The following is a 115,343-nucleotide window of genomic DNA, read 5'->3' as shown; positions in this document are numbered from 1 at the left end:
AGATATTGTCGTGTTAGATATGCAACAAAGCTTAATGGCCGATTATTTTGTCATTGTGGATGCTAATTCCAACAGACAAGTTAAAGCCATTGCGGAAGACATTATTGACCAAATGGAAGAAAACGACGTCAAAATTTATCAAGTTAGTGGTAAAACTAAAGCTGAATGGATTCTAGTGGATTTAGGTGACGTAATTGTCCATGTCTTCCAAAAAGAAACTCGTGAATTTTATAATTTAGAAAAACTTTGGTCTGATGCGCCAATGCTTAATGTAACGGACTGGATTACGGAATAATGATTTATCAAGAATTTGCTCAATTTTATGACGACCTGTTTGATCCGGAAATGTACGATAAGTGGGCAGCATATACTACTAAGCGAGTGAATACCGATGAATCTATTTTGGATTTAGCCTGCGGGACTGGTAGATTAGCAGTTATATTGCAATCTAATGGTTATCAAGTCACTGGTGGCGACTTATCTGATGATATGTTGGCATTGGCCAGTGAGCATTTAATTAATGCTGGTTTAACGCCTAACTTGGTGCAGGTGGATATGAGAGATCTGTCAGACCTGCCAGTTTTTGACGTAGTAACCTGTTTTGATGATTCACTGTGTTATTTGGTTGATCAAGCAGATTTACTTAAAGCATTTCAGCAAATCAATCAGCATATTAAACCTGGTGGTAAATTTTTGTTTGATGTGATCACTCCATATCAAACTGATGAGGTTTACCCAGGCTATATGTATAACTATCAAGATGATGATCGTGCATTCATGTGGACCAGCTATCAAGGAGAGTTTGCCCCGCATTCTGTTGAACATGAACTAAGCTTTTTTCAGTTTAATGAGCAACAAAATAACTATGAACGCTATGAAGAGCTTCATCAGGAAAGAACTTACGAAGTTAAGGATTATCAACAAATGTTGCAAGCTGCTGGTTTTGATACTGTTACTGTGACTACTGATTTTGGTAAGCATGGTTACAAGGCAAAAGTTAAGCGCTGGTTCTTTGAATGTATCAAGGAGGGGTAGCATGAAAGCGGTAGCGATTATCGCTGAATATAACCCATTTCATAATGGTCATCTGTATCAATTAAAGGCAGCCAAGGAGAAAACAGGAGCTGATGTAGTGATCGCTTTATTAAGTGGTAACTGGGTTCAACGAGGAGAGCCGGCTGCATTTGACAAGTGGCAAAGAACTCAACTGGCCTTAGCCGGTGGGGTTGACCTCGTAGTAGAATTACCATTTAATTATGCGGTTCAACCAGCTCATTTGTTTGCTGAAGGTGGCGTTAAATTAGCAGAGGCTCTCCATGCTACTTGGCTATCATTTGGGGCTGAGACTCCAGATTTAGACTATCAAAAGTTGATTGCTAATCAGCCTGATAAAAACCAATTTAAGCAATTTGATCAAACGTTTGCGACGCAGTATAGCGATTATTTAACCAAAACCACCGGAATTACAGTTAATCGATCTAATGATATTTTGTTTTTTAGTTACGCTAATGCTAAGGCACAGCAAGGAGCTAATATTGAACTAGTACCTATTCAGCGAGTGGGAAGTGACCACCAGGATACTAATTTAACTACGGGCGCTATTAGCAGTGCTTCAGCTATTAGAACAGCAATCCAGACTTTAAATAAGTCGGAATTAAAAAAGCAATTACCAATGGCTACTTATCAGTTAATTGATGATGTTCAGATGGTTACCTGGAAAGATTTCTGGCCGTTGTTACGATATGAACTAGTAGCTACTCCCATTGCGGAATTAAAGCGTATTTACCAAATGACTGAAGGAATTGAGTATCGATTAAAACAGGTAGCTAATCAGGCTACTAGTTTTGAAGAGTTTCTTCGAGGAGTGAAGACGAAGCGGTATACTTATACCCGGATCCAACGTTTATGCGTTTACGTACTAATGCATGTTTATGATTCAGAAATGAAGATTCCTAGCGATTACTTACGTATTTTGGGATTTAATGCTGTTGGTCAAGCATATTTAAATCAAGAAAAGAAGAAATTGGAGTTACCATTAATTACCAAAGTAACAGATGATTTGAGTAAGCAGGAACTAGCATTAGATTACCGGGCAGGGATGTTAAGGCAATTAGTAACTAATCAGCAACAGGATTTTTATCACCACCCGCTTATTAAATTAAGTTAGTTATGCTATCAAGGAATTCACCTTGACAAGCTTTTAAGTAGTCAGTATAATGAGACATGTTGCATTGGAGGACTAGAAGTGAAATTATATTTTAACGAACTTAAAGATTACTCTAGCAATCGGCCGCTTGAGATTAATGAAACTATTGATGTTAAGCAGCAGTTATTACAACGTTTCCCAGACCAAGTTTTGAATGCATCTGAGTTTAAAATTTCTGGAGTAGCGTTTACTGATAAAGGTGATGTAGTGACTTCACTACATGTAGAAGGTACTTTAACGGTTCCTTCCACTCGTTCTTTAAAGCCAGTAGACTTACCAGTTGATTTTCAGATGGATGAAATTTACGTCAACAGCAAGGCAGCGGAACAACGATACGATGATGAAGAAGCGGTATTCATGGTTAATGAAGATGGAAAAATCGACATTGATAACGCCGTGACCGAAAACATTGTGTTACAAATTCCAATGATCGTTTTATCTTCTGACGAAATTGCCGGCAATGAAGAAATGCCGAAGGGAAACGATTGGGAAGTTTTGAGTTCTGAGGAATTTCAAAAACGCCAAGAAGATACTAAAAAAGTTGATCCACGTCTAGCTAAATTATCTCAATTCTTTGATGATAGTGAAGATTAGACATAAAATTTCACTAGTGGATATTTTATTAAAAGGAGGGGTTTGAATTGGCTACACCAGCACGTCGAACTTCAAAGACTAAGAAGCGTTTACGTCGGACCCATATCAAGTTAGATACTCCTAACTTGAGCGCATGCCCAAACTGTGGCGAACTTCGTGCATCACACAAAGTTTGTCCTAGTTGTGGTTACTACGATGGCCGTCAGGTTATGAACGTTAAATAATAAACAACCCTTGCTTAGAACACCATGGATTCTAACGAGGGTTTTTATTTTGCCATTTAATAGTTTCAAATAAAAAGAGGTAAATAATGTCTTAAAGACATTATTTACCTCTTTTGTGTAAGAAAGATTTCAAATTAATTATTATTCTTGGGTAAAGTCAATAACCATTCGACCAACAATTTGGTTGTTCTTCATCTCATCAATGATATCATTGATTTCTTCTAACCGACGAGTTTGAACAATTGGTTTTACCTTACGTTCGGCACCGAATTGGAAAGTTTCTGCTAGGTCTTGGCGAGTTCCTACCAATGAACCAGCAACTTGAATGCCATCTAATACGGTTTTATCAATATTAAGGGCCATATCACCCTTAGGAAGGGCAACTGCGACTAATTTACCATCTGGACGTAAAGCGTTCACAGAGGTGGTAAAAGCGTCAGTATTAACTGCAGTAATTTGAGAGTTGTGGACACCGCCAACTTTAGCTTGGATTTGTTCAGCAACATCTGGATCATGACGGTTAATAGTAATATCAGCACCATTTTCTTTAGCAGCAGCTAATTTAGCATCGTTACCATCGACAGCAACTACGTGAGCACCAAAAACATTGTGAGCCAATTGAACTGCAAGGTTACCTAATCCACCAGCACCAACAACTTCAACCCATTGACCTGGACGAGTTTCACCAACTTTTAAGGCTTTGTACATAGTAACTCCGGCACAGGTAAGGGAAGTAGCTTCTACAGGATCTAATTCTTCTGGTACTTTAACAGCGTAGTTAGCATCAACAATGACTTCTTCGGCCATGGCACCATCAACGGTGAAACCAGCATTTTCTACGTTCCGGCAAAGAGTTTCACGACCGGTATTACAATATTCACAGTGGCCGCAACCTTTGAAGAACCAGGCGATAGAAACACGATCACCTAATTTTAAGTTAGTAACGTCATCGGCAACTTCAATTACCCGACCAACGCCTTCGTGACCAATAATTCTACCAGGAACTTTACCAAAATCACCGGCAGCAACGTGCAAATCAGTGTGACATAATCCACAATATTCAACTTTAACTAGTGCTTCACCAGCTTTGATGGGACGGAGTTCAACATCCTTAATATCAACGTAACCATCAACAGAATCTCTTACAACTGCAGCTTTCATATCCAAAAAACCTCTCTTTATCTCAACTTTGGAACGCTATTATTAAAACATAAATAAAATGGTGATTCAAGTGAAATTATGAACAATAATTTTTATTTAACTTCTTTTTATAGTTTAGTAAAGAATGATTTTCCTTTAGTTAAGCAAACATGAACGTCTGAAAACCTAAAAATAGTATGTTAAAATTATAGAGAACTTACATCCAACTAAATAAAGAGTTGAAATAGGGAGTAACACTACATGAGTCGAATTTTAATTATTGAAGATGAAAAAAACCTAGCCCGATTTGTGGAGCTAGAATTAAAACATGAAGGCTACGATATTCAAGTAGCATTGGATGGGAGATCTGGTCTTCAAACGGCACTAGATGAGACATTTGACGTCATTTTACTAGACTTAATGCTACCAGAGTTAAATGGTCTAGAAGTAGCTAGACGCCTGCGAGAAAAAAAGAATACCCCCATTATAATGATGACCGCCCGTGATTCAGTAATCGATCGCGTATCTGGATTTGATCATGGTGCCGATGATTATATCGTAAAGCCATTTGCAATTGAAGAACTACTTGCTAGAATTAGAGCTTTACTGCGCCGAATTGAGATTGAAAAGCAGCAACCGGTGGTTAACGAACAACAAGATAAAATACAATTTAAAGATCTAACCATCGAAAAGAACGGCCGAATTGTTAGAAGGGACAATGAGGTAATTAACCTGACTAAACGAGAATATGAATTACTCTTAATTTTGATGGAAAATATCGATACGGTATTATCTCGCGATTTACTATTAACTAAAGTGTGGGGGCATGATACAGATAGTGAAACTAACGTGGTTGACGTTTACATCCGGTACCTAAGAAATAAAATTGATAAGGCAGATCAGCCCAGTCATATTCAAACGGTACGGGGGACAGGATACGTGATGCGTTCATGAAATCATTTTGGAAACGAATTATTAATCATGAAGCCTCGTTAAAACAAAAGTGGGCTTTGGCTACTGGGATTGGGGTATTAGTAATTGTTTCATTATTTACGGTGTTACTATTTTACCGATTTTCGGGAGTCTTGCTACAGCAGGAACGTACCCAAGTGGCTAATACCTTAACGGCAGTAACCACTCGAATTAATACTAATAAGCAGTTGACCAGTGACTCCGTTGAGGGAGCCTTAGCATTTCAGGATCGCCAGCCTAAGCAACAAAGAAATTGGTATTCCGATTCATTAGCTACCAATTTGGTCAGACACGATGTTACCGTTGAGATTTACAATGTACATGCCAAACGCCTCTTTAGTTCTCGCCAAACTAAAACGGTAAAGTTTACTCCCGTAAAACAGCAAAAGGTAACCACCGTTAAAAGTGGTAATCAGTCAATTTTGGTGGGCCGCCAACCTTTAATTAACCAAACGGGGAAAATAGTTGGTTACGTTCAAGTCATTGATAGGTTGGACAGTTACCACAATACAGTTAGACAGGTAGCTTCCTTAACCGCTGTTTTGATTGTGTTAGCCGTTTTGATCGCAGCTTTATTTGGTTATATCCTAACTGCATGGTTATTAAGACCCATTAACGAAATCAGAAATACCATGAATGAAATCAAAAAGACTCCTGATGCAGATATCCGGGTACCTAGTATTCAATCTCATGATGAGTTGGCCGCCTTAGGAAATTTATTCAATGATATGTTGGATCAAATGCAGCGTTATATTGACCAGCAGCAACAATTTGTTGAAGATGTCTCACATGAACTGCGTACCCCAGTGGCAGTGATTCAAGGTCACATGGAAATGTTGCTACGGTGGGGAAAAGATGATCCAGAAATTTTAACGGAATCCCTAACAGCTTCGTTGCAAGAAACTAAACGTATGCAAAGCTTAGTGGCTGAAATGTTAGATCTATCTAGAGCTGAGCAAATAGAAGTCAATTACGGTGAAGAGGTAACTGATGTTTCTGAACTGGTCAACCAAGTTTATAATGATTTTAAAATGATTCATCCGGATTTTGTAATTACTTTAGATAATGATGTGAACAGGGATTTATTTGTTAAAATCTATCGTAATCATCTTGAGCAAGTCCTAATTATTCTGTTGGATAATGCGGTTAAATATTCTGAAACTAGAAAAGAAATTCATGTTTCGTTATCCAAGACACAAACAATGGTTAATATAGCTGTCCAAGATTTTGGTGAAGGAATTGCGGCTGATGACTTGCAGAAAGTGTTCGATCGTTTTTATCGGGTAGATAAGGCTCGTAGTCGTAATAAAGGTGGTAATGGTCTAGGGCTTTCTATTGCTGCTAGATTAATTGATGCTTACCACGGTAAAATTTCGATTGAAAGTTCACCTGGTTATGGTTCCATTTTCCAAATTGAGTTACCAATTGATCAGCAATCATAAAAAATAGCTTGAATCGTTAATTAACGATTCAAGCTATTTTTTATTTATTACGGTGCTGTTTACCGGCATTGCGATTACGATTATTTTTTTTAGGAGAAGTAGGAAGACTATGATCTTCTTGTTCTTCACTTACGGGAGTAGGAATGTCATCAACTACTACCTGCTTGATTTCTCCCATTTCCTTTTCAACATCGCGTCTAATTTTAGGACGATATAAATCAATAATTAGGGTTTGAACGCAGGCGAACAAACCACCAATGAAGAAGTAGAGGCCTAAACCAGCAGGTGCTGACAGGGTAAAGAATAAAATCATGATTGGTGACAATAGCATCATGGAAGCCATTTGCTTCTTTTGAGAGGCAGGAGTACCTAACATGGAAAGGTATCCTTGTAATAGGTAGGCCAAAAATGACAACACTGCTAGTACCCAGCTGGTCTCACCTAAGCGAATACCCATGAAAACCGTATGGGATAATTCTGGTGAGTAACGAATTGCGGCATATAAAGCAGCAAAGATTGGCATTTGAATTAATAATGGTAAACAACCAATTCCACCGGTCATGGAAATGCCGTTATCTCTGTAGAGTTTCATCATTTGTTGACTAGCAGCAGCTTGCTCTTCTTGGGTCTTAGCCTCCTTTTGTCGCTTAGTAATGATGTCCATTTGAGGTCTAACTAACTGCATTTTTTCTTGTTGAATGGTGGACTTTTTCATTTGACTAACCATCATGGGTAGTAAAACCATTCTGACAATCACCGTTAAAACGATAATTGCCCAACCATAACTACCGACGTATTGGGTTAGCCATTCCATTACGTGTTGAGCTGGTTTAGCTAAATAATCATATACAAAACCGTAAGGGTGGCCGTTTTTAGTCCGAACACAGCCACTTAGTACTAATGCGAGGCCCCCAAGTAACGATAAGGTTGCACCTCGTTTGAATTTTTTCATCTAATCTGCCTTTCTTTATCCGATATATAGTAAACAAAAATATCTTACTTTAAATTTAGCTTTATTTCAATTTAAACTAAGAACTTAGTTAATATTTAACGTTAAAATCGTCAAAAGTGTGGTAGGGTAAGTAATTGATAGTAAAATTAGTCACTTTACCGGCAGGAGCGGGGGATTTTTTAACAACTGCGCTAAATTGATCTAATTGTTCAGCTGGACCGGTGGCCATGATTTGTACCGAGCCATCTGGTAAATTTTTAACCCAACCGGTGAGATCTAATTTACGGGCTGCTTTGATGGTATAGTAGCGAAATCCCACGCCTTGAACAATTCCGGTAACGTTAATTGAAATGGTTTTTAAAGTCATTAATAACACCTCATTTTATATTTTTAGATATAGGAGCTTAATATGCAAAACGTTGAACGTATTACCTCAAACCAAAATTCCCATGTGAAACGGTGGAGTAAGTTACAAACAAAAAAGGGTCGAAAAGAAAGTGGTACCTATTTATTGGAAGGTTGGCACTTGGTTTCTGAAGCCCTAAAAGCGGGAATCGACCTTGTTGAAATTATGGTAGTGGATCCTAACGATTGGAATCAATTAAAAAGCCTGCCAACCACAACTATGCGGTATGAAATTACTGAAGAAGTAGCTAAGCATATTTCATCTACCAAAACTCCGCAAGGGGTATTTGCAACGGTGCTAGTAAATAACGAATCAAATAAAATTCCTAATAATTTACATGGTCAATGGTTATTACTAGATCAATTACAAGATCCCGGTAATGTTGGCACGATTGTTAGAACAGCAGACGCAGCTGGCTTAACTGGAGTGGTCTTGGGGGATGGTTCTGTAGATCTTTATAACCCTAAAGTGGTACGATCCATGCAAGGAAGCCAATTTCATATTAACCTTTTAAGCGGTAATTTGTTAGAATGGTTAACTGAATTTGAGTACCAAGACATTCCTACGTATGGCACTGAACTTAATCCTCAAGCGGTGGCTTATGATCAAGTACCTACTGGCGAATCATTTGGGTTAATTATGGGAAATGAAGGTAACGGCACTAGCTCGGAAATCTTAGCTGCCACTACTAAAAATCTTTATATTCCGATGAACGGGAAAGCGGAATCATTGAACGTAGCCGTGGCTGCTGGTATTTTAATGTTTCAACTAACAAAAAAATAGTCAAATATGTTGCTATTCGATGAGATTACTAGTATTATACTGGTAGAAAAAATGAGAAGGGGAATTGCATGTTAAATAATGAATGGAAGAACGATCCTGAATATGTTGCATTGGTTTCTGACTTATTAGCCGATCCTAGTGTTCAAAAACTAGGTGAGTACACTCAGCATCACAACTCTACTCGTTTAGAGCATTCAATCTCAGTATCATTTGACAGTTACAAAATTGCAAAAGCTCACCACCTAGATTATAAAGCTACAGCCAGAGCGGGATTGCTCCATGACATGTTCTACTATGACTGGAGAACCACTAAATTTGATTTAGGTTCTCATGCGTTTATTCATCCTAGAGTAGCGTTGAGAAATGCAGAAAAAGTAACTAGCTTGTCACCTAAAGAACGAGATATCATTTTGAAGCATATGTGGGGCTTAACTTCAGCCCGACCAAAATATCGAGAAAGTGTAATTGTTTCTTTAGTTGATGACTATGAAGCTATTCGCGAATTCTTTACTCCAATTAGAAACAAGGTATCTGCCTTGATTAAAAACGTTGGTTAATTTTTAGAAAGAAGGATTATAAAAATGAAAGCTGACCCAACAATGGAACAATTAAACAGTTATTACCTGTGTCCGAAGTTTGAAAAAACTTTTTCATTTTTAGGTAAAAAATGGAACGGACTAATTATTGATGTCCTTCTTCAAGAAGGGACTTTGCGTTTTAGAGAAATTTCTCGCCAAGTAGAAAAGTGTAGCGACCGTGTTTTGGTTGATCGCTTACGTGAATTAGAAGAAGATGGGGTTGTGGAACGGTATTCCGTACCAGAGTCATCCTTTGTAGAATATTCACTAACTGAACAAGGCAAAGAATTGGCACCTATTATGGCTGCTATTCATAGCTGGTCTGAAAAATGGTACCCAGCCGATTGTTAAATCGACTTGACCATTTTTTTATTATAGCTTATTATTTTGAGAGAAACTGCAATGATAACAAGTAGTAAACGAATGTCTGGATTAAGAGACCTTTTGGTTGGTGCGAAAAAGGCGAAGCATCGTTGAATTCACTGTTGGAGCAGCAAAATGGGAATTAATTGTTAACGAAAATTTTGCCGGTTGATCACCGTTACTGATTTTAAGTGTGCAGTTATTTAGGTAGCTGCAAATTAGGGTGGTACCGCGTGACTTCGTCCCTTTATGGGGACGGAGTTTTTTTGTGGGCTGCGTTGAAGAAAGGAAGAACAATATGTCATTAAAAGATGATTTAACTAAGATTAAGGATCAAGGGTTAACATCAATTGCCGATGCTGATGATCTTCAAACCTTAAATGATATTCGGGTTAAATTACTCGGAAAAAAAGGACCGATCACCTCAGCTTTGCGAGGAATTCGGGACTTAGCAGTTGAGGAACGACCAGTAGTTGGGGGCTATGCCAACGAAATTAGAGATGTGTTAACTGAAAAAATTGAGCAACAAAAGCAATATTTAGAAGATTTAGCGCTACAAGCTAAGTTAAATAGTGAAACTATCGACGTTACTCTACCAGGAACTCCGGTTCGTCAAGGTCAACCACATGTGATTCAACAAATTATTGATCAAGTAGTAGATTTGTTTATCGGAATGGGATACCAAGTTCTTACTGGTCCTGAAGTAGAAGAGGATAAGTATAATTTTGAAATGATGAACTTGCCAAAAGATCATCCAGCTAGAGATATGCAAGACACTTTCTACCTTTCAGATGATATTTTGATGCGAACTCAAACTTCACCAATGCAAGCACGGACTTTAGAAACTCATGATTTTGACGCTGGTCCGTTAAAAATGATTTCTCCCGGCATTGTTTACCGCCGGGATACTGATGATCCAACCCATTCTCATCAATTCCATCAAATTGAAGGTTTGGTCATTGATAAGCACATCACTATGGCTGATTTAAAGGGTACCTTGGCTACTATGATTGAACAAATTTTTGGTAGCAAATTTGATTTTAGATTACGGCCTAGTTACTTTCCATTTACGGAACCATCAGTTGAAGTAGATGTAACTTGTTTTAACTGTATGGGTAAGGGTTGTGATATTTGTAAGCATACTGGCTGGATTGAAGTTCTAGGTGCCGGTATGGTCCATCCAAATGTTTTAAGAATGGCTAATGTTGATCCAGACGTTTACGGTGGGTTTGCTTTTGGAATTGGCCCTGATCGGTTTGCAATGTTGAAATACGGTGTTGATGACATTCGAGACTTTTATTTAGACGATGTGCGGTTCTTATCACAATTTAATCGAAAGGGGTAAAAAGACAGATGAAAATTTCTTATAAATGGCTCCAAGAATATTTGGATCTTGATTTACCAGCTAAAGAAGTAGCTGAAAAAATTGAACGGTCTGCTGTCGAAGTAGATTCAGTTACCGTTCCTATGGATGGTTTAAAGAAAATTGTAGTGGGTGAAGTGGTTTCTTTAGAAGATCATCCAGATTCTGACCACTTGCATGTTTGTCAAGTTGATGTAGGTGAAGCTGAAAATCTCCAAATTGTTTGTGGAGCACCTAATGTGGCCGCAGGTAAAAAAGTTATCGTGGCATTACCTGGCTCTCGGATAGCTGGTAACGTCAAAATCAAAAAATCCAAGATGCGCGGTATTGAATCTAGTGGGATGCTGTGCTCATTAGAAGAATTAGGAATGGCTAAAGATGTTGTACCAAAGGAATGGGCTGATGGCATCTACTTCCTTCCTGATGATGCAGTATTAGGTGAACCAGTTTTTGCATATTTAGGCATGGATGACGCTTTAATTGATATTGATGTTACCCCTAATCGAGGTGACATGTTAAGTATTTTTGGGACTGTAAAAGACTTGGCCGCTATTTATGATCTTCAAGATCATTTTGAAGTTAAGGAACTTACTGAAGATGGTGATCAAGCTACTGACAAACAAATTACCGTTGTTGCTGACCCAGATTTAGCGCCTACTTATAAAGTTCGTGTGATTAATAACGTGAAAGTTAAACCTAGTCCTGTGTGGCTTCAAATTCGTTTATGGCAAGCTGGAATTCGCCCAATTAATAACGTGGTGGACGTAACTAATTATGTCCTTTGGAAGTATGGACAACCACTTCACGCCTATGACTTAGCTAAAATTGCTGGTGAACATTTAGAAGTTCGCAAGGCAAAAGAAAATGAAACCATTCAAACCTTAGATGAAAAAGAATATGAACTAACTAGTACCGATACCATCATTGCTGATCAAAATGGGGCAGTTGGAATTGCTGGAATTATGGGTGGCTTGAATAGTGAAGTTACTGATCAAACCACTGATATTGTTTTAGAAGCCGCTGTGTTTGATCCAATTAGTACCAGAAAAACTGCTCGGCACCACGTTATTCATACGGAAGCCGCTCAACGGTTTGAACGAGGAATTAATGTTGCCGGAGTTCAACGTGCATTAGATGAGGCCGCAGCTCGGATTCAAGACTTGGCAGCTGGTAATGTTGCTAAGGGGACTATCAACGCCACTGAACTTCAAACCACACCACCAACCATTTCTATCACCGTTAATCGGGTTAACCAGGTATTAGGAACCGATTTAACGGAAGCCGATATAATTGCTATTTTTGACCGCTTAGGATTTGAAACACAAGTTAATAATGAAGCTATTGCGGTTACAGTTCCTCTTCGACGTTGGGATATTTTTGAAGCTGCTGACTTATATGAAGAAATTGCCAGAATTTATGGTTACGATGAACTTCCTACTACCTTACCTGTTGCTCAAGAAACAGTTGGTAGTTTAACCGCCGCTCAAAAAATTACTCGAGCTAGCCGTCATGTATTAGAAGGATTAGGCTTGACTCAAGCTATTTCTTATTCCTTAACTACTGCTGATAAAGCTAAGATGTTCTTGATGCAGCCTAGTGAGTTAACTAAACTCAACTGGCCAATGACTCAAGATCACTCAGTCTTAAGAATGAGCTTGGTTAGTGGATTGCTAGATGATGTGGCTTATAATAACGCGCATCACGTCAAAAATGTGGCTTTATACGAACAAGGCCGGGTATTTTATAAGACTGATGTTGATCAAATTCGACCAGTAGAAGTAGAGCATTTGGCAGGGGTAATTTCTGGTGAATTTGGTTCAGCCAGTTGGAATCAAGCAGCTCAACCAGCTGATTTTTATCAACTAAAGGGAATTGTGAACCAATTATTAACTAATCTCAGTGTTGTTGGTCCGGTGGAATACGTTGCCACTGCTGAATTTCCTGAAATGCACCCTGGTAAAACCGCTAAAATTTTGGTTCATGAGCATGAAGTTGGCTTTATTGGTGAAATTCATCCTTCAGTAGCCAAACAATTTAAAATTGGAACTACCTATGCTTTTGAACTTAATTTACAAGAACTAATTGACATGCCTAAGCAAGATAGTAATTATGAACCGGTAGCTAAGTATCCAGCTATTAAGCGTGATATTGCGATTGAAGTAGCCAAAGACGTTACTAATAGTCAAGTGATGGCCATTATTAACAAACGTGGCGGTAAATATCTAAAGGAAGTTAACTTGTTTGACGTTTATGCCGGTTCTAAGGTGGCTGCTGGACGGAAATCATTGGCTTACTCATTGACCTACGTTAACCCTAAAGATACTTTAAAGGACGAAGAGGTCAATGCCGCTTTTGATAAAATTAAAAAACACTTAACTGAAGAATTAAACGCCTCGATTCGGTAGGCTCGCGTTGTATAATCAATCACAAGGAGGAACTACTGATGAGAAGTGAAAAAAAGCCCAGTATGGGCAAAAAAATAATTATTTGGGTGATTGGGATCTTAGTGGCGTTGGCATTAGTGGTCGGCTTTTTAGGATATCGGTACTTCCAAAAATCACTAAAGCCATTAAACCCTAAAGATGATACTGTGACTCAAATCCATATTCCCTTGGGGGCTTCTAATAAACAAATTGGTTCAATCCTACAAAATAAGGGAATTGTTCGTAGTGGCATGGTCTTTGACTACTATGTTAAATCCAGCAATATGAGTAATTTTCGGGCTGGTTATTATCAATTAAAGCCTTCGATGAGTTTAAAAACGATTGCTAAAGATTTGCAAAAAGGTGGCAGTGACGAACCTATTCAAAGTAGTACTGGTAAACTGTTGGTTCGTGAAGGGGCTAATGTAGATCAAATTGCTCAACAAATCGAAGATACAACTGATTTTTCTGCAAGTGATTTTAAGAAATTAGTTAATAACAGAGCTTTTGTTAAAAAATTAGCAACTAGATACCCACAATTATTAACTTCCGCTTTGAAAGCCAAAGATGTTCGTTACTTGTTGGAAGGATATCTATATCCTGCAACCTATGAAGTTAAGAAAAACACTTCTCTCCAGGAATTAGTTGATCAAATGGTTGCCCAAACTAATTTTGTTTTGAAACCTTACTACAGTAAGATTAAGAAGAGCAAAATGACCGTTCAAGAAGTTTTAACTTTAGCTTCTTTGATTGAGCGGGAAGGTGCTGATCAAACTGAACGACGGAGAATGGCAGGAGTTTTCTTGAACCGAATTGATATTTCAATGCCAATTCAATCAGATATCTCCGTTCTTTACGCAATTCATAAGAATAGCAAAACGTTGACAACCAAAGATTTGAAGGTTGATTCTCCTTATAATCTTTATGTCAATGCTGGTTATGGTCCAGGACCATTTGATAGTCCATCTATTAGTGCTATTAAGGCAGTTCTTAATCCTCTGGATCGAAAGAAGGATTACTTGTACTTCGTAGCTAATACTAAGACTCAAAAAATTTATTATGCGAAAACGTATGAACAACACCAAGCAAACGTTGCTAAATACATGGAATAAACTAAGAAGGGAAATATTAAATGACGGAAAAACGACGACCAGTAGTAATTGGGGTAACCGGTGGTTCTGGTAGTGGTAAAACCACTGTCAGCCGTACAATTTTTGATCAATTATCCAATTACTCCTTGACGATCTTACAACAAGACTCGTATTATAACGATCAAGCGGACATGACTATGGAACAACGGGCAGCCGTTAATTATGATCATCCGCTGGCGTTTGATACGGACTTATTAATTGAGCAATTGCAACAGTTGTTGAACTACCAAGCAATTGAAAAACCAGTTTACGATTATAATTTGCTTACTAGAAGTTCCGAGACTGTTAGACAGGAACCGCGAGAAGTAATTATCTTGGAAGGTATTTTAATTTTAGATGATCAACGATTACGTGATTTAATGGATATTAAAGTGTTTGTTGATACTGATGACGATATCCGTTTGATTCGTCGAATTCAACGAGACACTAAAGAGCGTGGGCGTTCATTAGATAGTGTCATCACCCAGTACTTGTCAACGGTTAAGCCGATGTACCATCAGTTTGTAGAGCCTTCTAAACGGTATGCTGATATTATCGTTCCAGAAGGTGGACAAAATCAGGTAGCGATTGATTTGTTGACTACTAAAATTCGTTCCATTTTAAGTAAACGAGGTAACACTCAGGTCGAAAATAACGTCGATTCTACCATTTAATAAAAAGAGGGAAAAAACATGGCTGAACAACAATCATATCCAATGACCGCTGAAGGGCGCGTCAAATTAGAAGAAGAATTAGAAGATTTAAAAATTAACCAACGACCTAAGGTAGTTGAAAGAATTAAAATCGCTCGTAGTTATGGTGATTTGTCTGAAAATTCCGAATATGAATCTGCTAAAGACGAACAAAGTATGTTAGAAAGTAGAATTCAAACAATTGAACACATGCTTCAATATGCTGAAATCATTGATTCTAATTCAAGTAATAAAGACGAAGTAACACTGGGCAAGATGGTTACTTTCCAAGAATTACCTGACGAAGAACCAGAAACTTACCAAATTGTAGGGGCTGCTGAAGCAGATCCGATGGCGGGCAAGATTTCTAATGAATCTCCAATTGCTAAGGCTTTAGTTGGCCATAAAGTAAATGAAGAAGTAGTTATTGAAACTCCTGCTGGACCAATGAACGTTAAGATTACAGAAGTTAAATAATATTAAATAAAAATAGCTTACGGTTTATTTTTGATAAACCAGTAAGCTATTTTTTTACAATTAAAACTTTGTGAAAAAAGATTATCAATGATATAATGTAACCGAATTCATAATGAATTAAGAGGTGTTCTAGATGAAGATTACGGTGTCCGATGCAGCTAGTCAGTGGTTTCAAGATGAAATGGGATTAACTAGTGGGAATGGAGTTCGATTTTACGGTAAAGTGTATGGTAAAACACCAGTCCATAATGGTTTTTCTTTAGCTATGGCTAGAGATGACGATCCAGGAGAAATGTATGCTAGCACTATTAAAGACGGCATTAATTATTTTGTTGCCATGCCGGATGAATGGTTCTTTAAAGGTTTAGATTTCGGTATTGATTTTGACCCTGATAAGGGCGAAAATCTAATTTATACCTACACAGAAAATGGGGAACTTTAAATAAAAAGAAGATTAATAAAAAAGCTCATTGCGATGAATAATTGCAATGAGCTTAGTTACTTTAAAATATAATTATTTACCAGCCTTCAGTTTCCGGGGGCTGGTTTTATTTACGTCGTTTCAGAATTAACAAACCACCTAGTAACAATAATGAAAAACTGGTTATAACAATTCCAGCAGTTAATCCTTGAGGCCAATAGGTAATTTGAATTTGATGCTGGCCCTTAGTCAGGGGAATCTTAAGAAACATTTGGCCCCAGGTTTGATTTTCGATAGGGTGATTGTCAACTTTAACATGCCAACCAGTGGAGGAAGGAATGGTAGTTAGTAAGTCTTGATGCTTTTGATGAACTGTAATCCTACCGGAAATATTGGTATTAGAAACGTGTGTTAACTTTAAAGACCGTGTTTGAACATCTTTTAACGCCGTTGTTAACCGTTGGTTATTTAATTGATAGAGGTTAACATTTTGTAGCCATGCATTATTTTTCTTAACCACAAATAATACTGCGATGTCTTTATCCTTATCCGTGCTGGCTAAGTTAGCAATTACGGTATGGCGGTAATTAGAATATTGTTTTAATTTTTTCCCGTTTACGTAAATAGCTACTTCCTTACTGGAAACATCTGGACCTAGGGTTAAGTAGTATGAATGACCTTTTTTAGCTTGGAGTGTAAAATTAAACGATGCTGGGTTCAATAGCTGACGTTTTCTTAGCACTGAGCCAGTTAGCTTCTTAATTGGATAAAGATTTTGATAGTTTAAAGTGGGCAATTTGGTGGGGACAATTAAGGATTGCCGCTGCCCGGTAATCTGAGTGAAGAGTTCATTTTGAAACGCAATGGGGGAGTTAGTAGCTTGATATTTAAAATCATTGGATCCCGCCAAGAACCCTATTGGTAAAGCATTATTATTTTTATGGGTAGAAACATATTTATCTTTATTAATAACGGGGTAGCTATTAAGATCAGGTCTAGTAGTTTGGGTTTCTAGTGGTGAGGTGACTGCTTTTTTGGTAATAGGATTTTTGACTGCATCAGCGCTCCAATAATACTTAACGCCCAATAAAGCATCGCTAAAGGTCGTTCCGTTAGTGTACGCAATAAAAGAGTCGCCATCGGGATCCCCAAGATGGCCATAAAATTTACTACTATTACTTTCTAACGTAGAACTAAAGACAGAAGTCCCATTATAGTTTCCAGTTAAAGCATCGTTTTTAGTTCTCATAAAAGTACTAGCAACCCTGTAAAAATCGTTACTTTTTTGCGGTAACCGGTTGGCTTGTTGTTGAATAATGGAAGCTGGTACATTGTATTCATCCTTTGAGAGGTAAGCCAAGTTATTTAATGAATTCACCAGGTTGAAAGTCATTTCGGCGCCTACTAAAAGTAAGAGGAGCCCAGGAAGATAGTCCACCTGCCAAAGTTGAAATTTTTGCACTAAGATTATTAAAGTTGCGGTAAGTGCAAAGTAAACAATGCCCCAAATATAATTAGTCAGAGTTAGATATTCTAGGTGAGGCAATAAGAAACCAACCATTACAATAATCAACGTACTAATCACCAAAGTTTTACGAAGGGCGCTAAGAGACAGACCTTCGACTAAGACTGTATTGAAAACTTTAGCAGCAGTTACGATGAGCCAAAATGAAAATAAAAAGGCAAATCGATAGGTGTACCATACAGGCATCTGCATAGCGTGCCAAAACAAGTCTAGTGGCTCAAACCACATTGAGATAAAGAGAATTAAGGTGATAACACCATGAGTGATTCTAAGTTTCCGACTAAACTGCTTAGAGAAGTAAAAATAACCAAATAAAATTAAGACTAAACTAGCAACAAATACATTCGGGGTCCCACTAGGTAATTGTTTGAAATCTAGTGAACCGGTAAAGAACTTACCAAAAAATTTTAATGGCAGGTATTCAATTTTCAAATTTAGTTTGTTTTCGGAGTAATTAATCTTACTTGTGAGTAGCGAATAAAAGGTGGGGATAGTGATAATTGCAGATATGCCGCCGGCAATTAGTGAGCTCCATAACCACCGCCATTGATTTTGCCAGAATTGACGGCGACTGGTGCTGAAATTAATATTTAAAAACCAGCTAGTTAAAACCATAAAAATGGCAATCATAAAAGCAAAATAGTAGTTGACGATTAACATAATAGCCAACCAAGTAATATAAGTACCTACTTTTCGCTGCAAAATTAACCGCTGTAAGCCTAAATAAATTATTGGTAAGATAATCACGGCATCTAACCAAATAATGTTTAATTGGTTGGCAATGACCCATCCCATTAGTGAATAAGAAATGGCAAAGATGGGAATAAAAGCCGAATTAAATTTGTTTGTTTTTAATAAATAAGCAAAGGTTAGACCAGATAGCCCGTATTTAAGTACGGTTAAAATTAATATGCCACTAGGTAATTGACTAGTGGAACAAAATAACAATATAAGATTCAATGGGCTCATTAAGTAATAAGCCCACGTTCCTAGCATGTCACCGCCAAGCCCTTTAGAAAATGAGTATAAAAAACCACTTGGATCAGTTAATAAGGTATGCTTAAAATAAGCAAAGAAGTCGATGTATTGTTGGCCGAGATCAACGGTTAAAATGGATGACTGACCAAACGGGGCCATCCCCCTAAATGCAAAGTAGACGGTGGTGATAATCACCGGGAGTAAAAAACTAATAATTAAGGGATGCTGTTTTAGTTTCATATTAACTTCCTTTCTGGTTTGGTTCATTATTTTAGGTTACCATAATATGTTTAAGATTAGTTATGGCAGGTAGTTTTTAACCCTTAAATTTGATAGAATATTTACCATGGTAAGGAGTAATGTAGACTTTGAAAATATTTAAAAAGAAAAACGACCGCAACAAGAATAAAAAAGGATCCACGTTACCTTTCCGACTAAACATCATCTTTGTAATTGTCGGAATTTTATTTGCCGCTTTACTGGCTCAATTAGCATATCTCCAGGTTATGTACGGAGCCCGATTCAAAGCAGAAGTTAACAAATCAGATACTTCTACGATGACTGGAAACGTTCAACGGGGAATGATTTATGATTCAACTGGTAAGGTATTAGTGGGAAATTCAGCTCACCAAGCCATTACCTATACCAAAGGGGTCAATGAACTATCTAGTGATATTTATAAGACGGCTAACACGCTATCTAAATACGTAAAGGTATCTCGTAGCTCTTTAACCTCTCGTCAGTTAGCAGATTACTACCTAGCTGATAATACTAACTTAAAAAACATTATGGCTAAGATTCCTAACATCAGTAAATATACGTCGACGGCCCAATATGATATGGCTTTAGACTATGTTCAAAAGAATCGTAAACAACTTCATTTTACTAAAGCAATGAAGAATGCAGCAGTTATCTTTGCCAAAATGAGTAGTTCTTATCAACTTTCTACTACCTACATTAAAGATTCTGGAGTATCACAACGAGAATTGGCTGAAGTTGGTGAACATTTAGCCGAAATGCCCGGGGTAAACGTAGGGACTAGTTGGACTAGAAGCTATCCAAATGGAAAGTCGATTCAAGATATTGCTGGGACCGTTTCTAACGAAAAAACTGGTTTACCTAGCGACCGAGTGAATGAATTATTGGCTGAAGGTTATTCTCGAAATGATAGTGTTGGTCAAAGCTATTTGGAAAAACAATATCAATCTGTTTTGAATGGAACTAAATCTCAAACTGAAGTGGTACTAAATAGTGATAATGAAATCACCAGGGAAATTAAAAAGTATGGTGGTCAAAAAGGTGATAATCTTCAGTTGACCATTAATGCTAAATTCCAAAAGGATCTCCAAGCAGCTGTTAAATCTGCTGAAGAAGGAGCTGGTGGCTACTCTACTGGTACTTATGCGGTAGTTATGAATCCGAAGAACGGAGCCATCATCGGAATGGCTGGTGTAGATAGAGATCCATCCACTTCTAAGATCACCAATAACGTTTTAGGAACTATTAACAATTCGATCGTTATGGGTTCCGTTGTTAAAGGGGCGATGGTCTCTGGTGCCTTGATGGATGGTGTTATTACTCCGACTAACAGTACTCTAACCGATATGCCAATTAACATTGGTGGGGTAAAGAAAACTTCTTGGTTTAACAAAAACGGGGGCCAAAATATTGCTGTTGATGCGGCTGGTGCCTTGGAAGTTTCTTCTAACTCGTATATGATGCAATTAGCAATGAAGGAAGCTAACTTTAATTACGTCTCTGGTGGAGCTCTTAATATGTCTACTAACATTTTTAGTAAACTGAGAGGCTACTTCGAACAATTTGGATTAGGGGTTAAAACTGGAATTGATATTCCTGGTGAAACTACAGGGATTGCTGGTCCAAGTACCAAGTCTCATATTGGTAATGCCTTAGACCTTTCCTTTGGTAACTATGACGCGTATACTATGATTCAAGTTGCTCAGTATATGTCCACGATGGCTAACGGAGGTTATCGAATTCAACCTCATGTAGTAAAATCCATTCGGGGAACCAACAGCGATGGTAAGTTAGGAGCAGTGAAGACGACTGTTATGCCTAAAGTGCTAAATACGATTCCGATGACAGAAGCTCAAAAAGCACTTGTTAAGCGTGGTTTCTATCAAGTGGTCCACGGAAATAATGCTTATAAGACCGGTGGGAAGCTTGCCTCAATCAAACCAGGGATTTCAGCAAAAACTGGTACCGCCCAAACTTTCTATAACGGAAACGAAACGGTTACTTTGAGTTTAGCTTCTTATGCTCCTTCTGATGATCCTCAAGTAGTAGTTGCTTTAGCAATGCCTAACTTAGGTACCGATGCAGAAAGCAATAACATGGAATTGGCTAAGAAAATTTACAGTGCCTATTGGAAGGATGTTCAGTCTTCATCTACTGTTAAGTAAAAATACTTAACATTTAATTGCTTTTTAACTAGTAATTTGAATTAATTAATGATAAACTATTTTAGGTTAGAGCTATCTAATTAGCTTCACTTTAATTAAAGGTTTGGAGGTATAACTCAATGCGAGTACACATTACTTTAGAATGTACTGAATGCCACGAACGTAATTATTTATCCAGCAAGAACCGTCGTAACAACCCTGATCGTTTGGAGCTTGATAAATATTGCCCACGTCAACGCAAAGTTACATTACATCGCGAAACAAAATAAGGCTTGGGTATTTTACCCAAACCTTTTTTTATTACAAAGGATGATGAATTGTGGTTAATAAAAAAGAATTAAGAAAAAACCAAGAGGATAAGTTAGCTAATTATTTCCAAACGGCCGACGCAATTCTTGATACCTTAAATTTATATCAACAGTTAAGATCTCTACCAGTTTTTCAGACCGCTAATGTTATTGCAACTACTATGAGTATGCCAGGTGAATTGGATACTTTACCCATTATTAATATGGCTCAACTTTTAGGAAAACAGGTAGTGATTCCCAAAACCTTACCTCAGTTACAAATGGAATTTTATCAAATTGATAATAAATTAACATTGGAAAAAACAGAATTTGGTGTGGTAGAACCTAAGACTGGTACGGTGGTAACTAAAGCTCAAATTGATTTAATGATAGTACCAGGACTTACCTTTACTCAAACTGGGGTTAGGGTTGGCTTTGGAGCTGGGTTTTATGATCGTTATTTATCAGATTATCAAGGCAATACCGTGTCATTGGCTGTCCCACCACAGTATTTTGATCAACCAATCTGGCCAGTTGAAGACTTTGATGTTAAGGTCGACCAGGTACTTACAACTTCGCCAGGAGGAGCAGTTATTGAAGACAATTAAAAATCAACCATTTGTTACGTACGGTCTGTTAGGAATAATGATTATAGTCTTTATCATTATGACTATTAATGGAGGGACAACAGATTCATATAATTTAGTTTTATTTGGGGCTAAGTATAATCCGTTGATAAGGGCAGGAGAGTACTGGCGGTTATTTACGCCAATGTTTATTCATATCGGCTTTACCCATATCTTAATGAACTCTATTACTCTTTATTTCATTGGTCCTTGGGTGGAGCGCTTTTTTGGACACTGGCGGTACCTACTATTGTTCTTACTGTCAGGAGTTATGGGAAATTTAGCCAGTTTTGCTTTTTCCCCAAACATTTCGGCAGGAGCTAGTACGGCTATTTTTGGCCTTTTTGGAGCCTTCATGATGCTAGGTGAAAGCTTTTCTGAAAATCAAGCAATTCGTGCCTTAGCCCGTAATTTTCTTTTATTTGTGGTGCTAAATATCGGAACTGATTTATTCGTCAGTGGAATTGATATCTATGGTCATTTAGGTGGCTTGGTTGGTGGCTTCTTGTTAGGATACGTACTTGGGGTTCCGAGTGCTAAAGTTAGCACTCCTAAACGAATTATTGCTGCTATAACGGTAATTATAGTGGCGCTTGCTTTGTTTAGAATGGGTATGACTAATCAATTTTAATTTGCAGAAATACGAGCATTTTTAGTGAGGATGTGAGATAATGAAAACGCTGTATGACGTTCAACAACTACTAAAGAAATTTAACATTTATGTATATGTTGGAAAACGAATTTGGGATATTGAGGTTATGGCGTTGGAGTTGGATCATCTCCATCAAGCTCAACTTATTACCCAAGATGAGTTTATTCAAGCGAAATTAGTTTTGACCCAACAGCACCGCATTGAAGAGCAAAAAAATAACGGGAGGGACCTTTAGTGCAAAAGTTAATTGGAATTGACTTAGGCGGCACCACTACTAAATTCGCATTTTTAGATATGGATGGCAATATTTTGTCACAATGGAGAATTCCCACTGATGTCAGTGATGAAGGTTCTCACATTGTTCCTAATATTTCTAAGTCCATTGTGGATCGGATGGCTAAGGAAGATTTTACTGTTGAAGATTTTGCTGGGATTGGAATGGGAACCCCAGGATCAGTCGACAATGATGCTGGAGAAGTAAACGAAGCGTTTAACTTGAATTGGAGAACTATCCAACCAGTCAGAGAACAAATTCAACAAGAGCTAGGATTACCATTTGTGATAGAAAACGATGCTAATTCTGCAGCTTTAGGTGAATTTTGGAAGGGCGCGGGTAGTGAAGCAGATAATGTTGTCTTTGTTACTTTAGGAACCGGCGTAGGTGGCGGAGTTATTGCTGATGGCCACTTAATCCACGGAGTTAATGGTGGAGGTGGCGAAATTGGTCATATTACCGTTAAACCTAATGGTTTCTTGTGTACCTGTGGTAAGAGAGGTTGCTTAGAACGTTATGCTTCTGCAACTGGGGTAGTTAATGTTGCCTTAGACATGGCTAATCAATTTCATGGTAATTCTCAGTTGAAAGATCAAATTGATAACGGCCAAAGTATTTCTTCTAAAACTGTCTTTTTCTTAGCTGATCATGGTGATATTTTGGCTAATCAAGTGGTTAATGAAGTATGTAAATATTTAGGATTGGCATTATCGCACGTTGGTAATACTCTTAATCCTGAAAATATTATTATCGGCGGTGGTGTTTCTAATGCTGGTAACACATTACTCCAATTAACTACTAAGTATTTCCAAGATAATGCCTTTCCAGCTGTTAGAGATTCAACTAAAATTAAATTAGCTCAGTTAGGAAATGATGCTGGAGTTATCGGTGCTGCATCATTAGCTCTGCAATTTAAAAATTCAATGAACGTTTAATTTTTTACAAAGGTGAGGAGATTTTTTTGATTATTGCAGCATTAAACAGCACTGAAGTGTTGGCTATTATTGTAGTAGTGCTTTTATTAGGATGGCTAGGTTACCGTCTTTACGACAATTCTCGGGTTAAAAAGCGGGCCACATACTTAAGTAACGATGAGTTTAAGGCCGGAATGCGGCGGGCCCAAATTATTGATTTACGAGAAAAAAGTAATTTTGATGCAGGTCATATTTTAGGAGCTAGAAACGTTCCATATTCAACTATTCGAAACTTCTATCGCCAAATTAGACCTGACTTGCCAGTTTACCTTTATGACCAAGGAAAGACCCTCAGTAAGCGAGCTGTTTTATTCTTAAGTAAAAAAGGTTATAACCAACTTTATATTTTAAATTCTGGCTACCAAAACTGGGATGGAAAAGAAAAAAAGAGTAATAAATAAAGGGTTTGAGCAAATGCTCAAACCCTTTATTTTAAATTAATTAGCCATGATGAGCGGAACGGCTCTTACGCATAGCTTTCTTTCGGTTATCATCAAACTTTTGTTCTTGAACTTCAATAGGTTCAACAACAGTTTTTTGGAATGATAGTAAGGCACCGGCTACCGCAGCTACGGTACCGACAACGCCGACTACGATTCCCTTGGCGAATTTAGACATAAATAATCCCTCCTTACTTTTATCTATAGTTCCATTATGCTTTATTTAAGGGGTTATATCTAGTAAATTGATTAAAAAACAACTAATTCAGGTGAAAAAATGCAAAAAATAATTGTGATTGTTGGTCCCACCGCAGTAGGTAAAACTGATTTGTCTATCAAGTTAGCTCAAAAATTTAATGGTGAAATCATTTCTGGGGATTCTATGCAGGTTTATCGAAAGCTAGATATTGGCACGGCTAAGATCTTGCCAAATGAGCAGCAAGGAATTCCACACCATTTAATAAATATTAAAAATGTGAATGAACGTTATTCGGTTGCTGATTTTGTAACCGATGCTCAAACTGCGATTAATGAAATCAGTAAACGTAATAAGTTACCAATTATTGTGGGTGGAACTGGCTTTTACATATCGGCATTATTAAATGGTTTGCAACTGGGAGGAGACTATGACTTTGATTCTCAATTAAGAACAGAGTTGTTAGACATTGCTGAACAACAAGGAAAAATAGCTTTGTTGTCCAGATTACAGAAAGTTGATTCGTTAGCAGCAGCTCAAATTGACACGGCTAATACCTCTCGAATCATTCGGGCAATTGAAGTAAAAGAAAAAACGGGGCACTCTATTTTAGAGCAAACCAACCATGTTCCAGAAATAGATCCATATGTAATAACGTTAACTACAGAACGTGCTGTATTGTATGATCGCATTAATACCAGAGTAGAGCAAATGATGACAGCTGGGTTACTAAAAGAAGCTCATTGGTTGTATGACCAAGGAGGGGAAAGTTTACCAGCTGGTAAGGGGATTGGCTATCGAGAGTTTAATCCGTACTTTAACGGTAATTCTACTCTTGAAAACGCAGTAGCAGAGGTCAAAAAGGACTCCAGGCACTATGCTAAGCGCCAGTTAACGTGGTTTAGAAATAAAACTAAAGTTAATGGTTGGTACGATTTAGTGGCACAGCCAGCAGAATTAACAAAAATAGAGACTGATGTTGCTAACTGGCTGTTAACTAAAAATTAATATTTTGATGTTAGATTATCTAACATCAAATCTTGACACTTTCTATACCAGTGGTAACATAAGTTCAAGATTTGGAGGCTGTAATGAGTGAACGAGAACTACGCAGATCGATGTCCGTTCTACCAATGGGAACGGTAATAACGTTGACAGGGCTAACTGCTCGCCAGATAAGATATTATGAAAGTCAGGAATTAATTTCACCAAACAGAAGTGCTAGTAATCACCGCCTATACTCGCTAAATGACATAGACCGGTTATTATTAATTAAAGATTACTTGGAAAGTGGAATGACGATTCAAGATATTAAGCATCTGGAACATAAACAGCAGGCTAAGGACCAATTGTCCGATAGTGCTGCTAGAAAGTTATTGCAATCAGAATTAATGCGTAGCGGAGGGTTAATTAATCCTCACCACAAACCACTTCATTAGAAGTTAACAAACCAAATTAAATTTGATAGGAGCCCATAATGGCAACCAAGCATAATTACACTAAAGACGATATTCGACAAATGGTTAAAGAAGAAAATGTTAGTTTCTTGAGACTAATGTTTACCGATTTATTTGGCACAATTAAAAACGTGGAAGTTCCAATTACCCAATTAGAAAAACTCTTAAACAATAAGATGATGTTTGATGGCTCTTCTATTGATGGTTTCGTTCGAATTGAAGAAAGTGATATGTATTTATATCCGGATCTATCTACTTGGATGGTCTTTCCTTGGAGCTCCGAACGAGGCAAAATCGCTCGAGTGATTTGTGAAGTATATACTACTGATCATAAACCATTTGAAGGAGATCCCCGTAATAATTTAATTCGCGTGCTTAAGGACATGAAGGCTGCTGGTTTTAAAGACTTCAACATTGGTCCGGAACCAGAATTCTTCCTTTTCAAGATGGATGAAAATGGCCAACCAACTACGCAACTAAACGATCAAGGTAGTTATTTTGATATGGCCCCAATGGATTTAGGTGAAAACTGTCGGCGCGAAATCGTTATGACCTTGGAAGAAATGGGCTTTGATGTTGAAGCTGCTCACCATGAAGTAGCTCCTGGTCAACACGAAATCGACTTTAAGTATGAAGATGCTTTAGCAGCGGCTGATAACATCCAAACCTTTAAGTTGGTAGTTAAGACGGTAGCTAGAAAGTATGGTCTTTATGCTACCTTTATGCCTAAACCACTAAGTGGGATTAATGGTTCTGGGATGCATTTAAACATGTCTTTGTTTGACGACAATGGCAATGTTTTCTATGATGAAAACGGTGAAATGCAATTATCTGACGTTGCTTATCATTTCTTAGGCGGTTTATTGAAGCATGCCCGTGCTTATACCGCGCTTTGCAACCCAATCGTTAACTCTTATAAGCGTTTGGTTCCAGGGTATGAAGCTCCAGTTTACGTTGCTTGGTCAGGATCTAACCGCTCACCATTAATTCGAATTCCAAGTGCCCGGGGTAATTCAACCCGAATCGAATTACGAAGTGTTGATCCAGCAGCTAATCCATATTTGGCAATTTCTGCAGTTCTAGAGGCTGGTCTAGATGGTTTAAAGAACAAGTTAGAACCAGTGGAAAGTGTTGATCGTAACATCTACAGCATGGGTGAAACTGAACGGAAACAAAATCATATTGAAAACTTACCAGATACCTTACACAATGCCTTAAAGGATTTGGTTAAGGATGACGTTATGAAGGCCGCAATTGGTGAACGACTTTGCCAAAGCTTCGTGGAAGCTAAAAATCTAGAATATGATTCCTATCGAACTCAAGTTTCTGAATGGGAACGCGATCAATATTTAGATAAATATTAGTCTGTATTAGAAATACCCAAAAAGTGTTTGGAAAACAAACCTTTTTGGGTATTTTTTAAATTGATTCTTTTACTTAAATAAAACTCAATATTTTAGTAAAATGTCTTTATTTATATAAACAATTCAGATAACATTAAATATGTATCCACAAAACAATAAAATAACGAGGAAATGACAATGGTCGAAGAAAAAAGTACCGATCAATTTGGACAAAACGGTTCAGTCCTCAAAGCATCCTTAAATGGAAAACTGGAGTATTTGAACGACCTCCAAAATTCGATCGAAAGCGGTAATGATTTACACGTTTATCAATTAATTAATAATCAAAGATATTTAGATCAATTTAGCGGTGATGATATTGCTAGCTCATCAACAGAAACTTATGATTTTTCTTTGGCTGAGGATTTAACGGCGGAATTAAGCCACCACCTTAGTTATAAGCTGATTGATTTTTTGGGAAAAGAATATCCTTTCTTTTACTACCATGAATATGAATTAGGACAATTTGACATTTATTTCGGTAATTGGTGGGATCATCGCTTATTCGGAAAGTTAGATGTTATTAACGTCGCTTTTGAATTCAACGAAGAAGAATACGATAAGTTAGCCCAATCTTTCCGCTTGGAAGCTAATAACCAGCAAGTTAACGCACCTCAGATGCATCATTTAGCTGATGATACGGAACGTTTAAACCAATTGGTAGCTGAACAAGATCAACGAGATGTTCAAAAGCGGCAACTCCAAGATCAACTAAGAGATTATGATAATAAGTCAGCAATGCCTTGGGAATCAGCAAGGGTTAAAGAAGAAAAACAAGAATTAGAAAATCAATTACAATCATTGTTGAATTTAGATCAACAAGCTGCGGACGCTAGCAAGCAGATTAAGAAAAATGAAACTGAAATTTTAAAACTTTCTAAGGAAGAAACCATCTTAGGATTTGAACGGCAAAGCATCAAACAAATTTTTGGTAGCTTTGAAGACTTTACCAAGAGTAATGACCAACTTTACCAAAAATACCTGCGAAGCCTCGGTGACAATACTGATGAGAAAGACCAGGTGAATGCTAATGACTAAAGAAACTGAATCTAAAATTATTTCTAGTACCGATTCTTTAACTCGTTATAGCGATGCGATTAGCAGAGGTTTAAAGCGGGGGGATGAGTATGTAGAACTATTTACTACTCTTTGCAATACTCAAGATTCTAATGAATTACTAACTGCTGCCATCGGGTTGACTGATTTTCAGCTAGATTCTGAATTTGTTACCTTTCCCCACCAATATTCAGATGAAGATGTCCAACTTATCTTCATGGATAGAATGCTACAGTTAAAGCAAATTCCACGTAATTTTGCTGTTAATGAAGTTAAGCGGGTAGAAAAATTACAAGGGCGGTTCAAGTTATTAAACGAAGACAACTTCTCATTCTTTAAGTCTCCTAAAAACCGTAGTGGCTTCTTCTTTGCTGCAACTAGAAACCACCAACCATTGTTTTATTTAAACTTACAGAAAAAAGAAGTTTTATTTAATAGTGATGCCTTAGTTAATTACTTTGTGGTTACCCTAGAAGGTACCGAAACAGCTAACATTAAAAATGCTGTCAGTGTTTTAGTTGATTTTGCCAAAATTTTAAAAGAAAACTTTGGCTTTAAAGTCGACTTTAACATTTTGGATAGTGTTAACGGTGAGTTTTACGCCTTTGCGGCTGGAGATATCGATCGTGATATTTTGGATCAATTGTTTGTTGACGCAGCTAAGAGCGACTACATGTTGATGTCAGGCCCTAAGGATGAAGCAGTTTTGGAATTAGACCACGATATTACACTAACCGTGATGAATTCTGGTAGTGAAGACTTACCTAAGTGGGGAGCTTTAGTACATGATGAACAGCAAAAAGAAAGTTGGTTAGATTTATTATTAGATTACCCATTTATTCGTGAATGGTATCTGAGAAATAATAAGAGCTTAGCTATTTTGGCTGATTCATATACGTTTGGTTAGGAGCAATTATGGATTTAAAGCAAATGTTAATGGCTTCGGTAAATTTAAATCGAAGTATCGAACAACAAAAGGGATTGAGTTGGAATCCGGAACGCCGTTTAGCTAATGCTTACGTTGCGTTGGATGTGGAACTAGCAGAAGTGGCTAATACTTCTGAGTGGTTTAAAGTTTGGAAAACTCATCGTGGTAAGCATGATGAAGGAAAAACTCCGGAAGAAACTTTGTTGGTTGAGTATTGTGATGCATTTGATTTCTTTTTATTGCTGGCTAGTTTGAAAAAATGGACGGCCGTTATTTTGGATTCCCAAGATCAGTTAACTGCCATTGCCGCTAAAAAGCCAGAGCAATTTTTAGACAAGCAGTATTTGATTTTGAAACAGATGTTATTTAAGAGCTACTTTAATCATGATCAAAGTAGCTTTGCTCATGCATGGCACTTATTCTTGAAATTAGGGTTAGTCGATTTTCAGTTCAGTCCAGAGCAAATTCAAGCTGCTTTTCAACAAAAAAATCAATTAAATTTTGAACGCCAACAGAACAATTATTAGAGGTTAAAAACTTTTTGCTCTAGAAAGTTAATTTGTTATTGACGGTTAATCATTTCTTACTTATAATATAAGATGATTTGTCGCAGTAGCTCAGCTGGATAGAGCAACGGTCTTCTAAACCGTAGGTCGAGGGTTCGAATCTCTCCTGCGACATCTGAGAATAATATAGCTTCACATAAGTAATTTAAAAAATAAGCTTAATCCTTTATACATAAAGGGATTGAGCTTATTTTTTTGTTTGTGTAATTTTTTAAATTAACGCAATTTCCCATAGATTTACATAGTTTTTGAAATCATTTGGCAGTAATTTGGCAGTGACTTATCTATATATTGTTCCATAAAACCTATTAACTTATTATGATTTGCTTAAGGAAATCCCGGTTTTCTTAAGTTGCGTTAATATTTAGTCATCATAATTGAATTCAAGGGCTTTATCCTAGATAATGATATTATCCTAATTGTTCTGGGAGTTTAATTTTTGGAGGTGGAAGTTGTGGGATTCGTAATTGTTATTATTTCAGTTTCAGTTATTGCTGGCCTTATTCAGATTTATGTCGATAGCTCAACGTCCATTAAGGAAAATAGTAAACATTTAGCATCTAAGAAGTAAGAAGGCGACCGTTATTGGTCGTTTTTTTAGTATCGAGGTATTGACGAGTTTGCTATTCTTAGATATAATCAGGACTGTTGTAATTGTGGCTTCCACAGCTACAACCGCACGATTTGAGCTGTAAGTGCCATTTGGCCGCTTTATTTCGGCGAGTCTAAGCAAAACAAGGAGGTGCACATCGTGTACGCAATTATCATTACTGGTGGTAAACAATATAAAGTTTCAGAAGGCGACGCAATTTACGTTGAAAAGTTGAACGCAAACGAAGGCGACAAAGTAACTTTTGATCAAGTTGTTATGGTCGGTGGCGACAACGCCAAGATCGGAACTCCGTTAGTTGATGGTGCTTCTGTAAACGGAACTGTTGAAAAGCAAGGCCGTGAAAAGAAGGTTACTATCTTCCGTTACAAGCCTAAGAAGGGTTCTCGTTCTAAGAAGGGTCATCGTCAACCATATACTAAAGTGGTTATCGACTCTATCAACGCTTAGTTTGGAAGTGGTGGAATGATTAAGGCTAAAATTACCCATGAAAAAGGTCAAATTGTTGATTTTGAAATGACAGGTCATGCAGATTTTGCTGAGTATGGCTCGGACATTGTCTGTGCTGCCGCTTCAGTATTAACAATTTCGACTGTTAACGGGTTAACGTCAGTTGCTAACGTAACTGTTGATGTTGACATGGATGACGAAAATGGGGGCTTTATGCACGTTGTCATTCCTAGTCTTTCGGATGAAAAGCAACGTTTGCAGGCTCAGGCCATTCTACAAACGTTCGAAAAAGGGCTGTTAGACGTCACTGCTCGATATGGTCAGTACATCCAGACAGCTGTTATCAATTAAAAGTTATTTTGGAGGTGTAATACTATGCTTGAAATGAATTTGCAATTCTTCTCTCACCATAAAGGGGGCGGTTCTACTGCCAACGGTCGTAACTCAGCTGGTCGTCGTTTAGGCGCTAAGGCAGCTGATGGTTCAACTGTAACCAGTGGTTCAATCCTTTACCGTCAACGGGGAACTCACATTTACCCAGGTAAGAACGTTAGTCGTGGTGGCGATGATACTTTATTTGCTCTTGTTGATGGTGTTGTTCGTTTTGAACGAATGGGCCGTGACAAGCGTCAAGTGTCTGTATACCCAGTCGCTGAAGCTGCAGCTAAGTAATTCAATCAAAAAAGGGCCTATTTCAGGCCCTTTTTTTAGCAAAAATTACTATTTTAACGAATAAATATTATATAATACAGTCATGTACTGTTAATTTGAGGAGGAAAATAATCATGGCAATTTCAACTGCTGATTTTAAAAATGGTTTAACCATTGAAGTAGATGGTGCTATCTGGCGGATCGTTAGTTTTCAACACGTTAAGCCTGGTAAAGGGGGCGCTTTTGTTCGTTCAAAACTAAAGAACTTACGAACTGGTGCCGTTCAAGAAAAGACTTTCCGTGCCGGAGCTAAGATGGAACAAGCTCAAATCGACACTCGTAAGATGCAATACCTTTACGCTGATGGTACTGATCACGTATTTATGGATATGGATACTTATGATCAAATTTCTATTCCTGGCGATCAAATCAAAGATGAATTAAACTACTTACAAGAAAATATGGAAGTTAGTGTTATCCAATTTGGTTCAGAAACCTTAGGGGTAGAATTACCTAACACTGTTACCTTAGAAGTAGCAGAAACTGAACCAGGAATTAAGGGTGATACTGCTTCTGGTGGTTCTAAACCAGCTACTATGACTACTGGCTTGACTCTTCAAGTTCCATTCTTTGTCAACCAAGGCGATAAGTTGGTAGTTAATACTACTGATGGTACTTATATTTCACGAGCTTAGGCTAAATTTGCTATAACGGAGGCTTAACTATGGCTGAAGACACTAATATCATTTTGCAATCTGATAATCCCAATTTGGGCGAAATTCAAATAACTCCCGAAGTTTTGGAAATTATTGCAGGAATTGCGGCTGTTGAAGTTGACGGCGTTAATCGTATGCAAAGTAATTCACTATCTAAAAGCGTTAACGAGTTATTTGGACGGCGTAAGGAACACAGTCGGGGCGTGAAAATCAGCTACGACGGAGATCAATTAACGGTTGATATTTCGGTTTTTCTGAATTACGGCGTTTCTGTTCCTAAAGTTGCCTTAGAAATTCAAGATCAGGTTAAAGAACAATTATTGTTTATGACTAATTTGAAAGCCCAACAGGTTAACGTTCATGTTGCTGGAGTGGTTCCTGAAAAGGAAACGGCCAACACAGTTGACCCTAATGATCCGTTTGCCAATTCAGAAAATGAGGAATAGTAGTGGATATTAACAGACACCAAATTCGAGAAATTGCGTTCCAAACTCTTTTTGCTTCTGCCACTAATCCGGATACTGATCGCGAAGAATTTTATCAAGTATTGACGGATGGTCGATACGGCGATGAATTTCCTGACTACTTAGCTACCTTGGTACAAGGGGTTAGCGATCATAAAGCAGACATTGATGCAATTATCTCTAAACATTTAAAAGCGGGCTGGTCACTAGGCCGTTTAGCTAAGACTGACTTAATTATTTTGGAATTAGCGCTTTATGAAATTCATTTTGTCCCAGATACCCCTGCTAAGGTATCGGTCAATGAAGCCATAGAGCTAACTAAGAAATTTAGTGATGATCGTTCTCGAAAATTTGTGAACGGCGTTTTATCACATGAACTTGAGAATATTGAAAAGTAGATTTGCAATTTTTTGTAAATCTATTTTTTTGTATCCCCAAGTTGAGCTAAATTACGCTAAAATAGAAGAGATAAATGAGGTGAAAATTTGGCAATTTTATTGGATGGCAAAAAAACGGCGAGTGAACTAAATGAAACTACTCGCAAGCGAATCTTAAAACTTAAGCAATGCGGTATCGTTCCGGGCTTAGCAGTAGTGATTGTGGGAGAAGATCAGGCGAGTCAACGGTACGTCAGAAACAAACACAAGCTAGCTTTAAAGCTAGGTATGAATTCCGTTATTAAGGAAGTCCCAGCATCGATTACTGAAGCTCAATTGTTAGCTTTGATTACCGAATTGAATCAAGATACGACTATACAGGCAATTTTAGTACAGGATCCACTACCTAAACATATTAATGAGCAACGCATTATGCAATCTATCTCTTCAACCAAGGATGTGGATGGCTTTACCGCAGTGAATGTTGGTCAACTTTATTTGAACTTAACCGGTAATTACCCGGTAGCCTGTACACCTAAGGGGATTATGACCCTGTTAGAGAAGTATGATATCTTCTTGCGTGGCAAAAAAGCAGTGGTTATTGGTAGAAGTGCAATTGTAGGAAAACCAATGGCAGCTCTGTTAGTAAACGCAGGAGCCTCTGTTAGCATTTTGCATCGTTATACGACTGAAATTGCCGAGTATACTCGAGATGCAGATCTTATCATTTCAGCTACGGGTGTTTTACGATTATTAGGTGCTGAGGCAGTAAAACCCGGTGCTGTAATTGTGGATGTTGGTCAAAATTTGGATGAAACTGGTCATTTAGTTGGCGATGTTGACTTTAATGCAGTGAAGGATAAAGTTGCTGCCATTACCCCGGTTCCTGGCGGAGTGGGGCCGATGACAATTGCTACTTTGATGCAACAGACGGTAGATTTAACGGAATGGGGGTTAGCAAATGGCAAGTGAATACTTATCTGTAACGGCGTTAACTCAGTATTTAAAGCGCAAGTTTGATTATGATCCGTACTTAGGTAAGGTGTATCTAACCGGTGAAATTTCTAATTTTAGGCTACGCCTTAATGCCCATCAATATTTTAGCTTAAAGGATGACCATGCTAAAATTAACGCTATCATGTTTAAATCAGCGTTTAACAAAGTTAAATTTCGGCCGGAAGAAGGAATGAAAGTTCTAGTAATGGGGCATATTTCCCTCTACGAACCGTCTGGTAGTTATCAAATTTATGTAGAACGAATGGAACCTGATGGAGTGGGACAACTTTATCAAGCTCTAGAACAATTAAAGCGCAAGTTAGATCAGGAAGGTTTATTTAACGCTCCTAAAAAGGAATTACCAGTATTTCCTAAAAAGATTGCTGTGGTTACTTCTCCTAGTGGAGCAGTGATTCGTGATATCATTACTACCGTAAAACGGCGATTTCCAATTGCACAAATTGTGTTATTTCCAGCATTAGTTCAGGGAAATCAAGCTGCTGTCGATATCGCTAATCGAATTAATCAGGTTAACGAACTGGGTGGCTTTGATACTTTAATTATTGGTCGTGGTGGGGGTTCTATTGAAGATCTATGGCCATTTAACGAAGAAGTAGTTGCTAGGGCTATTTTTGATAGTTCTATCCCGGTAATATCGTCGGTGGGTCACGAAACTGATACCACGATTGCTGATTTAGTGGCTGATAGACGAGCAGCTACGCCAACGGCTGCCGCTGAATTGGCTGTGCCTAGATTAGATCAGGTAAAAGCAACCCTTTCAACTGATGAAGTTCGATTAGTAAATGGAATTTCAGGTATTTTAAAACAGCAGCAACTTAAACTGACGCGACTACTAGAGTCACCGGTGATGAGAAACCCGCAACGGATTTATGAGAACTATAGTCAACAAATCGATTTGTTGTTCCAACGGTTAACGAGTGCAACCAAACAAAGCATTCAAAATCAACAGCAGCGGTTAGCCTCAAATACTACTGATTTGAAATTAACAACACCGATCAACCAAATCAAAGCAGCTCAACAGCATTTAAATATTTTAGCGTTACAGTTACAACAAAATATCCGCAATGATCTTAATCAACAGCAACAACAATTACAGTTGTTGGCTGAGTCTTTAGATCACCTTAGTCCGTTAAAAATAATGAGTCGCGGATTTACGGTGGCCACTAATAACCAAGGTAAAATCATTAATAGTACTAAGCAGATTACCAAAGATGAAGAATTAACCATTAAATTTCATGATGGTCAAGTTATTGCTAAAACGATAGAGGTACAACAATCAGATGGAGGAAACGATGGCAGATAGTGAATTAACTTTCGAAGCAAAAATGCAACAGTTAGAAGAAATTGTCAGACAATTAGAGCAAGGTAATACTCCTTTGGAGGCTGCAATGGATCAGTTTAAAAAAGGAATTACCCTAACTAATGAGCTACAACAAACTCTAAGTCAGGCTGAAGAAACTATGACTAAAATGATCGATCAAAATGGTAACGAAACGAATTTTGAAGCCCCTAACGAAAGTGATAACGGCAATGAATAGGTTGAATGAATTTGAAAACCAATGGGTGGCAAAAATCAATGAATATTTAACTAGTCAGTTAAACCAGCAGGTTCAACAGCCTTTGTTAAGGAAAGCAATGGCTTATTCTGTAGTTGCTGGTGGTAAACGACTACGGCCATTATTAACTTTAGCCACTTTGACCACTTTTGGTGTTACGATAACTGAAGATCAAATGAAAGCAGCGACAGCATTAGAATTAGTACATACTTATTCTTTAATCCATGATGATCTGCCGGCAATGGACAATGATGATTTGCGACGGGGCAAACCCACTAATCATGTTCAATTTGGAGAAGATATTGCTATTTTGGCTGGAGACGCACTGTTGACCTTGGCATTTGAATGGTTAGCGACTAATCAATTACCTGCCAATCAACAGGCACAGTTAGTAATGGGAATGGCTCAGGCAGCTGGTCCTAACGGGATGGTAGCTGGTCAAGTTGACGATGTTGCAAACGAAGCTAATCAACTGACTCTTGACCAACTGATGCAGTTGCATAAACGAAAAACTGGTGATTTGATTCACTATGCTGTATTAAGCGGGTTAATCATGGCCGAGATTAATGATCGGACCCAGTGGTTGCGATTTGCTGATAGTTTCGGACTCGCTTTTCAAATTTATGATGATATCTTAGATATTACCAGTAATGAAGCTGAACTAGGCAAACCAGTAGCGCAGGATGGCAACAAAAATACCTATCCTAATTTGCTAGGATTGGATGGAGCCTACCAAAAATTAGCAGTTACAATTGCTGAGGGGAAGCAGGCTTTAATGCTAGCTGAACAACAAACGGGAATGGATACATCATTATTAGCATCATTTTTTTCGTATTTTAAGTTAGATGAGGAAAAGTAATTAATGGAAAAACAAAGAGTAGACGTTTTACTAGTAGAACAGGGGTTATTCGATACCAGAGAAAAAGCTAAACGCGCCGTTATGGCTGGAGAAGTCTTGGGTGATAACGAAGAGCGGTTAGACAAACCGGGAGTTAAAATTCCAGTAGATACCGAATTACACATCAAGGGTGAACCCATGCCTTACGTTAGTCGCGGTGGCTTTAAGCTAGCCAAAGCACTAGAAGTTTTTGGAATTAGTGTGGCTGATAAAGTGGTCTTAGATATCGGTTCTTCTACCGGTGGCTTTACTGATGTAATGTTACAAAACGGGGCTAAGCTCAGTTATGCCTTAGACGTGGGTAGTAATCAACTAGTATGGAAGCTGCGTCAAGATCCTAGAGTGGTTGTTATGGAACATACTAATTTTAGGTATTCAGAATTAGCAGACTTTACCGAGGGGCAACCTGAATTTGCCTCTATTGATGTTTCGTTTATCTCATTGGAATTAATTTTGCCGCCACTGCGTAAAATTATCAAAGAAGACGGCAGCGTGGTAGCTTTGATTAAGCCTCAATTTGAAGCTGGTAAGGCTAATGTTGGTAAGCACGGAATTGTTAGGGACCGCGCGGTACACGAAGCTGTAATTGATAAAATTCTAACCTTTGCGGTAAATAACGGTTTCTCCGTTTTAAATTTAGACTTCTCACCAATTAAAGGCGGTAGTGGTAATATTGAATTTTTAGTTCACTTAAAAGCAACTCAACAACCAGAAATCGCAACTACGGTTTCCATTGATGCAGTAATTGATGCAGCTTATAACGACTTAAAAAGTAAAGAATAGTGAGGTGAGGGCGTTGAAAAAACAAGAACGCCAAAATATTATTCGGCAGTTACTGGCTGATCATGAGATCAAAAAACAAGAAGACTTTGTGAATCTATTAAAAGAAAAAGGTGTAGATGTTACTCAAGCAACCGTGTCTAGGGATATGAGTGAAATGCAGTTACTCAAAGTACCTGCTCAAAATGGCGGCTATCGTTATAGCATACCACCCCAAAAAACGGTAAATGCTTCTCGGAAACTCCAACAAACCATTAGTGATTCATTTGTTTCCATGCGGACTCAGGATAATTTTCTTTTTATTAAGGTGATTCCAGGTAGTGGACCAGTAGTGGCTAACTTATTAGAACAGATGGCCTTTCCTGAGGTATTTGGTACCTTAGGAGATGATTCTTCGGTTTTAGTTATCTGTACCGCTGAAAATCCACGTAAACAATTAGAAACCAAAATTAACCAAATGATTCAGTATAATTAAACTAAGAAGGGAGCGCCTATGTTATTAGAACTAGCAATTAAGGATTTTGCCATTATTGAGCACCTAGATATTCAATTTCAAGAAGGGATGACCGTCTTGACTGGTGAAACTGGGGCTGGTAAGTCCATCATAATTGATGCGGTGAGTCTGTTAGCTGGTAGCCGGGCGTCCCATGACTTTGTTCGAAGTGGGGCTAAAAAGGCTATTATTCAAGGGCAGTTTACCTTTCCTGAGGACAGTTCCACTTATCAAGTATTAGACGACTATGGTATTGAATATGATGATGGTACTATCATCATTGAACGTGAAATTTTTGCGTCCGGAAGAACCAGTGCCAGGGTCAATGGTATTTTGGTTAATCTAGGAATACTGAAAAAAATTGGTAGTACCATTGTTGATATTCAAGGTCAAAATGATCAACAAGAATTAATGAATCCTGATAAGCACATTCACTTATTAGATGAGGTGGCTGGCAGCCAGCTAAAGAAAATATTGATAACTTACCAGGAAAAATTTGCTAAGTATAGGGACTTAACCCGGTTAATTAAGGAAAAAGCTCAAAATGAAAAAGAATGGGCCCAAAGAGTGGACATGCTACAGTTTCAATATGATGAAATCAGCAGGGCTAACTTAGTAGTTGGTGAAGAAGAGGAGTTAACGGCGACTCGGGACCGGTTAAATAATTTTCAAAAGATTCATGACTCATTAGCCTCTGCTTTTATGAATATTAATGGTGATGACGATAACAGTCCACTAGACTTTATTGGAACAGCGATGAGTTCCTTGCAAGACATTAGCGATTTAGATCCTGATTTTCAAAAAATTTACGAGTCGTTAAGTAGTGCTTACTATGGCTTACAAGATGCTAGTAGTGAAATTTCTGAGCAGTTAAGTAGCCAAGAATTTGACCAAGAAGAATTAGAAGAAGTAGAACAACGGTTAAACACTATTTTTCAATTAAAACGTAAATATGGTGATAACATCGATCAAATTCTAAAGTATGAAGCTAAAATTAAAAAAGAACTAGACAAAATGCAGGGAGATCAAGGTAATGGTGATGCGCTAGAGCAACAGCGACAACAACTAACTGCGGAGCTAGAGCAATTATCTACCAAACTAACTGCTTTAAGAATTAAAGCGGCTAAGTCGTTGGAAAAGGCCGTACACCATCAGTTAATGGATCTCTTTATGGAAAAAGCAGTTTTTGAAGTGCGGATTACCCCAAGCAATGAATTGACTGAAACAGGCCGTGATCAAGTAGAGTTTTACATCCAAACCAATCCGGGAGAAGCGGTCTTACCATTGGTGAAAAGTGCATCGGGAGGAGAACTTTCTCGAATTATGTTGGCGCTAAAAACTATGTTTGCTAAGGCAGCAGGAGTTACTTCCATTATTTTTGATGAAGTAGATACTGGTGTATCTGGTAGAGTTGCTCAGGCAATTGGTAATAAAATCTTTACCATTTCCACTAAGTCCCAAGTTTTATGTATTACCCACTTACCTCAAGTAGCCGCAATGAGTGATCATCATTACTTTATTAGCAAACAAATTGTTAACAAACGGACCCAAACTAGTGTATTAGAACTAAGTGAAGCTCAGCGAGTTGAAGAAATTGCTAGAATGTTCGCTGGGACCGAAATTACTAAGCTAACTGAAGAACATGCCAATGAATTAATTGACTTAGCGATTAGGGAAAAAGGTGAGATCATTTCCTCAGCCAAATAAATAATGGTCCGTCAGTTAACTGACGGACCATTATTAGCTAAATACGTTGAACTGCTTTAATATTAGATAACTTGGCAATTCTAGTAAAACGTTGGTTTTGAGTCGTAATTAGATAGCAGTTGTCATTTAGTTGATTAACATTGCCAATTACTGATTCTCCACCTGAATTAAAGTCTACTTGAACCATTAAATTGTGGTCAATGGCTTGCTCCAAAAATAATTGCAATTGGAACACTGGCATTTGCTTCAAGCGTAATTGAGTAAATGTCGGGGCAAAAAGATGGTGATATTTTTGCCGTGCACCACGTGTAAAAGCGTATAAACTATTAGATTTGTTTTGCATAATCGTCACCCCGAACATTTGTTTGTGTTTTTATTATACGAACAGCCGTTCGGAAATGCAACCTTTTTTCGGTAAATTACTAAATTTGCGAAATGTAGTTGTTATTGTAAGCAAAAAAGGTGATAATAGATTAATATTAACAATTATTGAAGGGGTTAGTTCAATGACCAAACGAGGAATGCTAATTGTATTGTCAGGCCCATCTGGTGTAGGAAAAGGGACCGTTCGTAAGGCGCTATTTCAAGAACCAGATGTTGACTTCAAATACTCTATTTCAATGACTACCAGACAACCACGTGACGGAGAAGTCGACGGGGTAGATTATTTGTTTGTTAGCAAAGAAGAATTTGAAGAAAACATTAAAAACGGCGAAATGTTAGAATACGCCAAGTACGTTGACAATTACTATGGAACACCGATAAAATACGTTAATGAAACTTTGGATTCAGGCAAAGACGTATTTTTAGAAATCGAAGTTAATGGAGCTATGCAGGTACGGGCTAATTGTCCGGATGGCATTTTCGTATTTTTAACTCCCCCTGATTTAATGGAATTAAAACACCGTTTAATTAGTCGTGGTACTGATGACATTGAAGTCATTAACAAACGAATCAAAAAAGCCGCCTCTGAAATTCAAATGATGCGTAATTACGATTATGCGGTATTAAACGACCAAGTTGAACAGGCAGTTGAAAGAATTAAAACGATTATTAAAAGTGAACGCTTGAAAGTTAATCGGGTAATGCCCGAATATGAATCAATGTTAGGAGACGAATAATTATGCTACTTTACCCATCAGTTGATAAATTACTAGATAAAATTGATTCCCGTTACTCATTAATCATGTTAGCCAGCAAACGGGCCCATGAAATTGATGCTGGAGCCAAGTTATTATTACCAAAATCAGATTATAAATCTGATAAGTCAGTTGGTAAGGCGCTTGAAGAAATCGAAGCTGGAGTCTTAAAAATTGATCCAACCGAACAAGACTTTGATTAGTCGAGTAAACCGAGAATTTAATAATTCTCGGTTTATTTTTTTCTAGAATAGTTTTGGTACAATAAATACAGAAATTGAATTCAGGGGTGATAAAATGCTCAAAAATAAAAATGTAACCCTTTATGTGACTGGCAGTATTGCCGTTTATAAATCTTTGGAATTAACCAGACTGTTAGTTAAACAACACAACAACGTTACAGTAGTAATGACTAAGTCTGCAACAGAATTTGTAACTCCGTTGACCTTTATGACGGTTAGCAAAAACCATGTGTACGTGGATGAATTTGAAACGCCTAACGCAGACAGAGTTAATCACATCTTTTTGGCAGATCAAACTGATGTGGCAATTGTGGCTCCCGCAACCGCCAATACAATTGCTAAAATGGCTAACGGAATTGCTGATAATATTGTAACTTCTGCATTGTTAGCCACTACTAGTCCGGTTTTTGTGGTTCCTACAATGAATAGTCATATGTTGGCTAATCCAGCAACTGATGCCAATTTGGCTAAATTAGCCAGTTTTGGAATTGCTGTTATGCCTCCAGCAACTGGTTTTTTGGCGGAAGGTTATGAAGGCAAAGGCAGAATGCCAGAACCAACCGCAATTTTAGACTGGGTTCAAGAACGGTTACAGCCAACTCCTCAATCATTAGCGGGCAAGAAAATTATCGTTACCGCTGGTGGTACTAGAGAACGAATTGACCCCGTTCGGTATTTAACTAATGACTCATCAGGCAAGATGGGGGTAGCGGTGGCTACTGCTGCTCAACAAGCCGGAGCTGAAGTAACTTTAATAGCTGGAAGTATGAAAGTGACGCCACCCACTGGAATTAACGTTATTTCAGTGACGTCGACCAATGATATGTACGAGGCAGTTAATGAACAGTTTGCTAGCGCGGATGGATTAGTGATGGCGGCAGCGGTGTCAGATTTTCGTCCAGCTACTTCAGCTGACCATAAAATTAAAAAAGATAAAGATCATCCCGGCATGACCTTGGAATTAGTGGAAAATCCTGATATTGTGGCTACTATGGGCGCTAAGAAAAGGGCCGATCAATTTTTAGTGGGCTTTGCAGCAGAAACTAATGATTTAAAACAAAATGCTCAAAAAAAATTAACTGCTAAGCATCTAGATTTGATGGTGGCTAACGACGTAAGTCAGAGTCAGATTGGCTTTAACTCTGATGACAATCAGGTAACGTTCATGTGGCCTGATGGACGTCAACAGCAAACTCCGATTGAATCTAAAGCTAAAGTGGCTGAGGAAATAGTTGATATTATTGCAACCGATATTTTAAAGGAGAAATAAGCACTTTGCCAATTGCACAAGTTATTGTTGATGTTCCTACATCCCAGACTAATACTCCATATAGCTATGGAATTTCCGATCAATTATTAGATATTATTCAAGTAGGAATGCGAGTCTTAGTTCCCTTTGGTCGCCGTCAGGTAGTAGGATTTGTGGTTAAGCTAACTGATAATCAAACCTTCTCAGGAAAATTAAAGAACATCATCGCCCCGGTAGACTTGCAACCAGTCTTAAATAAGGAGCTATTACAATTGGCTCGCTGGATGGCGGCAGATACGTATTCGTTTTTAATAAGCTGTTTACAGACTATTATTCCTGGGGGGATGCGTACTAAGGCCAAGAAATTTTTGACGGTTACTGATGAAGCTGTATTGGGTGATAATGCCGATATTTTTCAAGGCCACGCTCAAATTGAATACGTAGCTAAAGAATTGGACAAATCGCAATTAAAGCGAATCAGTAGTTTAATTCAACAAGGATTAGTATCGGAGCACTATAGTCTGAGTAATCATGCCCATCAATTAACCCAAACAGCAATTAAGGCGGCTAAGTCGGAAGTAGAATTAACTAAAATTCAAGACGAACTACCCAATAATGCTAAGGCACAGTGGCGATTGTTAGAACTATTAAAGCAAGGAACTGAACCCATCTTACAAACTGAAGCTGCTAATCATAAGATTACTGGCAGTACCATTAAGTTGGCCGAGCAAAAAGGCTGGTTAACAAAAATTCAGGTGGCTAAGAACCGTAATCCGTTTACTTCGGCGGTGACTAAATCTCAACCACTAACACTAAACCCCGAACAGGCTAATGCTGTTCAAACAATTAATGCTAGTATCGATCGAGGAGCTAATCAAACCTTTTTACTGGAAGGGGTAACTGGTTCTGGTAAGACTGAAGTCTACCTACAGATAATTGCGAATGCTTTACAGCAGGGAAAAACCGCAATGTTATTAGTACCAGAGATTACGTTGACTCCTCAAATTGTGGGGAGGATTCGGAGTCGATTTGGCGAACAAGTTGCAATGATGCATTCCTCCATGTCAGTGGGAGAAAGATTTGATGAATGGCGGCGAATTGAATCCGGAGCTGCCAAAGTAGTGGTAGGGGTACGATCTGCTGTCTTTGTCCCACTTGATAACATCGGGGTTATCATTATGGATGAAGAACACGATAGTAGTTATAAACAAGAAGAAAATCCCCGTTATCAAACTAGGGATGTAGCTAAATGGCGCGGGGCTTATCATAAATGCCCGGTGGTCTTAGGAAGCGCGACACCGTCATTAGAGACTAGGGCTAGAGCGGGTAAGGGTGTTTATCAACGCTTAGTATTAGCCCACCGGATTAATGATCAGGCACTACCAGAAGTCGAGATTGTGGACATGAAGCAAGAAATTGCTGGTGGCCCAGATAGTGACCTCTCAGCTTCCTTATTAACAGCAATTGAGATGAAATTAAAGCGCCATGAACAGATTATTTTAATGCTGAACCGCCGGGGATACTCTTCGTTTGTCCTGTGTCGTAATTGTGGCTTCGTTCCTAAATGTCCTAACTGTGATATTTCATTAACGTACCATAAAGATCTAGGGCAACTAAAATGTCATTATTGTGGTTTTACTAGACCAATGCCCCGTAAATGTGATCAATGTGGAAGTACCAAACTACGTCAATTAGGAATGGGAAGCCAGAAACTAGAAGAGACAGTCAACCGGTTATTTCCAACCGCGCGGGTTTTAAGAATGGACGTTGATACTACTAGAAAAAAAGGTGCTCATGAACGGATTATTAAACAGTTCAGTGAACAACAAGCTGATATTTTAGTGGGGACCCAAATGATTGCTAAGGGGCTGGACTTTCCGAATGTCACCCTAGTAGGGGTATTAAATGCCGACACTGGTTTGGAGTTTCCAGATTTTCGTTCTAGTGAACGAACCTTTGAACTACTTACTCAAGTAGCAGGGCGAGCTGGTCGAGCCGATAAAGCTGGACAGGTAATTATCCAAACGTTTAATCCCGATCACTACGCCATTTTATTAGCCCAAACGCAAAACTACGAAGAGTTTTACCGCACGGAAATGAAAGTACGACACGCAGGTAAATATCCACCATACTATTTTACTGTTAAAATCACTCTTAGTGCTGAAAATGAAAAGCAAGTGGTGGCACAGTCGTTTGCCGTATTAAATCAACTACAACAGCGTTTGTCTCCTAATGCGGTGATTTTAGGACCCACTCCGAAGGTAATAAAGCGGATTAATAGACGCTATTATTACCAAATAATCATCAAATACCGACAAGAACCAACATTATCCACCACTTTAACTGAATTATTAAATCAAGCTCAACAAAAGAGTAAATCAGGAATCCAAATTGGCATTGATAATGAACCAATGGACTTTATGTAATTAACTTGAAAGAAGGAATTAAAATGACCTCTGTAATTTTTATGGGAACTCCTAAATTTTCCGTCCCGGTCCTTCAAGGACTAGTGGATAATCACTATGACATTTTAGCCGTGGTAACGCAACCTGATCGACCAGTGGGCCGAAAACATAAAATTACCCCTTCACCAGTAAAGCAGTTAGCTACTGAATTGAACTTACCAGTCTTGCAACCAGAAAAGTTAAGTGGTAGTGAAGAATTAGAGCAATTAATCGCTATGCAACCAGACCTAATTGTGACGGCGGCTTTTGGCCAATTTTTACCTAGCAAACTACTAGCAGCAGCTAAGATTGCGGCAGTTAACGTGCATGGTTCATTACTGCCTAAGTACCGGGGAGGAGCTCCTGTACAGTACGCTATTATGAATGGGGATGCTGAAACGGGAATTACTATCATGTACATGGAAAAGAAAATGGATGCCGGAGATATTTTAGCTCAACAGGCTATTGCGATTGGACCAGATGACGATGTGGCTACGATGTTTGATAAGCTTAGCATTGTTGGTCGAGACTTACTATTAACTACCTTGCCTAAGGTGATTGATGGTAGTATTGTTTCCATCCCCCAAGAAGAAGATCAAGTAGTCTTTTCTCCTAACATTCAGCCAGATCAAGAAAAATTGGACTTTACTCAGCCAGCACGCTTGGTAGATGCCAAGGTAAGGGGTCTGAGACCGGCTCCTGGAGCTTACGTTAGCTTCAATGGTCAACGGACCAAGATTTGGCAAACTACTCCCTTAACAGAAACTACGGACTTACAGCCCGGTCAAATTGTTAAGAAAACTAAGCATCAATTGTGGGTGGCAGCGGGTGAACATTCTGTACTTCAATTAGAAGTTATCCAACCGGCTGGTAAGCCCAAACAAGATATCACCGCTTATCTAAATGGTAGCGGTCAAAATTTAAAAGAGGAACAACAGGTGATTTTTAATGAATAAAATAACAAATCCCCGACAATTAGCCGTTTCAACTTTAACGCGGACTAAGCAGGGAGCATACTCCAATTTACAGGTAGATACAGACTTAAAGCAAGCTGAATTAAGTTCAGCCGATAGAAGACTGTATACCTCTATCGTTTACGGAGTGTTACAGCACCAAATGACGTTTGAGTACCAACTAGCTCCATTTTTAAAAAATCCAGCTCAAGTCGATGAATGGGTAGTTCAACTACTATATACGGCAATGTATCAAATGGAGTATTTAGATCGTATTCCTAAACGTGCTATTTTTGATGAAACTATTAAAGTAGCTAAAAAGATGGGACACGATGGGATTAGACGAATGGTAACTGGAGTATTACATGCTATGGATCGTAAAAAGTTAGCTGACCCCAATCAAATTGAAGATTTGGTTGAACGGCTAGCTGTTACTAGTAGTGTGCCGCAATGGATTGTGGAACTCCTAATTGATCAATTGGGAAAAGACAAAGCTACCTCTATTTTAATGTCATTAAACCAGCCACCTAAGCAATCGGTTAGAGCTAATTTAGCCGTAATTAGTCGGGATGAATTACTCAACGAGCTAAATGAGGCCGGTTATGATGCTAAGGCTAGTGAAGTGGCTAGTGAGGGAATTGTCATTGAACATAGTGAAATCCCAATTACTCAATCTGATTTCTTTATTGATGGCAAACTAACTGTCCAAGATGAAAGTGCAATGTTACCGGCGGAAGCAATGCCAATTGAAGCTAGTGACTTGATTTTAGATGCTTGTGCTGCTCCTGGTGGCAAGACTACCCAAATCGCTACAAGATTAAGTGCAGCTGAAAAGGGACAAGTAGTTGCTTTAGATATTCACAAAAACAAAATGAAGCCAATTAATCAAAATGCTAAGCGGCTACATGTTAGTGAGCAAGTGGTAGCCCAAGCATTGGATGCTAGAAACGTTGGCGATGTATTTGAAGATGGATTATTTGATGAAATCTTAGTAGATGCCCCTTGTTCTGGATTAGGGTTGATACGGAGAAAACCAGAAATTAGATACCAAAAAACACCGGCAGATATTGAAAAATTAAGCCAGATTCAGCTAGCAATCTTAACTGCGGTAGCCCCTAAGTTAAAAGTAGGTGGTCAATTAACCTATAGTACTTGTACTATCGTGAACCAAGAAAATAAAAATGTGATTGACCAATTTGTTATTAACCATCCAGAATTTGAAGTACAATATACCCATACGGATTTAGATTTAAAAGCAGATCGAAATCAATCAGATCTACGAATTTATCCAGATGACTATTTGTCAGATGGTTTTTACGTTTGTACGTTAATCAAACAGTGATGGAGTGAAACTAGTATGCAAATTGCGTATCAATCTTCCAAAGGGATGGTCCGAGAGAAAAATGAAGACGCGGTCGGAGCGTTTAAAAACTCTCAGGATATTAGTTTGGCAATTATAGCGGATGGTATTGGCGGTAACCGAGCCGGTGAGGTAGCTTCTAAGATGACAGTGACCTATTTAGGTACTCAGTTTAAAACGAGTACCGTAGCGAACCTATCCGAGGCCAAAGAATGGCTAAGTTCAGAGTTAGTAATTGCTAATCAACAAATTTTAGACTATGCTGCTGAGGATCCTAATTTAGAAGGAATGGGAACCACCTTGGTGGCTGCCTTAATTTCTGGCGAACAAGTAGTGATTGCTAATATTGGCGATAGTCGCGGTTATGTATTACACGCAGATGAATTGTTACAACTAACTGAGGATCATTCATACGTTAATGAGCTAGTTAAAAATGGTGACTTAACTCCAGCTGAAGCAGAGCATAACCCCTATAAGAACATTATTACCAAGAGCTTAGGAATCAACGCTGAGGCCAAAGCCGATTACCATGAATTTCAAGTAGTTGTGGGAGACCAATTGTTGCTTTGTACTGATGGTTTAACTAATATGGTTTCTACCGATAAGATTAAAACCATATTAAATAGTAGTGTCACTTTAAGTGAAAAGTGCGATCGCCTAATCAAAGCGGCTAATCAGAACGGAGGAGCCGATAATATTACAGTTCTTTTAATTCTAGACGATACCGGGGTGATTAATGATGCGTAAGGGTTTTGTCTTAAATGGCCGTTACCAAATTATTAAGCGTCTAGGAGAAGGCGGAATGGCTGATGTTTATTTGGCCAAAGATTTAATCTTGGATCGACTAGTTGCGGTTAAGGTATTACGTTTAGATTTTAGGGATGATAAGAAAGCTCAGGAAAGATTTCGACATGAGGCGATGGCTGCCACTGCTTTGGATAATCCACACATTGTAGGTATTTATGATGTGGATGAGATGGATGGGATGCAGTATATAGCCATGGAGTATATTGATGGTGAAGATCTAAAATACTACATTAAAAATCATTTTCCGATTCCTTATGCTCAAGTTATTGATATTTTGGAACAGATTTTATCTGCTGTTCACGAAGCTCATCGCCATAATATTATTCATCGGGATTTAAAACCCAAAAACGTATTAATCGATAAAAATGGCTATGCTAAAATTACTGATTTTGGTATTTCTAAAGCAGAATCAGAAAACACGATGACCCAAACTAGATCAATCGTTGGTTCTATTCATTATCTTTCTCCAGAGCAGATTAAAGGCCAGGTAGCAAACCAACAATCTGATATTTATTCTTTGGGCATCATTTTATATGAAATGTTAACTGGCAAAGTACCGTTTAACGGAGAAACAGCCGTTTCAATTGCCATTAAACACTCTCAAACTCCAATTCCATCGGTTCGAGATTTTGATCCACGAATTCCCCAGGCGTTAGAGAATGTTGTCTTGAAGGCTACCACCAAAGATCCACGTAACCGTTATGATACTGTGGCACAAATGGCTGATGACCTAAGAACTTCATTAGATCAATCACGAGCTAATGAAGCCAAATTTACTTCTGAGTTAGATGATGATGCAGAACAGACCAGGGTGATGCCATTTGCTCCCTTACGTCCAGAATTAGTAGAAGCGGCAGCTAAAGCCAATGACGAATCAGCTAAAGACGATGTCAAAGATACAGAAAATCGTAATGTCAGTCCTAAAAAGAAACCGGGAAAATATAAACGAAAAGTAGCATTAACTATTTTGGTAGTTATACTAGTCTTGTCAGGATTGACTATGGTACTGTTAGCTCGTATTGGTAGTAAAGCTAGCGTACCCAATCTTACTAATTTAACTCGCCAGACTGCCATTAAGCGATTAGCTCAAAATGATTTGGCGGTTGGTAAGATTACCTATGAAGCCAATGACGAAGTTGAAAAAAATAACGTGGTTAAAACTAATCCGCAAGCCGGACGGTCGGTAAGGAAAAAAACCAAGGTTAATTTAACCGTAAGCTCAGGACCCAAACTTATTAAGTTAGAAAATTATGTAGGTCAAGACTATAAAGTGATTGCTAATAAGTTGAGTATTTTGGGGTTTACGGTGAAACGAAGAAATGCATCTTCTTCCACCTTTAAGGCCGGTAAAATTTTGCAACAGGATTTTAAGCCCGGCCAGAAGGCAGTTCCTAAAAACAAGGTGATAACGTTTATAGTTTCCACAGGAGTTAAACAAATCACCTTAGAGAATCTAACTGGTATGTCTAAGGAACAGGTAATTAGTTATATGAACGAACAGGGCATTAATCCGGTATTTGATTATGTTTACTCTAACATTCAAGATAAGGGTAAGGTTGTAAAACAAAGTCCGGGAGCTGGACAGACTATTCAACAAGGCAGCAGTGTAGTGGTGTATTTGTCTCGTGGGAAACAAAAGACCCAAAAGGCTATTACTAGCTTTAATGTCCGGATAAAAATACCATTTGAGGACGCCACTACCACCGGACAAAATAAAACGACTAATACAGCTTATAGTCAAAGAAAAGCTAATCCTAGCCTAGCTGTGTCGTCGGATAGTGTAAGTTCAGAGGCGAATAGTAGCTCAGAAATTAGTAGTTCTAGTTCGGATGAAGATTCTACTGCTGATGCGGATAGCAGCCCTACCAAGCCTACGGAAAATATCGTCTTAATTTACTTAAAGGATCATGATCATACGTTTGCTAGCGTTTATAAGCAGATGGTGATCACTAAGGATACTAATGTTATCTTACCGTTTAAGTTAGGTGATAATGAAGTAGGTAAGTATAAGGTGATTAGAAATGGCAAAGTTATTTTACGTGAAAACAATGTCACTGCGGATTCCAATTAATTGAAGATTTATTACCTAAAGAAATGCTTTTTCGCTTATAATGGTGAAGAAGCATTTTTTGGGAGGTGAATTATTGAAACAGGGAAAGATTCAACAATCATTGAGTGGATTTTATGATGTCATTTCTGATGGTGAACTTTATCGTACTAGAGCGCGAGGCAATTTTAGAAATAAAAAAGTAACGCCCCTAGTTGGCGACGAAGTGGAATTTCAATTAGATGATAATGATCAGGGCTATATCTTAAAAGTTCTACCGCGTAAAAATGAATTAACCAGACCACCAATAGCTAACATTGATCAAGCTATCGTAGCAACTGCTGTAGTTCAACCGAGTTTTTCGAGTAACTTATTAGATCGGCAGTTAATTGCTTTAGAGATTAGTAAGATTAAGCCGGTGATTTACTTTACGAAGACTGACTTACTATCGGCAGGCGAGTTAAGATACTTTCAACAGTTAGCAGAAGGTTACCGAAGAATCGGATATCAAGTGATTTTGCCAGAAACTTCGTTTGATGAAGTTTCCTTAACAGAAGTGCAACAAATATTAGACGGCAATGAAACGGTAATTATGGGGCAAACTGGAGCTGGTAAATCAACTCTGTTAAACCATATTGCTCCGGAATTAAAATTAGCCACTGGTGAAATTTCACAGGCTTTAAACCGAGGTAAGCATACCACCAGAAAGGTTAGTTTACTAAAAATCGGTAATGGATTAATTGCGGATACTCCTGGATTTTCATCTTATGATCCGTTTGAACTCCAGGCTAATGAATTAGCTCAGTATTTTCCTGAATTTAAACGGGCTTCTAAATTTTGTCGTTTTAGAGGCTGTGTTCATGTTAATGAACCTGACTGTGAAGTAAAAAAAGAAGTGGAAGAAGAACTCATAATGCACAGTCGTTATGAAAACTATCTTCAACTGTACATGGATATTAAAAATCGCAAACCAATTTATAATAAAAAGTGAGGAACTAATTATGATTAAAGTAGCACCATCAATTTTAAGTGCAGATTATGTTAATTTACAAAAGGATATTGAAGTAGTTGATAACGCTGGGGCTGAATACTTGCATATTGATGTTATGGACGGCCAATTCGTACCTGCTATTTCTTATGGTGCTGGTTGGGTAAAAGCCATTCGCCCAATTACTAATATGATCTTGGATGTTCATTTGATGGTTCAAAATCCAGAACGTTACGTTGAAGATTTTGTTAACGCTGGGGCTGACTTAGTTGGGGTTCATGTTGAAGCTACTCCACATATTCACCGGGCATTGCAAATGATTAAGAATGCTGGGGCTAAGGCTGAAGTAGTAATTAACCCAGGTACTCCCGTAGAAATGATCAAACCAGTTCTTTACATGGTAGATCAAGTATTAGTCATGACGGTTAACCCTGGTTTTGGTGGTCAAAAGTTCTTGCCAGAAACTATTAAAAAAATTGCAGAACTAGATCAAATCAAGAAGGATCAGGGTCTTGACTTTGATATTGAAATCGATGGTGGAGTTAATAACGAAACCGTGGTAGCCGCATACCAAGCAGGGGCAACCGTAGCCGTAGCCGGATCATATGTATTTGATGATGCTGATCCAGCAAGCAAGGTTAACGCAATTAAGGAAGCTACTAAGTAAAATGACAATTAAACTAAATTTATTAGTCGGTGGACCGCAAGAATTATGGCCGCAGAGTCTCTTGGATAATAGAATTCAAGGTGACTGGATCGGAATAGATCGAGGCAATCTCCGCTTAATAAAATTAGGAATTGACCCGTTGGTAGCGATTGGTGATTTTGATTCCATGTCTGACGATGAACTAGCAATCGTCAAGGAACACGTTACTGATATTCGGCAATCGATTCCTGAAAAAGACGATACCGATACACAATTAGGGTTATTAGTTGCTTTAAACGAATTTCATGCGGATCAAATCGATATTTATGGAGCCACTGGTGGGCGAATTGATCATTTTTTAGCTAATTTATGGTTAGTTTTAGAACCTAGGTTTCGTAAAAATGCTCCAAAGATTAGAATGATTGATCGGCAAAATACGATTAGCTTTTATTTGCCTGGAAATTACCAAATTACTAAGGAAGTAGACAAGAAGTATTTGGCTTTTGTTCCATTAACTCCGGTCACTAATTTAACTTTAAATGATGAAAAGTACCGGTTAACTAATTTCACGGCTAACCGTCCGATTTCATTTGCTAGTAATGAATTTGTAGGTGAGGTTGGTCATTTTAGTTTTGATAGTGGTGTAGTTTGTGTAATTCAAAGTAAAGATTGGCAATAAAAAATCCCGTACAACGTTAAAACGCTGTACGGGATTTTAATTTTGTAAATAAAAAAGACCAACAAGAGTGTTGATCTAAAAGTTTAACTAAACCCGGGTAACTTTTCCAGATTTAAGAGTTCGAGCAGAAACCCAAACTTTTTTAGGCTTACCGTCCACAAGGATGCGTACTTTTTGCAAGTTTGGCTTCCAGCTACGACGACTTGAGTTCAAGGCGTGTGAACGTTTGTTACCAAAATGAGTCCGTTTGCCATTGATAAAATCTTTAGCCATGGGTAACAAATCCCCTTTCTTTATCGGTATATATTTAAAGCGTTGCTTTATTCCACTTGATTAATTTATCATATGTTAGGCGCCATTGCAATAGTTTTCTTTCAAGTAATTATACTTGACAGCATTCAGAATTGGCATTAAGTTTAGTTTTAACATTACTTGTGGTATTATAAATTGATGTAATTTATAAAATTGTTAATTTCAAGGAGGCTGTGTCCTATGGCCGTAAAAATCAAAACCCAATTTGGAACGGTTGATATTGATAACGACGTTATTTCTACAGTAGTCGGCGGAGCTGCTACTGATAATTATGGCGTTGTTGGAATGGCAAGTAGAAACCAATTACGTGATAACGTTAATGATATTTTAAAGCGTGAAAATTATTCACGTGGGGTAGTAGTTACCCAAAATGATAATGGCATTTCTATTGATGTTTATATTATCGTTAGTTACGGAACTAAAATTTCTGAAGTCTCAAAAAACGTTCAATCAAAAGTTAAGTACAACCTCGAAAGTATGCTTGGGGTTACTGCAAATTCGGTCAATGTGATTGTTCAAGGAGTTCAAGTACTCGCAGACTAATATTTAATATTGACCAAGGAGGATTAAGTTTTTGAAAGTGACCAAAATTTCCAATACCGAGTTTACTGCGATGGTGCAAGCCGCAGCTAGCAAACTAACTAAAAATGCGGAATTTATTAATTCATTGAATGTGTTTCCGGTGCCTGATGGAGATACAGGAACTAACATGTCTTTATCACTAGCTAGTGGTGAAAAGTACGTCAATCAAGAAGTAAGTAATAACGTTGGTGCTTTAGCTAATGCTTTAGCTAAAGGCTTATTAATGGGGGCTCGTGGTAATTCTGGGGTTATTTTATCTCAAATTTTTCGTGGCTTCTCTAAGTCTACTAACGGTAAAGAAAGTCTTGGGGCTCAGGATTTAGCTGACGCCTTTGTTTCTGCTACAGAAACAGCTTATAAGTCCGTTATGAAACCTACCGAAGGAACTATTTTAACGGTTGTACGGTTGGCAGCACAAGCAGGAAAAGAAACAGCTGCAACTACAGATGATATTACCTTGGTAATGGACGCAATTTATGAAAATGCTAAGACAGCATTAGCTAAAACTCCAGATTTGCTTCCAGTTTTGAAACAAGTAGGCGTAGTTGATTCTGGTGGTCAAGGCTTAACTTTTGTTTTAGAAGCCTTCGATGATATTTTAAACGGTCGTGAGGTTGAAAGTGAAGATCCACATCAACCTAATGATGCTGAAATGACTGAAATGATTGATGCTACTCATCATCAAAGTGTCCAAAGCAAATTAGACCCAGATGACATTGTTTATGGTTACTGTACTGAAATTATGGTGAGAATCGGTAAAGGCAAGCAGGTAGATCAAAACTTTGATTACCAAACTTTTTACGATTACTTAGCTGATTTAGGTGATTCTTTATTAGTTGTTAATGATGAAGAAATTGTTAAAGTTCATGTGCATACTGAACATCCTGGAAAAGTCATTGCTTGGGGCCAAGAATTTGGTGACTTAGCTAAAGTTAAAGTAGATAATATGCGTTTACAACAAGAAACCATTATCGAACAAGATGAAGATGCAGAACAAAGTGCCCAAGCTACTGATCAACAACCTAAAGAAACCGCAGTGATCGCTATTGCTAGCGGTGCAGGGTTAACTAAGTTATTTGAAAGTATGGGTGTTAATGAAGTCTTAAGTGGGGGACAAACTATGAACCCTAGCACTGAAGATATCGTTAATATGATTAATACTTCGAATGCTAAGAATGTAATTGTATTACCAAATAATAAGAATATTTTCTTAGCCGCGGAACAAGCAGCCGAAGTTGCTAATATTCCAGCTAAGATTGTGCATAGTAAAACAGTTTCTCAAGGAATTACCGCTTTATTAGGATATAATCCAGAAGCTAGCCTTGAAGATAACCAAGAAATGATGGAAGCTAATTTAGATACTGTTAAATCAGGTCAAGTAACCACTGCCATTAGAGATACCAGCCTAAATGGTTTAGAAATCAAACAAGGTCAATTAATGGGTATTGTGGATGGCGACATCAAGGTGGTTGGCGATGAATTAGTCCAAACTGCTACAGAAATGGTAAAGGACATGCTGGATGAAGACAGCGAAGCTATTACCGTTATCTGGGGAACTGATACTGATGAGACTGTGGCTCAAGAAGTTGCTGATAGTATTCTTGAATTAGATGATGAGTTGGAAGTCGAAGTTCACGAAGGTGATCAACCAGTTTATCCATTCCTCATTTCAGTAGAATAAAACATATAGTTAATTCCCTAAAGGGCCGGAAACGTTATTGTTACCGGTCCCTTGTGCTATTAGAAGGAAAATTACCATGAAACAATTATCAGATAAGGTAACCGAACTAAAAGGCGTGGGACCTAAAAAAGCGGTGGCCTTAAATAAATTAGGGATTGAAACCATTAATGATCTCTTAACTTATTTTCCCAGGCGTTACGATGATTTATCTTTAACTGACTTAGCTGCTGCTTCTGATGGGCAAAAGGTCACAGTAAAAGGAACTATCTTAGGAGAACCTACATTAATTCGGTTTGGCCGGAAACGAGTACGGCTTAATTTTCAGCTGTTGGTAAACGATGAACCATACACAGTAACCTTCTTTAACCAACCCTGGTTAAAAAAACAGTTAAATGCACAGCAAGAGATTATGGTCCACGGTGTGTTTGATCAAACCAGAAGATCAATTACTGGGATTAAGATTATTAATTCTGCTGATAATCAATTTGATTCTATTTATCCTGCAACCAAGGAGGTTAAGCAAAATACTATTCGTCCGTTAGTTAAACTAGCCTTTGAAGAGTATCAAGATGTTATTCCAGAAATTATCCCTGAAAATTTAAGACAGGGGTTAAAATTAGAACACTTCGTTGATATGATTCGAGAAATGCATTTTCCTACTGATCCTAGGCAAGCTCAAAGGGCAATTCGGACTGCTAAATTTACTGAATTTTTGTTGTATGAAATGCAGATTCAACAACTTCGTCAAGTTCAACGTCAGAAACAACCAGCTTCGGTGATAAATGGTGATAATAATCAGCTAGAGACGTTCATTGGTAATTTGCCGTATGAACTAACGCAGGCACAGCAACGGGTGATTACTGAAATTACTTCCGACTTACTAGCTCCCCAAGAAATGAATCGCTTATTGCAAGGGGACGTTGGTAGTGGTAAAACCATTGTTGCTGCGGCCGCTATGCTATTTGCTTGTTCTGCTGGTAAGCAGGCAGTAATTATGGCACCTACTGAAATATTAGCGGAGCAGCATGCCAATAAATTGGCTGATTTGTTTGCGGGAAGCTTTATTACGGTGAGCTTATTAACTGGTGTTACCAAGCCAGCCGCTCGTAAATTATTATTACCTCGAATTGCTAGTGGAGAAGTTAATTTGATTGTGGGGACTCATGCCTTATTTCAAAATGATGTCCAGTATCATGACTTAGGATTAGCGGTAATTGATGAGCAGCATCGTTTTGGAGTTAATCAAAGAGCTCAACTTAAAAACAAGGGACGGGCTACTAACGTCTTATCTATGACTGCAACCCCCATTCCACGAACGTTGGCAATTACTACCTATGGTGATATGGATGTTTCAGTTATTGATGAGTTGCCGGCTAATCGCCAACCCATTAAAACCACATGGTTGCCAACTAGCAAGACTAAGCAAGCCTTGAATTTTATTGGCAAGCAATTAAAAGCCGGGTACCAAGTTTATGTGGTAGCCCCATTAATTGAGGAATCTGATGCAGTAGATATGCAGAACGCGACAGCTATTTTTGAGCGATTCCGAGTAATTTACGGTGAGCATTACTCAGTCGGTCTCTTGCATGGTCGCATGGATAATGCAGAAAAGGATTCGGTAATGCAGTCCTTTGCGTCAGGTGAATTTCAATTGTTAGTAGCTACTACGGTAATCGAAGTTGGAGTGGACGTTAAAAATGCGACTACTATGGTTATTTTAGACGCTGACCATTTTGGATTAGCTCAGTTACATCAATTACGAGGACGGGTAGGCCGTGGATCACAACAATCATATTGTATTTTAATTGCTGACCCAAAAACAGAAATTGGAAAACAAAGAATGACAGCGGTAGTAGAAAGTACTGATGGCTTTTATTTATCCCAAAAAGATTTAGAACTTCGGGGGCAAGGTGATTTGGTGGGATTGAAACAGTCTGGAACACCAGAATTCAAATTGGCTGATCCGGTTGGAGATTTAAATATTTTAACCGTAGCTGCTCAAGTTGCCCGGAAAATAACTAGTGAAAAAAATTGGCAAACAAAACCAGAAAATGTAAAATTAGCTATGTATTTACAAATGATTAAACCAAATTTAGATAATATGTGAGGCAGTAAAAATGAAAATTGCGGTTGACGCAATGGGCGGCGATTTCGCTCCTGATGAAATTGTTAAGGGAGTGGAGTTGGCTCGTGATAATGATTCAAGTGTTGAGTTTGTTCTATATGGACAAACCGATCAAATTAATCAATTGTTGAAAAATAAACAAAATATCTCTATAGTTCAAGCCGATGAAGTCATTTCGATGGAGGACGAACCGGTAAAGGCTGTACGCCAAAAGAAAAATTCTAGCTTGGTAATGGCAGCTCAAGCAGTTAAAGATCAAGAAGCCGATGCTTTCTTTTCTGCCGGAAATACCGGTGCAGTCTTAGCAGCTGGACTATTTGTAATTGGTCGAATTAAAGGGATTGATAGACCCGGATTAACCACTACGTTGCCCGTTATTAACACGGAAAACGGACAATTTGTAATGTTAGATGTAGGGGCTAATGCTGATACTAAACCAGCTAATATGTATCAGTACGCATTAATGGGTAAATTCTACGCTGAAAATGTTATGCACATTGATAATCCGCGGATAGGATTACTTAATAATGGTACCGAAGCTGATAAAGGAGATATGAACCATCGTAAAGTTCATGACTTATTAGCTGAAAATACCGATCTTAATTTTGTTGGCAACGTAGAATCACGAGATCTTCTTAATGGAGTAGCCGATGTGGTAGTTACAGATGGTTTTACTGGTAATGCGGTGTTAAAAGGCATTGAAGGAACCGCCTTGGCTATGATGAAATTGCTGAAATCTGCAGTGGTAGACGGAGGACTAAAAGCCAAATTAGGAGCTTTAATGCTCAAAGATGGCCTAAAGGGTATGGCTAACCAAATGGATTATTCCAAGCACGGAGGAGCCGTTTTATTAGGTTTAAATGCACCTGTAGTGAAAACGCACGGTAGTAGCAAAGCTGAAACGGTTAGCAACACAATGGCCCAAATTAAAGTGATTTTGGCTTCCGGGCTAGTAGAACAACTAAAAGATTATGTTACCGAGAATAAAGAGCAATTAGAAGAAATTAAAATGACCACCAAAAAGTAGTTAGCTTTTGGTATAATTAGTTTATTGAGTACGGATAAAAACAAACGTATTAAGTTAGGTGTGAAAACATGGAAAAAGAAGAAATCTTTAATAAGATTGCTGATATTATTTCAGATCAATTTGATGTAGAACGTAGTACTATTACAGAAACTTTAAATTTTAAAACTGATTTAGATGCTGATTCAATTGATTTCGTGGAATTTGTTTTGGAATTAGAAGATACTTTTAACGCAGAAATTTCGGATGAAGATGCCGAAAAGCTTAATACAATTGACGAGGCCGTTAATTATATTTTGGCGCAACAAAGTAAATAAAACTTGAAAAGATTGAAATTATTCCAGCAGGAATGGATTTCAATTTTTTTCGTATGAATTAAAAAAGGGAGAAATTTAATGATTGCCGATTTAAATGCAATGTTAGCCAAAGATTTTGATATTCATTTTAACAATCCGGATCTACTAGACGAAGCTTTTACTCAGGCTTCTTACGTTAATGAACACAAAGAACAACACTTGAAGTTTTATGAACGGATTGAGTTTTTAGGTGATGCCGTTTTACAATTGGTGGTTTCTGAATATATCTTTTTAAGATACCCCAAGTTGCCTCAAGGGCGCTTAACTCGGCTAAGAGCGGCGATGGTTAATGAACAAAGTTTTAGTAGCTTTGCTCGAGAATGTCATTTTGACCAATATATTCGTCTAGGTAAAGGTGAAGAGAAAGCTCATGCTCGTCAACGGGACTCTTTACTTTGTGATATTTTCGAATCTTTTGTAGGTGCGCTATACCTAGACCAAGGAAAAAAAGCGGTTGAGAGATTTTGCCACATCGTTATTTTTCCTAAGTTGGACCAAGGAGTCTTTGCGGACTTTTTTGATCATAAAACTGAATTACAGGAATTGGCACAACACGATGGCCCCGTTACCATTGACTATGAATTACTAGAAGAGTTCGGTCCAGAAAATGATAGACAGTTTAAAGTGAGCGTGTTAGTAAACGGTCAGGAATTAGGTGTGGGAATTGGTAGTTCCAAGAAAAATGCCGAACAAAAGGCAGCCCAACAAGCGCTAACTCACTATAGCGATTAATTAATTGAAATGAGTAGGAATTAAAGTGCAACTAAAGACCATTAAACTTTCGGGATTTAAATCGTTTGCCGAAAAAACCAAAATTGAATTACAACCTGGAGCCACTATTATTGTGGGTCCTAATGGTAGCGGTAAGAGTAATATCACCGAAGCGGTTCGGTGGGTCTTAGGAGAACAATCTGCTAAGACGTTGCGGGGACAAAAAATGGGAGATGTTATTTTTTCTGGTGCCCAGCAAAAGGCGGCAATGAATTTAGCTCAAGTTAGCTTGCTATTTGACAATTCTGATCATTATCTAGATGTACCTTACTCAGAGTTGGAGGTAACTAGAAAGCTATTTCGCAACGGAGAGAGTTGGTATGGCATTAATGGTCAAGAATGCAGGTTAAAAGATATTACTAGCTTATTTATGGATTCTGGGATCGGTGCTGACGGATTTTCAATAATTTCACAAGGGAACGTTGAAGAAGTATTTAATAGCACTGCTGAATCACGACGTTCAATAGTGGAGACCGTGGCCGGTATTTTTCAATACAAACAGCAAAAAAAGACCGCCGAAACTAAAATTGTTAAAGTGGAAGATAATTTGAGCCGCGTCAACGATATTAGTTTTGAATTGTCAGCCCGTTTACCTGCTCTGGCTAAGCAAAAAGATGTGGCCCTAGATTATTTGGACCAAAAAAAGAAGTTAAATGAGCTAAAAGAGCAAAGGGAATTAAGTAACTGGCGTAAAGTAACTGCTGACGTTCTTGAATTAGAAAATCAGATTCAGAATCTGCAGGATACTAAAGAGAAATTCAATCAAAGCTTAACCGATAGTCAACAACAATTAGTTGCTACTAAACTAACGGCGACTAACCAGCAGCAATTGATAGCTGAGCAGACTGATAAGTTACAGCAGTTGACTCAAGCAGAAAATGAACTTCATTCTGCGATTAAGCTAACGCAACAAGAGAATCGATTTCAGCAACAAACCAAACTAGATTTAGAGCAACGATTGACTAGTACTAACCAGCAACTACAAGATTTGACTGCCAAATTGGAAAATATTCGTTACCAACTAACTGATAATCAGCAACAACAGCACGATTATCAACAACGTTCCCGAAACGTATCTGAAAAATTAAATGACTTAGAGTCAAATGGCAGTCATAAGTTAGCTCAACTGCAGGTTCAATACGTTGAATTAATTCAAAAACAATCTAGTGCTACTGAACAACGGGTAAAGCATCAACAAGCGTCAGAGCAACGAGAACAAAAGTTAAAAGAATTAAACCAGCAAAATAAAGACCTAAAGTTAGAACAAACTAATTTGATTGAACAACGGCAACAGTTGACGGATCGGTTAGCAATTTTACGAAAACAGCAAGAGCAATTGCAGCAGCAACAAGCAGAACAATCCAAGATCCAACAGCAATTGACTCAACAATATTCACAATTACAAACAAGTTGGTTATCTCAGCTAAGAAAGTTAGAAACGATAAAAGGGCAGTTAGAATATCAGCAGCAAAATGAATATCAACCATTTTATCAGGGAGTTGCTAATGTGATGAACCAGCAAGCTCAATTTTCCGGAGTGTTTGGTCCGGTGGCTGATTTTATTAAAACTGACAACCGATATACAATCGCAATAGAAACAGCTTTAGGTGGTCGTCTTCAAAATATTCTAGTTGATACCGATCAAACTGCTAAGGAGATAGTTGAATGGTTGACAAACTCTAAATCAGGTCGGGTAACTTTTTTGCCGGTTAGTGAAATAAAGGCAGTAACTCACCGTAAAATTACTTCTGATATTCGGGAGGTACCTGGCTTTTTAGGGAGTGCTGAAGAGTTAGTGGATTTTCCGTCTGAATTTAAAGCTATAAAGGCTTACCTGTTTGCTAACATTTTGATCAGTAGTGATTTGACGGCAGCTATTCGGATTAGTAAATTGGGACATCAACGTTTTAAAGTGGTTAGCTTGGATGGCCAAGTGGTCAACTTGGGTGGCTCAATTACTGGTGGAAAAAGTGCTCGAGGTAAAACACAGCTATTAACCACTAAATCAAAAGTTCAACGACTCAGACAAGAAGTTGAAAGGTATACTAAAAGTGTCACTGAAGAAGAAGCTGACGTAAAAAGCGTTCAACAACAGTTAGAAGCCGTTAAACAGACAATTGTTGAAAAGCATCGTATTGAATTGCAGGTGCAACAGGAGTTAAAAACGGTCGAACAGCAACTTATTCGCAATCGAGAGGCTACGGATAAGATTATTAGTTTATTGACGCAAAATAATGAACAACAAGCACAATATGAACAAATGCCACAAGTAACTGATCAATTAGACCCTAAGCAGTTACAAATGGAAATCACTAACGTTCAGCAGCAGTTAATTGCTCAAGAGCAGCAAAATGAACAAACGGCTAAGCGGAAGACGGAGTTATCAGAAAAATTAGCGACTATTCAACAAACAACTAATCAACTGCAGGCTCAGGCCAAATATTTGACGGCTAATGAACAAGAAACTCAAGAGTCGCTAGCTAAATCTCAAGAGGATCAACTACAAATTCAGCAACAAATTAAAAAATTACAAGCTGATTTGGAAATTACTAACGAAACTGAGATTCAGCAAAAACTTCAAACTATCCTGACAAAAAAGCAAACTACGACTGGATTACAGCAGCAATTAACAAATGAACAAGAGCAACTAAGCTTAAGGGTGGAAAACCTTTCAGAACAAGTGAATCAACTAAAAGTGGAATTGACTAAATTAGATTCACGCTTAACTTTATTACTTGATAAGTACGAAAGTAAGCAAAAATTGAAGCAGGATAGCCAACAAATTTTGGTGGAACGATTTAATTATCAGCTAAGTGACTTGAAGAAAGTTAGTCAGGCACAAGATAATAATGTTGATAATCAAATTAAATTATTGGAAAAGGGACTCGAAGAGCTAGGACCAGTCAATGTTAATGCGATTGAAGAGTACCAGCAAGTTACGGAACGCAACCAATTTTTAACTGATCAAAAAGCTGATCTCACTAATTCGATTCAAGAGTTAAAAGACACCATAGCAATTATGGATCAAGAATCAACAAACCGCTTTTTAAATACGTTTGATCAATTGGCTCAATCCTTTGAGAAAGTTTTTCAACAATTATTTGGCGGCGGCAAAGCAAAATTAGAGTTGACTGATCCTAAGCATCCCTTAACTACTGGAATCGAAATAATGGCAATGCCACCTGGTAAAAAATATCGCGCATTATCTCTATTATCTGGTGGAGAACGCACATTAACTGCCATAGCATTATTATTTGCGATTTTGGCGATTAAACCGGTACCATTTGTGATCTTGGATGAAGCAGAAGCAGCGTTGGATCCGGTTAACGTCGATCGATTTGCTCGATATATTCAACAATTTGCATCTAAAACCCAGTTTATTGTAGTTACCCATAGAAAAGAGACTATGGTCTACGGAGATCAATTATACGGAGTTACCATGCAAGAATCGGGAGTATCAAAAGTGGTTTCCGTAGCATTACAAACAGATGATGAGGTGAGAAAATAATGGGATTATTTGATATATTTAAACGACGTAACAAGAAAGACCAAGAAAAGCCGGCTGAACAGTCTGAAACTACTACTGATAATGAGGACTTAACCAATAGTGAGAAACAAGTAGCGGACTCAGATTCAACTAATGAGGTTGATAATAACTCTGAAGCCACTGATAATAATCAAGCATCAGATGACTCTCAACCTTTGGATACTGATACCGTCAGTGAGGAGGAAATTGAGAATCCAAAGACACCTGATTCTTTCTCCGAAGCTGCTAGTGAACCAGAGAATAAACCAAAACCAGAAGAAGAGTCCATCTCTGAACCCGTAGCCAATGATACTAATGATGAATCCTTGGCCTCAGTAGAGAAGAGTGGTTCAGAAACGCAAGAAGACTCAGCTACTCAGGTTGAAACTAGCAATCCTTTAGAAGAAACCAGCCAAGAAGCTTCAACAGCTACTACAACTGAACCTTCCGATGAATCAATACTAGAAAATGTAGCAGCTCCGCAAGAAGACAAAAATGATGAATCTACACAAGCGGCTTCTAAAGACACCGATGAGACTGCGGAAGAGCAAAACGCTGATGATGATATTTATGAACGGGGTCTTGCACGGTCTCGGTCAACGTTTGGACAAAAATTGAATGCTTTATTTGCTAATTTCAGAAGTGTTGATGAATCTTTCTTTACTAATCTAGAAGATATGTTAATTGAGTCTGATGTCGGTTTTGAAACTGCTATGCAGATTACAGATGAACTTCGTGATGAAGTTAAGCTCAAAAACGTTAAAAAGACCAAAGAAGTTCAAAACGTTGTAATCAAAAAAATGATCGATATTTACGATGCTGCTGGTGATAATGAAAGCATTGAAATTAATTTTGCTGATCAAGGACCTACAGTAATTCTCTTTGTAGGGGTTAATGGAGTAGGTAAAACTACTACCATTGGTAAAATGGCGCAGATGTATAAGGACCAAGGCCAAAAAGTTCTTTTGGCTGCTGCAGATACATTTAGAGCCGGAGCCATTGCTCAATTAAATGTTTGGGCCGAACGTGACGGTGTAGATATCGTTAAGGGTAAAGAGCAAGGTGATCCTGCAGCGGTAGTCTATGATGCCGTAAAGAAGGCTAAAGCAGAAAATTATGATATTTTGATGGTGGATACTGCTGGCCGATTACAAAATAAAGTTAATTTGATGAATGAGTTAGCTAAAATGAAAAAGGTCATTACTCGTGAAATTCCGGATGCTCCTCATGAAACTTTATTGGTACTTGATGGTACCACTGGGCAAAATGCCTTGAATCAGGCTAAGATGTTTAAAGACACCACTGATGTTTCTGGAATTGTATTAACTAAATTAGACGGAACGGCTAAGGGGGGAATTGTGTTTGCAATTCGCAATGAACTGCATTTGCCGGTTAAATATGTGGGATTGGGCGAAAAAGTGACTGATTTACAAGTCTTTGATGCTAATGAATTTGTCTACGGCTTGTTTAAAGGATTAATTTCGTAATTGACTAATTGAGTAAAAGTAGATAGGCTTAATGGCGGTGATAACCCAAGGAGGAACCAGATGGAACTAGAAAAAAATAACTACATTAATTCTTTATTTGAGTTTTATTCACCGTTGTTAACTACCAAGCAGGTTAACTACTTAGAACGTTATTACGTAGACGATTATTCCCTAGGTGAAATTGCTGCTGAATTTGATATTAGCCGTCAGGCTGTATATGACAATATCCGCCGGTCTGAAAAAATTTTGCAACAGTATGAAGCTAAACTGGGATTATACCAAAGTTTTAAGCAACGAAATCAAAAATTAGATCAAATTAAGCAATATACTCAAGAGCATTATCCCGATGATTCTCAGTTAAGCGAACTCATCGATAGTTTAGAAATAACCGAAGAAGAGTGAAAGTGGTGACTGGATATGGCCTTTGAAGGCTTAACAGAACGATTACAAAATGCAATGCGCAACTTGCGCGGTAAAGGAAAAGTTTCTGAATCTGATTTACGAGCTACGATGCGTGAAATCCGATTGGCGTTACTAGAAGCCGATGTAAACTTTACGGTAGTTCGAAAATTTGTTAAAACCGTTGAAGAACGGGCCAAGGGTGCTAAAGTTTTAGAAGGATTAAATCCTTCACAACAAATCGTCAAAATTGTTGACGAAGAATTAACTCAAATGATGGGGGAATCAGCAGTTCCGCTGAACAAATCTCCTAAAATTCCAACTGTAATTATGATGGTCGGTCTTCAAGGGGCTGGTAAAACTACTACTGCAGGTAAGATTGCCCTTAAACTAAAAAAAGAAGAAAATGCTAGACCATTACTAGTAGCAGATGACGTTTACCGTCCAGCTGCGATTGAACAATTAGAAACTGTTGGTAAACAAATCGACGTTCCCGTCTTCCAAATGGGTACCGATACTGATCCAGTAGAAATTGCTAAGCAAGGATTGGCAAAAGCTCAGGCTGATCATAACGATTACGTCATTATCGATACTGCTGGACGGCTGCAAATTGATACTGATTTGATGGATGAATTAAAAAACATCAAAGCTGAAATTAACCCTGATGAAATTCTATTAGTTGTAGATGCCATGACTGGGCAAAATGCGGTGGCAACTGCTGAAGGATTTAACGATGCTTTAGGCATTACTGGGGTTGTCTTAACCAAATTAGATGGTGATACCCGTGGTGGGGCTGCACTTTCTATTAGAGCCGTTACTGACAAGCCAATTAAGTTTGTCGGACAAGGCGAAAAAATGTCTGATTTAGATATTTTCTACCCTGATCGAATGGCTTCACGAATTTTGGGTATGGGCGACATGTTGTCGTTGATTGAAAAAACCCAACAGGAATATGATGAAAAACAAGCCGCAGAATTATCTGCTAAAATTAAAGAAAATTCGTTTGATTTTAATGATTTCTTAGATCAATTAGCCCAGATTCAAAAAATGGGGCCATTAGACGAGTTAATGAAGATGATTCCCGGAATGGCTAATAATCCGGCCCTAGCTAATGTTAATATGGATCCTAAAGACATGGAACATATTAAGGCCATTATCTACTCCATGACCGAACAAGAAAGAACGGAACCGGATGTAATTAACCCATCTAGACGGCGGCGAATTTCTCGTGGTTCAGGCCGACCAATTCAAGAGGTTAATCGCATGATTAAGCAATTTAACCAAATGAAAACAATGATGAATAAGATGTCTAACGGAAATATGAGTGAAATGGAAAACATGATGAAGGCTACTGGTATGGGTGGTGGAGCTTTATCCAAGTTAGCCATGAAGCAAATGGGCCGCAAAATGAAGAAAAACCAAAAGAAACGGGCTAAAAACAAGCGCAAAAAACGATAAAATCAGCTTTTAACGGTGTAAAGAAAAAAACCTTTACAACCATCTAAATTACTGGTATATTATTAACGTTAAGAAATTACAGGAGGTGTTTTACACATGGCAGTTAAAATTCGTCTTAAGCGGATGGGTTCAAAGAAGCGTCCATTTTACCGTGTTGTCGTAGCTGACTCAAGAAGTCCTCGCGACGGTCGTTTCATCGAAAACGTTGGAACTTACAACCCACTAACAGAACCAGCACAAGTTACTCTTAAGGAAGAAGTAATCCTTAACTGGTTAAACAATGGTGCTCAACCATCTGATACAGTTCGTAACTTACTTTCAGATGCAGGCATTATGCAAAAGTATCACGAAGCTAAGTACGCTAAAAAGTAAAAAGTGAAGTGATATCATGGTAGGCATTGATAACTTAATTAAAACAATTATTACGCCACTTGTTGAGTTCCCTGAAGAAATCGCAGTTGTTGCTAAAACAACCGACCGGTTTAACGAGTATCATCTTCAGTTAAATGAAAATGATATTGGTAGAATTATCGGGCAACAAGGCCATGTGATCCAAACTATCCGGACTATTTTGTACAGCATACCAACTAATGGTGGCAAATTAGTACGCTTAGTTATTGATGAAGATAAGGGATAGGGTTTTAGATAAAACGGTGGTTTTATTTAGAACCTTTTTTCTTATCTCTTTTTAATTTGGAGGACAAAATGGAATATTACAAAATTGGCAAAATTGTTAATACTCAAGGAATTCGTGGAGAAGTGCGAGTAGTCTCCATTACGGATTTCGAATCAGAACGGTTTAAAAAAGGCAATACGGTCTACGCTAAATTAGCTAAAGACAACTCCATGCATTCACTAACTATCGACGGAGTTCGCAAGCATAAAAACTTTATCATTCTTCATTTTGTGGATCATCCTAATATTAATGATGTAGAATTCTTGAAGCCATCAGATTTATTCGTTGATGAAACGGCGTTAGCAAATGATGATCTGGAGGAAGGAGAATACTACTACCACGATATTATTGGCTTAGACGTTGTTACGGTGGATGGCGAAGAATTAGGAACTATTAAGGAAATTTTAGCACCAGGAGCGAATGATGTCTGGGTTGTTAAGCGTCCGGGACAAAGTGATTTATTATTGCCTAAAATTGATCAGGTGATTAAAAAAGTGGATTTAGCTAACCATCTGGTGACTGTAGAACTTATGGAGGGCTTAGACTAGTGAAAATTGATGTTTTAAGTCTGTTTCCGGATATGTTTACCGGTCCAATGCAAGAATCCATTATCGGTAAAGCAATTGAAAAGCAAATTTTGGACATTGAAGTCACAGATTTTCGCCAATACACCACTGACAAACATCGCCACGTAGATGATTATCCGTTTGGTGGTGGAGTTGGTATGCTTTTGCAAGCTCAACCCATTATTGATGCTTATGAAGATTTAGCCGTTAAAAATCAAGACCAAGGAATTGAGAAAGGTCGAGTCATTTTAGTCGATCCCGCTGGTAAGACCTTTAATCAGCAAGTAGCCGAGGAATTGGCTACAGAAGAGCATTTAACGTTTATTTGTGGCCATTATGAGGGGTATGACGAACGGATCCGCTCAATTGTTACTGATGAGTATTCCATTGGTGATTTCATTTTAACTGGAGGAGAACTCCCAGCGATGGTCATGATTGATGCAGTTTCTCGACTATTACCGGGAACTTTAGGAAACGGCGCATCAAGTGTTGACGATTCATTTTCTACTGGGTTATTAGAAGGACCGCAATATACTCGACCAGCTGATTTCCGTGGTATGAAGGTACCCAATGTTTTAATTAGTGGGGATCATAAGAAAATTGCCGAATGGAATCAAAAAGAATCTCTACGCCGAACTTATCTACGCCGGCCAGATTTAATTGATCATTCTAGGTTGACTGATCTGCAAAAACGGCTATTGCGAGAAGTGCGTGAAGAAGAAGAACAGCGTCAAGAAAAATAACTTTACAGCAATTGAAAAATTGTGTTAGAATTTAAGTTGGCTTAGGCCGAAAACAACATTCCGCTGTCCAGTCGATAATGAATGTTAGTGAAAGGAAGAAGTATTATGCGTCAAAACAAATTGATCGATCAGATTAACCAAGCTCAAATCAGAAATGATATTCCTGAATTCCGGGCCGGTGATACTGTTAAGGTTTACGTAAAGGTTGTTGAAGGTACTCGCGAACGTATCCAATTGTTCGAAGGAGTAGTTATCAAGCGTAAAGGTGCTGGCATCCAAGCTACTTACACTGTTCGTAAAGTAAGTAATGGTGTTGGTGTTGAACGAATCTTCCCAGTAAACTCACCACGTGTTGACCATATTGAAGTTGTTCGTTATGGTCGTGTTCGTCGTGCTAAGCTTTACTACTTGCGTGCCCTTCAAGGTAAGGCTGCTCGTATTAAAGAATCACGTCGTGGACGTTAATTCTAAGAAATTAAAGGTTGAATCAAGCTTGGCTTGGTATCAGCCTTTTTTCGTATCTACCAATAACTAGGTGAATAAGCATGAGCAAAAATGAAGAACAGGTAAACTGGTTTTTAAAATATTTAAAAAGTGAAAGACAATATTCTAGTGATACCATCAGGGCTTATCAAGAAGCATTAAAAGAATTTCAACAGTTTTTGGTGATTTCTGAAGATGCTGAATATGAATTTACCCAGGTAGATCAACTGGCAGTAGAAGCGTATATGAGTGATTTATACGATAAGGATTATGCTTGGAATTCTATTTCACAAAAAGTATCCGCAATGCGGTCATTTTATAATTTTTTGGAAAAAAATGAAGAAATCAGCATTAATCCGTTTGAGTTTGTTCAGTTAAAGAAGCATAATAATCAATTGCCGAGATTCTTTTACCAAAATGAACTGCAAGAACTCTTTGAGGCCGCGAAACTAAATAAAGATCCACAAATGAGGTTACGTGATCAAGCACTGCTCGAAGTTTTATATGGGACCGGAATCCGGGTAAGTGAGTGTGCAGGATTAACCATTCAAACAGTCGACTTACAACAAAAGGTAATGTTGATTCAGGGAAAGGGAAATAAGCAGCGCTACGTTCCCTTTGGTAGGTATGCTCAAGAAGCACTGCAAAATTACTATGCTGACAGTCGGCGCCCGGTGATGACTAAAAATGATCAACATCATCAAGCAGTATTTATTAACCACCGAGGCACAGCGTTAACGACTCGTGGGATTGAATACGTGTTAGATCAAATCGTAAAACGTAGTTCACTAACTACGTCAATTCATCCCCATATGTTACGACATACGTACGCTACGGACTTATTAAACAACGGAGCAGATCTACGGACCGTTCAAGAGTTATTAGGTCACAGCAGTTTGTCGTCGACACAACTGTATACCCATATTACTAAAGAGCATTTATTACGGGATTATAATTCGTTTTTCCCACGCACCCAATCTAAAAATTAAAAGGAGAGTTACTCATGCCAATTAAATTTGAAGCAACCACTATCTGTGCCGTTCGCCATGGCGGCCACTTAGCTATGGCTGGCGATGGCCAAGTTACGATGGGCGAAAAAGTTATTATGAAAGGAACTGCTCATAAAGTTCGTAAAATCTACAATGACAGAGTGGTAGTCGGCTTTGCTGGTAGTGTTGCCGACGCCTTTAATTTAGAAGAACGATTTGAAAAGAAATTAAACCAGTATGATGGTGATTTAAAACGGGCTGCCGTGGAATTAGCCCAAGAGTGGCGTTCAGATCAAGCTTTACAAAAATTAGAAGCCCTCTTAATCGTTATGAACGATAAGGATCTGTTACTAGTTTCTGGCTCTGGAGAAGTAATTGAACCAGATGATGATATTTTAGCAATCGGTTCTGGTGGTAATTTTGCCTTAGCAGCAGCTACAGCTATGAAACATCATGCTACTGATATGTCCGCCAAAGAGATTGCGGAAGCTGCAATCCATATTGCTGGTAGCATCGATATCTTTACTAATCAAAACGTAATTTCAGAAGAATTGTAGGAGGTAACGGATTTGGAAAATGTACAAACCCCTAAACAAATTGTTGACGTTTTAGACCAATATATCGTTGGCCAAAATGAAGCTAAAAAAGCGGTAGCGGTAGCTTTGCGAAATCGTTACCGCCGGATGCAATTAAGTCCTCAAATGCAAGAAGAAATTTCTCCTAAAAACCTATTAATGATTGGACCTACTGGGGTAGGGAAAACGGAAATTGCTAGACGATTAGCTAAAATCGTTAACGCCCCATTTGTTAAAGTAGAAGCCACTAAGTTTACTGAAGTCGGCTATGTTGGTGGCGATGTTGAATCTATGGTTCGGGATTTAGTAGAAAATGCTGTTCAGTTAGAAAAACAAGCAGCTTATAAACGAGTGAATGCTGACGCTGTTAAACAGGCTAATAATGAACTTTTGAAGCTATTGGTTCCCGCTAAGAAAAAAGAAAACAACCAAAATGATATGCAAAATATCATGAACATGTTCTCTGCAATGCAAAAGGGAGAAACACCGGATATCAATGCGGGACAACAAGAAGAATTAACTGATGATATTAGAGAAAAACGTCTCTCTACTTCTGACAAGTTAAGAGCAGGTTTATTAGAAAACGAAATGGTTGAAATCGAAGTTCCAGATCCTAGTCAGTCTAATGTTGGTAATAATAACATGCTTAATCAAATGGGAATTGACCTCAATGATTCTTTAGCTGGCATTATGCCTAAGAAAATGATTACTAGAACTGTCAGTGTTGCCGAAGCTCGCGACGTTTTAACTCGCCAAGCAGCTGAAACATTAGTAAACAGTGCAGATTTATACCATGACGCAATTGAAAATGCTCAAAACTCCGGAATTATTTTTATTGATGAAATTGATAAGATTACTGGAGGTTCCTCTCAATCTCGTGGGGAAGTTTCACGTGAGGGCGTTCAACGCGACATTTTGCCAATCGTGGAAGGTTCTCAAATTAATACTAAGTATGGTACTGTCAACACTGATCATATCTTGTTTATTGCCTCGGGAGCATTTGCTGAGAGCAAGCCTAGTGACTTAATTCCTGAATTACAGGGACGTTTCCCAATTCGAGTAGAATTAAATGATTTAACTAAAGAAGACTTTGTTAGAATTTTAACCGAGCCTAACAACGCATTGGTTAAACAATATATTGCTCTAATCGGAACTGATAACATCAAGGTTACATTTACAATTGAAGCTATTAATAAAATTGCTGAAATTGCTACAGATGTTAACCACAACACAGATAATATTGGTGCTCGTCGGTTGCACACTATTTTAGAAAAACTATTAGAAGATATCCTCTATGAAGGCCCTGATATGCAAATGGGCGAAATTACCATTACCGAAAAATACGTTGACGACAAGGTAGGCCAATTGGCTCAAAATAAAGATCTTTCTCGTTACATTCTCTAGGAGGAGTAGCATGATTGAGTTAGTTAATAATGATTTAACGGTTAAAATAAATGAAATGGGTGCAGAATTAACTAGCGTGATTAATTCGGATAGCATCGAATTTATGTGGCAAGCGGATAAAGCTTTCTGGGGTCGCCATGCGCCAGTATTGTTTCCTATTGTGGGACGTTTAAAAGACGATCAATATCAATATGACGGCAAAACTTACTCCATGTCACAGCATGGCTTTGCAAGAGATAATCATTTTTCAGTGGTGGCACAAACTAGTACTGCCGTAACATTAGAACTTAAGTCTAATGAAAATACTAAGCTTAAATTTCCGTTTGATTTTAGTTTGAGAATCACTTACACCTTAGACCAACATAGCTTAAAGGTAGGTTACGAGGTGATTAATCAGGGCGAGGCTGAAATGCCATTTTCGATCGGTGCCCATCCCGGATTTAATATTCCGTTAGTGACCGATGAAGCTAGCTTTACGGATTATGTCTTAAGGGTAGCTCCGGCTACTAACTACCAACAGGTCCCATTGCGGGCTCCGTTGAGTGATCCTCAAAATACTCATGAGTTGAATCTTCGTCAACCATTAGCGTTAACTCACCAATTATTCGAAAACGATGCGGTGATTTTAGAGTTAGAGGGTAAAGAGATAACGGTAATGTTAGAAACCGTTAAAAATGACCATGGAGTGGCTCTTACGGTGGCTAATGCCCCATACTTAGGAATTTGGTCTCCATACCCTAAGGAAGCTCCATTCGTTTGCTTAGAGCCATGGTGGGGACTTGCTGATCCGGTGGATACTGATGGCAAGTTAGAGCATAAATTTGCTATTAATCATTTAGCTACTAAACAACAATTTACAGCTGATTTTTCAATGACCTTTTTCTAAAAAATAAGATGACCCCATTATAATGGGGTCATCTTATTTTTGCTGGTTGCGATTACGCCACCAGTAATATAAACCAAAGGGAACCAAATTTTCGTTCCCAGCTAGAATACGTTTGATATTAGTTTTATGACGATAAAAGATAAAGATCGTTAGCACTAAAGCTAATATAGCCAATAAATGTTCCTGCATCGCAAAAGCAATGATCGTAATTATACTAAAGGCAATCATGCTAGCCAAACTCACCATACTGGTGATAAAGATCAAACTGATCCAAATCCCGGCGGCAATTAAAAATAACTCTGGTCGGTATGCTAATAACATACCCGCACTAGTAGCCACGGCCTTGCCACCTTTAAAATGGTCAAAAATTGAAAAAGTATGGCCTAAAATTGCCGCAATCCCAAATACTAAGGGAGAAATTGTGTAACTATGAAAGAAAACTGGTAACATAGTTGCGATCGATCCCTTAGCAATGTCTAAAATCATTACTAAAGTTCCAGCAATCGGTCCTAATACCCGATAGGTATTGGTTGTTCCAATATTACCAGATCCAAATTGTCGAATATCTTTATGGAAAAAAAGTTTACCCACCCAAACGCCACTGGGAATTGATCCTAGCAGGTAAGCTAGAATGAGCATGACTACGACTTGCCCTATATTAGAGTCCATGTCTAGTTCCACCACTCCTTAATTCAAACAGTTCTATACAATGTCTTTAATTTTAGCATGTTTAACTAGGGACTCCAATAAAATTTCATTTTCAAAGTAAAAAAATTAGGTTATCATAAAATAGATTGTTATTAAAAGAAGGAGTCTGCATACGAATGGCAAAAGCAAAACAAACATATGACGATTCTTCAATCCAAATCTTGGAAGGGCTCGATGCCGTCAGAAAACGGCCCGGTATGTATATTGGTTCTACCGGAGTAAGAGGTCTTCACCATTTGGTTTATGAAATCGTCGACAACGCCGTTGATGAAATATTAGCGGGCTACGGAAAAGAAATTAATGTGATTATTCACGCGGATAATAGTATCACGGTTAAAGACCATGGTCGGGGAATGCCAGTTGGTATGCATGCATCTGGAAAACCTACACCAGAAGTTATTTTAACGATGCTACATGCCGGTGGTAAATTTGGTCAAGGCGGTTATAAAACCTCAGGTGGTCTTCACGGTGTGGGGGCTAGCGTGGTTAATGCCTTATCATCTAGTTTAACCGTGACGATAGTTCGTGACGGAATGAAGTACGAAGAAGACTTTGAAAATGGTGGTCATCCTAAAGGAACCCTACGTAAACTAGGAAAAACTGGGTTACCAAGTGGAACTATGGTAACGTTTAAGCCCGATTCCAGCATTTTTACAACAGTGGTTTACAATTTTAGTACTTTGGCAGAACGATTAAGAGAATCTGCTTTCTTACTTAAGGGAACTAAAATTACGTTAACTGATGAACGCCCAGGGCAAGAGCAAGAAGAAGTTTTTCACTACGAATCCGGAATCAAAGAGTTTGTTAGTTACTTAAACGAAGATAAGAATGTATTAGGCGACATTATGTACTTTGATGGCACTAAGGAAGGTGTCGAAGTTGAAGTTGCTGCGCAATATAACGATGGCTACACCGAAAACATGTTGTCATTTGTTAACAACGTTAGAACTCGTGACGGTGGAACTCACGAAGCAGGATTAAAATCAGCTTGGACCAAAGCGTTTAATGAATATGCTCGTAAAATCGGTTTACTTAAGGAAAAAGATAAAAATTTAGACGGTAGCGATGTGCGAGAAGGTCTTTCTGTGGTGATCTCTTTGCGGGTACCAGAAGAATTACTTCAGTTTGAAGGCCAAACTAAAGAAAAATTGGGAACTCCAGAAGCCAGAAGCATTGTCGACAGCGTTGTCAGTGAACAACTTGGCTATTTCTTAATGGAAAACGGGGAATTCGCCCAAACGTTGGTGCACAAAGCTTTAAGAGCTCGCCAAGCCCGCCAAGCTGCTAGAAAGGCTCGTGATGAAAGTCGAAATGGTAAACGGGCTAAGAAGCAAGAAAGATTATTATCAGGTAAATTAACCCCAGCTCAGTCTAAAGATTATAGCCAAAACGAACTTTTCTTAGTCGAAGGGGATTCTGCCGGCGGTTCTGCTAAACAGGGGCGTGATCGCAAGCATCAAGCGATCTTACCATTACGAGGCAAAGTATTAAATACTGAGCGAGCTAAGTTACCAGAAATTATGAAGAACGAAGAAATTAACACAATGATTTACACTATCGGGGCCGGCGTTGGATCCGAATTTAATATTGATAATGCCAATTACGACAAGATCATTATTATGACCGATGCCGATGACGATGGGGCTCACATTCAGATTTTATTGTTAACGTTCTTTTACAAGTATATGCGTCCGATGATTGATGCTGGTCGCGTTTATATTGCGTTGCCACCGCTATACAAGATGCAACAAGGTACTGGTGCTAAAACTAAAATCGAATATGCCTGGACCAATGATCAGTTAGCAGAAATCGAAAAAGACTTCGGTAAAACCGCATCTCTCCAACGGTTTAAAGGTTTAGGGGAAATGAATGCGGATCAATTATGGGAAACCACTATGGACCCAGAAACCAGAACTTTAATTCGAGTTCGAATTGATGACGCTGCTTTAGCTGAACGCAGGGTTACTACCTTAATGGGTGATAAAGTAGATCCTAGAAGGGCTTGGATTGAAGCTAACGTTAAATTTACGATGGAAGATGAAGGCAGCATTTTGGATAATGCAGCTGATGAATAGAGGTGACTAGCAAATTGAGTAAAATTGAAAATTTAACTTTAGAAGACGTAATGGGAGATCGATTTGCTCGTTATTCCAAGTCAATTATCCAAGAACGAGCCTTACCAGATATTCGAGACGGATTAAAACCGGTACAGCGTCGGATTTTATACGCCATGAATAAAGATGGTAATACCTACGATAAAGGCTTTAGAAAGTCTGCTAAGTCAGTCGGAAACGTTATGGGTAACTTTCATCCCCATGGTGATAGTTCAATTTATGAAGCGTTAGTCCGAATGAGTCAGGATTGGAAGGTTCGAGAACCGTTAATTGAAATGCACGGTAACAATGGTTCTATGGATGGTGATCCTCCTGCTGCTATGCGATATACTGAGGCTCGGTTAAGCAAAATTGCTGGTGAAATGTTACGAGACATTGATCAAGAAACGGTAGACTGGGTTTTAAACTTTGATGATACTGAATACGAACCTACTGTATTACCAGCTAGATTCCCTAACTTGCTGGTTAATGGCTCTACTGGTATTTCAGCGGGATACGCTACCGATATTCCTCCTCATAATTTAGGTGAAGTCATCGATGCAATTTTGTATTTGCAGAAGCATCCTGATGCCTCAACCGATAAATTAATGGAATTTGTAGCTGGTCCTGATTTCCCAACCGGGGGAATCGTTCAAGGATTGGATGGTATTCGTCAAGCTTACGAAACTGGACATGGCCGGGTGGTAGTGCGTTCAAAGACCGAGATTAAGTCTATTCGGGGGAATAAAAGCCAAATTGTAATTACAGAAATTCCCTACGAAGTTAACAAGGCTCAGTTAGTCAAACGAATTGATGAAATTCGGATTAATAAAAAAATTGATGGAATTGCTGAAGTGCGTGACGAAAGTGATCGTGATGGGTTAACGATTGTGGTAGAACTTAAGCGTGATGTTGATTCTAATGGAATTTTGAACTACCTATTTAAAAATACTGATCTGCAAGTTTCATATACTTTTAACATGGTGGCAATTAATCATATGCGGCCCGAACGGGTATCATTGAAGACCATGTTGATCTCTTACCTAGAATTTCAACAAGAATTAATTAAGAAGCGAACGATATACGATCTGAAAAAAGCTCAAGATCGACAACATATTGTTCAAGGACTAATTAAAGCTCTATCAATTCTAGACCAAGTAATCAAAACCATTCGAGCCAGCAAAAATCGTAAGGATGCCCGAGATAATTTGGTTAAAGCGTACGAATTTTCTACCGTTCAGGCTGATGCCATTGTAGCGTTACAACTTTACCGATTAACTAATACTGACGTAACTCAGTTAGAAAAAGAAGCTGCTGATTTGGCTGCTAGAATTGAAGCTGATCAATTAATTCTTATTGATGATAATGAATTAAATCGCATTTTGGCTAAAGAACTTAAGCAGATCAGTAAACAGTTCCGGCAACCTAGAATGACCGAAATTCAAGCTAAAGTAGCTGATCTCAAGATTAGTAAAACGGTAACGGTACCTGACGAAGATGTAATTGTCTTGGTTAGTCAACAAGGTTACTTAAAGCGGAGTAGTATTCGTTCATATACTGCTTCTAATGGTGAAGAAAATGGCTTGCAAGATTTTGATCATCCTGTCTTTTTAGCTAAGGTTAATACTCGCGATCACTTGTTGATGTTTACTAATAAGGGTAACTTGATTTATCGGCCGGTCTTTGAAATAAGCGATGTTCGTTGGAAAGATACCGGAGAGCACCTTTCCCAAACCGTTGGACTAGAGTCCGATGAAATGGTAATTGCGACGTACTCATTTAAGAGCTTGAAAGAAACTGGTGAGTTTTTAATTGCTACTGATGATGGCTATATTAAGCGAGTAGCGTTTGAAAGTCTTACACCAGGGCGCACATATAAAAAGCACGCGTTTGTCTATGAAAAATTAAAGACACCTACTGCTAAGGTAATTAACGTTACTTACTTGCCTCAACCAACTGATGATATGTCTGTAATGTTAATTTCTCATTTGGGCTATGCATTGCGTTTTGATTTAGCTGAAATTCCGGTGAATGGGGCTAGAACAACTGGAGTTAAATCAATGAATTTGAGCAGTGATTGGGTAACTAACGTTCAAATTGTTAGTGAAGATCAGTCTGTTGGATTGATTACTCAAAGAGGAGCATTTAAGAAGATGAAGGTGAGCGAAGTTGCACCTACCTCAAGGGCTCGTAAAGGAGTACTAGTTTTACGCGAACTTAAAAATGATCCTCATCGGGTAGTCGATTTTACCGTTATTAACCAACTTGATGCACCACTGGTAGTTTATACCGATCACAGTAAGGAACATGACTTGTTACCTAACGAGTTTAGTAACGGTGGACGTTATTCTAACGGCTCCTTTGTTATCGATGTTAATGCTGAGGGACAACCAATTTCGATTCAACCTAAGTTATTAGAATTGATAATTAATTAATTTAATGGGACTAATAGTTTGCCAGTCATTAAGATAAAGATTATATTATGGTCAGCAAAATAAATTCTGTTCCAACTGGGGGAGGCACTTGTCAATGAAAACAACTCAAGAAAATATTTTTTCTTCTAAGACATTAAGTTATTTTCTACAATTATCGGATACTATGAATTACACGCAGGCTGCTCAAATTTTAGGAATTACTCAACCTGCGTTAACACAACAAATTAAAAAATTAGAACGCACAGTAGGGGCACCGTTATTTTATTCAGTAGGTAAAAAGCTACGTTTAACTGAAGCTGGGCATACCATGTTGAGAACTACACATGATATTTATGAATTGCTAAACGAAGCTACTGATGAAATTCAACAGTCATCTAGTGAGACAACTGGTGAAATCAATTTAGGTATTTTAGCATCAATTGAAACGCGAGTTTTACAAGCATTTGCAATTGAGTTATATAAAGAATACCCAGATTTAACCATTTCTTTTCACATGTTAACTAGAAAAGAAATTTGGGAAAATCTAGAAAATAATAAGATTGATTTAGCCATTATGTACTTGCCAGATTCATCAATTAAAAACTGGCAACCTTACAGTTCTAAAAAAATACTATCCGATGAACTAATGTATGTTCACCACCAACCAGAATTAAAAGATCGCAAATATATTCGGTTTAAGGACGTAACCGATTCGCCATGGGTTATTTATCCACAAAACTATTTCTTAAATGCAACTTTACACGATGCGTTTAAGAATCAAATGGTAGATTTTCCTAAAATCGCTGGTCGCTTTACGTTGCCAGAACAATTATTAAATTTCGCCATTCATGCTAATACAGCAACGGCGTTACCAGTATCTTTTTTAAAGGGAATTAATTCTGACTTTTTGGAACAACAAAATACTTGGATGACTACCTTGGAACCTAAAGTCCAACTTGATCTAAGTTTTGTATTCCGGAAAAACAAAAATGAAATTCCACGAATTAAATTTTTCTTAGATGCCTTTGACAAATACCTCAAAGACGAGGATTATTTAAGTAGGCTCGAAAAAATAGCTACAAAAGATAAAACAAAATAGGAGAGATTCATATTATGAGTAAAGAACTTGTTTTTGGTCACCAAAATCCTGATACAGATGCGATTGTTGCTGCCAAGGCATATTCGTACCTACAAAACCAACTAGGTTATGACACCGAAGCAGTAGCCTTAGGTGAACCTAACGCTGAAACAGCTTATGTATTAAACCACTTTGACGAACCAACTCCACGGGTTGTTACCACTGTGAAGCCAGAAGTAGATGCTGTAATGTTGGTGGATCATAATGAATTCCAACAAAGTGTTTCAGATATTGAATCAGTTCAAGTCACTCACGTAGTTGACCACCACCGAATTGCTAATTTCAATACTGATCAACCATTGGAATACCGAGCAGAACCAGTTGGTTGTACCAGCACCATTTTAACTAATATGTTTGCTGAAAAAGACGTTAAAATTCCAGTTAAATTGGCTGGTTTGATGATGTCTGCTATTATTTCAGATACTTTACTTTTGAAGTCACCAACTACTACTGATAAAGATAAAGAAGCTCTACGTGCTTTAGCTCAAATTGCTGATGTAGATTACAAATCATACGGTATTGAAATGCTTAAAGCTGGTACTAACGTTGATGCTAAGAGTGATCAAGAATTAATCGATGCTGATGCCAAATCTTTCGATATTAACGGCAAAAACGTGCGAATTGACCAAATCAACGTAGTTGACTTTGAAGATGTCTTAAAACGTCAATCAAGCATCATGACGGCTATGAATAATGAAGCTCAAAGCGAAGGCTATGATTTGTTTTTAGTATTGGTTACTGATATCTTAAACAGTAATTCTAAAATGATTGTAGTTGGTGAACCAACCGCTGCAGTTGAAAAGGCTTTTGCTGCTAAGCTAACTGATAACGTTATGGACTTACCAGGCGTTGTTTCTCGTAAAAAACAAGTAGTACCACAATTAACTGACGCTTTAAACTAAAAAGCTAATAAAAACCCCTTAACACTTAAGTTAAGGGGTTTTTTATTGGCATTAAATTAATGCAAGATAGTGTTTAGTAATAAGACCATCAATAAACCAACAACAGAAATAATTGTTTCTAGGACGGTCCAGATTTGCATAGTTTGCTTAACTGAAATATCGAAGTATTCTTGGAACATCCAGAAACCAGCATCATTAACGTGAGATAACGCAAGTGATCCGGCACCGATAGCTAAAGCCATCATGATTGGATCTGCGCCTAAACTGTTCATTAATGGAGTAACCAATCCAGCAGCGGTCATACCAGCAACCGTAGCTGAACCTAATGAAGCCCGTAAAATAACGGCGATTAACCAGCCTAAGATAATAGGTGAAAGGTTAGTGTGCATCATAAGGTCTTGAACAGCTTTACCAACACCACCATCAATTAAAATTTGTTTGAAGGCGGCACCACCACCGATAATCATCAAGAGCATAGCAATGGATTTGATGGCTTCAGTAATGGTAACGGTAATTTCGCTCATGCTCTTATTACGATGAAAGCCCATTGACCAAATGGCAAATAGCAAAGCAATTACCATGGCAATCATTGGGTTACCAAGCATTACCACGATAGCGTCTAAGCCATGTGGGTTAGCAGGGGTTTTACCACCCATGAAGATCATAGTGTAGATAGTAGAAATTGCCATGAAGATAACAGGGAATAATGAGGTTAAAACGGATAAACCAAAACTAGGAGTATCTTTTAAATCAAATTCCTTGATTTCCCCAAAAGCTGGTAAGCTCTTCTTTACTACAAAGGCTTCTGGAACCCATTTTTGAGCTAACTTAGTGTACAGTGGACCAGCAATGATCACACATGGAATGGCTACGATAATTCCGTACAAAAGCATTTGACCAATGTTAGCACCCAAAGCAGTTGCTACCGCGGTTGGAGCTGGTTGTGGAGGCAAAAATCCTTGAGTGGCTGATAGTGCTGTAGCCATTGGAATTCCAAGGTACACGAATGGTACATCTGCTTCCAAGGCAACCGCAAACACGATTGGAGTTAATAATACCAAGCCAACTTCGAAGAATAGTGACATTCCGATGATAAATGAAGCTAAAACGATCGCTAATTGAAGTCGTTTTTTACCAAATTTATCAATTAGAGTTTTGGCGATTCGATAGGAACCACCGGCATCTGAAACCAAACGACCAACCATGGCACCAAAGCCAAAGATAATGGCTAGTTCACCAAGGGAACCACCAATCCCAGTTTTAATGGAATCTGCAATATGGGCTGGATTCATTCCTAATCCAAGACCAACTACAATGGCAGTTACAACAAGGGAAACGAAGGTATTCAGCTTGAACTTAATGATTAAGAACAACAACAGCAAAATACCTAAAATCAATACAACAAAAGGCATAAGTTCACTCTCATTTCTCTCTAAATAATTTCTAATAGTCTGCATTATTTTTAAGTACGACTTAAAAAATAGCAACACGGGTATTTTAGACTTTTTGGTGACGAAATTCAATCAGATTGAAAAAAATTATTATAAATGATATAAGAAAGCGTTTGCTAAATTGATTTTTGTTACCAAACTGAAAAATATTTTCTTCAGGGGGGTTAACGGGGGAATAAATTTCTATACGTCCACTTCGGATAATATATATTATGTAAAGTAAAATATATATTAATCTGTCCCTCTCAAACTACCTATTAAAATTTCAAGGTTTAGCTATTAATACCAAAATGATAACTAATTTTAACTTCGTTATCACCAGCTTGACCATTAATTACTGAAGCACCAGCTTGACCAGTTTTAATTTGACCAGCGGTTAATTTTTGGTTATTTAAGACGTAACGAGTTCCTTTATAATGTGCGATTGGCAGCGTTACTGGCTCAGCTTGGTTTTGATGCCAAGTAACTACGATGTGTCCGTGTTTAACTTGTTTATTAAACTTAGTATTTAAATATACTTTGGTATATATATCAGCTAATTTACGTACATTATCTAATTTAGCATTAGAACTAGCCGCTGGATTAGTCCAAGCAATCATTTGCTTTGTAGCTGGTAAATAATCGGTCACTGGTTTAGCAATTTGCTGCCATGGCTGTCCTAGATCTTTACTGGCAAATGTTTTTTGTAGTTTAAATGGTGTATCTTTAGCTTTGTTAACCATAAGACCTTGATAAGTGACGATAGCTTTGTTCCATTTAGTTAACATTGAGTTAAATACTGATACACCTTGTAAAATTGTTACACATACCATGACTCTAAGTCCAAGTATGACAAATTTTTGTCCAGTTTCGTTTAAATTGATTTCTTGTAAAGTCATAAAACCAACATAAATTAATAATAAAAACGCTATTGGCGCTAGTCTAAATGGAAATTGAAGAATGTATAGAAATTTGAACGTTTTAAATAATAAATTCCATGGAAAAAATCCGGATGCTAGTACTAAAGTAACGATACCAAGCCACCCCAAAAATTTTGTTGACTTATTGTTAATATTTTTAACACTAACAAATAGTACTGCACAACCCAAAATGCAAATTAAAGATACTAATAAAACCGCAGCTCCGGACCAGTTCAAAGTATGTGACTGAGGATCTGCATATGGAAAAGGATTTATTAGTCTATTTTGAGTATTTAAAACAATATATGGTAACCAAATATTGATGGTTAAAATAATAGTTATTGCTGCTGCAATTACTGTGTTTTTAATTAATTGTTTCTTATTTGTAGTAGATTGAAATAGTGAGTAACTAAACGTAATCATCAAAAAAACAATAGAAAGCACTGACGATAAAACATGAATCTGAATTAAAATGGTGACTGCAATTACCATTTCACTGATTTTAACCGGTTGCTTTGGTTGTGTTGCCATTCTAATTCCAACGGCAATTACTAAGGGAATAAAAGCAGCTCCTACCCCCATAAATTCTGAGTTTAAAACCCATGAAAAAACAGCGTATGATGTCATGTAAAGAATCGATGCATATAGTCTTAATTGAGGATTTACTTTGCCTACTTTAAGCATATAAAGGCAATTAAGCCCTGCTGAAATAACTACCAAAAAATTTGCTAATAATTGAAATTTATAGTATGAACCTAAAATAAATAGTAGTAAACCGTTAAAGTATGCCAAAATTGGTCCGTAAAAAACGTTTATGTAGCGGCCAGTACTATTAAATCCATACATCATAATAAATGGTTGAAAATTGTGTTCTTTGATTTGCATATAAGTATCATAAAATCTGCTAAGATGAAAAATTGAGTCAGTATATAACATTATATTGCCATGTTGAAAAATTTGAGGTGAAATAATAATTAATCCCACTGCTAAAATAATAAATATATTTCTTAATTTTGGAGAAGCCTCCAGTCTTCTTTTCATTTCCCCTGTCCCCTTACTAATAATTATTCTTAACTTATATATTATCAAAGTTTAAAAATTTGATAAGCAAAAAGCCTTATAATAAAAAAGACAGTGACTATTAGCCCTGTCTTTTTTATTTATTTAGTATTTAATCTATTATTTAATATTTTAATTATGTGAGAGTTTAAAACCAAATATAAAATAACAATTTGGATGGGAGTGATTATTACTTCCTTAACTATTCTAGTAGATACCAAAGCCCAAAACGGAGTTTTATACATTAAAGTTAGCCACAATGTGTTTAAAAGCGTATTGACCACTACGGCAATAATGAGTTGGGATATAATCACATTAGCCCAAGTTGCCTTTTGTTGGTAAAAAAAGATTCCGTAAATAACGGCGCCTAGGATGGCAGAAACGGTGAAACCGGGAAAGTAAACGCCCCCAGTTAAGATGGTTCCCACGATATCAGCAATGGCCGCTACCGCCGCTGACCACCACGGGCCGTACCAGGCACCAATTAGTGCCGTAACTACAAAACCAAATCCTAACTGAATGAATTGAGTACCAAACGTTAGTTGATTTAACACTAAACCAGCTGCCAGTAACAATCCTAAAACCACGATATCCAATGTCCGTAGTTTTTTAAACGTAAATGAGTCTGTAATTGACTTCATCATAAAAAAACATCTCCTCGAAGGAGCTCACCATACTAGACCTATATTAAGTTAAGTGATTGGTGAATGCGAAAACAATGACGCGAACCTAAAGTTCTTCTACCAACGTTCACATTCCGTTCCGCTGGTCCTTAACGCATTGAATCCTACCCCATTTATTTTGTAACTATTAAAGCATAGCATATCCTACAAAAAAAGCAATTAATTACTAATAAAAAGTAATTAATTGCTAAATAATAGCTAATTAAAATTGATCTGTTTTATCAAAATCACGGAGCCAGCCTAATGCTAAGGCTTTCTCTCCTAAATGAGTACCAATGACTGGTCCAAAGTAACTCTGTTCTACCGTCATTGATGGATATAATTGCTGAATTCGTTTAGCCCAAGCATCACCAGCCGCAGGGTCGTTAGCGTTTAATACTAATGCTCTAAGTGGATAAGAGGCTTCCTGGTTAGCTTTTATAAACAACTCCTCTACTCTCGCTAACGCTTTTTTACGCGAACGGATTTTTTCGAACGCAACAATTTCATGACTATTATCATCAAATGTTAATAATGGTTTGATTTTTAAGATTCCACCGATAAATGCAGAGGCATTGGATAAACGTCCACCCCTTACTAGGTTTTGGAGATCATCTACAATAAATAGCTCATCGATTGTTGACCGAAGATCATCTAAATAAGAAATGATTTGATCAGCCGTATAATCTTTAGCAGCCATTTTGCTAGCCTGAATTGCTAGATACCCCATTAATTTAACTGTGATTTGAGAATCATAGGGAATTACTTTGATGCGCTCAATAGTTGGAGCAATTTGTTCCAGATAGTTATAAAATCCAGAAATTGTGCTAGCCAAGTGAATGCTAATAACGGTATCATAGCCTTCATCAGCTAAGGAGTTGTATAATTCAATCATTTCGCCCATTGGAGGCTGAGAAGTACTAGGAAATGACTTAGAATTTCTGAGTTTATCATAAAATTCTTCAGTGGTTAAATCAATTCCCTCATCATAGCTTCTGCCGTCAATGATTACCGGAATGGGCACTACTTTGATATTGTACTGTTCTGCTTCTTGTGTAGTTAAATACGCAGTACTATCAGTAACAACTGCGATTTTCATTTAGGTCACCTACTTGCTAGATTTTAATCCGATTAATACTTTGCTCTAAGCGGTTTAATAAGATTTTTAATAATTGTTGTTCTTCATCGGTCCAATGGTTAAAAACATTGGCAGTTAATTCTTGGTATAGCTGATCGGCTTGTTGATTTGATCGCAAGCCCTTATCAGTTACCTGATAAATTAGTTGCCGTTTATCTTTACCCACTGCAGTTTTAGAGATCATATCTTTAGCTACTAAACTCTTTAATTGCCGAGACAAAGTAGAAATATCTAATGAACTAGCAGCGGCTAACTGATCTTGGGTTTGGATTCCCGAAATTACTTTAGCTAGCAGTTGCCATTCTGAAATAGTCAACTCTACAGACTTGGTAAGTTTAAGTAAAATTTTTTGATATTTCTTCTCAGTGCTTCTCAGCGCAACTAATGTGTCCTTCATCTTAAGAATACCTCCGAAAAGACAGTATACAATAATTATTTGCACTGGGCAAATAAATGACCAGTTCTTAGCTTTTCTAAGCGAAGTGCTGTATACTAGAAGATCGTTAACCTAATATAATTAAAGAAAGTGAGCTGAATTATTATGTCATTTGACGGATCCTTTCTACATGCAGTACGTAACGAATTAGACCAGCAACTTACAACGGGTCGTATCAGTAAAATTAATCAACCATATCCTAACGAGTTAATCTTAACAATTAGAGCGCATGGAAAAAGTCAACAATTGCTTTTATCGGCTAACCCCACTTACGCAAGGGTTCAAATCACACAAATTCACGCGGTTAATCCCGATGTTCCTAGTAACTTTACGATGTTAATTCGAAAGTATTTAAATGGAGCAATTTTAAAGCAAATTACACAACCAGGAAACGACCGAGTCCTTCATTTTGATTTTACCTCTCGCAATGAAATCGGTGATCAAGTAGAACTACGATTAATCATCGAAATCATGGCCAGACACAGTAACATCATTTTAATTGATCAATCTAATAATAAAATTATTGATTCCATTAAACGAGTGAATAGTGACGTTAACCGTTATCGGACTTTACTACCAGGATCTACGTATATTAATCCGCCGAAGCAAGATGTATTGGATCCATTTAATATGAATGATTATCAAGAAATAGATAATATTGTTCGTGAATATCCCAATGTGGATGTGTTAGCGGACCAACTACGCAATAAATTACAAGGATTGGGTAAGGATACATCTTTGGCATTAGCAAGTTACCTGCATCGTCCTGGAGATTTGGCCAATAATTTTTCTGATTTCTTCAATCAATTTGATCATCCAACCCCTACTATTAGCGAAATTGCTAATAACAAGTATAATTACACCGCTTTTCCATATCCCAACACCGTTTCAGATGTTGAATATTCGTCTTTAAGCGAATTGCTAGATCAATTTTACCATGACCAGGTTCAACGCGATCGCGTTCGTGAAAAAGGCAGCGTCTTAATTCACGTGGTTAAAAACCAGCTTAAGAAGAATCGGACTAAATTAAAGAAGCTTCAAAAAGAATTGGCTGAAACTGATCATGCTGACCAATATCGAATTAAAGGAGAAATCTTAACCACTTATCTTAATCAAGTTCAACGGGGAATGACGGAAATAACATTAACTAATTTTTACGCTGAAAATGAACCGATTAAGATTTCCCTTTCTAATCAAATTTCTCCATCTGAGAATGCTCAAAAATACTTTAAACGGTATCAAAAATTAAAAAACGCTATTTCTTATCTGTCTGAACAAATTAAGGAGACTAATTCTGAAATTAGTTATTTTGAAAATATTCAGGCTCAAATTGAGTTAGCTAATCCTGAAGATTTACAAGAAATTCGTTATGAACTAGAACAACAGGGTTACTTGAGAAATCATGAACAGCATCAAAAGAATAAGAAAAAGCGTCATAAAGTAAATAAACCGGAGAAGTTTATTGCTAGTGACGGAACAGAAATCTTGGTGGGGAAAAATAACCTGCAAAATGAACAGCTTACCCTTCACTTTGCAGATAAGCGTGATACTTGGTTGCACGTTAAGGACTTACCTGGTTCTCACGTAATTATTCGTAGCTTTGATCCTTCTGAGCAAACTTTGCTGGAAGCTGCTAACTTGGCTGCTTATTTCTCTAAAGCTAGAGAAAGTACTAAGGTACCAGTTGATTACGTTAAGGTTAGAGCTATTAAAAAGCCTAATGGCACTAAACCAGGTTTCGTAATTTATGAAGGTCAAACTAACGTGTTAGTAGATCCCGACCCACAATTAATTAAACAGCTACGCCAATAATAAAAAGCATTGATTAACTACAGAAAATGTTAATCAATGCTTTTTTGTTATTCTACTGATTTAAATTCAATAATAGCGCCAATTTCTTGGGTACTAGCCCCAGCATGGCGTCTAGCTCCTAATTGCCCAAACGGGAAACGACCAGTCATAGTGGCGTAACGATTGGGCTTTAATCGTAACTGTAAATCTTGCTTTAATCGTTCTAAATCTACTCCGGTTAAGTATTTTTTTACTAATACTCTTACCCAATTTATTCCTGTTGCTTTGGTTAAAAAGGCAGTTTCAGTGATTCTAATTGGCCGAATTCCGGCAAATTCATAACTGCCAGAATCATGTTTTTCAAAGAGAACTTGGACTAATCCTTGCCACTCACCATTAGTTAATTTTTCTTTACCAATTATGGTTAGTCCCTCTTGATCATTAACAAAATTATCCATAGGAAGTTGGTAATTAGTATTATATTCATGGGTTTCCTTATGGCTTGCTACCCCATAGGAAATAGAGGCAATTGGAATAATTTCAGTCCCATCAATAAAGAAGTCAATGGCAGTAGTAACCTTAGGTCTTACCACTTGAGCAACATCTTGATCTGGTGGTAAGACTATAATTTTTAGCCCCTTACGCTTTTTAAGCTGTTTAGCTAAATAATGTCGATTTCCAGGTAAGATAATTACTTCTGGCTCTTCTAACTTAATGATATTTAAAATATTTCCTAGTTGAATAGGCTCAATATATTGCTTATCACTAAGTTGTGGACTAAGCGAGACAGCATTAGGGTTATTATTCATAATAATAGTTTTATAACCCGACTTGTGTAATTGAATTAAAGTTTGCGAAGTGTAGTAATCAGCTCCAGCGTTTGGCCCCAGTTGGTTACCACCTCTACCAATTACTAAAGCCACTTTTTTCTCAAATGGTTGACTTTCATTTTCTAATTCGTAACTACTGTAGAAAATATTGGTATTTTCCAGAAATTCCCCTGCACTAGGTTCAATTTCTTTGTAAGTAACGTGATAGTGATTATTTTCGTTAAGTTTCTCAATAGCGGAAATATCGGCTTGCCACAGTTCAGCTAGCATTCCATCACCAAATCCATACTGGTGGCCAGTCAAAACAGCTTCGGCTGTTAATGGATTATCTTGAACAAATTTTTGCGCTTTTAATAGTTGATTTAGTTTATAAAAGTAAAACTGGTCTATCTGGGTAAGCTCTGCTAAGTCGTCAATAGAAAAGCCACGTCGTAAGGCTTCAATCAAAATTAAAATTCGACTGGCTAACGGGTGAATTAGTTGACTAATAATTTCATCATCATCAATGGAGCGCACACTAGGTAAAATATCCCGTGGAGAAAATTGAGAACTATGCATCGACTTAATAATGGCTTCCTCTACGGTTCTTCCAACACCAATAGTAGAACCGACTGATTTCATAATGGTGTTTAAGTGCTGATCCGCATCTGGAACGTCTTCAAACGGCCAAAGTGGAATTTTAACCAAAATATGGTCGAGGGTCGGCTCCATTAAGGGCTTAATTTGACTATACTTGGCAGGCAATTTTACCTCAGCCAGTGTAAACCCAGCTTCTAAAAAGGTTGAAATATATGCTACTGGATAACCACTAGCTTTAGCAGCCAAGCTAGTGTTTCTGGTAAAGAACGGGCTGACTTTAGTAACATAAAATTCTTCATTAGTTCTACTTTGAGCAAATTGAACATGACAACTGCCCGTAATCCCTAACGTATCCATGATTTTAAAGGTAGCAGTTCGTAAACGTTGGTATTCTTCATTAATTAAAGTTTGGGTGGGGGCAAAAATAATAGAGTCACCGGAATGAATTCCTACTGGATCCATATCCTCTAAGCCAGAAACTAGGATCTTATTTCCGTTAGAATCCCTTATCCCCACCATTTCAATTTCTTTATAACCCACAATGCTTTGTTCAATGGAACATTGATTAATGTAAGCTCGATCAAAGCTGTATTCTAAAGCCGCCTCTAAATCATCTGAATTAAAGCAAATAATTCTGCTAGTATCGTGACTACGTGAAATGGGCTTAACAATAACTGGAAAACCAATTTCACGGACAAATTCTATCGCTTCGTCTTCTGATTCTACAGTCTTAGAGGCAATCACCCGCTCATTAATTTGAGTTAATGTTTGTCGCAACATGTCATTATTATTGACCGTTTGTAGGCCCGCCACAGAAATACCTAATAAAGCAACTTGGTGTTCTTCTAAAATACCTGAATCAATTAACTGACTGGCAAGAGCCTGTCCTTTTAGCCCTGCTACGCTAAATAAAATCGCATCTGGTTGCTGACGAATAATTAGATTAACAATGTTTTCCAGATCGATTGGTTGCATAAAAACGTCAGCTGGTTGAATTTCGTCGCTAACTACTGAGAACGGGTTATCATCAAGATACAAGACTTTGGTGCCCATTTTTTTAAAAGCCATTAACTTTTCAAAAGCAGCTGCATCTAATTCATTTTCGTTGCCAATACTGGTTGCACCACTACCGACTAATAAAACTTTATTAATATGTAGCACCATTATCGTTTCGTCTCCTTACCGCCATCATTTCAATGAAATCATCAAATAAATCCACTCGATCTTTGGGACCTGGAGCACCGTCGGGCAAAAATTCAACTGAAAAAGCCGGATAGTCACGATGGCGCAATCCTTGGATACTACCGTTGATAACGTCAATATAGGTGATAAATAATCTAGAGTGATCGACTGAAGTCGTATCCAACTCGTATCCTTGTTCCTGATCGGCATAAAAAGTTTCATTGGTAATAATTTCTTTGATGGGATGATTACTACCGTGATGTTCAACTGGTAATGCTACTACGGTAGCACCATTAGCACGACCAAACAATTGGTGTCCCAAACCAATTGCCATCAACGGTATTGCACTTTGAATTTCTTGAATCATGGTTAACACGGAATCTGGTAAATTGTTAGGAGATCCTGGGCCGGTAGATAAGACGACCCCGTCCGGATCTAAATCTAATATGCGTTCACTGGTGGTGTTCCAAGGAACCACGGTAACATTACAATTACGCTTAGCCAATTCTCTTAATATACCGTGCTTTAATCCAAAGTCTACCACTACTACATTATCGCCTTCTCCGGGATTAGGATAAGGTTTCGGGGTGGCCACTTGTGATACCTGTTGATTAGTCAATACGGTAGCAGTTAATTGGTCAAAAGCATGTTCATCATTAACGTCTACAATGCTGGCAGTTAATGTCCCGGTTTGCTGCAAGTGGTGCCGTAATTGCCGGGTATCGATACCGTAAATTCCAGGAATTCCGTGTTGTTTAAGATAACGATCTAACGAAATCCGTTTAAGATGATCGGTTGCCAGATTTTCGTATTCTCGCACTACAACTCCTTTGGCAGATGGCAGAATAGATTCATAGGCATTTTGATCTAAGCCGGTATTACCAATAGACGGCTGGGTGAAAACAATAATTTGATTATGATGAACTTGGTTGGTAATAATTTCTTGATACCCATTCATTGTTGAATTAGTAATGATTTCACCAGTAGTAGTAGCTAGCGAACCAAACGCTTGGCCGGCATAGCTGGTTCCATCAGAAAGGATTAAATATCGTTTTGTTGGCATAGTTTAACCCACCATTATTTTGTAATTTCTACCGCGTCTTTACCATCAATTTCGGTAACCGAAACTTTAATTTTTTCCTTTTGAGAACTAGGAATATTTTTGCCAACAAAGTCAGCCCGAATTGGCAATTCTCGATGGCCCCGGTCCACTAAAACCGCTAAATTAATTAATTTAGGTCTACCAGAGTCCATAATAGCGCTTAATGCTGCTCTAACGGTTCTGCCAGTATATAAGACGTCATCAACAATCACCACTCGTTTTCCTTCAATAGACACATCAGTATTATTATCAATGGTTAACGTAGCATCAGTAGAATCATGTTCGATGTCATCACGGTAATTGGTAATGTCTAGTTCCCCAACCGGAACTGAGACGTTTTCGAGTTGTTCTAATCGATTAGCGATTCTCTGGGCCAAGTAAACACCTCGAGTTTTAATTCCGATCAAGACGAGGTCTTCTACCCCTTTATTTTTTTCGATAATTTCATATGTGATTCGGGTTAATGCTCGTTGCATTGCCATTTGATCTAAGATGATTTTGCCCATTATGTTCTCCTTTACTTGTAGATATGCTAAAACCGGGAAGCGGTACTTTCCCGGTTAATACAATGTCATTAAATTTAGAATATGGAACTACGAAACGATTGTCAAGTTAGCTTTTATCATTTAAACGAAGTTGTTCTAACGTACGTTCAAAAATAGTAGGTAGTGGTGCTTTAAAAGTTAAGAATTCTCCTGTTACTGGATGGGCAAAGCCTAGTTCACTAGCGTGTAGAAATTGTCCATTGCCCTTTAGGGTTTTCTTAGGACCATAAATTGGATCTCCTGCAATTGGATGGTTAATATATTTTAAATGAACTCGAATTTGATGGGTTCTGCCGGTTTCCAGTTGACATTCAATTAACGTATAGTGTTCAAAACGCTCTAATACTTTAAAATGAGTAACGGCTTCACGACCGTTGGCAACCACTGCCTGTTTTTTTCGATCTTTAGGAGATCGTCCTAGAGGAGCGTTAATAGTACCCTCATCTTCTTCAATGATGCCATGGACTAAAGCAACATACTTTCGTAAATTAGTCTTTGCTTTAAGCTGCGCGGATAGCGATTGGTGGGCATTATCATTTTTAGCTACCATTAGTAAGCCAGAAGTGTCTTTATCAATACGATGAACGATTCCAGGACGGTATGTTCCGTTAATCGTTGAAAGAGGGCTATGAAATAATAACGCATTTACTAAAGTATGACTGGTATGGCCGGGAGCTGGGTGCACCACCATTCCTTGAGGCTTATTTACTACGATTACATCATCATCTTCATAAACAATATCCAGCGGAATATCTTCTGGAATCACCTCAAGGGTTTCTGGCTCTCTAGCCGTAATAGAAACAATATCTCCTGCTTTAACCGTGGTTTTAGCTTTAATAATGGTGTCATTAATTTTGATAAGTCCGGAATCAATCATTTCTTTAGCTGCGGAACGAGATAAGGTTGGATCTAATTCAGAAGCAACCTTATCAATTCGTCCCGATTCGGTTGTGATTTTATACGTCTGCACGTTATTTTTAATCCTCTCTGATAATTAAAATAGCTAACCATGCGATTCCAAAAGTTAAAAACAAATCAGCACAGTTAAAAATAGGAAAATTAATAAAGTCTAGTTGAAACATGTCAACAACAAATCCGTTTATGATACGGTCAATTAAGTTACCAACGGTTCCAGATAATACTAACGTTAACCCTATTAAATAAGATTCTTGGCTCCTAAAATGAATCATTAGTACCGTGATTAAAAGAATAGCCACGGCAGCGATCAAAATAAATAACCATCTTTGACCAGTTAAAATACTCCAAGCAGCCCCATCATTTTGTAAGTAGGTAATAGATAAAATGTTAGGGATAGCTGATTTTTCTTGTCCTAAAGTTAGATTATTAGTGGTCCAATGCTTTACTAGTTGATCCACACCAACTAGTAAAAGTGCTAATATCCAGTATTTTAGGATTGGTTTTAGTTTAGTTGCCATTAAAAGAGTCCCGTAATTGTACCGTCAGCACTAATATCCATGTCTAATGCAGCGGGATGAGATGGCAACCCAGGCATAGTTAAAATGTTACCGGTAATTGCTACAATAAAGCCAGCACCCGCTTTAATTTGTAACTCTCTGACCGTAATTATGAAACCTGATGGCGCCCCTAACAGCTTAGGATCGTCACTAAATGAATATTGGGTTTTTGCCATGCAAACTGGTAAGTGAGCATAACCTAGCTTTTCAATCTGCTTTAATTGCTTTTTAGCAGCAGCGGTTAATTCCACGTTTTTGCCACCGTAAACTTTTTGAGTCACTTTGGTTAATTTTTCTACTAACGAATCATCAGCATCATAAATGTTTTGTGAGACAAAAGCAGTTTCACTATTTTCGATAACTAGATTAGCTAAATCAACTGCCCCTTTACCACCCTCGCTAAAGCAATCAACTTCAGCAATTGCTACGTGGAGTTCGTCGGCTACATATTGATGTAAGAAGTTCACTTCTGCGTCGCTATCGGTAGCAAATTTGTTGATGCCTACCACGACCGGTTGACCAAATTGTTGCATGTTTTGGACATGACGTTTTAAATTAACCACTCCGGCCTTGAGAGCTTCTAAGTCTTCATGTTTTAATTCTTTAGCGTCTTGGCCACCATTAAGCTTAAGAGCGCGAATAGTAGCTACCACGACCACTACATCTGGTCGTTTACCAATTGCTGGGGATGCGATGTCCATGAATTTTTCACCACCTAGATCCGAACCAAATCCGGCTTCAGTGACGGTGTAATCAGCAGTTGTTAAACCAGCTTGAGTAGCTAAGATACTGTTACAACCATGGGCAATATTAGCAAAGGGACCACCATGAATAAAGGCTGGCGTGTGCTCTAATGTTTGAACTAAGTTGGGCTTGATTGCGTCTTTTAAGAGTAAGGTTAAAGCCCCCTGTACCTTTAAATCAGCAACGGTTACTACTTCACCATCGTATGTGTAACCAATAATGATTTTACTGATCCGACGTTTTAAATCTTCTAAGTCGCTAGCTAAACATAAAATAGCCATGATTTCAGAAGCAACCGTAATATCAAAACCATCCTGACGCGGAACACCAGAAGTTTTACCACCTAATCCAATAACAGTTTGGCGCAGTTCACGATCATTAACGTCTAATACTCGTTTCCAAACGATTTGCCGCGGATCGATGTTTAATTGATTACCATGTTGGATATGGTTGTCTACTAGTGCGGCTAAAGTATCGTGAGCTTCAGTGATAGCATGAAAATCACCCGTAAAGTGTAAATTAATATCTTCCATTGGCACAACTTGGGAGTAGCCGCCACCTGTGGCTCCACCCTTTAGTCCCATTACCGGTCCTAAAGATGGTTCCCGTAATGCCAATGCAATTCGTTGACCTAGAAGGGACAATGCGTCACCTAAACCAACACTAACCGTAGTTTTACCTTCTCCGGCACTAGTAGGATTAATGGAAGTTACTAATACCAATTTACTTTTAACGTTTTGCGGATCCAAAGGAACGCTAACTTTAGCTTTATAATTACCATACTGTTCTAAAGAATCAGCATTAATATCTAATTTTTGGGCTACTTCAAAGATGGGATCCATTTTAGTGGTTTGAGAAATTTCAATATCGCTTTTCATTGTTAAAAACCTCCGAGTTAAAAAAGTTATTTGTTAGTAATTAACTCATTAAGTTCGATTACCGAATTAGCAGGCATAATCAAATGATAAATTTTACCCTGAGCGATAAAACCAATTTGATGCTTAGACATACTTACCCGCTTCACTTCGGAAACGTTGACCACCAAGGACTTGGGATTAATTAAACGGCTGATAGACATTACTCCTTGGTCAATTGAAACGGTTCTAAACCGAATCTCTGCCCAACTAACTAAGCAAAAAAATGCTAGGAAGAATAATGTTATCCATTGAAAATGTGTAATCTCAAGCCATATAATAATGCCAACAAAGAAAATAATGAGAGTCCAGCTCCAGCAAATTACGCTGGATAATGGAGCTGGTTGATACAAAAATTTACGTTTTTGAGTCGACATTGTCCTCCTCCAATCTGGTAAATACAACGAGGTAAAAATGATTAAATTATATACTGATGGAGCTTATGATCCCCATAGTGGCTTAGCTGCTGCAGGAACTTTAATAGTTGTAGATGGTAACCAACTACAGTTTAAAGAGAAAGTTAACGCAACGAATAACCACCAAGCAGAATTTTTGGCTGCTAATTTTGGGTTTAACGCCTTACAAGAATTAACTTTACCTGACCAACCAATCTTATTTTATAGTGATAGCCGGATAGTGATTGATAGCTTAAATAAAGAGTATTCCAAACACTATGTTGAAGAGCTAAATCAGTTACTTCATTTAGAAGATCAATACGCAGTGGTTGTCAACCAATGGATTGCTGATCGACAAAATGAAGGAGCTCATCGGCTAGCATTGCAGGCATTACGGGAATCATAACACTAATATTTTAGCATATTTTGGAAGCGATCACGCATTTGTTTGCTGTGGTCGAATTTTTTTACCCCAGTACTGATAATAATCAACACGTAAGGCACCATTATACAGTTTTCGCTTTTTAGTAGCTTTTTGCCCGTAGGCAGCTTCGAAGTCTAAATCGCTAGTTAAGAAATACTTAGACCAACTAGTCATTGGTTTGAAGACTTCACCAATTTGTCGGTATAACTGAGTAACTTTATCCTTATCAGCCATTCGTTCACCATAAGGAGGATTTCCCACTACTACCCCGTTAATAAGGTCGGTTTTAAAGTCAGCAACTGCCACTTGTTTAAAGTTAATATCAGCAAATACTCCAGCTTCTAAGGCGTTCTTTTTGGCAATTTCAATCATAGAACCATCAATATCACTAGCCATAATGGTTAATTCACTGTCGTAGTCTGCCTTAGAATCGGCTTCGTCTCGCAATTGTTGGGTTAATTGATCATCAATTAAATCCCAAGCTTCAAATGCAAAATCCCGGTTAAATCCAGGAGCGATATTTCTAGCGATTAAAGCTGCTTCAATTGCAATGGTTCCTGAACCACAAAATGGATCTAAGAATGGCATATCAGGATACCAGTTGGTCAGCATTACCAAAGCGGCAGCCATATTTTCTTTTAAAGGCGCAGGACCCTTTTCTACTCTGTATCCTCGTTTAAATAAACTAGGACCAGTAGTGTCTAATGTAATCATGGCTTGGTCTTTATTCATGACGATTTCTAATGGATAAGTAGCACCGGTTTCGGCTAAACGGCCGCGGCGATGATAAGCTTCGCTTAATTCATCAACAATTGCTTTTTTTACAATTCGTTGAACATCTGGGACGCTGTGTAATTTTGAATTGTGAGAACGCCCCTCTACTGGAAAGGCAGCGTCCATTGGTAACATTGTTTCCCATTTAATGGCTTTAGTATTTTCAAATAGCTCTTCAAAGGTAGTAGCCGGAAATTCAGTTACCACAATCTTAATCCGGTCAGCTGTACGTAACCACAAATTAGTTTGAATAATGTCTTTTTCAGTTCCTGTAAACCGAACTCGGCCATTTTCCACTTGGGTTTCGTAGCCTAAGTCACGCAATTCTTTGCCTACTAGTGCCTCGATGCCGGCCGCACATGTAGCGATTAAATTAAATTCCATTATTAAGTCCCCCTTGGGGTGTAAAATTTATTTGATGGTAATAAAAAAGTGGGAGCAAGCTCCCACCATCCTGTTAAGTGTAAATTCCTGTAAGCCATGTTTTGTGCTTAAACAATTCCAGGGCAATTGCTTAAGTAGTAATCATCTATCTCGAAGGCTTGCACCTTCCCCCCACACTTGGTTCAATTTCCGTGTGTGAAGCTCCCCTACCATAAGTTTGGGTTTCCCGCTCGAGGGGTTTACCGCGTTCCACCAGAAAAGTTTCCTAATCTGTATCGTCACTGTGGCACCTTAAGGACTTGTTAGCATAGCCAAAGGCCTTAGCGTGAAGTCCGCCGTAACTCAAAATGAGTTCCCCGGCTTATTTTTTCACCGAGCACGAACACTACAGGCATCTCAGCCTGTGCGAGCATGGACTTTCCTCAGCCGACTGTTGCCGACCGCGATTACTCACAATTTACACCATATTTTATTATAGACGATGAGAATCGTTATTTCCACCATCAAGTTGTGAACCAAAGACTCTTCGTTCCAAATTAGACAACCGTTTAAGGATATCCATGTTAGTTGCACTGGACATAGGTTGAGATGAATTACTACGAGTCATAGTTGATTGACCACCAACTGCAACTTGCTTATTTAATTCATCAACACGAATTCGAAGGCGCTCATTCTCGTCTTCAAGACTTTGAACTTGCTTACTGAAACTCTCATAGTCCTTAATAATATCATCCAAGAAGCTGTCAACATCATTAGGATCATATCCCCGCATTTTCTGGCGGAATTCTTTTTGAAGGATATCATTGGGAGTATAGTTAATATTTTCCATCTATCCATTACACCTCGTCGTTAATTTGCAACATATCGTATAAATCATATCATAATTTAACTATCTTGCAAACTATTATTTAGATTCTCTTGATATTCTTCGGCAGTTTCTTGAAGATCATCAAATGTGATTAACCGGAAAGGATATTCGTGGCTATCAGCAAATTTAACAATTCGCTCATAATCGTATTTAGGCTTACCGGGACTTTCTAAATCATATAGCAAGATTGCCTGGTCAGTATGGGTTAACATGAATTCTTGGTAATTTCTTAATTGTTCTGGCGAACGATACGGTTTATCGCTAACATTGGCCGCAAAATCAACGGTGGTTTTGGCCTGATTAAAAGCTAATTGATTAGTTTCACTCCATTGATTCCCAAATTCGGCAAATGGTAACATCATAGCAGTCTGAAATTCATCAGGATATTGTTCCTTTAGCTTGGAAGCAGCTTTTAAAGCCCACTGTTCCGTTCCTAATTGTCCACCAGATATGATCCAATCGACACCGTCTAAGATTGATTGTTCGATTGCATTTTTGAGTGCTAACATTATAATGGTTACTTTAGGATCTGAATCATTAAATACACCTAGCTCGTAATTACGGTATCCCGTTATCCATAATCGGCTCAAAAAATCACCTACTTAATTTTGTTAAATTTCATTTGATTGCTATAATAACATTGTTCCTGATTTTTTAGTGCGAACCCCACAAATAAAAAAGGATGGTATTTAAATGACTATTAACTACCCCAACGGTCAAGCTTTTGCTTTGAATCGCTGGGAAAATTCCCACTCATCTACTAAATCAGTCTCCTTTTCTAATCGTGGGATGACACTAGAAGATGAAATTAACAAGAGTAATCAGTATTACTTAGCTAACGGAATTGCAGTTATTCACAAAAAACCGACTCCCATTCAAATTGTTTCAGTGGATTACCCTAGAAGAAGTGCTGCTAAGATTAAGGAAGCTTATTTTCAAAGAGCCTCTACTACTGATTACAATGGTGTTTATCAAGGACACTATATTGACTTTGACGCCAAAGAGACTCAAAATAAAACTTCGTTTCCGCTTCAAAATTTTCACGAACATCAAATTGAGCATATGCGTCAGTGCCTAAAACAGCAAGGAATTTGTTTTGCAATCATCAAATTCGTAAGTGACCAAGCTATTTTTGTATTAAAGGCTTCAGATCTAATTTCTGCTTGGGATGCCCAGTTCGATGGCGGACGAAAGTCTATACCTCGTAAAGAAATTGAAGCTAAAGCGTATCAGATTGATTATCGTATTAATCCCCTCGTTCCGTATTTGGACGCGGTGGATCAAATAATTCATTAAGTGTTTTAAAGGAGAAAAAATGCCACGAAAGACAAATCCGGGGAAAAAACCTCGTCATTCTCAGATAAAGAAACGTAGCAAGCTCAAAACAGCTTTATTAATTATATTAGGATTGATTGTTTTGGCTGGTGCTTCTGGATTGGGATTGTTCATTTATTACGCACAAAGTGCCCCGAAACTAACATATAATTCATTATCTAGTGATAATTCTACTAAATTTTACGATTCCAAGGGTAAGCTGATTTCTAGAATGGGAGCTCAAAATAGAGATTATGTCAAATCAGCAGATATTCCTACGAATTTAAAGAACGCAGTAGTTTCTATTGAAGATAGACGCTTTTACAAGCACCATGGGGTTGATCCTATTAGAATCATGGGAGCTGCTACTGCTAACGTTACTGGTTCTTCGCTTGGACTTCAAGGTGGGAGTACTTTAACTCAACAATTAGTGAAGTTATCAGTGTTCTCCACAGCAGCTAGTGATCAAACCTTTAAACGGAAAGCTCAAGAAGCCTGGCTTGCTATTCAAGTAGAAAATAAGTATTCCAAGAGCCAAATTTTGGAATTTTACATTAATAAAGTCTATATGGGCAATGGCGTTTACGGGATGCAAACGGCAGCAGAATATTACTATAACAAACCATTATCAAAATTGAGTTTAGCTCAATTGGCTATGCTTGCCGGAATGCCACAATCACCAACCAACTATAATCCTTATAAGTATCCTAGCTATGCTACCAAACGGCGAAATGACGTTTTACAAGCGATGGTCAAGAACAAGGTTATTACCTCTGATCAGGCAACACAGGCAGAAGCTCAAAACGTTCAATCCGGTTTGGCTAAAACCCACACTAAAACTAATACTAGTTTGAAGACTGCTAAATATATCGATGCTTACCTGCAAGATGCTATTTCTGAATTAGAAAAAAAGGGATATAAAGTTAATAGCGGGTTAAAGGTTTATACTAATTTAAATATGAAAGCTCAAAAGAGCATGTATAAAACCGCTAATAGCAGCACTACCATTGCCTATCCAAGTAAAAATTTCCAATTGGGTGCCACAATGGTGAACGTTAATAATGGTAAAGTAGTAGCTATGCAAGGAAACCGAAAAACCAAGGTTTCATTTGGATTGAACCGAGCAGTTCAAACTGACCGTTCTAGTGGTTCCACTGCTAAACCATTAATGGACTTTGGTCCAGCAATTGAGTACCTTAAGTACCCTACTTACCAACCGGTTAAGGATACTCCATATACGTATCCCGGTACTGATAAATCTTTAATGGATTTTGATAATAAATATCAAGGTACCATTACCATGCGCAAGGCATTGGTTGAATCTAGAAATATTCCTGCCATTAGGACGTTGGAAAATGTAGGTGTCGATCGAGCCCAGGGCTTCCTTGCTAATTTAGGCATGAAGTTCGATAAGCCTCTAGAATTACAAAACGGGATTGGTCTTTATGTCTCTTCAAAGCAAGAAGCAGCTGCTTACGCGGCATTTGCTAATGGTGGGACATATTATGAACCATACCTAATCAAAAAAGTTGTTCAGTCAAATGGTAAAACAACTAATTATAAGAGCAAAGGTAAACGAGCAATGTCTGAATCCACTGCCTTTATGATTACTAACATGTTAAAGGGAGTTATGGACTCTAGCGATGGTTCTGGAACTGCTGCTAAGATTAGTGGGCTTTATGAAGCTGGTAAAACCGGGACTACCCAATATCCTTCTGATTACCTTAACAAAGTTCCAGAAGGCTCCTCTATGGATGCTTGGTTCACTGGATATACTCGTCACTACGCCCTTTCAATTTGGACTGGATATGATCGTCAATTTAAGACTGGTCACTATATCACTCAAGAACAAAGCAAACTTTCTCAAGAGTACTATAGAGAAGTCATGGCAGCTGCCTCCGCTAATAAATCAAATATCGATTGGCAACAACCTAGCGATGTAGTTCAGACCGAAAAGAACGGTAAAACTGAGTACTATGTTGCTGGTTACCCAGGAACTAGTACGGATGACAGTTCTAGTCAAACAGGTGTAACAGCTGATTCTAGTGTTACTACAGCTGCCACTACTAGTAGTAGTGCTAATTCTCAAGTGACAGAGCCTACTACTAGTGGAACCACAAGTAATAGCTCAAATAATAATTATGGCGGTTCCACTTCATCTTCAAATCAAACTCAAGTCCCTTCTGGGTCGGGAAGTAACGGTGGTGACGATGATACTGATGACAACGCTACTACAGACTCCAGTACTGATACTACATCAAGTTCTGATTCTGCTACTAGTGACAGTTCTACTAGTGATGATGATAATCAAACAGATTCAAACACCACTACAACCACTACTACTGATACCGATAATACAGATAACAATGATTAAATAAAAAATACACCCTCGAAAGTTATTATTCTTTCGAGGGTGTATTTTTTATTGATCTGTTAGATTAATTAACGGAATATCCGGGCCATTATAGTTGTTTAACCCGTTTTCTTTACTAGAACGGGTACTATTTTTTTTAGCATTTTCTACCTGAGCTGCAGTTTTAAGATTCTTTTTTTCCCAGTTCATTAAGATACGATCCATATACTTAAGGTTATAAACTTGGTTTAACACCGCTTCTTTCAACGCTAAATTAATTAGTTCAGGCGAATAATGATCTAGGTCTAGCCATTGACTAACCGTCTCCATTTCGATTGGAGAAAGAGTCCGCCCGAATTCCTTTTCTAGACTACTAAATAATGATTGCCGGGTTAATCTAGCTACTGAAACATTCTTATTCTTTACTGGTTGAGGTGGGTTAGATTGAGTTTCTTGGTTACCAATTAGCATGTCTAATTTAGTATACAGGGGCGTAAAATCATATCCGTCAACTTGCTTACCGTTAATGGCTTGAGAAGTAATCGCCATTAATTTTTTAGCAATTAGTTGATGAAACAATCCAAATATTTGTTTCTCAGATAACCCCATTTGCTCAGCTAATTTTTTAGTATCAGGCATTAATACTTTAGTTGAATTGTTTTGTTTGACTAGTAAGTATAATACTAGCTCATCAGTTGTCATCCCTAGTTGTCTAAAATTTTGTAATACTACGTTAGAAATACTAGTACTGCCAGCACTAACTAGTTGTTGAGCTAATGCATCCATCTAATCATCCCTTCTAAAATCAAAACGGAGCTAAATCTAATTATCTAGCCCCGTTTTAACTATACGTTGGTTATTAATTTATATAATTTGCCATTATCGAATCGATAAATAGCATAGCACATGTTGCCTTTTTGATTTAAATAACTAACTGACCAATATGGTTTGGCTTTAGTTAAAGTTAAACTTACGTTTAAAATCCGTTTGGGTTTTCTAGTTTGATTTACTTTTTGAATAACTTGAGATTCAGAAACCCCATCTGATTGATTTATAACGGTTACGTGGCCACCTTTTTTAGCTACTATAACGTAAACTTTTTTCCCTTTACCAGTAGTTCCAGCCACACTATAATAAGTTTTTCCAAGATTGGAAGAGTAAAAGCTAGTAGTTTTAGTTACCTTACCATATTTTTTGGCAATAGCAACCGTTTGAGCCTTGGCCGTTCTCATTGGCTTAGTAGCGGTTGTTAGAACTACTACAGATGCAAAAACAATAATTAAGATGATGACGGTAATTATTAATGGCACTCTACTGCCCCGTTTAATTCTGGTTTGTCGTTGACGTTGCATAGTTAGTCCTTTCGATTAATAGGTTGTTTAGCAAAAAATTGTTCCATTTGATTTACCGCTTGAGCTAGATTTATTCGTTGAATTGGAATGTCGGTTCTTAAGTTAGCAATAATAGTTTCCCCATAATGCCTAGTTAATAATCTGGGATCTAATACGTAGATTGTTCCAAAATCGTTAGGAGTCCGTAACAGTCGACCAATTCCCTGTCGTAATTTCAAAGTTGTACGAGGAATAGTAATACTATAAAACGGATTATGTCCCTGTCGTTTGGCAATACTGTAACGGGCATGGTTATATGGATCTTCTGGAGAATCAAATGGTAGTTGAGCAATCACTAAATTTTCTAACAAATGTCCCGGGAAATCAACCCCTTGCCAAAATGTATTAGCTCCTAGTAACAGAGCTGGTTCATTATGAATGAATCGACGGCTAACCCTAGTAGCAGTTCCGTGAACTCCTTGAGCTAATACTAAATTATTAGCGGTAAATCCCTCTTGGTGCATAATTTGATAAACACTTCTTATCATAGCAAGCGAGTTAAATAAAACTAAGGTCTGTCGTTGTGATTTCTGGAAAATTTCCATAATGCTATGGGCTAAAAACTCACTAAACTCTGGACTATCTACCTTACCAGTAGCAAAATCATCAACTAAAAAGATTTTGGCTTTGCTAGCTGCGGAGTATTCACTCTTCATTCGTCTTACTTTAGTTTCTTCTGGCTTAATTTGTAATGAGTTAAAAGTATACTGGGATTTCTTAGAAGGCAATAACGTTGCTCCAGTGAAAGTCACCGGTTCAAAAAATGGATAAACATTATTAGCCAAAAATTGGACGTCTGGAGAGATTCCAAAACTTAACCGAATAGTTAACGGGTCTTTGGCTGAATTAACAGAAATCCAGTATACCCGTTCGTTTAAGGTAGTCGCATTAATGTTTAAGGCATCCATTAAGTCAGTTAAGTAAGTTACTAGTTGTTGGATTAGATCTACGAACTTGGTTAACTTAACTGCATCTGTCGGATTAGCAGTATTTAATACTTGGTTTAGCCGTTTTTTAAGGCGTTCCAACATTTTAGGTAATTTATTAGTTGCTTCTGCTAATTGACTTATTAAGACTAGCTGCTCCCCTAAGAAATTTTGTAATAGGTTATTAGGGATCAGCCACTCAAAGTTCTCTTCTCTACTATGGAGCCTGCGATGCGCAACAAACCTGTTAAAGGTTTGGTCAATAAGTTGATTAAGGGACAGCTTAACGCCATCTAGTCGGTTTAAAATATCAACCACCACTGATTGAACAGACAGATCTGAACCAACTAATTCTTTAATTTGACTATCGTGATTATTTTGCCACATAGCGATAATTTTATTATAAGTGGCAATGCCATCAAATAAACGAATATGCTTTTGGCTAATTCTAGCTGCCCGATCAGCAAAATCTTGAGCCTCATCTATAACTAAGTATGGCTTTTCTGGTAATTCAGCGAATTTAGCCGTGTTATTTAGTAGATAGTCGTGATTAATAATTACAAAATCTGCTCGTTTGGCCTGAGCTAATGCGTAGCGTAGAAAATCGTCGCTGTAAAAAGCACTTTGTTTGTCCAACCATTTAACGCCGTCGTGTTTAATGCTATTCAAAAATGGAACTTGCTCTGCATTGAGGTGTAATTCATCTAAATCTCCAGTTTGGGTTTCGGTCAACCAAACTAGAATTTGACTTTTAACAAATTTAGTTTGAGCAGAATTATCATATATCGCTAGTTGTTCCATAAACTTAGTTAAGTCAATATAGTGCTTATTTCCCTTTAAAACAGCAGCGATGACTGGGAATGGCAAAATATCGTTTAATAGCGGTAAAGCTTGTTCTTTTAATTGCTCTTGTAAATAAGTAGTGGAAGTACTAATAATAACCTGTTTATGAGGACGTGATAGGTAGCTAAGCGGCAACGTATAGCCGAGACTTTTTCCAATTCCGGTAGGAGCCTCAATAACCAAATTTTGGGCTGGATGAACCTTTGTTGCAGCGTAGTTATTATAAATTAAGTTCATCATCTTATTTTGCTCAGGGCGAACATCTAAATTGACTAATAATTTAGTTTTAGCGGCCGTGGTTTTGGGGTACTTTGCATCTTCAGGAATTTGACTTTTTAAAACTTTTTCTCGTTTTCTAAGCACAATTCCATGATGTAAAATAAGATGGTCTGCCAGTCGGGAATCATCTTCAGTTCGGTTATCTAGTTCATCCTTAAAGACAGTCATTGTTTCCCAGGGCAAATCTGGATTTAAATTCACTATTTGACTAAGAGTTACGGTTGGCAATTGATGTAATTGATTAATTAACACTGTTAATAATCTAGCGGTTGCCGTTGCATCACTATCAGCTGAGTGAGGCTGCAAGTGATGAATGTTAAAGTAAGCACTTAAGTCCTGGAGACGATAACTGGTTAACGTAGGCAATAAGATTTGACTCATTGTTACGGTATCCACTGCTAAATTATCTAATTCCGGATACCCCGCTCTTTGAAGTTCCATATTCAAAAACGGAAAGTCAAAGTTTACATTATGAGCCACAAAGACCGTATCGTTTAATAATTGAAAAATCTGAGCAGCAACTTGATCAAATGTAGGCGCCGATGCCACCCTCTCAGCACTGATACCAGTCAACTGAGTGATTCGATAGCCAATGGACCTTTCAGGATTAATATCCGTAGAAAAAGTTTTGATGATTTGTTGATTTTGCACCAAACTACAGCTGAATTGAATGATTCGATTTTCTGCATGTAAATCAGTTCCAGTTGTTTCTAGGTCTACAACTGCAAAGACGGTTTGAGAATTCATTTTTTCACCACGCTATCTGCAAACTATTACTATCCATTTTACAAGAAATTCAATAGTTTTGTTGTGGATATTGTTAAAAGCGCATTATTTTATAAATCTTTAAAGTTACTTACCCATTGTAGGTCTTTATTAAACGGTATGTTAAAATTGGAATGTTTGAAAGTGAGCGATTATTGTGAAAAAAATTGGATTCGGAGCAAGCTCCGCAAAAATTATTTGGTTTGGTGAACATAGTGTAGTTTACGGACAACCAGCTATTGCACTACCATTACCTGCTGTCGAAGTAACTGCCCAAATCGAAACTAGTTCTGAAAGTAGCAGTCAAATCTTTAGTCGTTACTATGATGGAGATTGGCAACAAATTCCTGCTGAAATGAATGGCATTAAACGGCTATCAGAATACGTAGCAAATAATCTCCAGCTACCCTCAACTACATTTCGGTTGTCTATTGATAGTGCTATCCCAGCTGAACGAGGCATGGGCTCATCAGCGGCCACTGCTGTTGCGATCACTAGGGCTTTTTTTGACTTAGCTGAAAGACATCTTACCAGATCAGACCTACTAAAGATTGCTGACGTTTCTGAACAAGTTACTCACGGTAATCCCAGTGGACTAGATGCGGCTACTGCTAGTGCCCAATGGCCAATCTGGTACGTCAAAAATCAAGAAAACACCCAATTGCCGATTAACCTTCCTAAAGCCACAATGGTAATAGCCGATAGTGGTGTTAAGGGAAAAACGAGTGTCGCTGTTAATCAGGTAAAAGAGCAACTAATAATGAATCCTGAAACCAAGGATATTATTGCTGAAATGGGAAGTGTCGCTCAACAGGTTCCGGCTGCCTTAAAAGCAAATGATGTGGTATCACTTGGTTCATTAATGAATCAAAATCATGAGTTGTTGCGTCAGCTACATGTTAGTACCGCTCAGCTAGACTTAATGCAGGCACAGGCTCTCAAATCAGGAGCCTTAGGAGCTAAGTTAACTGGTAGCGGATTAGGCGGTTGCCTAATAGCCATCGCTCCTAATTCTAGAATAGCTCAAAAAGTAGCTGATGACCTACTTCTAGTGGGAGCATCTGCTACTTGGATACAACCTTTAAATCAATTTGAAAAGCAGGATTAATAGATGATGAATAAAAATCGCCCCGTTATTGCCAGAGCTCATACTAACATCGCACTGGTTAAATACTGGGGTAAACAAAACGAAAACTTGATTATTCCTCAAAATGATAGCCTATCACTAACTTTGGATCAATTTTATACGGATACCACCGTTACTTTTGATCCTACGCTAACTGCCGATGCTGTCCTAATAGATAATGAAGTGGCTCAAGGATCTGATTACCAACGGGTAGTTGATTTCTTAGATATTGTGCGCCAAAAAGCACAGACTCCGGATCGTTTTTTTAATGTCAATTCGGTTAATCACGTCCCCACTGCTGCTGGATTTGCTTCGTCAGCTTCAGCGTTTGCTGCTTTAGCTGCAGCCGCTAGTAGAGCGGCAGACTTAAAACTAGATCTTACTGAATTATCTCGATTAGCTCGGCGAGGATCCGGATCTGCTAGTCGTTCAATCTTTGCTGGGTTTGTCCAATGGCATACTGGTAATGACGATGAAACTTCCTACGCTGAACAGTATGCTTCTGCTGCTGACTGGGATATCGGAGTAATAGCATTAACCTTACAAAAATCACGCAAAAAAGTCTCTAGTCGCCAAGGTATGCAATTATCTGTTACTACCTCTCCTTTTTACTCTGAGTGGATTAAATTAGCTAATAGTGATATTGAGCAAATTAAGCAGGCAATTGACCAACATGATTTCACTACTGTAGGACACATTAGTGAAACTAATGCCTTAAGAATGCATGCGTTAACTCTCAGTGCTGATCCTGGATTTATTTATTTTACGGGTCAAACAATTGAAATGATAAACGAAATTCGGCAACTAAGAAAAATGGGAATTGAATGCTATGCCACAATTGATGCAGGACCCAATGTAAAGGTCCTTTGTCAAAAGGAAAATGCTAGCAAAATTATGACCCACTTTAATCAGCTTTTAGGATCGGAAAACGTTATTTATACAACTCCTGGTTCTGGCATTGAATATCTTGAAAAGTGAAAGGAAATGATTGTTTGATTTCAGCTAAAGCACCAGGAAAATTATATATTGCTGGAGAATATGCGGTTGTTGAAACTGGTAATCCTGCAATAATCGTTGCGCTTGATCAATTTGTAAATGTAACCATTGAAAAAAGTGAGAAATACGGAAGTATTGTTTCTAAACAATACCAAGACAGTTCGATTCAATGGCAGCGCCGTGGCGGTGAAATCGTTTTGGATAACCGTGACAATACTTTTAACTATATCCTATCAGCAATTCGGTTAACGGAAGAGTATGCCCAATCATTGGGGTGTAATATGGAAACATATCACCTCAAAGTCAACAGTGAATTAGACAGTCCAGATGGTAAAAAATACGGACTGGGGTCTTCAGCTGCTGTCACTGTCGCTACTATTAATGCTCTATGTCAGTTTTATGAATTACCTTTAACTAAAGACCGCCTCTTCAAGTTAGCTGCAATCGCTCATTTAGACGTTCAGGGAAATGGCTCTCTAGGAGACATTGCTGCTAGTGTCTACGGTGGTTGGATTGCTTATCGGTCATTTGATCGAGAGTGGCTTAAAAGTGCTCGTTACGAAGAAGATTTGACCAACTTGATTGATATTCCTTGGCCAGAGTTAGATATTCGGCCGCTAACCCCGCCAACCGACTTAAAACTGCTTATTGGCTGGACGGGATCACCTGCTTCTACGTCTAGACTAGTGGATAAAGTCGCCTTTAAAAAAGGCCAACAGTTAACTGGTTATCATAAGTTTTTACAAGCTAGTTCTAAGTGCTTAAATGATATTATTAGTGGATTTGAATTAAATAATCTTGAAAAGATTAAGTTAGGGATTACCCATAATCGGCAATTATTACAAAAATTATCCCGTTTAACTCAAGTGGACATTGAAACTCCACTATTAACTAAAATGTGTGAGATTGCTGAACGGCATCAGGCAGCAGCCAAAACTTCTGGGGCTGGCGGTGGTGATTGTGGCATCATGATTACCGATAAAACGGTATCTGACACTCAGTTAATTGCCGAATTACAAGCTAACGGTGTTCAAATCCTCCCCCTCGCGGTTCATATGGTAACTGATTTAGATTAGGAGAATGACAATGACTTCACAACACGAACACCGAAAAGATGAACACGTCTCTATTGCCCAGCATTTTTTTAATTCTTCCAAACCTACTTCCGATTTTGATGGCGTTCGATTTGTACCTCAACAACTAGCACGAACAGCGATTAACGATGTAGACTATCGTACTCAAATTGCGGGCGTTACTTTAAACCACCCTTTCTATATCGAAGCAATGACGGGCGGAAGTGAACAAACCGGCCGTTTAAATAAACGATTAGCTATTATCGCCAGAGAGACTGGACTGGCAATGGCGGTGGGATCTCAAAGTGTAGCGTTAAAACAACCTGAGTTAGCTGCTAGTTTTCAAGTAGTGCGGCAACAAAATCCTACCGGTGTAATAATTGCTAATATCGGAGCAGATCATTCGGGTGAAGAGGCTCAACGAGTTATAGAAATGATTAATGCTGATTTACTAGAAGTGCATGTTAATGTAGCACAGGAGTTAATCATGCCCGAAGGAAACCGGCAATTTAATTTTCGGGACAACATTCAAGACATTTTAGCCACCGTTACAGTTCCTGTAATCGTTAAAGCTGTTGGATTTGGGATGAGCCTAGAAACTCTCAATGAATTAAAGGAATTAGGCGTTCAAAATGTCAATATCAGTGGACACGGTGGCACCAATTTTGCTCAAATCGAAAACTTTAGACGCCCTAATAAGGATATGGTATACCTTACTGATTGGGGCTTATCTACTGTAGAATCTTTATTAGAAAGTCAACCAGTCCAACAGCAATTATCCATTATTGCTTCAGGTGGGGTTCAAGATCCTAGTCAAGTTGCTAAGGCGCTAGCGCTTGGAAGTTCAGCCGTGGGAGTGGCTGGTTACTTTTTGAATCAATTATTTCACTTTTCCGATGAGGAAATTATCACTAATATTAAAGAATGGCAGTACGGAGTTAAAAGTATTATGGCCATGTTAAATACGCCTACTCTAGCTGATTTGCGAAAGACTCCTCTTATCTTTAATGAAAAAATTCAAAACTATCGCCAACAGCGCAACCTAAAATAAAAAGACCTAATTAATTCCAGTCAGAATTAATTAGGTCTTTTTATTTTAATATTAAAGATTAAATCTAAATCGCTTAGGAAAGAAATTTTTCACCGTGCCGTTGACCACTTTTCCAAAACCAATTGGTTGTTGGTCATGGACTAACAGATACCAGTCTTTTGCTAAACTAGCATCACACATAAACGTTTCTCCAGCCACATATTTTTGCCATTCATCGGCAGTGATAGTTAGAACTTTTTGCCAATCAGTTGGGTGTAAAGCAAGTGCCCACGTATAACTAGGTTCAAATCTATTTTTCTTAAAAGTTCCTAGCCAAAGACCTAACCGACTGATTTTAATTCCGGTTAAGTTTGGTGTTTGTTCAGGAATACTATACAGTTGATCTTTAAAAACCACTAATTTTCCAGTCACTGGGGTGTTTAAATGAGTTTTAGCAAATTGTTGCCAAAGTTGAGCTTGCTCTTTATTTAATTCCTTCACGGCAGGATTAATATTTTTAGCGGGTTTTTGATTAACTTGAGAATCACTACCTGGTTTTCTTAACTTAGCGATGAAATGGCCTTCCCCTGGAAAAAGATGAGGAAATAGGCGAACGCAATTAGTTAAATCAGGGTTTCCATCTGCCCATTCGGGTTTCCCAGAACTCATTTGGGGGTATTTTTTCACTGGTAGAATTTCAAAACCATACTCTTTAACTAGCCAGGCAACAATTTGTTCATCTTCTTCTGGAGCAAACGTACAAGTAGAATAAATTAACTCTCCACCGGGACGTAATACTTTGACAGCATCCGTTAGAATTTCTTTTTGTCGCATAGCGCATTCTTTAGGATAATCTAATGACCAGTAGGTAGTAGCGTTCGGATCTTTTCGAAACATACCTTCTCCCGAACAAGGAGCATCTACTAATAATCTGTCAAAAAATTCCGGTAAATGTTTGGCAAGTGTTGGCGTGTCAGTATTAGTAACGATCGTATTAGTCATACCGAACCTTTCTACATTTTCAGTTAAAACCTGAGAACGAGAAGCGTCGATTTCGTTAGCTAACAAAAAACCGGTGTTATTTAAGAAGCTGCCTAAGTGGGTAGTTTTACCACCAGGCGCAGCACATAAATCTAAAACTTTTTCTCCGGGTTGAGGACTTGCTACTTCCCCTACATACATTGCGCTAGGTTCTTGGCTATATACCGCCCCACTTTGATGATCGCTAGTCTTGCCGCTAACCCGGCCGTAATAACCCCAATCACTATAAGCAATGGGATTACTCAAATCTTCTTGAACTGGGGTAGCTTGTTTTAAAGGATTGATTCGAAATCCGTGGAGGGGTTCCGTTTCAAAACTAGCTAAAAACTGGCTAGCTTCCGGTTCCTTAAATAATTGTTGGTATTTTAAAATAAAGTCCGCTGGTAACTGCATAAAGGACCTCCTGCAAGTTTTTCAATTGACTATCGACACACATTTAGATATTATAACATGATATGGGACAATATTGAGGTGATTATCATTAATAAGAAATTAATTGCGCTGGATTTAGACGGTACAACGTTAAATAACAACTCCCAATTAAGTGAACTAACAATTAAAACTCTAAAAACGGCTGTTGCTGCCGGACACGTAGTTAGTATTGTGACTGGTAGACCAAACCGAATTTCTGAACAATTTTACGACCAATTAGGATTGAAATCACCAATGATTAATTTTAATGGTAATTTGGGGATTCTTCCTCACGAACAATGGCCATTAGAATACGAATACAATGTCGACAAGGACATTGTGGCAGAATTATTGAGCAAAAATAATGAATTAGGGATTAAGCTAATTGCGATTGAAGGCCGAGATCTATTTATGGCTAATCGAGGAGCAACCATTGACATGGGCTTTTTCCCCACTATTTTAAAGGCCGGGCAACAATTAACCCATCAAAACCTACAAGACCATCACAATCCAATTAGTATCACAGTAGCTGTTGAACCCGAAGCGATGGTAACTATGACTTCATACGTGGAAACCCACTTTGGCGATCAAGTTAGCATCTCCCCTTGGGGAGGCAAGTATTCCATCGTGGAAATTGCTGCTAAGGGAATTCAAAAGGCAACTGGAGTTAAAATTCTATCAGATTACTATGGTATTTCTCAAGCTGACATTATCGCGATTGGCGATGAACATAATGATACCACTATGATTGATTATGCCGGTTTAGGAGTTGCCATGAAGAACGCAATTCCTAGCATTAAAAATGCTGCCAATATGATTACTAAGTACACCAACGAAGAAGATGGTGTTGCTAAGTTCTTAAATCATCAGTTAGATTTACAATTAGCAGAATAACTTTGCAAATTAAAAAGACCAACACCTATTTTTAGGTGTTGGTCTTTTTAGTTAATCATCGTAGTGGAACTGGATTGTAGCATTAATTGCTTTTTGCCAACCATTGTATAGGTGGTCTCTAGTGGCAGTGTTCATATTAGGAATAAATTCATCTCTAGAATGAATAGTTTGCTTGATTTCTTCAATGTCCCGCCAGAAGCCAACTGCTAGTCCGGCTAAAAAGGCTGCTCCCAAAGCGGTAGTTTCAGAAATAGAAGCTCGTTCGATTGGAGTATTTAAGATATCAGCCTGAAATTGCATAAGGTAATTATTATTAGCAGCTCCACCGTCAACCGCTAACGTTTCCAAGTCAATATTAGTTTCAGCTACCATTGTGTCAATGACATCACGAGTTTGGTAAGCAAGTGATTCCAATGTAGCTCGTACAAATTGATCTTTAGTAGTTCCCCGAGTGAGACCAAAAACAGCCCCTCTAGTTTGTTGATCCCAGTATGGAGCACCTAGCCCTGTAAAGGCTGGAACCACATAGACACCGCCACTATCATTAGCGTTAATAGCCATTTGTTCTGATTCTGAAGAATGCTCTACCATCTCCATACCATCACGAAGCCATTGAATTGCTGAACCCGCCACAAAAATACTACCTTCCAAAGCGTAGTTAATTTTGCCGTCAATTCCGTAAGCAATAGTGGTTAATAATCCTCGATTGGATAAGGTAGGAGTTTCACCAGTATTCATAACGATAAAGGCCCCAGTACCATAGGTATTTTTAATCATACCTTTTTTGAGAGCCATTTGGCCGAATAAAGCGGCTTGTTGGTCCCCAGCAATTCCAGCAATTGGAACCTGAACACCAGAGAACGTATAGCCAGCAGTGTAGCCAAAAATTTCTGAAGACGAATGAACTTCTGGTAGCATTGAGCTAGGAATATCCAAAATATCTAAAATATCTTGGTCCCATTTTAAGTCGTGAATGTTAAAAAGCATAGTCCGACTAGCATTGGTATAATCAGTAGCATGGACTTTTCCGTCAGTCAATTTCCATAAGATCCAAGTATCGATGGTCCCAAATAATAAGTCACCCTTTTGGGCCTTTTCACGCGCACCTTCAACGTGATCTAAAATCCATTTAATTTTGGTAGCTGAAAAATAAGAATCGATAATTAGTCCGGTCTTATCGTGGATTAGATCCTGATAACCGTCTACTTTTAACTTATCTGCAATATCACTAGTTTGTTTAGATTGCCAAACAATGGCATTATAAATCGGTTCACCGGTATTTTTATCCCAAATAACAGTGGTTTCTCGTTGATTAGTCATACCGATTCCGCGGACTTTATATGGTGGGATATCAGACTCAATTAGCGCTTCTGAAATAACTGACTGAACAGCATTCCAAATTTCAGTAGCGTCATGTTCTACCCAACCAGAATGTGGAAAGAACTGGGTAAATTCTTTTTGCGATTTACCGACAATCTCACCCTTATTATTAAATAAAATCGCCCGGGTACTGGTTGTACCCTCATCAATAGACATAATATATTGTTGATCGCTCATTAAAAATTCTCCGTTCTAATTTTAATAAGTATGTAGCAACCATACTGCGAAAACTAAATGATGTTAACCATTTAATTAATTAAAATCTGTTGTTAGACAGTTAAAAACCTAGGATAACCTAGGTTTTAACTATTATTTTTCGTCACTTTTTAAGATTCCACCAACACTGTAGTGGTCAGGTTGCATTTCATTTAAAATCACGTGAACATCAGAATCCTGACAACCCGTGTCTTTTACTACGGCTTTAGTCACATCACGGACTATTCCTCGTAACTGTTCTTGAGTACGTCCAGCAACCAAGTTAATTTTAACGATTGGCATAATTCCCCTCCTAAAATCATTTCAATGGTTGGCAAAATTACCTCACTGATAATGTTTTAAAGTTTATTTACTAGTTAAAATGCTCTTCATCGTGCTCATTTACAATAATATGAACACGTTCTTCTGGAACAGCAGCATTCTTAGCGATTGCTTGTGTAACATCTGCAACTAGCGCTTTAATTTGTTTAGGGTCCTGCCCTTCACGCAAGTCAATATTAACAATTGGCATAGTTACCCTCCTCGGTCACGGATTGAATCTTTCCTAATTGTACCTTAAGAAACCGTTTCATTCAAATCCTGCTTAATAATATTTAACTTTCAGAAAAGAAAGCTTAATTGTGCATATTTATGAAAGAATTTTGCAAAAAAATGATCGGATTATTTTTTATATGATAAAATTAAAAAATATCTAAAAAAGGAGAATGAAAATTGATTGAAAAACAATTATATTCGGCTTGTACAAGTATTTTAATTGGTAAAAAAGCCAGTATTGATGGCTCTATTATGATTGGTCGCAATGAAGATAGTAAAGCAGCGTGGCCGAAAAATTATATCATTCACCCTAGAGAAATGCACGTTGATTCTCAAATTTTTAAATCTAATGCTAATAAATTTACGATGCCCCTTCCTAAATTGGCTTATAAGTATTCAGCCACTCCAGAATGGACGTTAGACGAAGGCTATTTCGAAGAAGACGGAATTAATGAATTTAACGTTGCTATGAGTGCTACTGAAAGTGCTTATACTAATGACAATGTTTTAAGTATTGATCCACTAGTTGCTGATGGAATTGGTGAAGAAGCCATGCTTAACGTGGTATTGCCATACGTTAAAACGGCCCGAGAAGGTGTTTTACGATTAGGGCAAATTGTGGAACGCTATGGAACCTGTGAAACTAACGGAATTTTATTTGCTGATCTCAATGAAGCCTGGTATATGGAAACTGCTGGTGGACACCAATGGGTAGCCCAACGAATTCCCGATGATAGTTATGCAGTTGTTTCCAACCAATTGGCAATTCAAAACATTGATTTTGCTGATCCTGAAAACTTCATGTGGGCCCCTTCCATTGTTGAATTTGTAACTCAAAACAACTTAAATCCAGCTTTAGATGGGTCTTTTAACTTCAGAAATATTTTTGGAACCGATAGTTTGCAGGACCAATATTATAATTATCCACGAGTATGGTACGGGTTAAAAATGTTTTCACCTGAACTAGAATATACTCCCACTAGTAACGATATGCCGTTTATTAATAAAGCTAACCGCAAACTAAGTGTTAATGATGCCCAGGCCTATTTAGCATCTCACTACCAAGGAACTCAGTATGATCCTGTGGGGAACAGTTCAGTCGCTGATAAGAAACGATTCCGCCCCGTTAGTCTTGCTAAAACTCAAGAATCCCATGTTTTACAACTCCGTCCTAATATGCCTAAGGAAGCTGCTGGAATTCAATGGCTAGCCATGGGAGTAGCTGCCGAAAGTACTTTTGTACCATTCTACTCCGGAGCTACTCAAACCCCTGATAGTTACCATAATGCTCAAGCTACGTTTAATCCCGACAATGCTTACTGGGTTTACAAGCATGCCAGTGTTTTAGTAGACGCTCATTACGGATTATTCGAGTCCAAACTTCAGGATGCTCAAGCGGAGCTTCGGCAACATTTTGGTAAAATTATCGCCGATACGGATCAAAAGGTAATGCACTATTCTGATATCGAGTTAAAGACGTTATTGACGAAAGTTAATTTTCAAAATGCGGAATTAGGCTTAACTAAATATCGGCAATTAACTAGTGAACTAATTACTCTAGCTACTGATATGTCACCGCTTAACTACAAACACGATA

General features: G+C 38.0%; 116 protein-coding genes, 1 tRNA gene, 1 other RNA gene, 1 riboswitch and 2 other annotated features (2 of these 121 cut by a window edge). Of the genes, 87 read left to right on the top strand and 31 right to left on the bottom strand.

The features are described from left to right. From rsfS to rpmF, 5 genes are all read left to right on the top strand, one after another. Positions 1-295, top strand: the 3' portion of a protein-coding gene (rsfS, locus tag FC56_RS06045) for a ribosome silencing factor (RefSeq protein WP_054669896.1). The gene continues 59 nt to the left of window position 1, outside the view; only the last 295 of its 354 coding nucleotides appear in the window; the start codon falls outside the window, past its left edge; it ends in the stop codon at positions 293-295. Further along, positions 295-1,035, top strand: coding sequence for a class I SAM-dependent DNA methyltransferase (locus FC56_RS06040; RefSeq protein ID WP_054669894.1), 741 nt, complete (start codon positions 295-297; stop codon positions 1,033-1,035). The genes rsfS and FC56_RS06040 overlap by 1 nt, the downstream gene beginning before the upstream one ends. A 1-nt stretch (position 1,036) precedes the next feature. After that, positions 1,037-2,167 carry a nucleotidyltransferase gene (locus tag FC56_RS06035; RefSeq protein ID WP_056978404.1) on the top strand — a complete coding sequence of 377 codons (1,131 nt, stop codon included), beginning with the start codon at positions 1,037-1,039 and terminating at the stop codon, positions 2,165-2,167. A 78-nt stretch (positions 2,168-2,245) separates the two neighbouring features. Further along, positions 2,246-2,800, top strand: a complete 555-nt coding sequence (locus FC56_RS06030; RefSeq protein WP_054669885.1) for a YceD family protein — start codon at positions 2,246-2,248, stop codon at positions 2,798-2,800. Between the two features lie 47 nt (positions 2,801-2,847). Continuing rightward, on the top strand, positions 2,848-3,024 hold the full coding sequence (rpmF, locus tag FC56_RS06025) for a 50S ribosomal protein L32 (protein ID WP_054669882.1): 177 nt from the start codon (positions 2,848-2,850) through the stop codon (positions 3,022-3,024). Positions 3,025-3,165: 141 nt separating this feature from the next. Here rpmF and adhP read toward each other — a convergent pair whose 3' ends face one another. Beyond that, complete coding sequence (adhP, locus tag FC56_RS06020; protein WP_054669878.1) at positions 3,166-4,185, bottom strand: alcohol dehydrogenase AdhP; 1,020 nt, start codon at positions 4,183-4,185, stop codon at positions 3,166-3,168. A gap of 240 nt (positions 4,186-4,425) precedes the next feature. Here adhP and FC56_RS06015 point away from each other — a divergent pair, with 240 nt between their 5' ends. Together FC56_RS06015 and FC56_RS06010 are read left to right on the top strand one after the other, a co-directional pair. Then, on the top strand, positions 4,426-5,118 hold the full coding sequence (locus FC56_RS06015) for a response regulator transcription factor (RefSeq protein WP_056978403.1): 693 nt from the start codon (positions 4,426-4,428) through the stop codon (positions 5,116-5,118). Further along, the gene (locus FC56_RS06010; RefSeq protein WP_056978402.1) at positions 5,115-6,578 is read left to right on the top strand and encodes a HAMP domain-containing sensor histidine kinase; all 1,464 of its coding nucleotides are present in this window, start codon (positions 5,115-5,117) and stop codon (positions 6,576-6,578) included. Before FC56_RS06015 ends, FC56_RS06010 begins: the two co-directional genes overlap by 4 nt. 40 nt (positions 6,579-6,618) lie before the next feature. On the opposite strand, the gene yidC is transcribed toward FC56_RS06010, so the two are convergent. Together yidC and FC56_RS06000 are read right to left on the bottom strand one after the other, a co-directional pair. Next, positions 6,619-7,530: a membrane protein insertase YidC gene (gene yidC, locus FC56_RS06005; RefSeq protein WP_056978401.1), complete on the bottom strand. Its 912-nt coding sequence runs from the start codon at positions 7,528-7,530 to the stop codon at positions 6,619-6,621. A gap of 88 nt (positions 7,531-7,618) precedes the next feature. Then, entirely contained in the window at positions 7,619-7,897 is a 279-nt protein-coding gene (locus FC56_RS06000) for an acylphosphatase (protein ID WP_056978400.1), read from the bottom strand. A gap of 42 nt (positions 7,898-7,939) precedes the next feature. Between FC56_RS06000 and FC56_RS05995 the strand changes: the two genes are divergently transcribed. From FC56_RS05995 to FC56_RS05955, 9 genes are all read left to right on the top strand, one after another. Then, positions 7,940-8,719: a TrmH family RNA methyltransferase gene (locus FC56_RS05995; protein ID WP_056978399.1), complete on the top strand. Its 780-nt coding sequence runs from the start codon at positions 7,940-7,942 to the stop codon at positions 8,717-8,719. 68 nt (positions 8,720-8,787) lie between these two features. Continuing rightward, the gene (locus FC56_RS05990; RefSeq protein ID WP_056978398.1) at positions 8,788-9,276 is read left to right on the top strand and encodes an HD domain-containing protein; all 489 of its coding nucleotides are present in this window, start codon (positions 8,788-8,790) and stop codon (positions 9,274-9,276) included. Positions 9,277-9,300: 24 nt separating this feature from the next. Beyond that, on the top strand, positions 9,301-9,648 hold the full coding sequence (locus FC56_RS05985; RefSeq protein ID WP_056978397.1) for a winged helix-turn-helix transcriptional regulator: 348 nt from the start codon (positions 9,301-9,303) through the stop codon (positions 9,646-9,648). Between the two features lie 42 nt (positions 9,649-9,690). Further along, positions 9,691-9,910 (top strand) — a binding site (T-box leader). Positions 9,911-9,958: 48 nt separating this feature from the next. Continuing rightward, the gene (gene pheS / locus FC56_RS05980; RefSeq protein ID WP_056978396.1) at positions 9,959-11,005 is read left to right on the top strand and encodes a phenylalanine--tRNA ligase subunit alpha; all 1,047 of its coding nucleotides are present in this window, start codon (positions 9,959-9,961) and stop codon (positions 11,003-11,005) included. 8 nt (positions 11,006-11,013) lie between these two features. After that, on the top strand, positions 11,014-13,428 hold the full coding sequence (gene pheT, locus FC56_RS05975) for a phenylalanine--tRNA ligase subunit beta (protein WP_056978395.1): 2,415 nt from the start codon (positions 11,014-11,016) through the stop codon (positions 13,426-13,428). Between the two features lie 38 nt (positions 13,429-13,466). After that, positions 13,467-14,558, top strand: a complete 1,092-nt coding sequence (gene mltG / locus FC56_RS05970; protein ID WP_056978394.1) for an endolytic transglycosylase MltG — start codon at positions 13,467-13,469, stop codon at positions 14,556-14,558. Positions 14,559-14,578: 20 nt separating this feature from the next. Then, positions 14,579-15,250 carry a uridine kinase gene (gene udk / locus FC56_RS05965; RefSeq protein ID WP_056978393.1) on the top strand — a complete coding sequence of 224 codons (672 nt, stop codon included), beginning with the start codon at positions 14,579-14,581 and terminating at the stop codon, positions 15,248-15,250. An 18-nt stretch (positions 15,251-15,268) separates the two neighbouring features. Continuing rightward, positions 15,269-15,745 carry a transcription elongation factor GreA gene (gene greA / locus FC56_RS05960; RefSeq protein ID WP_056978392.1) on the top strand — a complete coding sequence of 159 codons (477 nt, stop codon included), beginning with the start codon at positions 15,269-15,271 and terminating at the stop codon, positions 15,743-15,745. 133 nt (positions 15,746-15,878) lie between these two features. Further along, on the top strand, positions 15,879-16,187 hold the full coding sequence (locus FC56_RS05955) for a HesB/YadR/YfhF family protein (RefSeq protein WP_056978391.1): 309 nt from the start codon (positions 15,879-15,881) through the stop codon (positions 16,185-16,187). A gap of 106 nt (positions 16,188-16,293) precedes the next feature. Here FC56_RS05955 and FC56_RS05950 read toward each other — a convergent pair whose 3' ends face one another. Next, positions 16,294-18,909, bottom strand: a complete 2,616-nt coding sequence (locus FC56_RS05950) for a YfhO family protein (protein ID WP_056978390.1) — start codon at positions 18,907-18,909, stop codon at positions 16,294-16,296. Between the two features lie 128 nt (positions 18,910-19,037). Here FC56_RS05950 and FC56_RS05945 point away from each other — a divergent pair, with 128 nt between their 5' ends. The 7 genes from FC56_RS05945 to FC56_RS05920 all read left to right on the top strand — a co-directional run bounded on the left by FC56_RS05945 (position 19,038) and on the right by FC56_RS05920 (position 24,306). Further along, positions 19,038-21,092 carry a peptidoglycan D,D-transpeptidase FtsI family protein gene (locus tag FC56_RS05945; RefSeq protein WP_056978389.1) on the top strand — a complete coding sequence of 685 codons (2,055 nt, stop codon included), beginning with the start codon at positions 19,038-19,040 and terminating at the stop codon, positions 21,090-21,092. 119 nt (positions 21,093-21,211) lie between these two features. Next, complete coding sequence (gene rpmG / locus FC56_RS08060) at positions 21,212-21,361, top strand: 50S ribosomal protein L33 (protein ID WP_082620588.1); 150 nt, start codon at positions 21,212-21,214, stop codon at positions 21,359-21,361. A gap of 50 nt (positions 21,362-21,411) precedes the next feature. After that, entirely contained in the window at positions 21,412-21,987 is a 576-nt protein-coding gene (locus tag FC56_RS05940; RefSeq protein WP_056978388.1) for a 5-formyltetrahydrofolate cyclo-ligase, read from the top strand. Between the two features lie 37 nt (positions 21,988-22,024). Further along, positions 22,025-22,636 (top strand): rhomboid family intramembrane serine protease, encoded by a 612-nt coding sequence (locus FC56_RS05935; RefSeq protein WP_404819906.1) that lies wholly within the window; start codon positions 22,025-22,027, stop codon positions 22,634-22,636. 40 nt (positions 22,637-22,676) lie between these two features. Then, complete coding sequence (locus tag FC56_RS05930) at positions 22,677-22,892, top strand: YqgQ family protein (protein WP_054669828.1); 216 nt, start codon at positions 22,677-22,679, stop codon at positions 22,890-22,892. Then, positions 22,892-23,866: an ROK family glucokinase gene (locus FC56_RS05925; protein ID WP_056978386.1), complete on the top strand. Its 975-nt coding sequence runs from the start codon at positions 22,892-22,894 to the stop codon at positions 23,864-23,866. The genes FC56_RS05930 and FC56_RS05925 overlap by 1 nt, the downstream gene beginning before the upstream one ends. Before the next feature lie 26 nt (positions 23,867-23,892). Then, positions 23,893-24,306, top strand: a complete 414-nt coding sequence (locus tag FC56_RS05920) for a rhodanese-like domain-containing protein (protein ID WP_082620586.1) — start codon at positions 23,893-23,895, stop codon at positions 24,304-24,306. A 40-nt stretch (positions 24,307-24,346) separates the two neighbouring features. Here the strand turns inward: FC56_RS05920 and FC56_RS08055 are convergent, their stop codons facing one another. Next, complete coding sequence (locus FC56_RS08055) at positions 24,347-24,523, bottom strand: DUF3042 family protein (RefSeq protein WP_082620585.1); 177 nt, start codon at positions 24,521-24,523, stop codon at positions 24,347-24,349. A gap of 99 nt (positions 24,524-24,622) precedes the next feature. Between FC56_RS08055 and miaA the strand changes: the two genes are divergently transcribed. The 20 genes from miaA to recN all read left to right on the top strand — a co-directional run bounded on the left by miaA (position 24,623) and on the right by recN (position 39,670). Then, on the top strand, positions 24,623-25,549 hold the full coding sequence (gene miaA, locus FC56_RS05915; RefSeq protein ID WP_056978385.1) for a tRNA (adenosine(37)-N6)-dimethylallyltransferase MiaA: 927 nt from the start codon (positions 24,623-24,625) through the stop codon (positions 25,547-25,549). Positions 25,550-25,632: 83 nt separating this feature from the next. After that, positions 25,633-25,980: a MerR family transcriptional regulator gene (locus FC56_RS05910; protein WP_056978384.1), complete on the top strand. Its 348-nt coding sequence runs from the start codon at positions 25,633-25,635 to the stop codon at positions 25,978-25,980. Positions 25,981-26,018: 38 nt separating this feature from the next. Beyond that, positions 26,019-27,362, top strand: a complete 1,344-nt coding sequence (glnA, locus tag FC56_RS05905; RefSeq protein WP_056978383.1) for a type I glutamate--ammonia ligase — start codon at positions 26,019-26,021, stop codon at positions 27,360-27,362. A gap of 177 nt (positions 27,363-27,539) precedes the next feature. After that, on the top strand, positions 27,540-28,439 hold the full coding sequence (locus tag FC56_RS05900; RefSeq protein WP_056978382.1) for a hypothetical protein: 900 nt from the start codon (positions 27,540-27,542) through the stop codon (positions 28,437-28,439). After that, a complete protein-coding gene (locus FC56_RS05895) occupies positions 28,432-29,364 on the top strand; it encodes a hypothetical protein (protein WP_056978381.1) in 933 nt (310 codons plus the stop codon). The genes FC56_RS05900 and FC56_RS05895 overlap by 8 nt, the downstream gene beginning before the upstream one ends. 8 nt (positions 29,365-29,372) lie before the next feature. Further along, on the top strand, positions 29,373-29,912 hold the full coding sequence (locus FC56_RS05890) for a dUTPase (RefSeq protein ID WP_054669818.1): 540 nt from the start codon (positions 29,373-29,375) through the stop codon (positions 29,910-29,912). A 79-nt stretch (positions 29,913-29,991) separates the two neighbouring features. After that, a tRNA-Arg gene (locus FC56_RS05885) sits at positions 29,992-30,065 on the top strand. Between the two features lie 549 nt (positions 30,066-30,614). Next, positions 30,615-30,688 (top strand) — a sequence feature (ribosomal protein L21 leader region). A 14-nt stretch (positions 30,689-30,702) separates the two neighbouring features. Further along, the gene (gene rplU, locus FC56_RS05880) at positions 30,703-31,011 is read left to right on the top strand and encodes a 50S ribosomal protein L21 (RefSeq protein ID WP_054669815.1); all 309 of its coding nucleotides are present in this window, start codon (positions 30,703-30,705) and stop codon (positions 31,009-31,011) included. A gap of 15 nt (positions 31,012-31,026) precedes the next feature. Continuing rightward, the gene (locus FC56_RS05875) at positions 31,027-31,362 is read left to right on the top strand and encodes a ribosomal-processing cysteine protease Prp (RefSeq protein ID WP_054669812.1); all 336 of its coding nucleotides are present in this window, start codon (positions 31,027-31,029) and stop codon (positions 31,360-31,362) included. A gap of 24 nt (positions 31,363-31,386) precedes the next feature. Further along, the gene (rpmA, locus tag FC56_RS05870; protein WP_054669810.1) at positions 31,387-31,683 is read left to right on the top strand and encodes a 50S ribosomal protein L27; all 297 of its coding nucleotides are present in this window, start codon (positions 31,387-31,389) and stop codon (positions 31,681-31,683) included. A 113-nt stretch (positions 31,684-31,796) separates the two neighbouring features. Further along, positions 31,797-32,357, top strand: coding sequence for an elongation factor P (efp, locus tag FC56_RS05865; RefSeq protein WP_056978380.1), 561 nt, complete (start codon positions 31,797-31,799; stop codon positions 32,355-32,357). A 29-nt stretch (positions 32,358-32,386) separates the two neighbouring features. Next, a complete protein-coding gene (locus FC56_RS05860) occupies positions 32,387-32,824 on the top strand; it encodes an Asp23/Gls24 family envelope stress response protein (protein WP_056978379.1) in 438 nt (145 codons plus the stop codon). A gap of 2 nt (positions 32,825-32,826) precedes the next feature. After that, a complete protein-coding gene (gene nusB, locus FC56_RS05855; RefSeq protein ID WP_056978378.1) occupies positions 32,827-33,240 on the top strand; it encodes a transcription antitermination factor NusB in 414 nt (137 codons plus the stop codon). Between the two features lie 87 nt (positions 33,241-33,327). Beyond that, positions 33,328-34,191 carry a bifunctional 5,10-methylenetetrahydrofolate dehydrogenase/5,10-methenyltetrahydrofolate cyclohydrolase gene (locus FC56_RS05850; protein WP_056978377.1) on the top strand — a complete coding sequence of 288 codons (864 nt, stop codon included), beginning with the start codon at positions 33,328-33,330 and terminating at the stop codon, positions 34,189-34,191. Further along, positions 34,181-35,539 carry an exodeoxyribonuclease VII large subunit gene (xseA, locus tag FC56_RS05845; RefSeq protein ID WP_054669798.1) on the top strand — a complete coding sequence of 453 codons (1,359 nt, stop codon included), beginning with the start codon at positions 34,181-34,183 and terminating at the stop codon, positions 35,537-35,539. The genes FC56_RS05850 and xseA overlap by 11 nt, the downstream gene beginning before the upstream one ends. After that, positions 35,529-35,774 (top strand): exodeoxyribonuclease VII small subunit, encoded by a 246-nt coding sequence (locus tag FC56_RS05840; RefSeq protein WP_056978376.1) that lies wholly within the window; start codon positions 35,529-35,531, stop codon positions 35,772-35,774. The genes xseA and FC56_RS05840 overlap by 11 nt, the downstream gene beginning before the upstream one ends. Then, entirely contained in the window at positions 35,767-36,651 is an 885-nt protein-coding gene (locus FC56_RS05835) for a polyprenyl synthetase family protein (RefSeq protein WP_056978375.1), read from the top strand. The genes FC56_RS05840 and FC56_RS05835 overlap by 8 nt, the downstream gene beginning before the upstream one ends. A 3-nt stretch (positions 36,652-36,654) precedes the next feature. Beyond that, positions 36,655-37,473 (top strand): TlyA family RNA methyltransferase, encoded by an 819-nt coding sequence (locus FC56_RS05830; RefSeq protein ID WP_056978374.1) that lies wholly within the window; start codon positions 36,655-36,657, stop codon positions 37,471-37,473. A 13-nt stretch (positions 37,474-37,486) separates the two neighbouring features. After that, positions 37,487-37,945: an arginine repressor gene (locus tag FC56_RS05825; RefSeq protein ID WP_056978373.1), complete on the top strand. Its 459-nt coding sequence runs from the start codon at positions 37,487-37,489 to the stop codon at positions 37,943-37,945. Between the two features lie 18 nt (positions 37,946-37,963). After that, on the top strand, positions 37,964-39,670 hold the full coding sequence (gene recN, locus FC56_RS05820; protein WP_056978372.1) for a DNA repair protein RecN: 1,707 nt from the start codon (positions 37,964-37,966) through the stop codon (positions 39,668-39,670). 37 nt (positions 39,671-39,707) lie between these two features. Here recN and FC56_RS05815 read toward each other — a convergent pair whose 3' ends face one another. Continuing rightward, positions 39,708-40,013: a hypothetical protein gene (locus tag FC56_RS05815; protein ID WP_056978371.1), complete on the bottom strand. Its 306-nt coding sequence runs from the start codon at positions 40,011-40,013 to the stop codon at positions 39,708-39,710. A 163-nt stretch (positions 40,014-40,176) separates the two neighbouring features. On the opposite strand from FC56_RS05815, the gene gmk reads away from it, so the two are divergent. From gmk to FC56_RS05760, 11 genes are all read left to right on the top strand, one after another. Beyond that, positions 40,177-40,791, top strand: a complete 615-nt coding sequence (gmk, locus tag FC56_RS05810) for a guanylate kinase (protein WP_056978370.1) — start codon at positions 40,177-40,179, stop codon at positions 40,789-40,791. A gap of 2 nt (positions 40,792-40,793) precedes the next feature. Further along, on the top strand, positions 40,794-41,012 hold the full coding sequence (gene rpoZ, locus FC56_RS05805; protein WP_054669783.1) for a DNA-directed RNA polymerase subunit omega: 219 nt from the start codon (positions 40,794-40,796) through the stop codon (positions 41,010-41,012). A gap of 94 nt (positions 41,013-41,106) precedes the next feature. Continuing rightward, a complete protein-coding gene (gene coaBC, locus FC56_RS05800) occupies positions 41,107-42,321 on the top strand; it encodes a bifunctional phosphopantothenoylcysteine decarboxylase/phosphopantothenate--cysteine ligase CoaBC (protein ID WP_056978369.1) in 1,215 nt (404 codons plus the stop codon). Between the two features lie 5 nt (positions 42,322-42,326). Further along, positions 42,327-44,726, top strand: a complete 2,400-nt coding sequence (gene priA / locus FC56_RS05795) for a primosomal protein N' (RefSeq protein WP_056978368.1) — start codon at positions 42,327-42,329, stop codon at positions 44,724-44,726. A gap of 23 nt (positions 44,727-44,749) precedes the next feature. Then, positions 44,750-45,700: a methionyl-tRNA formyltransferase gene (gene fmt / locus FC56_RS05790; protein WP_056978367.1), complete on the top strand. Its 951-nt coding sequence runs from the start codon at positions 44,750-44,752 to the stop codon at positions 45,698-45,700. After that, positions 45,693-47,039 carry a 16S rRNA (cytosine(967)-C(5))-methyltransferase RsmB gene (gene rsmB, locus FC56_RS05785; RefSeq protein WP_056978366.1) on the top strand — a complete coding sequence of 449 codons (1,347 nt, stop codon included), beginning with the start codon at positions 45,693-45,695 and terminating at the stop codon, positions 47,037-47,039. Before fmt ends, rsmB begins: the two co-directional genes overlap by 8 nt. Positions 47,040-47,054: 15 nt before the next feature. Then, positions 47,055-47,804: a Stp1/IreP family PP2C-type Ser/Thr phosphatase gene (locus tag FC56_RS05780; protein WP_056978365.1), complete on the top strand. Its 750-nt coding sequence runs from the start codon at positions 47,055-47,057 to the stop codon at positions 47,802-47,804. Beyond that, positions 47,797-49,935, top strand: coding sequence for a Stk1 family PASTA domain-containing Ser/Thr kinase (gene pknB, locus FC56_RS05775; protein WP_056978364.1), 2,139 nt, complete (start codon positions 47,797-47,799; stop codon positions 49,933-49,935). Before FC56_RS05780 ends, pknB begins: the two co-directional genes overlap by 8 nt. A 73-nt stretch (positions 49,936-50,008) precedes the next feature. Further along, entirely contained in the window at positions 50,009-50,902 is an 894-nt protein-coding gene (rsgA, locus tag FC56_RS05770; protein WP_056978363.1) for a ribosome small subunit-dependent GTPase A, read from the top strand. 10 nt (positions 50,903-50,912) lie between these two features. Beyond that, positions 50,913-51,566, top strand: a complete 654-nt coding sequence (gene rpe / locus FC56_RS05765; protein WP_056978362.1) for a ribulose-phosphate 3-epimerase — start codon at positions 50,913-50,915, stop codon at positions 51,564-51,566. Between the two features lies 1 nt (position 51,567). Further along, on the top strand, positions 51,568-52,224 hold the full coding sequence (locus FC56_RS05760; protein ID WP_054669777.1) for a thiamine diphosphokinase: 657 nt from the start codon (positions 51,568-51,570) through the stop codon (positions 52,222-52,224). A gap of 87 nt (positions 52,225-52,311) precedes the next feature. Here the strand turns inward: FC56_RS05760 and rpmB are convergent, their stop codons facing one another. Continuing rightward, entirely contained in the window at positions 52,312-52,497 is a 186-nt protein-coding gene (rpmB, locus tag FC56_RS05755) for a 50S ribosomal protein L28 (protein WP_035179685.1), read from the bottom strand. 219 nt (positions 52,498-52,716) lie between these two features. Between rpmB and FC56_RS05750 the strand changes: the two genes are divergently transcribed. The 19 genes from FC56_RS05750 to FC56_RS05660 all read left to right on the top strand — a co-directional run bounded on the left by FC56_RS05750 (position 52,717) and on the right by FC56_RS05660 (position 72,267). Then, positions 52,717-53,079 (top strand): Asp23/Gls24 family envelope stress response protein, encoded by a 363-nt coding sequence (locus tag FC56_RS05750; RefSeq protein ID WP_056978361.1) that lies wholly within the window; start codon positions 52,717-52,719, stop codon positions 53,077-53,079. Positions 53,080-53,110: 31 nt separating this feature from the next. After that, entirely contained in the window at positions 53,111-54,799 is a 1,689-nt protein-coding gene (locus FC56_RS05745; protein ID WP_056978360.1) for a DAK2 domain-containing protein, read from the top strand. A gap of 76 nt (positions 54,800-54,875) precedes the next feature. After that, complete coding sequence (gene recG / locus FC56_RS05740) at positions 54,876-56,906, top strand: ATP-dependent DNA helicase RecG (protein WP_056978359.1); 2,031 nt, start codon at positions 54,876-54,878, stop codon at positions 56,904-56,906. Between the two features lie 10 nt (positions 56,907-56,916). Beyond that, on the top strand, positions 56,917-57,951 hold the full coding sequence (gene plsX, locus FC56_RS05735; RefSeq protein ID WP_056978358.1) for a phosphate acyltransferase PlsX: 1,035 nt from the start codon (positions 56,917-56,919) through the stop codon (positions 57,949-57,951). Positions 57,952-58,019: 68 nt separating this feature from the next. Continuing rightward, positions 58,020-58,265 carry an acyl carrier protein gene (acpP, locus tag FC56_RS05730; RefSeq protein ID WP_054669767.1) on the top strand — a complete coding sequence of 82 codons (246 nt, stop codon included), beginning with the start codon at positions 58,020-58,022 and terminating at the stop codon, positions 58,263-58,265. 78 nt (positions 58,266-58,343) lie between these two features. Further along, on the top strand, positions 58,344-59,036 hold the full coding sequence (rnc, locus tag FC56_RS05725; protein ID WP_056978357.1) for a ribonuclease III: 693 nt from the start codon (positions 58,344-58,346) through the stop codon (positions 59,034-59,036). A gap of 25 nt (positions 59,037-59,061) precedes the next feature. After that, positions 59,062-62,583 carry a chromosome segregation protein SMC gene (gene smc, locus FC56_RS05720; RefSeq protein ID WP_054669761.1) on the top strand — a complete coding sequence of 1,174 codons (3,522 nt, stop codon included), beginning with the start codon at positions 59,062-59,064 and terminating at the stop codon, positions 62,581-62,583. Further along, positions 62,583-64,088, top strand: coding sequence for a signal recognition particle-docking protein FtsY (ftsY, locus tag FC56_RS05715; RefSeq protein WP_056978356.1), 1,506 nt, complete (start codon positions 62,583-62,585; stop codon positions 64,086-64,088). The genes smc and ftsY overlap by 1 nt, the downstream gene beginning before the upstream one ends. 60 nt (positions 64,089-64,148) lie before the next feature. Further along, a complete protein-coding gene (locus tag FC56_RS05710; protein ID WP_054669757.1) occupies positions 64,149-64,490 on the top strand; it encodes a putative DNA-binding protein in 342 nt (113 codons plus the stop codon). Positions 64,491-64,505: 15 nt separating this feature from the next. Then, positions 64,506-65,945 (top strand): signal recognition particle protein, encoded by a 1,440-nt coding sequence (gene ffh, locus FC56_RS05705; protein ID WP_056978355.1) that lies wholly within the window; start codon positions 64,506-64,508, stop codon positions 65,943-65,945. Positions 65,946-66,041: 96 nt separating this feature from the next. Beyond that, positions 66,042-66,317, top strand: coding sequence for a 30S ribosomal protein S16 (rpsP, locus tag FC56_RS05700; RefSeq protein ID WP_054669754.1), 276 nt, complete (start codon positions 66,042-66,044; stop codon positions 66,315-66,317). Between the two features lie 16 nt (positions 66,318-66,333). Beyond that, positions 66,334-66,582, top strand: coding sequence for a KH domain-containing protein (locus FC56_RS05695; protein ID WP_054669751.1), 249 nt, complete (start codon positions 66,334-66,336; stop codon positions 66,580-66,582). Between the two features lie 68 nt (positions 66,583-66,650). After that, positions 66,651-67,169: a ribosome maturation factor RimM gene (rimM, locus tag FC56_RS05690; RefSeq protein WP_054669746.1), complete on the top strand. Its 519-nt coding sequence runs from the start codon at positions 66,651-66,653 to the stop codon at positions 67,167-67,169. Then, the gene (gene trmD / locus FC56_RS05685) at positions 67,169-67,930 is read left to right on the top strand and encodes a tRNA (guanosine(37)-N1)-methyltransferase TrmD (RefSeq protein ID WP_056978354.1); all 762 of its coding nucleotides are present in this window, start codon (positions 67,169-67,171) and stop codon (positions 67,928-67,930) included. Before rimM ends, trmD begins: the two co-directional genes overlap by 1 nt. Before the next feature lie 105 nt (positions 67,931-68,035). Next, positions 68,036-68,395, top strand: a complete 360-nt coding sequence (gene rplS / locus FC56_RS05680; RefSeq protein ID WP_054669744.1) for a 50S ribosomal protein L19 — start codon at positions 68,036-68,038, stop codon at positions 68,393-68,395. A gap of 80 nt (positions 68,396-68,475) precedes the next feature. Next, positions 68,476-69,402, top strand: a complete 927-nt coding sequence (gene xerC / locus FC56_RS05675; RefSeq protein ID WP_056978353.1) for a tyrosine recombinase XerC — start codon at positions 68,476-68,478, stop codon at positions 69,400-69,402. A gap of 14 nt (positions 69,403-69,416) precedes the next feature. Next, positions 69,417-69,959 (top strand): HslVU peptidase proteolytic subunit, encoded by a 543-nt coding sequence (hslV, locus tag FC56_RS05670; protein WP_054669740.1) that lies wholly within the window; start codon positions 69,417-69,419, stop codon positions 69,957-69,959. Between the two features lie 12 nt (positions 69,960-69,971). Continuing rightward, a complete protein-coding gene (gene hslU / locus FC56_RS05665) occupies positions 69,972-71,381 on the top strand; it encodes an ATP-dependent protease ATPase subunit HslU (protein WP_056978352.1) in 1,410 nt (469 codons plus the stop codon). Positions 71,382-71,391: 10 nt separating this feature from the next. Continuing rightward, on the top strand, positions 71,392-72,267 hold the full coding sequence (locus tag FC56_RS05660) for an aldose 1-epimerase family protein (protein WP_056978351.1): 876 nt from the start codon (positions 71,392-71,394) through the stop codon (positions 72,265-72,267). Between the two features lie 33 nt (positions 72,268-72,300). On the opposite strand, the gene plsY is transcribed toward FC56_RS05660, so the two are convergent. Next, positions 72,301-72,936 (bottom strand): glycerol-3-phosphate 1-O-acyltransferase PlsY, encoded by a 636-nt coding sequence (gene plsY, locus FC56_RS05655; RefSeq protein WP_056978350.1) that lies wholly within the window; start codon positions 72,934-72,936, stop codon positions 72,301-72,303. 155 nt (positions 72,937-73,091) lie between these two features. On the opposite strand from plsY, the gene parE reads away from it, so the two are divergent. The 4 genes from parE to FC56_RS05635 all read left to right on the top strand — a co-directional run bounded on the left by parE (position 73,092) and on the right by FC56_RS05635 (position 79,522). Continuing rightward, complete coding sequence (gene parE / locus FC56_RS05650; protein ID WP_056978349.1) at positions 73,092-75,050, top strand: DNA topoisomerase IV subunit B; 1,959 nt, start codon at positions 73,092-73,094, stop codon at positions 75,048-75,050. A gap of 2 nt (positions 75,051-75,052) precedes the next feature. Next, a complete protein-coding gene (gene parC, locus FC56_RS05645; RefSeq protein WP_404819903.1) occupies positions 75,053-77,503 on the top strand; it encodes a DNA topoisomerase IV subunit A in 2,451 nt (816 codons plus the stop codon). Between the two features lie 94 nt (positions 77,504-77,597). Next, entirely contained in the window at positions 77,598-78,581 is a 984-nt protein-coding gene (locus FC56_RS05640) for a LysR family transcriptional regulator (protein ID WP_056978347.1), read from the top strand. A gap of 14 nt (positions 78,582-78,595) precedes the next feature. Further along, positions 78,596-79,522: a manganese-dependent inorganic pyrophosphatase gene (locus tag FC56_RS05635; RefSeq protein ID WP_054669727.1), complete on the top strand. Its 927-nt coding sequence runs from the start codon at positions 78,596-78,598 to the stop codon at positions 79,520-79,522. 56 nt (positions 79,523-79,578) lie between these two features. Here FC56_RS05635 and FC56_RS05630 read toward each other — a convergent pair whose 3' ends face one another. The 5 genes from FC56_RS05630 to FC56_RS05610 all read right to left on the bottom strand — a co-directional run bounded on the left by FC56_RS05630 (position 79,579) and on the right by FC56_RS05610 (position 85,128). Then, positions 79,579-80,934, bottom strand: coding sequence for a gluconate:H+ symporter (locus tag FC56_RS05630; RefSeq protein ID WP_054669724.1), 1,356 nt, complete (start codon positions 80,932-80,934; stop codon positions 79,579-79,581). A gap of 311 nt (positions 80,935-81,245) precedes the next feature. Next, entirely contained in the window at positions 81,246-82,913 is a 1,668-nt protein-coding gene (locus FC56_RS05625) for a hypothetical protein (protein ID WP_056978346.1), read from the bottom strand. Between the two features lie 119 nt (positions 82,914-83,032). Next, positions 83,033-83,575 carry a folate family ECF transporter S component gene (locus FC56_RS05620; protein WP_318635507.1) on the bottom strand — a complete coding sequence of 181 codons (543 nt, stop codon included), beginning with the start codon at positions 83,573-83,575 and terminating at the stop codon, positions 83,033-83,035. A 55-nt stretch (positions 83,576-83,630) separates the two neighbouring features. Continuing rightward, a riboswitch (THF riboswitch) is annotated at positions 83,631-83,728 on the bottom strand. Between the two features lie 88 nt (positions 83,729-83,816). After that, the gene (locus tag FC56_RS05615) at positions 83,817-84,692 is read right to left on the bottom strand and encodes a DegV family protein (RefSeq protein WP_056978345.1); all 876 of its coding nucleotides are present in this window, start codon (positions 84,690-84,692) and stop codon (positions 83,817-83,819) included. 16 nt (positions 84,693-84,708) lie between these two features. Continuing rightward, the gene (locus FC56_RS05610; protein ID WP_054669710.1) at positions 84,709-85,128 is read right to left on the bottom strand and encodes a MarR family winged helix-turn-helix transcriptional regulator; all 420 of its coding nucleotides are present in this window, start codon (positions 85,126-85,128) and stop codon (positions 84,709-84,711) included. 144 nt (positions 85,129-85,272) lie between these two features. Between FC56_RS05610 and FC56_RS05605 the strand changes: the two genes are divergently transcribed. Further along, positions 85,273-86,979, top strand: a complete 1,707-nt coding sequence (locus FC56_RS05605) for an Rqc2 family fibronectin-binding protein (protein WP_056978344.1) — start codon at positions 85,273-85,275, stop codon at positions 86,977-86,979. Between the two features lie 47 nt (positions 86,980-87,026). Here the strand turns inward: FC56_RS05605 and FC56_RS05600 are convergent, their stop codons facing one another. From FC56_RS05600 to FC56_RS05570, 7 genes are all read right to left on the bottom strand, one after another. Next, positions 87,027-89,531, bottom strand: a complete 2,505-nt coding sequence (locus FC56_RS05600) for a carbamoyl phosphate synthase preATP-grasp domain-containing protein (RefSeq protein WP_056978343.1) — start codon at positions 89,529-89,531, stop codon at positions 87,027-87,029. Beyond that, complete coding sequence (locus FC56_RS05595; protein WP_056978342.1) at positions 89,515-90,612, bottom strand: carbamoyl phosphate synthase small subunit; 1,098 nt, start codon at positions 90,610-90,612, stop codon at positions 89,515-89,517. Before FC56_RS05595 ends, FC56_RS05600 begins: the two co-directional genes overlap by 17 nt. Positions 90,613-90,626: 14 nt before the next feature. Continuing rightward, positions 90,627-91,157 carry a bifunctional pyr operon transcriptional regulator/uracil phosphoribosyltransferase PyrR gene (pyrR, locus tag FC56_RS05590; RefSeq protein ID WP_056978341.1) on the bottom strand — a complete coding sequence of 177 codons (531 nt, stop codon included), beginning with the start codon at positions 91,155-91,157 and terminating at the stop codon, positions 90,627-90,629. A 106-nt stretch (positions 91,158-91,263) separates the two neighbouring features. After that, positions 91,264-92,166, bottom strand: a complete 903-nt coding sequence (locus FC56_RS05585) for an RluA family pseudouridine synthase (RefSeq protein WP_056978340.1) — start codon at positions 92,164-92,166, stop codon at positions 91,264-91,266. A gap of 7 nt (positions 92,167-92,173) precedes the next feature. Then, complete coding sequence (gene lspA / locus FC56_RS05580) at positions 92,174-92,632, bottom strand: signal peptidase II (RefSeq protein WP_054669704.1); 459 nt, start codon at positions 92,630-92,632, stop codon at positions 92,174-92,176. After that, the gene (locus tag FC56_RS05575) at positions 92,632-94,293 is read right to left on the bottom strand and encodes a formate--tetrahydrofolate ligase (RefSeq protein WP_056978339.1); all 1,662 of its coding nucleotides are present in this window, start codon (positions 94,291-94,293) and stop codon (positions 92,632-92,634) included. The genes lspA and FC56_RS05575 overlap by 1 nt, the downstream gene beginning before the upstream one ends. A gap of 26 nt (positions 94,294-94,319) precedes the next feature. After that, positions 94,320-94,706, bottom strand: coding sequence for an EbsA family protein (locus FC56_RS05570; protein ID WP_054669701.1), 387 nt, complete (start codon positions 94,704-94,706; stop codon positions 94,320-94,322). A gap of 37 nt (positions 94,707-94,743) precedes the next feature. On the opposite strand from FC56_RS05570, the gene FC56_RS05565 reads away from it, so the two are divergent. Continuing rightward, positions 94,744-95,130 (top strand): ribonuclease HI family protein, encoded by a 387-nt coding sequence (locus FC56_RS05565; RefSeq protein ID WP_056978338.1) that lies wholly within the window; start codon positions 94,744-94,746, stop codon positions 95,128-95,130. 30 nt (positions 95,131-95,160) lie between these two features. On the opposite strand, the gene FC56_RS05560 is transcribed toward FC56_RS05565, so the two are convergent. The 4 genes from FC56_RS05560 to FC56_RS05550 all read right to left on the bottom strand — a co-directional run bounded on the left by FC56_RS05560 (position 95,161) and on the right by FC56_RS05550 (position 97,764). Continuing rightward, positions 95,161-96,306 (bottom strand): THUMP domain-containing class I SAM-dependent RNA methyltransferase, encoded by a 1,146-nt coding sequence (locus FC56_RS05560; protein ID WP_056978337.1) that lies wholly within the window; start codon positions 96,304-96,306, stop codon positions 95,161-95,163. An 85-nt stretch (positions 96,307-96,391) separates the two neighbouring features. After that, positions 96,392-96,764: RNase P RNA component class B (gene rnpB, locus FC56_RS08050), an RNA gene on the bottom strand. 14 nt (positions 96,765-96,778) lie between these two features. Beyond that, positions 96,779-97,135: a cell division regulator GpsB gene (gene gpsB, locus FC56_RS05555; RefSeq protein WP_054669695.1), complete on the bottom strand. Its 357-nt coding sequence runs from the start codon at positions 97,133-97,135 to the stop codon at positions 96,779-96,781. Between the two features lie 56 nt (positions 97,136-97,191). After that, on the bottom strand, positions 97,192-97,764 hold the full coding sequence (locus tag FC56_RS05550) for an SLOG family protein (protein WP_054669691.1): 573 nt from the start codon (positions 97,762-97,764) through the stop codon (positions 97,192-97,194). Between the two features lie 103 nt (positions 97,765-97,867). Here FC56_RS05550 and recU point away from each other — a divergent pair, with 103 nt between their 5' ends. After that, positions 97,868-98,470 carry a Holliday junction resolvase RecU gene (gene recU / locus FC56_RS05545; protein WP_056978336.1) on the top strand — a complete coding sequence of 201 codons (603 nt, stop codon included), beginning with the start codon at positions 97,868-97,870 and terminating at the stop codon, positions 98,468-98,470. Positions 98,471-98,489: 19 nt separating this feature from the next. Then, complete coding sequence (locus FC56_RS05540) at positions 98,490-100,862, top strand: PBP1A family penicillin-binding protein (RefSeq protein ID WP_056978335.1); 2,373 nt, start codon at positions 98,490-98,492, stop codon at positions 100,860-100,862. A gap of 48 nt (positions 100,863-100,910) precedes the next feature. Here FC56_RS05540 and FC56_RS05535 read toward each other — a convergent pair whose 3' ends face one another. Genes FC56_RS05535 through FC56_RS05525 form a run of 3 tightly spaced genes read right to left on the bottom strand, consistent with a single transcriptional unit; the run spans position 100,911 to position 105,027 of the window. After that, positions 100,911-101,627 carry a DnaD domain-containing protein gene (locus FC56_RS05535; RefSeq protein WP_056978334.1) on the bottom strand — a complete coding sequence of 239 codons (717 nt, stop codon included), beginning with the start codon at positions 101,625-101,627 and terminating at the stop codon, positions 100,911-100,913. A gap of 59 nt (positions 101,628-101,686) precedes the next feature. Next, entirely contained in the window at positions 101,687-102,193 is a 507-nt protein-coding gene (locus tag FC56_RS05530; protein WP_056978333.1) for a cell wall elongation regulator TseB-like domain-containing protein, read from the bottom strand. Between the two features lie 2 nt (positions 102,194-102,195). Further along, the gene (locus tag FC56_RS05525; protein WP_056978332.1) at positions 102,196-105,027 is read right to left on the bottom strand and encodes a helicase C-terminal domain-containing protein; all 2,832 of its coding nucleotides are present in this window, start codon (positions 105,025-105,027) and stop codon (positions 102,196-102,198) included. Between the two features lie 175 nt (positions 105,028-105,202). Here FC56_RS05525 and mvk point away from each other — a divergent pair, with 175 nt between their 5' ends. From mvk to fni, 4 genes are read left to right on the top strand one after another with little or no spacing between them, the layout of a single operon-like run. After that, on the top strand, positions 105,203-106,153 hold the full coding sequence (gene mvk, locus FC56_RS05520; RefSeq protein ID WP_054669676.1) for a mevalonate kinase: 951 nt from the start codon (positions 105,203-105,205) through the stop codon (positions 106,151-106,153). A 3-nt stretch (positions 106,154-106,156) separates the two neighbouring features. Continuing rightward, positions 106,157-107,149: a diphosphomevalonate decarboxylase gene (gene mvaD / locus FC56_RS05515; protein ID WP_056978331.1), complete on the top strand. Its 993-nt coding sequence runs from the start codon at positions 106,157-106,159 to the stop codon at positions 107,147-107,149. Positions 107,150-107,163: 14 nt separating this feature from the next. Beyond that, positions 107,164-108,243: a phosphomevalonate kinase gene (locus tag FC56_RS05510; RefSeq protein ID WP_056978330.1), complete on the top strand. Its 1,080-nt coding sequence runs from the start codon at positions 107,164-107,166 to the stop codon at positions 108,241-108,243. Between the two features lie 10 nt (positions 108,244-108,253). Next, positions 108,254-109,291, top strand: coding sequence for a type 2 isopentenyl-diphosphate Delta-isomerase (gene fni, locus FC56_RS05505; protein WP_056978329.1), 1,038 nt, complete (start codon positions 108,254-108,256; stop codon positions 109,289-109,291). A gap of 51 nt (positions 109,292-109,342) precedes the next feature. On the opposite strand, the gene FC56_RS05500 is transcribed toward fni, so the two are convergent. Beyond that, positions 109,343-110,704 (bottom strand): RsmB/NOP family class I SAM-dependent RNA methyltransferase, encoded by a 1,362-nt coding sequence (locus FC56_RS05500; protein WP_056978328.1) that lies wholly within the window; start codon positions 110,702-110,704, stop codon positions 109,343-109,345. Positions 110,705-110,782: 78 nt separating this feature from the next. Here FC56_RS05500 and FC56_RS05495 point away from each other — a divergent pair, with 78 nt between their 5' ends. Continuing rightward, positions 110,783-111,616: a Cof-type HAD-IIB family hydrolase gene (locus FC56_RS05495; protein ID WP_056978327.1), complete on the top strand. Its 834-nt coding sequence runs from the start codon at positions 110,783-110,785 to the stop codon at positions 111,614-111,616. A 51-nt stretch (positions 111,617-111,667) separates the two neighbouring features. On the opposite strand, the gene glpK is transcribed toward FC56_RS05495, so the two are convergent. The 3 genes from glpK to FC56_RS05480 all read right to left on the bottom strand — a co-directional run bounded on the left by glpK (position 111,668) and on the right by FC56_RS05480 (position 113,723). Beyond that, complete coding sequence (gene glpK / locus FC56_RS05490) at positions 111,668-113,173, bottom strand: glycerol kinase GlpK (RefSeq protein WP_056978326.1); 1,506 nt, start codon at positions 113,171-113,173, stop codon at positions 111,668-111,670. 132 nt (positions 113,174-113,305) lie between these two features. Then, positions 113,306-113,494: a 2-hydroxymuconate tautomerase gene (locus FC56_RS05485; protein ID WP_054669664.1), complete on the bottom strand. Its 189-nt coding sequence runs from the start codon at positions 113,492-113,494 to the stop codon at positions 113,306-113,308. Between the two features lie 70 nt (positions 113,495-113,564). Then, complete coding sequence (locus FC56_RS05480) at positions 113,565-113,723, bottom strand: 2-hydroxymuconate tautomerase (protein WP_054669660.1); 159 nt, start codon at positions 113,721-113,723, stop codon at positions 113,565-113,567. Positions 113,724-113,923: 200 nt separating this feature from the next. On the opposite strand from FC56_RS05480, the gene FC56_RS05475 reads away from it, so the two are divergent. After that, a protein-coding gene (locus tag FC56_RS05475) for a C69 family dipeptidase (protein WP_056978325.1) crosses the window boundary here: on the top strand, positions 113,924-115,343 show its 5' portion. The gene runs 11 nt beyond the window's last position; the window shows 1,420 of its 1,431 coding nt (coding positions 1-1,420); the start codon lies at positions 113,924-113,926; the stop codon falls past the right edge of the window.

It is taken from the genome of Lentilactobacillus senioris DSM 24302 = JCM 17472 (genome assembly GCF_001436555.1).
Taxonomy (GTDB): Bacteria; Bacillota; Bacilli; order Lactobacillales; family Lactobacillaceae; genus Lentilactobacillus; species Lentilactobacillus senioris.
This window is presented reverse-complemented; position numbering and strand designations above follow the sequence as displayed.

Bases quoted from the DNA above. Each gene is read 5' to 3' on its own strand.
- pheS (WP_056978396.1), top strand. From the start codon at position 9,959: ATGTCATTAAAAGATGATTTAACTAAGATTAAGGATCAAGGGTTAACA.
- FC56_RS05625 (WP_056978346.1), bottom strand. From the start codon at position 82,913: ATGAAAAGAAGACTGGAGGCTTCTCCAAAATTAAGAAATATATTTATT.
- FC56_RS05500 (WP_056978328.1), bottom strand. From the start codon at position 110,704: ATGCAGTTACCAGCGGACTTTATTTTAAAATACCAACAATTATTTAAG.
- rpmG (WP_082620588.1), top strand. From the start codon at position 21,212: ATGCGAGTACACATTACTTTAGAATGTACTGAATGCCACGAACGTAAT.
- glnA (WP_056978383.1), top strand. From the start codon at position 26,019: ATGGCAACCAAGCATAATTACACTAAAGACGATATTCGACAAATGGTT.
- FC56_RS05890 (WP_054669818.1), top strand. From the start codon at position 29,373: ATGGATTTAAAGCAAATGTTAATGGCTTCGGTAAATTTAAATCGAAGT.
- FC56_RS05660 (WP_056978351.1), top strand. From the start codon at position 71,392: ATGATTGAGTTAGTTAATAATGATTTAACGGTTAAAATAAATGAAATG.
- FC56_RS05535 (WP_056978334.1), bottom strand. From the start codon at position 101,627: ATGGATGCATTAGCTCAACAACTAGTTAGTGCTGGCAGTACTAGTATT.
- FC56_RS06000 (WP_056978400.1), bottom strand. From the start codon at position 7,897: ATGACTTTAAAAACCATTTCAATTAACGTTACCGGAATTGTTCAAGGC.
- FC56_RS05565 (WP_056978338.1), top strand. From the start codon at position 94,744: ATGATTAAATTATATACTGATGGAGCTTATGATCCCCATAGTGGCTTA.
- FC56_RS05955 (WP_056978391.1), top strand. From the start codon at position 15,879: ATGAAGATTACGGTGTCCGATGCAGCTAGTCAGTGGTTTCAAGATGAA.
- pyrR (WP_056978341.1), bottom strand. From the start codon at position 91,157: ATGGGCAAAATCATCTTAGATCAAATGGCAATGCAACGAGCATTAACC.
- FC56_RS05840 (WP_056978376.1), top strand. From the start codon at position 35,529: ATGGCAGATAGTGAATTAACTTTCGAAGCAAAAATGCAACAGTTAGAA.
- rpe (WP_056978362.1), top strand. From the start codon at position 50,913: ATGATTAAAGTAGCACCATCAATTTTAAGTGCAGATTATGTTAATTTA.
- FC56_RS06035 (WP_056978404.1), top strand. From the start codon at position 1,037: ATGAAAGCGGTAGCGATTATCGCTGAATATAACCCATTTCATAATGGT.
- ffh (WP_056978355.1), top strand. From the start codon at position 64,506: ATGGCCTTTGAAGGCTTAACAGAACGATTACAAAATGCAATGCGCAAC.
- FC56_RS05630 (WP_054669724.1), bottom strand. From the start codon at position 80,934: ATGCCTTTTGTTGTATTGATTTTAGGTATTTTGCTGTTGTTGTTCTTA.
- FC56_RS05815 (WP_056978371.1), bottom strand. From the start codon at position 40,013: ATGCAAAACAAATCTAATAGTTTATACGCTTTTACACGTGGTGCACGG.
- FC56_RS05760 (WP_054669777.1), top strand. From the start codon at position 51,568: ATGACAATTAAACTAAATTTATTAGTCGGTGGACCGCAAGAATTATGG.
- FC56_RS05635 (WP_054669727.1), top strand. From the start codon at position 78,596: ATGAGTAAAGAACTTGTTTTTGGTCACCAAAATCCTGATACAGATGCG.
- FC56_RS05910 (WP_056978384.1), top strand. From the start codon at position 25,633: ATGAGTGAACGAGAACTACGCAGATCGATGTCCGTTCTACCAATGGGA.
- miaA (WP_056978385.1), top strand. From the start codon at position 24,623: ATGCAAAAAATAATTGTGATTGTTGGTCCCACCGCAGTAGGTAAAACT.
- recN (WP_056978372.1), top strand. From the start codon at position 37,964: ATGTTATTAGAACTAGCAATTAAGGATTTTGCCATTATTGAGCACCTA.
- pknB (WP_056978364.1), top strand. From the start codon at position 47,797: ATGCGTAAGGGTTTTGTCTTAAATGGCCGTTACCAAATTATTAAGCGT.
- FC56_RS05575 (WP_056978339.1), bottom strand. From the start codon at position 94,293: ATGAAAAGCGATATTGAAATTTCTCAAACCACTAAAATGGATCCCATC.
- FC56_RS05900 (WP_056978382.1), top strand. From the start codon at position 27,540: ATGGTCGAAGAAAAAAGTACCGATCAATTTGGACAAAACGGTTCAGTC.
- ftsY (WP_056978356.1), top strand. From the start codon at position 62,583: ATGGGATTATTTGATATATTTAAACGACGTAACAAGAAAGACCAAGAA.
- FC56_RS05485 (WP_054669664.1), bottom strand. From the start codon at position 113,494: ATGCCAATCGTTAAAATTAACTTGGTTGCTGGACGTACTCAAGAACAG.
- FC56_RS05930 (WP_054669828.1), top strand. From the start codon at position 22,677: ATGAAAACGCTGTATGACGTTCAACAACTACTAAAGAAATTTAACATT.
- FC56_RS05620 (WP_318635507.1), bottom strand. From the start codon at position 83,575: ATGATGAAGTCAATTACAGACTCATTTACGTTTAAAAAACTACGGACA.
- mltG (WP_056978394.1), top strand. From the start codon at position 13,467: ATGAGAAGTGAAAAAAAGCCCAGTATGGGCAAAAAAATAATTATTTGG.
- FC56_RS05835 (WP_056978375.1), top strand. From the start codon at position 35,767: ATGAATAGGTTGAATGAATTTGAAAACCAATGGGTGGCAAAAATCAAT.
- plsX (WP_056978358.1), top strand. From the start codon at position 56,917: ATGAAAATTGCGGTTGACGCAATGGGCGGCGATTTCGCTCCTGATGAA.
- FC56_RS05480 (WP_054669660.1), bottom strand. From the start codon at position 113,723: ATGCCAATTGTTAATATTGACTTGCGTGAAGGGCAGGACCCTAAACAA.
- pheT (WP_056978395.1), top strand. From the start codon at position 11,014: ATGAAAATTTCTTATAAATGGCTCCAAGAATATTTGGATCTTGATTTA.
- rpmA (WP_054669810.1), top strand. From the start codon at position 31,387: ATGCTTGAAATGAATTTGCAATTCTTCTCTCACCATAAAGGGGGCGGT.
- plsY (WP_056978350.1), bottom strand. From the start codon at position 72,936: ATGGACTCTAATATAGGGCAAGTCGTAGTCATGCTCATTCTAGCTTAC.
- rimM (WP_054669746.1), top strand. From the start codon at position 66,651: ATGGAATATTACAAAATTGGCAAAATTGTTAATACTCAAGGAATTCGT.
- greA (WP_056978392.1), top strand. From the start codon at position 15,269: ATGGCTGAACAACAATCATATCCAATGACCGCTGAAGGGCGCGTCAAA.
- FC56_RS05935 (WP_404819906.1), top strand. From the start codon at position 22,025: ATGATTATAGTCTTTATCATTATGACTATTAATGGAGGGACAACAGAT.
- FC56_RS05560 (WP_056978337.1), bottom strand. From the start codon at position 96,306: ATGGAATTTAATTTAATCGCTACATGTGCGGCCGGCATCGAGGCACTA.
- FC56_RS06015 (WP_056978403.1), top strand. From the start codon at position 4,426: ATGAGTCGAATTTTAATTATTGAAGATGAAAAAAACCTAGCCCGATTT.
- hslV (WP_054669740.1), top strand. From the start codon at position 69,417: ATGCCAATTAAATTTGAAGCAACCACTATCTGTGCCGTTCGCCATGGC.
- FC56_RS05710 (WP_054669757.1), top strand. From the start codon at position 64,149: ATGGAACTAGAAAAAAATAACTACATTAATTCTTTATTTGAGTTTTAT.
- acpP (WP_054669767.1), top strand. From the start codon at position 58,020: ATGGAAAAAGAAGAAATCTTTAATAAGATTGCTGATATTATTTCAGAT.
- FC56_RS05525 (WP_056978332.1), bottom strand. From the start codon at position 105,027: ATGAATTCTCAAACCGTCTTTGCAGTTGTAGACCTAGAAACAACTGGA.
- recG (WP_056978359.1), top strand. From the start codon at position 54,876: ATGAAACAATTATCAGATAAGGTAACCGAACTAAAAGGCGTGGGACCT.
- parE (WP_056978349.1), top strand. From the start codon at position 73,092: ATGGCAAAAGCAAAACAAACATATGACGATTCTTCAATCCAAATCTTG.
- efp (WP_056978380.1), top strand. From the start codon at position 31,797: ATGGCAATTTCAACTGCTGATTTTAAAAATGGTTTAACCATTGAAGTA.
- FC56_RS06010 (WP_056978402.1), top strand. From the start codon at position 5,115: ATGAAATCATTTTGGAAACGAATTATTAATCATGAAGCCTCGTTAAAA.
- FC56_RS05530 (WP_056978333.1), bottom strand. From the start codon at position 102,193: ATGCAACGTCAACGACAAACCAGAATTAAACGGGGCAGTAGAGTGCCA.
- FC56_RS05985 (WP_056978397.1), top strand. From the start codon at position 9,301: ATGAAAGCTGACCCAACAATGGAACAATTAAACAGTTATTACCTGTGT.
- FC56_RS05595 (WP_056978342.1), bottom strand. From the start codon at position 90,612: ATGCCAACAAAACGATATTTAATCCTTTCTGATGGAACCAGCTATGCC.
- FC56_RS05990 (WP_056978398.1), top strand. From the start codon at position 8,788: ATGTTAAATAATGAATGGAAGAACGATCCTGAATATGTTGCATTGGTT.
- FC56_RS05860 (WP_056978379.1), top strand. From the start codon at position 32,387: ATGGCTGAAGACACTAATATCATTTTGCAATCTGATAATCCCAATTTG.
- lspA (WP_054669704.1), bottom strand. From the start codon at position 92,632: ATGGCAACTAAACTAAAACCAATCCTAAAATACTGGATATTAGCACTT.
- FC56_RS05610 (WP_054669710.1), bottom strand. From the start codon at position 85,128: ATGAAGGACACATTAGTTGCGCTGAGAAGCACTGAGAAGAAATATCAA.
- yidC (WP_056978401.1), bottom strand. From the start codon at position 7,530: ATGAAAAAATTCAAACGAGGTGCAACCTTATCGTTACTTGGGGGCCTC.
- FC56_RS05695 (WP_054669751.1), top strand. From the start codon at position 66,334: ATGGTAGGCATTGATAACTTAATTAAAACAATTATTACGCCACTTGTT.
- fmt (WP_056978367.1), top strand. From the start codon at position 44,750: ATGACCTCTGTAATTTTTATGGGAACTCCTAAATTTTCCGTCCCGGTC.
- FC56_RS05640 (WP_056978347.1), top strand. From the start codon at position 77,598: ATGAAAACAACTCAAGAAAATATTTTTTCTTCTAAGACATTAAGTTAT.
- udk (WP_056978393.1), top strand. From the start codon at position 14,579: ATGACGGAAAAACGACGACCAGTAGTAATTGGGGTAACCGGTGGTTCT.
- mvaD (WP_056978331.1), top strand. From the start codon at position 106,157: ATGATGAATAAAAATCGCCCCGTTATTGCCAGAGCTCATACTAACATC.
- gmk (WP_056978370.1), top strand. From the start codon at position 40,177: ATGACCAAACGAGGAATGCTAATTGTATTGTCAGGCCCATCTGGTGTA.
- FC56_RS06040 (WP_054669894.1), top strand. From the start codon at position 295: ATGATTTATCAAGAATTTGCTCAATTTTATGACGACCTGTTTGATCCG.
- FC56_RS05600 (WP_056978343.1), bottom strand. From the start codon at position 89,531: ATGGTGCTACATATTAATAAAGTTTTATTAGTCGGTAGTGGTGCAACC.
- rpmB (WP_035179685.1), bottom strand. From the start codon at position 52,497: ATGGCTAAAGATTTTATCAATGGCAAACGGACTCATTTTGGTAACAAA.
- FC56_RS05750 (WP_056978361.1), top strand. From the start codon at position 52,717: ATGGCCGTAAAAATCAAAACCCAATTTGGAACGGTTGATATTGATAAC.
- FC56_RS05615 (WP_056978345.1), bottom strand. From the start codon at position 84,692: ATGAAAATCGCAGTTGTTACTGATAGTACTGCGTATTTAACTACACAA.
- rpsP (WP_054669754.1), top strand. From the start codon at position 66,042: ATGGCAGTTAAAATTCGTCTTAAGCGGATGGGTTCAAAGAAGCGTCCA.
- xseA (WP_054669798.1), top strand. From the start codon at position 34,181: ATGGCAAGTGAATACTTATCTGTAACGGCGTTAACTCAGTATTTAAAG.
- rpoZ (WP_054669783.1), top strand. From the start codon at position 40,794: ATGCTACTTTACCCATCAGTTGATAAATTACTAGATAAAATTGATTCC.
- FC56_RS05830 (WP_056978374.1), top strand. From the start codon at position 36,655: ATGGAAAAACAAAGAGTAGACGTTTTACTAGTAGAACAGGGGTTATTC.
- FC56_RS05605 (WP_056978344.1), top strand. From the start codon at position 85,273: ATGTCATTTGACGGATCCTTTCTACATGCAGTACGTAACGAATTAGAC.
- rsmB (WP_056978366.1), top strand. From the start codon at position 45,693: ATGAATAAAATAACAAATCCCCGACAATTAGCCGTTTCAACTTTAACG.
- gpsB (WP_054669695.1), bottom strand. From the start codon at position 97,135: ATGGAAAATATTAACTATACTCCCAATGATATCCTTCAAAAAGAATTC.
- FC56_RS05540 (WP_056978335.1), top strand. From the start codon at position 98,490: ATGCCACGAAAGACAAATCCGGGGAAAAAACCTCGTCATTCTCAGATA.
- FC56_RS05570 (WP_054669701.1), bottom strand. From the start codon at position 94,706: ATGTCGACTCAAAAACGTAAATTTTTGTATCAACCAGCTCCATTATCC.
- glpK (WP_056978326.1), bottom strand. From the start codon at position 113,173: ATGAGCGATCAACAATATATTATGTCTATTGATGAGGGTACAACCAGT.
- fni (WP_056978329.1), top strand. From the start codon at position 108,254: ATGACTTCACAACACGAACACCGAAAAGATGAACACGTCTCTATTGCC.
- FC56_RS05875 (WP_054669812.1), top strand. From the start codon at position 31,027: ATGATTAAGGCTAAAATTACCCATGAAAAAGGTCAAATTGTTGATTTT.
- coaBC (WP_056978369.1), top strand. From the start codon at position 41,107: ATGCTCAAAAATAAAAATGTAACCCTTTATGTGACTGGCAGTATTGCC.
- xerC (WP_056978353.1), top strand. From the start codon at position 68,476: ATGAGCAAAAATGAAGAACAGGTAAACTGGTTTTTAAAATATTTAAAA.
- rnc (WP_056978357.1), top strand. From the start codon at position 58,344: ATGATTGCCGATTTAAATGCAATGTTAGCCAAAGATTTTGATATTCAT.
- adhP (WP_054669878.1), bottom strand. From the start codon at position 4,185: ATGAAAGCTGCAGTTGTAAGAGATTCTGTTGATGGTTACGTTGATATT.
- recU (WP_056978336.1), top strand. From the start codon at position 97,868: ATGACTATTAACTACCCCAACGGTCAAGCTTTTGCTTTGAATCGCTGG.
- FC56_RS05950 (WP_056978390.1), bottom strand. From the start codon at position 18,909: ATGAAACTAAAACAGCATCCCTTAATTATTAGTTTTTTACTCCCGGTG.
- FC56_RS05780 (WP_056978365.1), top strand. From the start codon at position 47,055: ATGCAAATTGCGTATCAATCTTCCAAAGGGATGGTCCGAGAGAAAAAT.
- FC56_RS08055 (WP_082620585.1), bottom strand. From the start codon at position 24,523: ATGTCTAAATTCGCCAAGGGAATCGTAGTCGGCGTTGTCGGTACCGTA.
- FC56_RS05895 (WP_056978381.1), top strand. From the start codon at position 28,432: ATGACTAAAGAAACTGAATCTAAAATTATTTCTAGTACCGATTCTTTA.
- rplS (WP_054669744.1), top strand. From the start codon at position 68,036: ATGCGTCAAAACAAATTGATCGATCAGATTAACCAAGCTCAAATCAGA.
- FC56_RS05995 (WP_056978399.1), top strand. From the start codon at position 7,940: ATGCAAAACGTTGAACGTATTACCTCAAACCAAAATTCCCATGTGAAA.